Genomic DNA, 111,370 nt, shown 5'->3' on the forward strand with positions numbered 1-111,370 from the left:
CGTAAAACCGCAAGACTTGCGCGCCGCAGCAAAGAGAATCAGGCTATCGGGGAAGGGACGATCATCGTTCGCAAGCCTGTCGGGATATGCCGGATATCAGCCCGCTCCTCGAATTCCTCGCCGGATCGCAGCTCGCCCGCATGATGGCCGGCTCAGCGGACCTGCGCGAGGCCGCCGCCGCGGTCCATCTGCTGGGAACCCTGATCCTGGTCGGCGCGGTGTTGCCGCTCAACCTGCGGCTGATCGGCTTCTGGCGTTCCGCTCCGCTTGCCGACCTTGCGCGCGTGCTCGGCCAGACCGCCTTTGTCGGCCTGCTGCTCTCGCTTGCCAGCGGCATCGCCCTGATGTCGACGCGCCCCGTCGCGATTGCCGGCGATCCTGCCTTCCAGGCGAAGGCCGTCCTTCTTGCCGCGCTTGCCGTCAATGCCTTGCTGCTGCGGCTGGTTCCGGCCTGGCGCCTGCTCGACCAGGTCGATTCGCGCGGCACCATCTCGCGCTTCCGCCTGGCCGGGGTGCTGTCGCTCGTCCTGTGGGGCGGGGTCCTTGCCCTGATGCGCTGGCCCGGCCTGATCTGACGGCGCGAAAAGCCGGTCTTACTGGGCGCGGCGATAGATGCCGGTATTGACCACCGACCCCTGCCCCGGCACCTCGACGCTCTGCTCCACTTCCAGGCTCTGCCCGTCGTCGGACAGGCGCCGCCGCGCCGTCATCAAGGTGAGATTGCCGCGCTTGGCCTCCGAGGTGAGCGTGTGCTCGTCCTCGAAATAGAGCAGCAGCCGGTCGGCCAGCCCGCTTTCCGACAGCCGCGCTCCCGGCGCTCCCGGCACGCCGGTGATCTCGCCGGAGATTTCCTCGCCACTCGACGAGATGATCGACATGCGGATCGTCACCAGGCCGAATTCCTCCTCGATCCGGCAGGTCGCCGCCTGCGGCAGGTCGCTCTGATCGAACTCGCTCTCGTCCAGGTCGAGGATCCAGGTTCCCAGGAAGGGGCCAATCTGCTGGCTGCTCATCGCTGCATTCCGCTTTATGACGTTTCGCGCCGGATCGCGGCCCGGCAACCGCTTGCGCGACCTTGTAGCCGCGTTTACCAAGCCTGTCATCGCCCCGCCCCTCCTCCGCCGCCAGTGCGGAGCCCCTCCAGCCGGAGCCATCCCATGACCCTGTCCGCAGCCTCCACCCTCGTGCTCACAGGTGCCAATCGCGGCATCGGACTGGAACTGGCGCGCCGCTTCCTTGCCGACGGCGGATGGCGCATCCATGCCGGCTGCCGCGCGCCCGAACGCGCCGAAGCGCTTGCGGACCTCGCCGCCGCCCATCCGGACCGGCTGACCGTCCATGCTCTCGACGTGACGGACGGGGCGTCCGTCGCTGCATTCGCGCAGGCTCTGGGGGAAACTCCCGTCGATGTGCTGCTCAACAATGCCGGCGTCCTCAATCCGCACCAGTCGCTCGACGATCTCGACTTCGCGGCCTGGGAGCGCGAGTTGCAGGTCAACACGCTGGCCCCTGTGCGCATGGCGCTGGCCCTGCGACCGCAGCTGCGGCGGGCGGAGACCCCGCGCATCGTCACGATTTCCAGCCAGATGGGTTCGCTCGCCCGTCCGCGCAGCGGCAGCTACGCCTATCGCAGCTCCAAGGCGGCGGTGAACAAGGCGATGCAGGGCCTTGCCGTCGACCTTCAGGACGAAGGCATCTGCGTCGTCGTCATGCATCCGGGCTGGGTGCGCACCGACATGGGCGGCACCAGTGCCGAGATCGATCCGCAGGAAAGCGCCGCCGGCATCTTCTCCGTCGCGACCGGCCTCACCCTCGCCGATACCGGCCGCTTCCTGCAGTGGAACGGCGAAGAACACCCCTGGTAGAGCGCCCCGCTCAGGAAACGCCGGCGGCCGTGGCGCGTTGCTCCGCCATCCGGTCGACGACGAGATCCGTCAGCCCGGCCGCCGCCCACATGGCGAACAGCGTCGCCCAGGCGGTCAGCGCAAAGATCGACCCGCCGGTGACGCCCGCGCCCACCGCGCAGCCGCCGGCCAGCATGCCGCCGAACCCCATCAGAACGGCCCCGACGATGTAGCGGCGCATCGAGTGGCCGTCGTGAAAGCCCTGCAACCGCCATTCGCCGGCCAGCAGCGCGGCCAGCGCCGCCCCGGCGAAGACGCCCGGCACCAGGCCGATGTCGAAATCGAGCGCCTCGCCGGGAGGCGTCAGCACCAGCATCAAGGTGTCGGCGGACGGACCGGTGAAGGTCATGCTCTTGACCGTCATCGGCTCGAAGGCCTGTCCCGCAAGCTGGTAGGTGAACCACCAGCCGGCCGCCACCGTCGCCCCCACTCCCGCCGCTCCGATCCAGCCCGAGAGCGGCAGACGGGCGCGAAAGGCGAAGACCATCGTCCCGGCGACGAACAGCAGGCCGATCCACAGCCCCGCCTCCTGCGGCAGCCCCAGCAGCAGCAGGAGATCGAGCGCCTCGCGCCCGCTGACGGTCCACATCCCGGCGACCTGCTCGCGCAGCGGCGACAGGATGCCATGGATCGAGGCCTCCGCCGCCACCGCGAAGATCAGCCCCGACAGCAGCGCCCGGAGGTTGCCGGTGGCCGAGAGCACCAGCAGCCGGCTGGCGCAGCCTCGCGCCAGCACCATGCCGATGCCGAACAGTGCCCCGCCGGCAATCGCGCCCGACAGCGAGCCCCGGGCCGCGAACTGCCGCGCCTCGGACACATCGAGCTGGCCCGAGAAAACCAGCCATTGGGTCAAAAGGACCGCACAGGAAAAGGTTACGAGCCATGTGGCGACCTTGATGCCGATGCTGCCGCGGGCAAACTCCACCGCCGCAGCTCTCAGGCAGAACCGGCTGCGCTGCGCAAAGGCGCCGAAAGCCATCCCGATCAGCAGCCCGCCGAGCGCCGAGGTTTCCGCCTCGCCGATAGTCTCCAGAAGGCCGGTCATGTCCATTGCCGCGTCTCCGGGTTCTCCGGACACCCGTCCGGCCCTTCCATATTCGCATCCATGAATACAATGAGGGCACCGGAGCGACCTTGACCTTGCTCAAGCTTCCATGCGGCTTTGTGCGCCGTGCTTGTCCGCTGCGGCGTTGCCGACTAACAAGAGCGGATCGACAAGGACGGGGCGAGCAATGGCAGCCAGAAACGGGCAGCAGGCGGAAACGGTCAAAACGGGCGGCGGCGATCCCGTCTGCATGCGGATCTGGGGCGGGCTCGGCAACCAGATGTTCCAGTATGCCGCCGGCCATGCGCTGGCGAAGCGCCTCGGCGTCGAACTGCTCGTCGATCCGCTCGATCTCGATTTCGCCCATGCAGCCTTCGGTCTCGACCTGTTCGGTCTTTCCCCGCGCATCTGGCAGCCGGACACCGGCTCCCTGAAAGCGCGCTTGCTCGGTGCGCTGGGGCGCGGCGACGGCAAGAAGCGGCAGAAGCTCTGGCCGGGGCCGAGCTACTTCCAGAAGGACTTCTGCCACGGCGACGAGGTCTTCTCGCTCACGGCCGGGACCTATCTTGCCGGCTATTTCCAGTCCGAGCAGTTCTTCGCCGACTGCCGCGACGAGATCCGCGCCCTCTTCTCGCTCGGCCACGTGGCCGCGACCATCGACCCTGCTCGCCTCGCGCTCGCCGACGCACCGACCAGCGTCTCGCTGCATGTGCGGCGCGGCGACTATGCCGCCAACGCCAAGACCACTGCCACCCACGGCCTGCTCGGCGCGGAGCACTACATGCGCGCGGCCGGGCTGATGGCGCAGCTGGTGCCGGGCGCCACATGGCTGGTCTTTTCCGACGACATCGCAGCCGCCGACGACCTGACGCGCGACCTGCCCCGCCGCACCCTGGTCGAGGGCCAGACCCGCGAGCAGGATCTCTACCTGATGAGCCGCTGCGCCCACCATGTCATCGCCAATTCCAGCTTCAGCTGGTGGGGCGCCTGGCTCGGCCGCAACCCGGACCGCCATGTCATCGCGCCGCGAAAGTGGTTCGCCCGCGACGAGCTGCGCAGGGTCTATGTCGACGAACTCTTCCCCGCCGGCTGGATTCTCGTCTGAGAAACAGGTACTCCCCTGACGGAAACAGGCCGCTTGCGGGCCAGGACAGGGAGCCGCGCGCTCATGAAACTCTGCGTCGCCATCTGCACGAGAGAACGGCCGAAGATGCTGCGGGCGTGCCTTGCCTCCGTCTGCGCGCAAGCTGTCCCGGACTGGGTCCAGGCAGAGATCGTCGTGGTCGAGAACCACGACCGCGAGACCTCGCGCCATGTGGCGGACGAGGTGGCGGCCGAGACCGGCTGGGCCATCCACTACGTGCTGGAACCCGAGCTCGGCATTCCCTTCGCCCGCGATCGCTGCGGCACCTTCGCCGAGAGTGCCGGTTTCGACCGGGTGCTCTATATCGACGACGACGAGATCGCCCATCCCGGCTGGCTGGAAACCATGGTCGAGGCGACCCGCACGCTTCCGGCCGAGGTGCACTATGGCCGCGTTCTCTACACCTGGCCGCCCGAGACCCCGTCCTGGATGGTTCCCGAGCAGGCCAACAAGCGCCCGTCCGGCACCGTGCTGAGCAAGGCCGAGGGCCATAACACCCTGGTCGAGACGAAGGTGTTCCGCTCGCGCGAGGCCGGCGGCTTCGGCCTGCATTTCGACGGCTCCATGCGCTTCACCGGCGGCAGCGACACGGATTTCTTCACCCGCGTCCATGATGCGGGCGGGCGCATCGTCTGGATCCCGGATGCGCTGGTGGAAGAACTCGTTCCGGTCAACCGCACGACCCTGCACTGGCAGCTGAACCGCACCTTCCGCGTCGCCGGCAACATCTCACGCCTGCACGAAAAGCGCGCCGGCAGGCCGAAAGCCGCCCTGCGCAGCCTGTTGAAAGGGTTGGGCCGGCTGTTCGGCGGCACCTTCCTGTTCGTGCCGGCCGCCGCAAGCTTTGCCGTCTCGCCCGAGGGCGGGCGCCGCCGCGCCTTCAAGGCCGCAAAGCAGATCGCCTCCGGCCTCGGCTCCCTCGCCTACCTCGCCGGCCACCAGCAGCAGCCCTATGCCAAGGTCGACGGCGGTTAGCGGCCGCTACCGACGACAGAGCCCTCGGTCATGAGCGACTTCTTCCGTTTTCCCTCTACTCCGCATCTCGCATGGCTGGGCGACAGGAGCGCACTGCGCGATGACAAGCTGCTGAACGCCGAGCAGGCCAATGCCTTGCTGTCCGGACCTGTGGTGGTGGAGGAAAAGCTGGATGGCGCCAATCTGGGCCTGTCGCTGGATGTAGATGGACGCCTGCGTGCCCAGAACCGGGGCCAGTATCTTGCCGAGCCCTATGGTGGACAGTTCTCACGCCTTCCAGCCTGGCTCGGGCAGCACGGCCCGGCGCTGCAGGAAATTCTGAAACCGGATTTGATATTGTTCGGCGAATGGTGCGCGGCGCGGCACTCGCTCGACTACGGCGCCTTGCCCGACTGGTTCCTTGCCTTCGATGTCTATGACGGTGCCAGCGGAAACTTCTGGAGCGCGCAGCGGCGAAATTCCCTGGCCGCGGAAGCCGGGCTGACCGTCGTTCCTCGCGTCTTTGAAGGGCACACCTCGCTGTCCGACCTGTTGCGTCTCGTCTCCGAGACCCCAAGCCGCTACCGAACCGGTCAGCCGCTCGAGGGGGTGGTGGTCCGACGGGAAACGGCGCTGATCTGCGAAGCAAGAGCCAAGCTGGTGCGAGCCGATTTCACCCAGGCTATCGACGAGCATTGGCGCAGTCGCGCCATCGAGTGGAACTCGGTCGACTATACCCTGCGCGATTGAAGCGACCGCCCGAGGAGCGATAAGACCGTTTCGCTGGCATATGAGCCGGCGGTTAGCCGTCTGTAGTCTCTTTCCTGCCCAAAAGCCGCTTTCGAAAGGCGGGATCCGGCAAGGCGCACATGTCGCCGCGGCCGAACAGGGCATAGCGGTTGCGCGCAAGACATCGGTAGAGCCCGTCGCGCAGCGGTCGGGGCAGCAGCAGGAAAACCGCCGTCAGCCGGCCCCAGCCGCCGAAGCTGCGACCGGCATGGATGATGGCGTCGAAATCCGCATGCGCGACGCCACGGTCGATGAAAAGCCATGTCGAGGGATCGTCGGGCGCCAACCCGTAATGCTCCAGCAGGGCTGCCCCGAGCGGGGTCTGCACCGGACAGATGCGAACCCGTTCCGACCGGTCGAGCCGGTGGATCATCCGCGCTCCCCAGCTGCAGACGGCGCATTCGGCATCCATCACCGCCAGCGGAGCCGTATCGTCGAACGGCGGCACGCGAGGATCGTCGCGGAAGGAAAACGGGTCTCTCGCCTGTAGCACCGTCATCCGCCGTATCCTGCTAATCCTCGGTACGGCTGCCGTCCGGACGGTCGTGCTCGTAGCGGTGTTTCAGCGGAAACACCGGCAACCAGGCTTCTCGCCGCACGGTCCACAGCTCGTAGGTCGGCGTGAACTGGTCCGGCGCGTCGAGCGCACCGAGATTGATCATCACCTCGTCCTCGCTGCGGCCGAAAACGGGCGATCCGCAGCGCGGGCAGAAAAACCGGCCCTGATAGTCTCCGGTCTCTCCCTCGGTGGTCACCGCATCCGCCGGAAAGATCGCCGAGGCGTGAAACAGCGAGCCATGGTTCTTGCGGCAGTCGAGGCAGTGGCACAGGCCGACGCGATAGGGCCGTCCCGACGCCACGAACCGCACATTGCCGCAAAGGCATCCGCCGGTGTGTCGTTCCATTGCCGTCTCCCGTTATGCGGTTTGGCCCCTGCCCGCCGTCCTAGTCGACCACCAGCTTCAGCGGCGTGCCGGCCGGGATCGCCTGGCCCGGCGGCGTCTGGTTGAGGATCGAGAACAGTTCCAGCCGGCGGGCGGGCTCCACGCCGCTCATGCCGACGGCCAGCCGCTCCGGCGTGTCGCCGGCATCGGCGCGGATCACCTTGATGCGCAGCGGCCGCAGCCGGGCGATCTCCGTCGGCGTCAGCTGGCGGAAGCTTTTCACCGTCGCCTCGTAGTCGCGGGTGAATTCCTCGCCGCCCGAGCGGGACGCGAAGATGAACCGGTAGCCGGTCCGCCCGATGCGCACCACCGCGATGCGGAAGGACCAGCCCTCCGTCACTGCGGAGGCCGTCACCGCCGCCAACCCGTTCACCGTTTCCTCGCGCACGCTGTCGCGAATGAGCCCGTTGATCCAGCCGCTGGTCATGTAGGCGGTGAGCGAGGGGAAATCGGTCAGGTCCGCGCCGTCGAAGCGCAGCGCCGTACCGTTCGGATTGCTGGCAAGCACCGCTTCCGGCGAGTTCTCGAGAATATAGCCCGGCGGCGCGGTGAAGCTGATGCCCAGCGCCTTGTGCAGGAACGACCGGCCGCGGATATAGCCCTCCAGCGGATCGTCGCCGTAGAGCATGCCGTCGATCTTGGTCAGATACGCATCGCGGTCGCGTTCGCCGAGACCGGGCGCGCCGATCTGCCGTGCGGCACGCACCGCCGTCTGCACCCGCTCCGGCGTCGTCGGATGCGAGGACAGGAAGTCCGGTGCGCCCTTGCCCGCGCCCTGCGCCGACTGGAAGGCCGCGAACTGGCCCATGGCCGTGAGGAACCGCGCGGCGGCAAAGGGATCGTAGCGCGCCTTGGCGAGCGTGCGCACGCCGACGGCATCCGCCTCCAGCTCCTGGATCTGCGAGAAGCGGGCGAAGGACAGCTGCGAGGAGACGATGGCCGCCCGCTGCTGGTCCGGGTCGCGCACCACATTGCCCAGCACCCGGCCGGCAAGCTCCGTCGCCTCGGCCCGCTGCTGGCGCTTGATCGCGTGGCTCGCCGTGACATGCGCCATCTCGTGCGCCAGCACCGCCGCCACTTCGGACGTATCGGTCGCCAGCGCCAGGAGGCCGCGCGTCACATAGAGATAGCCGCCCGGCAAGGCGAAGGCGTTGACCGCCGGCGAGTTCAGAATGGTGATGCGATAGCTCTGCGAGGGGTCGTCGGAGGCCTCGACCAGCCGGCCGACCACCTGCGCCACGGCGCGTTCCGCCCCGCGATCCTCATAGACGCCGCCATAGGTCGCCACCACGCGCGGATGCTCGCGCGCGCCCAGATCGTTGGAAATGCCGGGGCGCAGGGTGCCGGGCGCCGGCGTGCCGATCTCGATCGGCGAGGACCCGGAAAACTGGCAAGCGGAGACCGTCAGCGCCGCAGCGAAGACCGCCGCGAGCCGGAGAGGGCGCGCCGCCCGGCGCCGAACCGGACGCGCTGCTGTTCTGGACAAGCTCTTCACCGCTGATCGCCATTCCTGTCGAGCCGCTCGATCTGCGCGGGATGCACCAGTTCGATGGACGGACCGCCCGCCTGCCGCACCATGCCGCGCAGGCGAATAGCTGCCCCGTCAAGGGACGTGACGTCAAGCCCGGCATCCGCGAAGGCTGCCTTGCGCTCGGCGCTGATCGTCGCAGTGAAGTCGCGGCTCCAGCGGCCGCCGAAATTCAGGTAGACCATCGAACGGGTCTCTCCGACAGAAATCACCCGGCCCGCCACCAGCGTATAACGGCCGGTGCGCTCGGACAGCGCCTTCGGATCATGCGCCGACCACACCCGCTCATGCGCCCACAGGCCGGCCTTGCGTTGGCGCGCAAGCGCCTCTTCCTTCAGAAGGTGGGCAAGGCAGTCGCGCGCGGCAAGCCTCGGGGCGACGATGGCCCGCCCCTGCCGCACCAGTTCGCGGGCAAGCCAACGGTCTCCGGGGGTGAGCATCAAATGGCCGGAGCGGCGCTGCCAGCGGTCCGTCTCCTCGCCCAGCGCCACGAACCGCACGCCCGCCGCGCCGGCCTCGGCGTTGGAGCCGGCGCCTGCAGGATCATCGACGGCCAGGGACACCAGCTCGGCCTGGCGCAGCAGCCCGCCGGTCGCGGTGCGCCACACATGCGGCTCGCCCGGCTCGGCCCTCGCCTCCATCAGCTCCGTCGCCGCAGCGCCCAGGCAGGCATCGGGGAGCCCGCTTTCGCCGGCAACCGCCGCCGGTATCGCTGCCCCGGCACTGACGGCTGCCGCAAGCATCAAGACGCGCAGGAAGGTTCCCGCGCCATGTGACGCAGGCCATGCCGCACTTGCACTGTCGCTGCGCATCGCCATGGTTGCGGGGCGTGTCTCCCGATCCTTGATCCCGTCGCCGGATTGGTTTCATCTTGCCGCAAATGGTGGCGGGAAGATGTCGCAGGCCTCGCCCTCACGCTGCCAGCGCATCCTCCAGCGCACCGGAGAGCTTGTCGACGATCTCGCCGATCTGCGCCTCCTCCAGGATGAAGGGCGGCGCCAGCAGCACATGGTCGCCCTGGCGGCCGTCGAGCGTCCCGCCCATCGGATAGCAGACGAGCCCGCGCGCGAAGGCCGCCTTCTTGAGCACTGCATTGAGCCGCCGCTCCGGGGCGAAGGGCGTCTTGCTCTCCCGGTCCTCGACCAGCTCGAGACCCAGGAACAACCCGCGCCCGCGAATGTCGCCGACATGGGGATGCTGGCCGAACCGGTCGACGAGCGCGCCCTTGAGCTGTTCGCCCATCTCGGCCGAGCGGGCGACAAGACCGCGGTCGACCAGCGCGCTGACCACCGCGTGTCCCGCGGCGGCCGCTGCCGGGTGGCCGATATAGGTGTGACCATGCTGGAAGAAGCCGGAGCCTTCCTCGATGGCGCGGTAGATGCGCCCGCTCGCCAGCATCGCGCCGATCGGCTGGTAGCCGGCGCCGAGCCCCTTGGCGATGCACAAGATGTCGGGCGCGATCCCGTCCGCCTCGCAGGCGAACAGGTGCCCCGTCCGCCCCATGCCGCACATCACCTCGTCGAGGATGAGCAGCACGCCGTAGCGGTCGCAGATCTCGCGGATGCGGCGGAAATAGCCCGGGACCGCCGGAACCGCACCGAGCGTCGCGCCCACCACCGGCTCGGCGATGAAGGCTGCCACCGTCTCGGGACCGCGCGCCAGGATCTCGGCCTCCAGCTCGTCGGCGACGCGCAGGCCGTAGGCCTCCTCGCTCTCGCCCTCCTGCTGGCCGCGATAGGCGTAGCAGGGCGAGATATGCGACATGTCGACCAGCAGCGGCGCGAAAGGCTCCCGCCGCCACATGTTGCCGCCGGCCGACAGCGCGCCCAGCGTGTTGCCGTGATAGCTCTGCCGGCGGGCGATGATGCGCGCCCGCGACGGTTCGCCGTTCTCGATGTGGAACTGCCGCGCCAGCTTGATCGCCGCTTCCGTCGCCTCCGAGCCGCCGGAGACGAGATAGACCCGCTCCAGCCCTGCCGGCGCGTGGGCGATCAGGAGATCGGCGAGCTTCTCCGCCGGCTCGCTGGTGAAGAAGCCGGTATGGGCAAAAGCGATGGCGTCGAGCTGCGCCTTGACCGCCTCCGTCACCTCGCAGTCCGAATGGCCGAGGCAGGACACGGCCGCCCCGCCCGAGGCGTCGAGATAGCGCTTGCCGGTCTCGTCGATGATGTAGCAACCATCGCCGGCAACGGCGCGCGGCGGACGCATGGCGGTATGGCGGGGGAAAATGTGAGACATGGCAAGGCGTTCCCGGCGGATCGATCCCGAATGCGGCGTGGCTGCATGGCCCGAAGACAGGCCGGCCGCGACCGTGTCACGACAATAGGAAGCCCGCGCCGCCTTGGCCAGCCATTCCGCTCGCCCCTCTCACTTCGCCGCGTGGGTGGCCAGCGCGTGATCCATCGCCTGTTCCAGCCGGTCGTTGCCCCAGAACAGCTCCCCGTCGGCACAGGTGATGCTCGGCGCCCCGAAAATGCCGAGCGCCTTCGCCTCCGCCACGCTTTCGCGCAGCCGCGTCTTCACCTCCTCGCCCGCCGACAGGGCCAGGATCTCTTGGGCATCCGCCCCGGCGCGCGCGATCAGCGTCGCCAGCAGCGTCTCGTCGTCGATCTGCCGGCCCTCGCCGAACTGCGCCAGATAGACCGCGCGCGAGAAAGACGGCACCTGCTCCGGCGCAAGCGCGGTGGCGATGCGCGCGGCCTTGAGGCCGTTCTGCGGGAACGGGTCGGGCCGGGCGAAGGACAGGCCGGAGGCCGCGCAGATCCGCTCCAGGTCGCGCCACATATAGGCGCCCTTCACCGGCAGGAGATTGAAAGGCGAGGTCGTCCATCCGGCCTCCGCGAAGATCGGACCCAGCAGGAACGGCCGCCAGCGCAGCTCGACCCCGCGCCGCGCCGCCAGCTCCTCGACCCGCATGGCCGCCGGATAGCTGTAGGTGGAGGCGAATTCGTACCAGAACTGGATGACCGGGCGTGACATGGCGATGTCCTCTCCTGAACGCGGCTGCGACCGCCAGCCGCACGCATGGGGTCCGACCCTTGGACTGGAGGGGCCGGATCGCTATAACCCCTCAACCGGTCCCGGAAGACAACCGCAAACGCAGGTTCGATGACAGATACGCCCCCCTCGCCTGCGCCCTCCCCGGCTCCTTCTTCTGCTGCGAAGCGTACAGGCTTCGCCGCGCGGCTCACAGGCGGAGACGCCCGGGCACTCGCCTTGGCAGTGACCGCCTGCCTCTTCGTCCTGTCGCTCTTCTTCCTCGCCTTTCCCGCCGTGGATATTGCCGCCTCGCGCCTCTTTCACGATCCGGCGGGCGGTTTCGTCCTCTCGCAGACCCCGTTCCTGCAGCGGCTGCGCGAGCTCGGCCCCTTCCTGGTCAAGCTGATCGCCGTCCTGTGCGTCGCGATCCTGCTGTGGCCCTTCGTCGTCGCCCCCTTGTCCCGGCGCCTGCCGCTGCGCGCGCCGGTCTTCCTGCTGTCGACGCTGATCCTCGGGCCCGGCCTCCTCGTCAATGCGGTGCTGAAGAACAATTGGGGCCGGCCGCGCCCCAACGCGGTGGACCTGTTCGGCGGCGATGCGCCTTACGTCCGCGTCTGGCAGATGACGAACCACTGCGACACCAACTGCTCGTTCGTGTCCGGCGAGGCCTCCTCCAGCCTCTGGCTGGTGACGCTGGCTTTCCTGGCCCCGCCGGGCTGGCGCCGCGCGATCCTCGCCGTTGTCCTGCCACTGGCGCTGGTCCTGTCGGCCAACCGCGTTGCCTTCGGCGGCCACTTCCTCTCCGACACACTGATTTCCTGGTGCCTGACGCTTCTGGTGATCCTCGGCGTCCACTACCTGCTGTGGCGGGCACCGGGCGCCGATATGCGTGCCGCGCGCTGGCGCAACGGCTATGACCGGGCCGCCGATACGGTCCGCGCCCGCGCCGCAGGCCTTCGGCAGCGCCTTGCCGCCTCGCTGCGCGCTTTCGCCGCGATGATGCGCTGAGCGCAATCCGCCGGTCGCGCCCGGCGGTGCCGCGTTTCCAACATCTTGCTGCCGCGAAGCTCTGGCAGGAAAAACTGTCGGCACCAGCCGGCTCGGCTCCATCCCCCGCCCGGCATCGGCCGGAGCGCGCGGGGGTGGAAAAACCGGCCGGCTTGCGCCTTAGTTAGCCGAGAGACGCATGCAAGCGATTCGCCCTCTTGCATCCGCCCGCCAGGCGGATAACAGACCGCGTGAAAGGAAGGCCGAGGGGCAGGCTCAGCCGATGAGTTCGCAGGACGACCAGCACACCGCGACCGAAGAAGCGGTCGGGGCCGCCCGGCCCACGGCCGGGCGCTCCCGCGCGCGCGGGCGACGGCTGCTGCGCATCCTGCTGTCCGGCCTCCTCGTTGCGGGACTCGCCTTCTATGTCGGCTCGTTCCTGCGCTTTGCGGCCACCGTCTCCGGCTACCAGAACAACGATGCGGCCCGTGCCGATGCCATCGTCGTGCTGACCGGCGGTAGCGAACGGGTCAAGCACGCGCTGACCCTGCTGCAGGCCGGCAATGCCGAACGGCTGCTGATCTCCGGCGTGCATCCCGAGACCACCCCGAAACAGATCGTCAGTTCCACGGCCAGCGACCTGTCGCTGTTTTCCTGCTGTGTCGATCTCGACCGCAACGCCAACAACACGCTGGAAAACGCATCTGAAACCGCCAAATGGGCGCGGGAGAACGACTTTTCGCGTCTTCTCGTGGTCACCAGCGCCTACCACATGCCCCGCGCCCTGCTCGAACTAAACTCGACCATGGCGGATTTCGACCTGGTCCCCGTGCCGGTGCAGACGGCGGATCTCGTCTTCGATCGCTGGTTCGAAGACCCCCGCACGACACTGCTGCTCGCCCGCGAGCACCTGAAATATCTGCTTGCCTGGGCGCGTATCGCGGTTATGGAAACCTCGGCGCCTTAACGGTTCCGTCCTCGCGACTTGCCAGCGAAGCGGTCCGCGCGGCACCATGGCCGCAACCAGCCCCTTGCGGGCCCGGCCAGCCCGTCCCGCAACCGGTTGAGATCGATGCTGCTTCTTCGCTCGCTTGTGTTCCAGGTCCTGTTCTACCTCAGCACCTTCGTCCTGATGATCCTCGGCGCGCCGGTCTTTCTGCTGCCGCGCCGCCTCGGCTGGCCGCTGGTGCCGTTCTGGGCACGGGTCGAGCTGTTCCTGCTGAAGTGGATCGTTGGCGTCAGGGTCGAGTTCCGCGGCCTGGAGAACATCCCGCAAGGCGGCTACATCGTCGCCGCCAAGCACCAGTCGGCCTGGGAGACCTTCGCCCTGCTGCCGCTGTTCCCCTCGCCCACCTATGTGCTGAAACGCGAGCTGCGCTACATCCCGATCTTCGGCTGGTATACGGCGAAGTTCCGGCAGATCCCGGTCGACCGCGGCAAGCGTTCGGCCGCGCTCGCCGCCATGACCCAGCGCGCCGGCGAAGCGGTGGCCGAGGGCCGGCAGATCCTGATCTTTCCGGAAGGCACCAGGCGGGGCGCCGGCGAGGAGCCGCGCTACAAGCACGGCGTCGCCCATCTCTATCGCTCGCTCGCGGCGCCGGTGCTGCCGGTCGCGCTGAATTCCGGCCTGTTCTGGCCGCGCCGCGGCTGGTGCCTCTATCCGGGCACCGTTCTGGTGGAATTCCTGCCGCCGATCGCCCCGGGCCTCGACCTCGAGAGCTTCCACGCGCGGCTGGTGTCGGATATCGAGACCACCTCCGACCGGCTGCTCGACGAGGCAGCGGCGCAAGCGCCGGCCTCGCCGGTCGTCCGCCGGGCGCAGGAACGCCGCGCTGCGCGCGGTCTTCAATCTGCGTGAGGAATGATCAGGACCGGGGGGGCGGCGTGCCGGAGGACGGCGGCACGCGCCAGCAGCCGGACTGGCGTCCGGCGATCAGCCAATAGACGAAACCGGCCATGAAACCGGTCGCCGCGGCGATCAGCGTGCCCGGGCGGATGTCCGCATGCGGGCCTCCCAGCCCTTCGCCGGACCACCATAGAAAGATGGCGATGGCACCGCCCGCCGCCAGGTGGAAGACGATCCCGCGCAGCCGCATCAGCTCCGCAATGGCGATGGCGACCAGCGCCGGCACGAAGGCCAGCCCGCCGATCACGCTCGCCCCCACCAGCGACCAGCCGAAGGTCATACCGACCACCACCGGATCGCCGGACGGATCTGCGAGCCCGCGCAGCAGGCCGAAGGCAACGAAAGCGGCCGCCGCCAGAAAGGCAAGGATCAGCCCCAGCACGATGCGGATGGACTGGGCCAGCAAGCGCCCGCCGTCGACCATCGCCTAGCTCGCAGCGGCAGCGGTTTCGGCCGCTGCCCGGTCGCGGGCACGCATGCGCTCGGATTCCGACTTGAGCTGGCCGCAGGCCGCAAAAATGTCGCGTCCGCGCGGCGTGCGGATCGGCGAGGCATAGCCCGCCCGGTTGACGACCTCGGCAAAGGCCTCGATCTGCTCCCAGTCGGAGCATTCGTAGGGGGAGCCCGGCCAGGGATTGAACGGGATCAGGTTGATCTTCGCCGGAATGCCCTTGAGCAGGCGCACCAGCTCGCGCGCATCGGCCAGGCTGTCGTTGACGCCCTTCAGCATCACGTATTCGAAGGTGATGCGGCGGGCATTGTTCAGCCCCGGATAGGCCCGGCAGGCGTCCAGCAGCTCGGCGATGTTCCACTTCTTGTTGATCGGCACCAGTTCGTCGCGCAGTTCGTCGCGTACCGCGTGCAGCGAGATCGCCAGCATGCAGCCGATCTCCGCCCCGGTGCGCTCGATCATCGGCACCACGCCGGAGGTCGACAGGGTGATGCGCCGCTTCGACAGCGACAGGCCCTCGCCGTCCGAAGCGATCAGCAGCGCCTTCTTGACGTTGTCGAAATTGTAGAGCGGCTCACCCATGCCCATCATCACGATGTTGGTGACGAGGCGCCCCTCGCTCGGCACCGCCGCCCCGGCAGGCGTCTCGCCCTTGGGGAAATCGCCGAGCCGGTCGCGAGCGACCAGGATCTGGGCGAGGATCTCTTCCGCCGTCAGGTTGCGCACCAGGCGCTGCGTGCCCGTATGGCAGAAGGTGCAGGTCAGCGTGCAGCCGACCTGCGAGGAGACGCAGAGCGTCCCGCGCCCCTCCTCGGGAATGTAGACGGTCTCGATCTCTACCGGACGACCGGCGCCGCGCGGAGGAAAGCGGAACAGCCACTTGCGCGTGCCGTCGCTGGAGATCTGCTCCGACACCATCTCCGGCCGGCGGATGCTGAAGGCCTCGGCCATCTGGGCGCGCAGGTCCTTGGCGATGTTCGTCATGTCGGAAAAGTCGGACGCGCCGCGCACATAGAGCCAGTGCCACAGCTGGGCGACGCGCATGCGCAGCTGCCGCTCGGGCACGCCGATGCCGGCCAGCGCCTCGGCCAGCTCCGTGCGGTCGAGGCCGACCAGGACCGGCTTGTCGCCGGGGGCCTGCGCCGTGGGACGCGCCGGCACTGCCGGAGTGCCCGCCGGAACACCCTCGGGCGCGCTGGTTGCGGTATCGTGCTGCATCAGGCTCATGTCGTCGGTCCGTGATGTGACGTGGGTTCGCGGCGACGCCCTGCGGGATCCCGGCCTGTCGCCGCGCGCTCCTGCAAACGCCGAAAAGGCGGCACCAAGCTGGCTGCCGCCGGTACTGTCCGGTCCTGACTGCTTCCGCCCTTCGCAGGGATCGGAGATCCGCAGTCCGGAAATGACCGAACCGTCCCACCCCATAGCTGGGGGCGGGACGGTTCGTGTTTCGGGGGTCTTATACAGCAAGCCGGGCGATTTGTGAGCCCCAAAGCGCATGCACCCCGCGCGGAGCGGGTCCGCTCCGGAGGGCAGGCTGGCTGGGGCATCCGGCCGCGGGCCGGATCTCCTGGCTTGCCGCGCAGGCCTTACTGGCAGGCCCGGTCCGCGGCGGTGACCGCCGCCGTGATGCCCGACAGTGAGAAGTCGTAGGTGGTCTGCGTACCGCGCGCCGAGACGCCGGTAACGACCATGCCACGACCGGCCTTCATCGCGGCGACGAGCTGACGCTCCTCGGTCGCATTGGCCATCCAGGCGCCGTCGTTCTTCGTGAACATCGTGAACTTCTGACCGTCCACGTCGACGGAAACCGACGACTGTTCCTTGAAGGCGTAACCGACGATCACGCTGGGTTCGTTGTTGACGTTCTCGCCAGGCCGGTTCGACACGAAGAAGAACACATCTCCGTGATTGCGATCGCTCGGCGAGAGCTTGGTCGGCTTGGACAAGGCATAGCAAACCTTGCCCTTGGAACCGCCATAGGAATAGGCGTCCCAGTTATTGTGCTGACTGACAAGGGTCGGCGTCTGGGCGTGCGCCGACACGCCCGTGAGGACGAGTGCCAGAAGAGCCGGGAAGAGCGTTCTTGCTTGCATCATCTCCTAAACCGCTACTGCTAACTATCCGGAATGGATCGAATTTGCTGAGCAATCGTCACCTTGTCTTAAGGTTATCGCCCAGCAGGTTACGAAAGGGTTGATAAACTCGAAAAGCCGACAGGCGGCTTCGCAAACCCGCTACGATCACTGGATGGCGCACGCTGGCCGTACAAATCGGGCAAGAGTGTGACACTTTTGCCGAGCCGTCCTTACTCCTTCCGGGGATTGACGAAACCGCCCTGCCCGGTCTGATGTTAGGAGGGCGCGTCCGCCCGGCACATGCGCATCGACGCAATGCCCGACTTCCGCTATTGGACGGTAGCTATCGGAACCCTGTCGCAGCACTCAGACCCGGACGAAGAAAGACAGATGAGTCAGGCCAAATCGACAAGGCGGGTACGTTTCGGCCGGATTCGGGCGGGAGTAGCGTGCGCGTGACTGTCGAGGACCGCTTTTCCCGGCTCATAGCGAAGGTTGCGCAGGACCGCGACAGAGCGGCCTTTGCCGAACTGTTCGATCACTTCGCGCCCCGCCTGAAGGCCTATCTGATGCGCTTGGGGTCCGACGGCGCCACCGCCGAGGAGCTCACCCAGGAGGTGATGATCACCCTGTGGCGCAAGGCGGGACTTTTTGACGCAAGCCGCGCCAACGCCGCCACCTGGCTGTTCCGCATCGCCCGCAACCGCCGCATCGATTCCCTGCGCCGCGACCGCTCCGCCCTGCTCGACGCCGAGGATCCGAGCCTGCGCCCGCCGGCTCCCGAGGACCAGGACGACGAGCTCGACGCCCGCATGCGCGAAGAGCGGGTGCGCGAAGCCATGAAGGAATTGCCGGAGGAGCAGGCGGACCTGATCCGCCGGGCCTTTTTCTCCGGCCTGTCGCACAGCCAGATTGCCGAGGACACCGGCCTGCCGCTCGGCACGGTGAAGTCGCGCATCCGCCTCGCCTTCACCCGGTTGCGCCGCATCCTGGAAGCCGACGAAGCGATCGACACCGACTGACCCGTGCTTGCGCATGGGCAGCGGCCCTCACCATTAACCCTTAAAATTCAATAGCTTGAATTGTTTTTAACTGCAGAACGTCCGTCCGCTCCGGAAGGCCGGAACGGATCGGACCGTTTCCGAATCGGTCAGCCCTGGACGCCGAGCAGCCGGCAGATTTCGTCGAGCTGCTCCAGCGAGGCATACTTGATCTTGAGTTCGCCCGCACCCTTGTCCTGCTTGTGGGCGATGGCGATCTTCAGGCCCAGCGTGTCCGTCAGCCGCTTTTCCAGCGCCTTGGTATCCGCATCCTTCTCCGGCTTTGGCGCCTTGCCGGCATTGGTGCGCGACAGCGCCTGCGGGTCCTGCGCCAGCTTCTCCGCCTCGCGGACGTTCAGCCCCTTCTCGACGATCAGCTCGGCCAGCGCTGCCGGGTCCTGCGCAGTGATCAGCGCGCGCGCATGGCCGGCGGTCAGCAGGCCTTCCGCGAGGTAGTCCTTCACCGAGTTCGGCAGCTTCAGCAGGCGCAGCGTGTTCGCCACGTGGCTGCGGCTCTTGCCAATGACCTTGGCCAGTTCGCTCTGGCTGTAGGAGAATTCCTGCACCAGCTGGTCGTAGCCGAGCCCCTCCTCGATCGGATTGAGATCGGCGCGCTGGACGTTCTCGATGATCGCCAGCTCGAGCGCTTCCTGGTCGGTGACCTCGCGCACCACCACCGGCACCATGTGCAGGCCGGCCCGCTGCGCCGCTCGCCAGCGGCGTTCGCCGGCGATGATCTCGTAGGCGTTGTCGCGGCCTGCCACCGGGCGCACCAGCAAGGGCTGCACGATGCCCTTCTCGCGCACCGAGCTGGTCAGGTCTTCCAGATCGCTTTCGGTGAAGGTCTTGCGCGGATTGCGTGGATTGGCGGTCAGGAACTCGATCGGCACCCGGCGCGTGTCGCGGGGCGGCCGCGGGTCTGCCGGCGGCTCCGTTCCCACTTCGCCGATCAGCGCGGCGAGCCCCCGGCCCAGCCGCTTCTTCTTTCCGCTATCGTCATCCGCCATCGTCACTGCCTGTTCTTGTTGTCGGCCGCCGAACCGTTGCGCATCCGAATCGTCATGCGGCAACGCCGCGCAGCGTACGCTCGCGCTGGATGATTTCCGAGGCCAGGCGCAGATAGGCCTGGCTGCCGGAACATTTCAGATCGTAGAGCAGCGCCGGCTTGCCATAGGACGGCGCCTCGGACACCCGCACGTTGCGCGGGATGATCGTGTCGTAGACCGCATCGCCCATGGTCTCGCGCACGTCGGCGACCACCTGGGCGGAGAGATTGTTGCGGCTGTCGTACATGGTCAGGACGATGCCGTGGATCGACAGTTCCGAGTTCAGCGCCGCCTTCACCTGCTCCACCGTGCTGAGCAGCTGGCTGAGGCCCTCCAGCGCGAAGAACTCGCATTGCAGCGGCACCAGGATCGAATGGCTGGCCGACAGCGCGTTGATGGTCAAAAGGTTCAGCGAGGGCGGGCAATCGATCAGCACATAGGTGAAATCCGTGGGCGCGGTCTGGCGCCCCTGCCCTGCCAGCTCGGAGATGGCCTTGCGCAGCCGGTGGGCCCGGTCGGAGCGGCTGGCGATCTCCAGCTCGACGCCGAGCAGGTCCATGGTCGACGGCGCCACCCACAGCCGCGGCACCGCCGTATCCTGGATCGTTTCGGCCAGCGAACAATCGCCGATCAGAACGTCGTAGGTGGAAAGATCGCGGTTGCGCCGGTCGATGCCGAGACCGGTAGAAGCGTTGCCCTGCGGATCGAGATCGATCACCAGCACCCGCTCGCCGATGGCGGCAAGCGCCGTCCCGAGGTTGATTGCCGTGGTCGTCTTGCCGACGCCGCCCTTCTGGTTGGCAAGCGCGAGGACGCGTGGAGACTGAGGAAGCATGCTCATCCGGTCTGGCCTTTCCCTGTCGCGCCGCGCGGCCGAAGCCCCGAGATCATGAGGAGCCGGCTGTCGGGATCGATGAGGCTCTCCCTTTCTACCAGATCGAACTCCCAAGCGTGAGCGGCACGCGCGACCTCGTCGCGGAAATTTTTTCCTTTGTGGAAAATCGCAGGCGCGCCGTGATTCGAAAAGGGCTCTGCATAGGTCAGCAGCTCGGAAAGATCGGCCAGCGCCCGCGCCGACACCGCGTCGATCTCGCCGGCAAGCTCCCCCGATACATCCTCGATCCGCGCCGCATGCACCGTCGCCGGACATCCCGTCTCGCGGATCACCGTGCGCAGGAACGCCGCCTTGCGGCTGTTGCTCTCGATCAGGTGGACATGCGCGCCGGGCAGGCGCTCCATCTGCACCATCGCCGTCACCAGTCCGGGAAAGCCTGCGCCGCTGCCGAGGTCCGCCCAACGCGCCGCATCGGGAACCATCGCCACCACCTGCAGGCTGTCGGCCACATGCCGCCGCCAGGCCTCCGGCAGGGTCGACGGCGCCACCAGGTTCTGCGCCTTCTGCCAGTGCAGGAGCAAATTCACGTAAGTGGTCAAGCGCTCCACTGTTTCACGTGAAACTTCGAAAATTCCGTGAAGCACTTCCGGGCCGTCCTCGACGGCCAACCGCGCCGGCCGGCTCATGCCACGGCCTCCCGGCCGCCGGCGCGTGAGGTCGCTTTTTCCGCCTTGCGCACATGCGACAGCAGCAGCGTCAGCGCCGCCGGCGTCACCCCGTCGATCCGCGCCGCCTGGCCCAGCGTTTCGGGGCGCGCGCCTTCCAGCTTCTGCCGCGCCTCGTTGGACAGGCCCTTGACCAGCGCGTAGTCGAGGCTTGCCGGCAGCATCAAGTCCTCGTCGCGGCGCAGCGCATCGATATCCGCCTCCTGCCGCTTGAGATAGACCGCATAGAGCGCGTCGATCGCCACCTGCCCCGCGATCTTCGGACCGAGCGCACCGATCTCCTGCGGCCAGACGACGGCCAGCTTGTCGAGGTCGATGTCGGGATAGGACAGCAACTCGAAGGCCGAGCGCCGCACGCCGTCCTGGTTGATCGGCAGGCCGGCGCGCCGCCCCTCTTCCGGGGTCACCACCAGATTGGAGAGCACCTCGCGCGCCTGCGCCAGGTCCCGGCACTTCGCCTCGAACCGCGCAGCCCGGTCGGCGGACACGCAGCCGATCTCCATGCCCATCGGCGTCAGCCGCTGGTCGGCATTGTCCGCCCGCAGCGACAGCCGGTACTCGGCCCGCGAGGTGAACATGCGATAGGGCTCGTTGACGCCGCAGGTCACCAGGTCGTCGATCATCACGCCGAGATAGCCCTTGTCGCGACCGAAGACGACAGGCGCCTTCCCGCCCGCCTTCAGCGCCGCATTCAGACCGGCAACGAGGCCCTGCGCGGCCGCTTCCTCGTAGCCGGTCGTACCGTTGATCTGGCCGGCCAGGAACAGCCCGCCGACCCGGCGCGTCTCCAGCGTGCGGCCCAGCTCGCGCGGGTCGATGTGATCGTATTCGATGGCATAGCCCGGCCGCAGCACGGCGACATCCTCCAGACCCGGAATGGTCCGCAGGAACGCCAGCTGCGCGTCTTCCGGCAGCGAGGTCGAGATGCCGTTGGGATAGATCGTCGGGTCGTCCAGCCCCTCCGGTTCCAGGAACACCTGATGGCCGTCGCGGTCGCCGAACCGGACCACCTTGTCCTCGATGGAGGGGCAATAGCGCGGTCCCCGCCCGACGATCTCGCCGGAATACATCGCCGAGCGATGCAGGTTCTCGCGGATGATCTCGTGGGTGCGCAGCGTCGTGCGGGTGATGTGGCACGAGACCTGCGGCGTGGTGATGGCACACGTCAGCTCGGAAAATGGTTCCGGATCCGAATCGCCCTTCTGCTCCGCCAGTCGGTCCCAATGGATCGTGCGCCCGTCGAGCCGCGCCGGCGTGCCCGTCTTGAGCCGTCCCAGCTCGAACCCGTGCGAGAGCAGCGAGGCCGACAGCAGGTTCGACGGCGCCTCGTCGGCGCGGCCGGCCGCGATCTTGCGCTCGCCGATATGGATGACGCCGCGCAGGAACGTACCCGTGGTCAGCACCACCGCGCCGGCGACGAGCCGTCGCCCGTCCGCCAGCACCACCCCGCCGACATGCCCATCGGTCACGGTCAGCTCGGCCGCCTCCCCTTCGACGACCTCCAGATTGGCGGTCTCGCGGATCGCGTCCTGCATCGCCTGGCGATAGAGCTTGCGGTCGGCCTGGGCCCGCGGCCCGCGCACGGCCGGTCCCTTGCGCCGGTTGAGCAGGCGGAACTGGATGCCCGCCCGGTCGGCCACCCGGCCCATCAATCCGTCCAGCGCATCGACCTCGCGCACCAGATGCCCCTTGCCCAGGCCGCCGATGGCAGGGTTGCAGGACATCACGCCGATTGTGGAGAAGCTGTGGGTGAGCAGGGCGGTGCGCGCGCCCAGCCGTGCGCTGGCGCTTGCCGCCTCGCAGCCCGCATGGCCGCCGCCGATGACGATCACATCGAAGACAGGCTCGGCGACATCTCCGCCCTTCATCCTGGTCATGTGCTTTCAGCCTCTGCCGGGCCGGGGACAATCGGGCCCGGGATCTTGGACGGGCGGCGAAGGAAGAAGGTCCCGCGGCGCCGGCCTTTGCGTGGATATCTCGTGAGGCGGTGATACCCGAAAACCGGCGCGCCGGTCAAAGACAAGCAGCGTACCAGCGCTGCATCGGCCATCCGTTTCGGATGAGTCTTCATTACGGTTTTGAATCGATCCTCGATTCCTGCTGTTTCACGTGAAACGCTCGTTTACTTCCCGATACAAAATTCGCGGAAAATCACGTCCAGCAGGTCCTCGACACCAACACGCCCGGCAATCCGGCCCAGCGACTCCCCTGCCCGGCGCAGGTCTTCGGAGCGGATTTCCAGCGACCGCCGCTCCATCAGCGCATCGCCCAGAGCCGCAAGGCAGGCCTCCAGATACCGCCGGTGCCGCTCCCGCGCCGCCAGCGGTTCGTCCAGTCCGCCGACATGTGCCGCGGCAAAACCGGCCAGCGCGGCCAACAGGTCTTCCACGCCCTCGCCGCTGCGCACCGACAGGCGGAAGCTCCGCTCACCGGTCTCGTCGGCCGGCCAGCGCTCTCCCCTATCGGCCTTGGTCTCGATCCGCCACAGGGCCGGTGCGGTCTGCGGCGGGGCCGCCGGCTCCGCGTCCGGTTCCCCCTCGGGCGCGACCAGCCACAACACCAGGTCGGCATCGCCGGCCCGCGCCAGCGCCCGGCGAATGCCCTCGCGCTCGACCAAGCCTGCCTCCTCGCGCAGGCCCGCCGTATCGACCAGCGTCACCGGATAGCCGTCGAGGTCCATATGCACCTCGATCACGTCCCGCGTGGTCCCCGCCTCCTCGGTAACGATGGCGACATCGCGCCGCGCCAGCGCATTCAGTAGGCTCGACTTGCCGGCATTGGGCGCACCGAGCAGCACCACCTGTACGCCGCTGCGCAGCCGCTCCGCCCGCTGCGACCGCTCCAGATGGGCAGCTATCTCGCCGCGCAGCCGCGCGACTTCCTCCCACACCACCGCCGAGACATCGTCCGGCACATCCTCCTCGTCGGCGAAATCGAACTCCGCCTCTACGAGTGCCCGCGCGCGGGTCAGCCGTCCGCGCCATCCGTCATAGACCGCCGCCAGGGCGCCGCCGGCCTGGCTCATCGCCAGTCGCCGCTGCGCCTCCGTCTCGGCCGCGATCAGGTCGGCAAGCCCTTCCACCTCCAGCAGATCCATCCGGTCGTTGTCGAAGGCCCGGCGGGTGAATTCGCCCTGCTCGGCCATCCGGCACCCGGGCAACAGGCCGAGCATCTCCAGCACCGCGGCGACCACCGCCCGCCCGCCATGGCAATGGAGTTCGGCGACATCCTCGCCGGTGAAGCTCGCCGGCCCCGGAAACCACAGCACCAGGGCCCGGTCGATCACCGCGCCATCCGCCGGCCGCCGAAGATCCCGAAGGGATGCGCGGCGCGGCGCGGGACAGCTGCCGCAGATCGTTTCGAGGACGAATCGTGTGCGCGGGCCGGACAGGCGGATCACCGCGACACCGGCCGGCACCGGTCCGCTCGACAGGGCGAAGATCGTATCGCGCCCGTCCCCCTCTGCCGCGAGGGTTCGAATCCCTGCCTCATCCATCGGCTTTCCCTTGGCTCCCGGCATCGACTGACCTAGCTTTCCTGACAACGAGATGGCGTGCGGCGTCGGACCTGCGACGCATCACGCTCATGCCCTGATATCGGAGAGGCCCATGACCGACAACCGTCTGGCCAACGCCACCAGCCCCTATCTGCTCCAGCACAAGGACAATCCCGTCGCCTGGCGGCCTTGGGGACCGGAAGCGCTGGCTGAAGCCCGCGCCGCCGACAAGCCGATCCTGCTCTCCGTCGGATATGCCGCCTGCCACTGGTGCCACGTCATGGCGCATGAGAGCTTCGAGGATCCCGGCGTCGCGGAGGTGATGAACCGCCTCTTCGTCAACATCAAGGTCGACCGGGAGGAACGGCCCGACATCGACCAGATCTACATGAACGCGCTGCATGCCCTCGGCGAGCAGGGCGGCTGGCCGCTCACCATGTTCCTGACCAGCGAGGCCGAGCCTTTCTGGGGCGGAACCTATTTCCCCAAGACCGCGCGCTGGGGCCGGCCCGGTTTCGTCGATGTCCTGGAAGCCGTGGCCGGCACCTATCGAACGGACCGGGGGCGAATCGATACCAACCGCAAGGCCCTGATGGATCACCTGAGCAAGGCCCCTGCCGGGCCGAGCGGCCACATGCCGGCGGACCTGCCCGCCACGGCTGGCAAGCGACTTGCCGGTCTCTACGACAAGGTCCATGGCGGCATCCGCGGCGCCCCGAAGTTCCCGCAGGCCTGCGTCAGCGAACTCGTCTGGCGCACCGGCCTGCGCACCGGCGACGCCGAGACCCTGCGCACCTGTCTCCTCACCCTTGAGCGCATGAGCAATGGCGGCATCTACGACCATATCGGCGGCGGCCTTGCCCGCTACTCCGTCGACGAGCGCTGGCTCGTGCCGCATTTCGAGAAGATGCTCTACGACAATGCGCAATACATCTCCCATCTGGCCCGGGCGCTCGCCCTCCCCGGCCTGGCACCGGGCGTCGCCGAACTGTTCCGGACCCGACTCGACGAGACGGCGGGATGGCTGCAGCGCGAGATGATGAACGGCCCCGCCTTCGCCGCCAGCCTCGATGCCGACAGCGAGGGAGAGGAAGGCCGCTTCTACGTCTGGACGCCGGACGAGGTGGCGGCGGTTCTCGGCGAGACGGAAGAGTGCCTGCTCTTCTGCGAGGCCTACGACATCACCGTCCCGGGCAACTTCGAGGGCTCCAACATCCCCAACCGGCTGGCACCGCCGGAGGACGATGTCGGCGATGCGCTTGCCCGCTTCACCGGTACCCGCCGTGCCCTCCTCGCCGCACGCGAGGCACGGGTTCGTCCGGGGCGCGACGACAAGGTGCTGGCGGACTGGAACGGGCTGATGATCGGCGCCCTTGCCGAGGCCGAGTACATCTTCCGCATCGCGGGTGTTTCACGTGAATCGTGGCGGCGGCTCGCCCTTGGCGCCTATCGCTTCGTCATGGACGAGATGCGCGACGAAACCGGCCGCATGGCTCATGCCTGGCGCGCCGGCCGGTCGACCCGTCCCGGCTTTGCCAGCGATCTCGCCGCAATGATGAAGGCCGCGATCACGCTTGCCGAAACCTCTCCTGCCATATCGGAGGCGAATCGGTTTCTCGCCGACGCAAGGGACCTGGCCGCGCAGCTGGATCGGGACTTTGCCGCAGAAGGTGGCGGCTATCACCTGTCGTCCGTGGATGCCGGCGACGTCATCCTGCGTCCCCTCTCTCCGATGGACGAGGCCGTGCCGAACGCCAACGGCGTTGCTGCGGAAGCGCTGCATCGGCTCTGGCATCTGACCGGGGACGAGACGGCGCAGGCCCGGTCCGACGCTATTCTCGCCCGGTTCGGATCGGAGATCGCAGGCAATGTCTTCGGCACGGCCAGCCTGCTCAGCGCCATGGATACGAGCGTCAACGCCTTGCTGGCGGTTCTGGTGGTGCCGATCGAGGGCGACGCATCGGATGGCGCGATGGCCTTGCGCCGCGCGGTGGCGAGCCTCGCCGACCCCGCTGTCATCCGGCTTGAAGTCCCGGCCGGGCATGCCTTCCCCTCAGGCCATCCGATGCATGGCAAGACCGCCAGGGACGGCAGGCCGACCCTCTATCTCTGCCGCCACGGCGCCTGCAGTGCGCCCGTCACCGATGCGGCAGACTTGGAGGCAGCCCTACTGCAGCTCATGGGGCGTGGCACCGGCGCGATCTAGCGCCGATGCCGATCAACTTCCCGCCTGACGCTCACGCCAGCTCGAGACCCGAAGCCTGTAGAGGACATGACGAACGAGCGGGTGCCCCGGGTCGAGTGCGGGATGGTCGAAGTCGCCCTCCTGGTCCCGCTGCATGCCGAGACGCTCCATCACCCGCCGCGAGGGCGTGTTCGTTACCGTGGTAAAGGAGACGATCTCGCCGAGGTTGAGGGTTTCGAATCCGAATCGAAGCCACGCCCGCGCAGCCTCGCTGGCATAGCCATGGCCCCAGGCCGACCGGGCCAGTCGCCAGCCAATCTCGACGCAAGGCGCAAAAGGCAGCGCGTGGCGCGGCCGGTTGAGGCCGACGAAGCCGATGAACGACCCGCTTTCCTTCACCACCACCGGCTGGAAACAGATTCCGTCCTCACGGCTTCGCTGGCGCGCTGTATCCAGCAAGGCATCGCTTTCCGCCCGGTCGAGAGTGGACGGAAAATAGCGCATCACCTCCGGATCGGCATTGAGCGCGGCGAAAGCCTCGCGGTCTTCATCCGCCCAGGGTCTCAGCAGCAGGCGGTCCGTCTCGATCACCGGGGCGACCTCGCTCGGATCTTCCAGCTGGTCCGTCATCGTTGCACCTCCGAATCGACCTGATTCACGTGAAACATCTGCACCTCAAAAAGCAACACCCGCGAGAGCTGTCGCCGCTCGCGGGTGTTTCACGTGAATCCCATGGAAAGGCGCGAGGTCCCCGCGCCCGTCCGTCAGGTGTTCATGCTGTCGAAGAAGTCGTCGTTCGACTTGGTCTGGCGCAGCTTGTCGAGCAGGAACTCGATAGCGTCGACCGTCCCCATCGGGTTGAGGATGCGGCGCAGGACGAACATCTTCTTCAGGTTCACCGGCTCGACCAGCAGCTCTTCCTTGCGGGTGCCGGAGCGCTGGATGTCGATGGCCGGGAACACGCGCTTGTCGGAGATCTTCCGGTCCAGGATGATCTCGGAGTTGCCGGTGCCCTTGAACTCTTCGAAGATGACCTCGTCCATGCGGCTACCGGTATCGATCAGGGCGGTAGCGATGATCGTCAGCGAGCCGCCCTCCTCGATGTTACGGGCCGCACCGAAGAAGCGCTTCGGCCGCTGCAGGGCGTTGGCGTCGACACCGCCGGTCAGCACCTTGCCCGAGGACGGGACGACGGTGTTGTAGGCGCGGCCGAGGCGGGTGATCGAGTCCAGCAGGATGACCACGTCGCGGCCATGCTCGACGAGACGCTTGGCCTTCTCGATGACCATCTCCGCCACCTGCACGTGACGCACTGCCGGTTCGTCGAAGGTGGAGGACACCACTTCGCCGTTCACCGTGCGCTGCATGTCCGTGACTTCCTCCGGCCGCTCGTCGATGAGCAGCACGATCAGGTAGCATTCGGGATGGTTGGTGGTGATGGACTTGGCGATGTTCTGCAGGAACACCGTCTTGCCGGTCCGCGGCGGCGCGGTGATCAGGCCGCGTTGGCCCTTGCCGAGCGGGGCGACCAGGTCGATGACCCGCGACGACAGATCCTTGCTGCCGGCCGGGGTCTCGACTTCCATCTTCAGCCGCTCATCCGGATAGAGCGGGGTCAGGTTGTCGAAGTGGACCTTGTGGCGCGCCTTCTCCGGGTCTTCGAAGTTGATCTTGTTGACCTTGAGCAGCGCGAAATAGCGCTCGCCTTCCTTGGGACTGCGGATCTCGCCTTCGACCGTGTCGCCGGTTCGCAGCGAGAAGCGGCGGATCTGCGACGGCGAGATGTAGATGTCGTCCGGGCCCGGCAGATAGTTCGCGTCCGGCGAACGCAGAAAACCGAAACCGTCCTGCAACACTTCGACGACGCCCTCGCCGATAATGTCGACGTCCTGGGCAGCCAGTTGCTTGAGGATGGCGAACATCAGCTCCTGCTTGCGCATGGTGCTGGCGTTCTCGACCTCATGCTCCTCCGCAAAAGCGAGGAGTTCGGTCGGCGTCTTGATCTTCAGATCTGAGAGTTTCATTTCCCGCATGGGCAATGGATGGTCTTCTGCTAGAGGGGTGGAGGAGGAGATGCGAGTGATCCCGCGCCGCATATGGGCAGACCGGATCATCAGGAAAAGGGAATGGCTGCGGGTCGACAATCGGAGCTGTCGTTCCGACCTGGTGCTTCTACGGCTCCGGTTGCCTGCGCGGGTCAAGACCGCCGCTCCGGAACTTCGCCAACACCATGCCCGCAGGATGTGAGGTTGAGGGAATCTACATTTTTAAATTCGGCAGGGCAAGCACCATTCGTCGAGTGCTCGCACTATTGTCACGTCGGGCGCAAGACTATCCGTCTCCGCCCGACGCAGGGTTATGACAGGTTAACCGCTCAAAACGGCTTGATCACCACCAGAATCACGATCAGAACCATAAGTACGGTCGGCACTTCGTTGACGATGCGATAGTGGCGAGAGCTGTGCGTGTTGGCATCCGCGGCAAATTGGCGCACGCAGCGCGCAAGGTAACCGTGCAAACCGCTCATCACGAGAACCAGCGTCAGCTTGGCATGCAGCCATCCGGACGAGAAGAACCCGCCCTCATAGGCGACCCACAGGCCGAAGATCCAGGACGAGATCATCGCCGGCGTCATGATCGCCTTGAGCAGGCGCCGCTCCATGACCTTGAAGGTCTCGCTCTGCGGCGTCCCCGGTCCCGCTTCCGCGTGATAGACGAAAAGCCGCGGCAGGTAGAACATCGCGGCCATCCAGGCGATGACCGAGATGATGTGCAGAACCTTCAGCCATAGATAGAGCATGGATCATCCGTTTCCAGGGGGAACACTGCCACGGACAGGCCGTGGCAGACGTCAGGACGCCTCAAACGGGTCCGGGGCCCGGCGCACACGTTCGATCATCCGCGCCACGTTCTCCGGATCCGCATCCGGTGTCACTCCATGCCCCAGATTGAAGATCAGCGGACCCTGTCCAAGTGTCGCAAGCACCTGGTCGACACCCTCGTCCAGCGCCTGCCCGCCGGCAACCAGCCGCATCGGGTCGAGATTGCCCTGCACGGGAACCAGCTTCTGCACCTCGCGGGCAAGCGCGCCCGGCACGGTCCAGTCGAGGCCGACCGCATCGACGCCGGTCCCGGCGATGTAATCGGCGAGCCGCGCGGCCGATGCCTTGGGGAACCCGATGATCTTCGCGCCCGGCACGGCTGCACGCACGCCCTCGACGATCGCCCGCGTCGGGGCGATCGACCAGCGGCGGAAACCGGCATCGTCGAGAACGCCGGCCCAGGTGTCGAAGATCTGCACCGCATCGGCGCCGGCCTTCAGCTGCCGCACCAGATAATCGATGGAGGCCGTGACCAGCTGGTCGATGAAGGCCTGCATCAGCTCCGGATCGCGATAGGCGCCGATCCTGGCGGCGGTCTGCTCCTGGGTGGTGTGCCCGGCCACGGAATAGCAGGCGACCGTCCACGGGGCTCCGCAGAAGCCCAGCAGCGTCACCTCTTCCGGGAGTTCCCGGCGCAACCGCGAGACGATCTCGATGACGGGATCGAGATGGCCGACCGCCCGTTTCTGGTCGAGCTTGCCGACGAGCCGGTCGCTGAGCGGTTCCAGCACCGGTCCGCGCCCTTCCTCGAAGCGAACGGGATATCCGAGCGCATCGGGAACCACGAAGATATCCGAGAAGAGAATCGCCGCGTCGAAGCCGTAGCGCCGGATGGGCTGCAAAGTGACTTCGGTTGCAAGCTCTATGTCGTAACAAAATTCAAGAAAGTTAACTCTTTTTGAACGGGTGGCACGGTACTCGGGGAGATACCGTCCGGCCTGTCTCATCATCCAGACCGGGGGCGGCCAGAGCCTTTCGCCGGCCAGCACCTGCATGATCCGTCGCGACGCCGTCTGAGACACGAGACCCCCTTTAAAAAAGAAAAGAATCCTTGAAATAGGATTCTGTTGTTTTTGTTTGGCACTGGACAACCGGGATTATCGGTTGTCGACACGGCTCCACATGACCTGTTCGCTCACCGCCTGTCGAGGGGTTTCGGGCATAAGCCCTTTTACCCATCGTGGTGATAACCCGAATTTCCGATAAAAAACAGGCAGCTGGAGTTTTGTTAACCATCTGTTAACCTTTAAGGCAGCGTCGAACAAGCTGGGGACGGCGGAAGAACACTTCGGTTTTCCCCGCAATCGGCGATCCTTCCGTCTCCGGCTCCTGCTCGCCTGTGCAGTGTTGATTGTTTTTTCGCTTCGGGCATGGTTTTGCGGACGTGGCCTCGAAAGGGCCGGTTTGACCACACTAACCAGCGCAAATGCCGCCTGCAGGGGATAACAGCTTGGGAAAGACTCGTAACTTCTTCCACCTGCACATGGTTTCGGACTCCACCGGCGAAACTTTGATGACCGTGGCGCGCGCCGCGACCGCCCAGTACGAGGACGTTCAGGCGATCGAGCACGTCTATCCGCTGGTGCGCTCGACGCGGCAGCTCGACCATGCGCTCGACGAGATCGAGCACGCTCCCGGCATCGTTCTCTATACGCTCGTCGATCCGGAGCTGGCCGACCGGCTGGAGCAGGCTGCCCGGGCTGCCGGCGTTCCCTGCGTCAACATCCTTTCGCCGGTCTTCGCCGTCTTCCAGTCCTATCTCAATGTCCGCCTGACGGGCCGCATCGGCGGCCAGCATGCGCTCGATGCCGACTATTTCCATCGCATCGAGGCGCTCAATTTCACCATGCTGCATGACGACGGGCAGATCCCGGACAATCTCGACGAGGCGGATGTGGTGCTTCTGGGCGTCAGCCGCACGTCCAAGACGCCGACCTGCATCTATCTGGCCAATCGCGGCATCAAGGCGGCGAACATTCCCATCGTTCCGGACATTCCCCTGCCCCGCCAGCTCGGCGAGCTGCGCCGGGCGATGGTGGTGGCCGTCGTCGCCTCGGTGGAGCGCATCCAGCAGGTGCGGCAGAACCGCATCCTGACGCTCAATGCGGGCGGGTTCGAGAACGAGACCTATGTCGACCGCCGGGTGATCGCCCGCGAAATCGCGGTGACGCGCAAGATCTGCGCCGAGCACGGCTGGCCGCTGATCGACGTCACCCGCCGGTCCATCGAGGAAACCGCGGCGGAAATCATGGCCTTGTACCGGACCCACAAGAGCGCTCTGGCAAACGGCGGCGTGGCCTGATATCGCCTGAAGCGGCCTTCAACAGCTTGCGGATGGGTTCATGACCGACATCATTCTCGCCAGCGGCAGCCGGATCAGGGCCGAGCTGCTCGCCAATGCCGGCCTCACGTTCCGGGTCGACCCGGCGCAGGTGGACGAGCGCGCCGTCGAGGCGCCGCTGCTGGAGGCGGGCTTTCCTCCCGAGGACATCGCCCGCGTTCTTGCCGAAGCCAAGGCCCAGGAAACCAGCGCCCGCAATCCCGGCGCCCTCGTCATCGGCGCCGACCAGGTGCTGGAGTTCGACGGCCGCCGCCTGACCAAGCCGGAGGATATGGAGGCGGCCCGCCGCCAGCTTCTCGCCATGTCCGGCAAGCGCCACCAGCTGCATTCCTCGGCCGCAATCGCCCGCGACGGCGAGACCGTATGGTGCGGCACCGCGACGGTGCATATGAAGATGTGGCCCTTCGGCCCGGAATTCGTCGGCCGCTATCTCGCCGCCGCCGGCGATGTCGTGCTGTCCAGCGTCGGCGCCTATCAGCTCGAGGGGCGCGGCGTGCAGCTTTTCGAGGCCATCGAGGGCGACTATTTCACTGTGCTCGGCCTGCCGCTGCTGCCGCTGCTGAAGCAGCTGCGCGAGATGGGGGCAATCGAGAGATGACGCGGCGTGCCGCCATCACCGGCTATCCCGTCAGCCATTCCCGTTCGCCGCTGATCCACAATCACTGGCTCGCCCTTCACGGCATCGACGGCACCTACGAGCGCATCGCCGTCGCGCCGGAAGAGGCTCATTGCTTCTACGAGTCTTTGGGCGACCAGGGGCTTGTCGGCTGCAACGTCACGGTTCCCAACAAGGAAGCGGCGGCCGCGGTCTGTGCCACGCTCGACGAGGCCGCGCGCGCCATGGGCGCGGTCAACCTGTTGTGGGTGGAAGCCGACGGCCGCGTGCACGGCGCCAATACCGATGGCCTCGGCTTTCTCGGCAATCTCGACCAGATGGCGCCGGGCTGGGACGAGGATCTGCGCGAGGCGGTGGTCCTGGGCGCCGGCGGGGCGGCTCGCGCCATCGTCTGGGCGCTGCTGTCGCGCGGTGTGAAAACCGTGACAATCGTCAATCGCACAAGGTCGAAAGCCGAAGAACTCTGCGCCCGTTTCGGGTCCGACTCGAAGGCTGCCGACTGGGGAGAACTCACCAGTCTTCTGGGGAGTGCCGGGCTGCTCGTCAACACGACCTCGCTCGGCATGCAGGGCCAGCCGCCGCTGGAGATCGACCTCTCCCCGCTCCCTGTGTCGGCGCTGGTGACCGATGCGGTCTATGCGCCGCTGGAAACGCCGCTGCTGGCCGCAGCGCGCGCGAGGGGCAACCCGGTGGTCGACGGGCTCGGCATGCTGCTGCACCAGGCGGTGCCCTCCTTCGAGCGCTGGTTCGGCGTCCGTCCGCAGGTCACCGCGGAGCTGCGCGCCCTGCTTCTGGCCGATCTCGAGGTGGCCGCGTGATCGTTCTCGGCCTCACCGGCTCCATCGGCATGGGCAAGAGCACCACGGCGCGCATGTTCGCCGAGGCCGGTGCGGCGGTCTATGACGCCGATGCTGCCGTGCACCGGCTCTATTCCGGCAAGGCGGCGCCGCTGATCGAGGCCGGCTTTCCCGGCACCGTCGTGGACGGCACGGTCGACCGCACCCGGCTCGGCGAGCAGGTCATCGGCAAGCCCGGGGAGATGAAACGGCTGGAGGCCATCGTCCATCCCCTGGTGCGCGAGGCGGAGAACGCCTTTCTTCAGGATGCCGCGCGCCGGGGCGCCCGCGTTGCCGTGCTCGACATCCCGCTCCTGTTCGAGACGGGCGGCGAGCGCCGCGTGCGTGCCGCTGTCGTGGTCACCGCATCGCCGGATGTCCAGCGCGAGCGGGTGCTCGCCCGCCCCGGCATGAGCGAAGCGCGGTTCGAGGGCATCCTCGCCAAGCAGATGCCGGATGCGGAAAAGCGTCGCCGGGCGCATTTCCTCGTCGATACGGGTCAGGGGGTCGAGCCCGCGCGCCGCGCGGTCGGCGCAATCCTGCGGGCCGTCGCCTCCCTCGCCTGAGGAAAAGCACGCGGATATCCTGCGCACAACCGGCTCGCAACATGAGGATCAGCTGGGGAAAACCGGTGGCAAGGAGCATGGGGCGCTGTGCCTTGCTGTCGCTGCCGGGGCCGATCTGAGACACTGAAACCGGCCGGCGCATCGCCGGCCGGGCATGACACGGGGACCTCGACCTTGCGGGAAATCGCCTTCGACACGGAAACCACGGGCCTTGATCCCAGGAACGGCGACCGGCTGGTGGAAATCGGCGGCGTCGAGCTGATCAACCACGTGCCGACGGGCCGCACCTATCACGTCTACATCAACCCCGAGCGCGATGTGCCGATCGAGGCGTTCAACGTGCACGGCCTGTCGAGCGAGTTTCTGGCCGACAAGCCGAAATTCGCCGAAGTGGCGCAGGAGTTCCTGGAGTTCGTCGGCGATGCGGTGCTGGTGATCCACAACGCCTCGTTCGACATGGGCTTCATCAACATGGAGCTCGCGCGCGTCGGCCTGGGGCCGATCCCGCCCGCCCAGGTGCTCGACACGCTGGCCATCGCCCGGCGCAAGCATCCCGGCTCGCCCGCCTCGCTGGACGCGCTGTGCTCGCGCTACGGCATCGACAATTCGCGCCGCACCAAGCACGGCGCGCTGCTCGATTCCGAGATCCTGGCAGAGGTCTATATCGAGCTGATCGGCGGCAAGCAGGCCGGCCTTGCCTTCAGCGCCGAGGAAGAGACGACGACTGTCGAGGTCGTGCAGCAGCGCAGCCGCGCCCAGCCGCGGCCCGTGCCGCTGCCCCCGCGCCTGAGCGCCGCCGAGATCGAGGCCCATGCCGCGTTCGTCTCCGGCATGGGCGACAAGGCCCTGTGGAAGCGTTACGAGCCGGGCGAGGCCTGATCAGCTGGGAAAATGAGAGCGGGGAAGGATCCCCGTTCTTCTTCCTTACAGCATCGAGGGCAGGACGCGATCCGGCGGACGGTGGCCGTCCATGAAGGTCTTGATGTTGATGATGACCTTCTCGCCCATGTCGATGCGGCCCTCGACCGTGGCCGATCCCATATGCGGCAGCAGCACCACCTTGGTGGAGGCGACCAGCTTCGGGTTGACCGCCGGCTCGTGCTCGAATACGTCGAGACCGGCGCCGGCGAGCTGGCCGGCATCGAGCTGACGGATCAGCGCCGCCTCGTCGATCACCTCGCCGCGCGCGGTGTTGACGATATAGGCCTCGGGCTTCATCAGCTTGAGCCTGCGGGCCGACAGCAAGTGATAGGTCGCCGGGGTGTGCGGGCAGTGGATGGACACGACGTCCATGCGCGCCAGCATCTGGTCGAGGCTTTCCCAGTAGGTCGCCTCGAGCGACTCCTCCACCGCCTCGGACACCCTCCGGCGGTTGTGGTAGTGGATCGACATGCCGAAGGCCTTGGCGCGGCGCGCCACCGCCTGGCCGATGCGGCCCATGCCGATGATGCCGAGCCGTTTGCCCCAGATCCGCCGGCCGAGCATCCAGGTCGGCGACCAGCCCGTCCACTCGCCATGCTCCAGCACCTTGATGCCTTCGGCGATGCGGCGCGGCACGCCGAGGATCAGCGCCATGGTCATGTCGGCCGTATCCTCGGTCAGCACGCCGGGGGTGTTGGTGACCGTGATGCCGCGATTGTTGGCGGTGATCACGTCGATATTGTCGACGCCATTGCCGAAATTGGCGATCAGCTTGAGATTGGGTCCGGCCTGCGACAGCACGGCGGAGTCGATCCGGTCGGTGACCGTCGGCACCACCACGTCGGCGGTCTTCACCGCCTCCACCAGCTCGGCCTGGCTCAGCGGCCTGTCGGCCTCGTTGAGGCGCGTCTCGAACAGCTCGCGCATCCGCGTCTCGACGACGTCGGGCAGTTTGCGTGTCACGACGACCAGTGGCTTCTTCCTGGGCATGCTCCTCGCCTTTTCGCGCTCTGTTGAGGGCTCCTTAACCCTACCTGTCCGAAATTGCGTCGTCGTCGCCGCAGCGGCCGGGCCGACGCTTCAGTTCTCATTACCAGATGGTCCGGTCAAAACAAGGGATCGGAACGTGCGATAGCGCCGGATGGCGGGCTCAAGGCGGGCCTGCCTTGAAAATGTGCGATTCTCGGTCTTTCGCTGAACCCGTCGGACAGGCAGCGGCGATACGGATTTCGAGGGAAAGGACAGGGACCCCATGCGTGGATTGGCGAGGCGGTGCAGCGATCACGACAGGCAGCGGGCGGACGACGCCGGCCGGTCGCGTGCGCGCCCTGCGCCGACCCGCATCCGAAGGCCCCTTGCCCGAGCGCTGGCCGCCGCCGGCCTCTGCCTGCTGCTGCTGCTGCAGATCTTCGCCGGGCCCGGCACCGCCCTTGCCCAGAGCACCACAAAGGGTCCGAGCGGCTTTCCCGTGCCGCGCTTCGTCAGCCTCAAGTCCGAGCGCGTCAACGTGCGCATCGGGCCGACGCTGGAGCACCGCATCGGCTGGACCTATGTCCGCGCCGGCCTGCCAGTTGAGATCGTCCAGGAATTCGAGAACTGGCGCCGCATCCGCGACTGGCAAGGCGAAGAGGGCTGGGTGTTCCATTCGCTGCTCAGCGGCCGCCGTACGGCGCTGGTGACCCCCTGGGAGCAGTCCGGCACCACGCCGCTGCGCGCCGAGCCGCGCTCCGACGCCCGTCTCGTCGCCGAGCTGGGCCCGAACGTGCTGGCCAATGTGGGGAGCTGTCGGCAGGGCTGGTGCCGCATCAGCGGCGAGAAATTCGCCGGCTGGATCGACCAGACGCGGCTGTTCGGCGTCTATCCGGACGAAACGGTCGAGTGATCGTACCACTTGCAAATCATTGAAACACAAACGAAAACGGCGGCCGCACCTTGGTGTGGCCGCCGTTTTTCTTCGTCCTGATGCGAAAGTCTCGTCTCAGACTTCCTCGATCTGGCGTGCGACCTGGGCTTCGGCTTCCTGCATCTTCAGCGCGTCGAGCCGCGGCATCGACACGGTGTTGTAGCCGCTGTCGACGAAATGCACCTCGCCGGTGACGCCGGACGACAGGTCCGACAGGAGGTAGAGCGCCGAGCCGCCGACCTCGTCGATGGTCACGGTGCGACCGAGCGGCGAGTGCTGCTTCTGGTAGTTGAACATCACCCGCGCGTCGGAGACGCCCGATCCGGCCAGCGTGCGCACCGGGCCGGCAGAGATCGCGTTCACCCGGACGTTCTGCAGGCCGTAATCCATGGCGAGGTAGCGCACGGAGGATTCCAGCGCCGCCTTGGCCACGCCCATCACGTTGTAGTTCGGCATCACCTTGGTCGAGCCGCCATAGGTCAGCGTCACGATCGAGCCGCCGTTCGGCATCAGCTCGGCCGCCCGCTTGGCGATCTCGGTGAAGGAGAAGCACGAGATCAGCATCGTGCGGGTGAAGTTCTCCCGCGTCGTGTCGGCATAGCGGCCGCGCAGCTCCGACTTGTCGGAAAAGGCGATGGCATGGACGAGAAAGTCGATGCTGCCCCACTCGGCCTTCAGCGTCTCGAACACCTTGTCGACCGTGGCGATGTCCTCGACGTCGCAGGGGATCAGCAGATTGGCCCCCACGCTGTCGGCCAGCGGCCGCACGCGGCGGCCGAAGGCCTCGCCCTGATAGGTGAAGGCGAGCTCCGCCCCCTGTGCCGCAAGCGCCTTGGCGATCCCCCACGCGATGGAGTGATCGTTTGCGACGCCCATGACCAGACCGCGTTTGCCCTTCATAAGCCCGCTCATTCCCAACTCCTTCAGAGAAGCGGGCGGGGCCTTGCCCGCTCCGCCCGGTCCCGCCGTTGCCGGCCGGATGTGGTTTGCGTGAAGATCAGCCGTTGTAGCGGCGGAAGACGAGCGTGGCGTTGGTGCCGCCGAAGCCGAAGCCGTTGGACATGATGGTGTTCAGGCCGGCATTGTCGATGCGCTCGCGCACGATCGGCACGTCGGCGAAGACCGGGTCGAGCTCCTCGATATGGACCGAGGGGGCGATGAAGTCGTGCTGCATCATCAGCAGCGAGTAGATCGCCTCGTGCACGCCGGCCGCGCCCAGCGAGTGGCCGGAGATCGCCTTGGTGGCCGAGATCCGCGGCAGGTCCTTGCCGAACACGCTGCGCATTGCCTCCACCTCGCGCTCGTCGCCGACCGGCGTCGAGGTCGCGTGCGGGTTGATGTAGTCGATCGGCTCGCCGACATTGGCCATGGCCAGCTTCATGCAACGGGCAGCGCCCTCGCCGGAAGGGGCGACCATGTCGTAGCCGTCGGAGGTCGCGCCATAGCCGACGATCTCGGCATAGATGGTCGCGCCGCGCGCCTTGGCGTGCTCCAGCTCCTCGAGCACCAGCACGCCGCCGCCGCCGGCGATCACGAAGCCGTCGCGATTCTTGTCGAACGGACGGGACGCGTTGTAGGCGGTGTCGTTGTACTTGCTCGACATGGCGCCCATGGCGTCGAACAGGTTCGACATGGTCCAGTCGAGATCCTCGCCGCCGCCGGCGAAGACGACGTCCTGCTTGCCCCACTGGATCAGCTCGGCGGCATGGCCGATGCAGATGTTGGTGGTCGCGCAGGCTGCGGAGATCGAATAGTTGACGCCGTGGATCTTGAACGGGGTCGCCAGCGTCGCCGAAGTGGTGGAGCTCATCGCCTTGGGAACGGCGGTCGGTCCGATGCGGCGCGGGCCCTTGTCGCGGGTGATGTCGGCCGCCTCGACGATGGTGCGCGTCGACGGGCCGCCCGAGCCCATGACGATGCCGGTGCGCTCGTTGCTGATGTCGCTCTCCTCGAGACCGGCATCGGCGATCGCCTGCTGCATCGACATGTAGGTCCAGGCCGCGCCCGGTCCCATGAAGCGGGTCGTGCGGCGGTCGAGCACCTCGAACGGATCGACGGTCGGGGCGCCGTGGACCTGGCAGCGGAATCCGAGCCGCGCATAGTCCTCGGCCGGAACGATGCCGGACTTGCCCTCGCGCAGGCTCGCCGTCACTTCCTGGGTGGTGCCGCCCAGCGACGACACGATGCCCATTCCGGTTATCACCACCCGCCTCATCGCGGTCTCCCATGCTGTCTTTCGGAGCCGGCGCAAGGGGCCGGTCCGGTATCAATCGAAACGTCGAGCCACGGCGCGATCCCGTCCGTGCGACATCACTGCCTGATATCGCTGCGCGGTCGTGCCGTCCGGGGGCGCCTGGCCGCCTGTGCGGCCGGGCATGCCCTCACCAGATAGGCGCTGCCGCGCCGGCGATCAATCGCCCGCGTCGGGTCCTACTCGGTCTTGAACAGGCCGACCTTCAGGTCCTTGGCCTGATAGATCGTCTCGCCGTCCGCCTTCAGCCAGCCGTCGGCGATGCCGAGCACGAGGCGGCCGCGCCGCACGCGCTTCAGCTCGACGCCGTATTCGACGAGCTTGGTTTCCGGGGTGACCATCTTGGAGAACTTGATCTCGCCGGTGGAAATCGCCCGCCCGCGGCCCGGCTCGCCGAGCCAACCGAGGAAGAAACCGGTCATCTGCCACAGCGCATCGAGGCCCAGGCAGCCCGGCATGACCGGGTCGCCATGGAAATGGCAGGGGAAGAACCAGAGGTCGTCGCGGATGTCGAGCTCGGCGCGGACCTGCCCCTGACCGTATTCGCCGCCATCCTCGGAGATCGAGGTGATGCGGTTGAACATCAGCATGGGCGGAAGCGGCAGCTGCGCATTTCCGGGGCCAAACAGCTCGCCGCGTCCGCAGGCAAGCAATTCATCGTAGGAGTAGCTCGATTGCCGCACGTTCTTCCCATTCCCGCAGGTTGATCGGTTGTCCCGTATGCGCAAGACGGCCGTCATGGCCGCCCCGCCGGACCGGGATCTGGTTCTGCCGCGCTTACTAACATAGCATCTTGCGCTCCGGAAACCCGTGAAGTGGCCCCCGGAATGAGCTTTTTCGCACTCCTTTAGGTCGGCTTGCCACATTTTCCGGCCGCAGCGCGCGTTCGGGCCGTCGTTTTGACCCTTTTCCTCGGCACCTTGGCGGCCGCGGACAGGGCGAAGCTTGCAAATCAGGCGCGATCCGTGGCAGAAAACTGCCATGGATCTTGCGTGCCGGTGGGGGCAGTCCCCACATGAACGGTGCGGCAGGGTTCTGGCGAGGGTCGCCGAAGGCGCCCGCAATGGCGGTCCCCGGCGGACCGGGATGCAACGAGAACGGAAAGCGAGCGGGAAGACGTGGGCGAACTGCACCGGCATCGTGAGGTACAGGAAATGCTTCGTTCGGCCGGCCTGAGGCCGACCCGACAGCGCGTTGCGCTGGCCGAGCTCCTGTATTCCAGGGGCAACCGGCACATCTCCGCCGAGCTTCTGCACGAAGAGGCGGAAGCCGCCGACGTTCCGGTGTCGCTGGCCACGGTCTACAACACGCTGCACCAGTTCACCGAGGCCGGCCTCCTGCGCGAGGTCGCCGTCGAGGGCACCAAGACCTATTTCGACACCAACACCGACGACCACCACCACTTCTTCATCGAAGGCGACAACAAGGTGGTCGACATTCCCGGCTCCGGCGTGTCGATGGCCCGGCTTCCCGAGGCGCCCGAGGGCATGGAGATCGTCCGCGTCGACGTGGTGATCCGCCTGCGCCGCAAGGACTGAGCCTTCCCGGCCCGGCCTGCTGCCCGATTTCCCGACAGTTTCAAGACCTCTGCAACGCGGGCATGGCGCCCGCGCTTTTCGCTGCGCGGATCAGGCAGCCTGGCGGCGCGTGTTTTCCGGGCTCTTGCACAGGTCGGCGATCAGGCACTTCTCGCAGTCCGGCTTGCGGGCCTTGCAGATGTAGCGGCCATGCAGGATCAGCCAGTGATGGGCGTGCAGCAGGAATTCCCGCGGCACCGCCTTTTCCAGCGCCGTCTCCACTTCCAGCGGCGTCTTGCCCGGCGCCACGCCGATGCGGTTGCCGAGGCGGAAGAGATGCGTGTCGACCGCGATGGTCGGCTGGCCGAAGGCGATGTTCAGCACCACGTTGGCGGTCTTGCGCCCGACGCCGGGCAGCGTTTCCAGCGCCTCCCGGTCCTGCGGCACTTCGCCGCCGAAGCGGTCGATCAGCAGCTGCGACAGGGCGATGACGTTCTTCGCCTTGTTGCGGAAGAGCCCGATGGTCTTGATCGCCTCGCGCAGCCGGTCCTCGCCCAGCTCCACCATCTTCTGCGGCGTGTCGACGGTCTCGAACAGCGGCCGCGTCGCCTTGTTGACGCCGACATCGGTCGCCTGCGCCGACAGCGCCACGGCAACCAGCAGCGTGTAGGGATTGACGTAGTGCAGCTCGCCGGTCGGCTCCGGATTGGCGGCGTGGAAGCGCGCGAAGATCGCGTAGAGCTCGTCCTTGCTGTAGCGCGGGCGCGCCGTGCGGCGGGGCTTGGCCGCCTTCGGCCCGGCGGCGGTTTTCGTCGCCTTGGCGGCCTTCGCAGCAGCCGCTTTGGCGGCCGGTGCGGCGGGCTTGCGCGACTTGCGGGGATCGGGCTGGTTCGCGGTCATTCCTCCTCTATAATCACCGCTCATGACGAGCGGCAATCCGAAAACCGAGCGGCCCGATCCGCAAGACCTTGCTTCCGATCCGGTCCAGGCCGATCCGGATGCGCCTTTCTTTGCGGCGCTGCTGACGCCCTACCGCTCGCTCGGGCCGGCGGGCTTCCGCATCCTCATGCTCGTGGTCTGCGCCATCTGCCTGACCGCCGGCCTGTTGTTCCTGTCGCTCGGCGCCTGGCCGGTCTTCGGCTTTCTCGGCCTCGATATCCTGCTGATTTTCTTCGCCTTCCGCTGGAATTACCGGGCGGCGCGGGCGTTCGAGGAGGTGCAGGTCTCGCGCACGGAAATCCGCATCCGCAAGGTGCTGGCCTCCGGCCGCGAGCAACTCTACTCCTGCAATCCGTTCTGGGCGCGCCTCGATGTGCGCGAGGAGGAGGACGAGGGCGTCGTGCGCATCACGCTGACCGCCCGCGGCATGTCGGTCGACATCGGCGGCTTCCTCAATCCGGAAGACCGCACCAGCTTTGCCGGCGCCCTGCGACGCGCGGTCGCACTGGCCAAGGCCGGCGGCCCGCAGCCGGACCTGCCGGCAACGGCCTGAGCGCCTTTTTCCCGTTCTGCAGCGGCGGCACGCTGCCGGATCAAAAGATCCGGCAGAACTGCGGCGGCATGCCCGGCCGCTGCCAGGTGACCGTGTTGCCGCTGCCGGTCAGCGCATAGCCCCGCCCGACATAGTTCAGCTCGCCGCCGCCGCCCGACCGGTCGGGCAGCGTCACCGGCGACAGGCCGCGCTCGCGCACCGTCGCGGTGCGGCGGGCATTGTCGATGGTCACGTCGAGATAGGCGCCGCTGTCGCAATCGTAGGAGAGCGGCAGCACGTCGCCGGAAGGCAGCGGTTCCGGGGGCAGGAACTGCGGCGGCGGCGCCGGCCGGTAGACCGGGGCCGGTTCCGCCTCCGCCATGCCCGGGGGAATCGTGACCGTGCGCGTGCCCCCGCCGGCCAGATAGATGCCGAGGCACCGTCCGCGCAGGTTCGAGACCAGCCAGGGGTGCCCGGCCAGCGTGTCCTGGATCATCCGCCCGCCCGGCGGCACTTCGGCCTGGGTCTGGCGCAGCCCGTCGAAGTCGAGCCAGTGCACGATCACCGGCCGGTTGCGGTCGTTGACGAAGATCATCCGGGCCGGCCGGTCGCTCGGCACCGAGGCGATGTCGCCCTCCTCGTAACAGCTGATGCCGCCGCTGCCGCCCGCCACCGGCAGGCCGCGCGTCATCTGCGGCGCCGCCACCACCGGGGCCGGGGTGGCGCAGGCCTGCTGGAAGCTGCGCACCGGCTGGGCGCTGCCCGACAGCGACACCTTGTAGCGCCAGTTGCCGGCGATGCCGACATCCAGCGTCTCGCCGCGGATCATGCCGGTCCAGATCGGGTCGTCGGCCGTCAGCGTCACCACCGGCTCGGACTGGCCGGCCTCGTTGTTGGCGCTCGACCCGCGCGCCGTGTAGCTGCGCGATACGTCGCGGGCCGACAGCTGCACGGCGATCTGCTGGTTCTCGGCGAGCGGGTCGGCGGTTGCGGCAAGCTGCATCTCGATCCGGTTGGAGCCGCGCTGGCAGCTGGCCCGGAGTGCTCGGTCGTCGGTCTGGCGCAGGCCGTAGACCAGCTGCAGCCGGTCGCCGCCCAGGTCCTCCACATACCAGTTGCGCCCCTCGAACAGCGGCAGCCCCGGCTGCACGCCGGCCAGGTCCTGCGGCGGATCGACGTCGCGCGCCTCGTCCTGGTCTCCGTTCTGGGTTACCTGCGCGGTTGCCGCCGCCTCGTCCTGCCGCGTCTGCGCGTCCTCGGCGGCGGTCGCGGGGGTCTCGCGGGCGGCTTGCGCCTCGTCGCGGCTGCCGCGCAAGCCGTCCTCCGCGCTCCCGTCGACGGACGGGCGGCGGACGCCGCCGGCCCGCGGCGGTGCGCTCGGTCCTGCACCGGACGGCACGGCCTGGCGCACGCCGCGCGCACCCGCATCGGCCTGGCTGGACGCGGCGCCCTTTGTCGCCATCGTCACCTTCCAGTCGCCGCAGATGTCGACCTCGTCGCGCAGGATCCGCCCGTCGGCGAGCACCAGCCGCAGCGAGCGCCGGCAGTCGATCTGCCCGTCGTTCTTGGCATCGCCCTCCACCTCGACGAAGACGCGCGCTTCGGCCCGGCGGCGCACCTGCATCGCCTTGCCGTCCATCTCCACCTCGCGGATCGCGGTGTCGTCGTCGGTCTGGATCATCACCAGCCGGCGCTGCACGCGCTGGCCGGACCCGCTTCCCGCCGTCTCGCCGCTGCCTTGCGCGGGGGCCGGCAGGGGCGACAGCAGGGCGGCGATCAGCGCCGCCAGGCCGACGGCAATACCCGCACGCGGCAGGCGCCGGCTCGCGGGCAGGGGGGCAGCTGACAGGCAGGCAACGGGGCGAAACTGGTGCATCGGCAGGTCCGTGTTCTTCGCAATCGGCGCGAGGGCGCCGTTCAGCGCCGCACAGTGGCCCGCGTTTTTGACCGAAGCAAGACGGCCCCTCCCTGCCCGGCCGTCGCAAATCGGGTGGCGATGCGCGTGTCCCGCGACTAGGCTCCCGGGTTCGTGATGATGCTTTCATCAGCGAACGGACAGCGAGCGTGACGGGAGTTCCGGCAATGACGGTGATGCGCAACATGGAAGAGGCCCTGCCGGCGGTGCCTGCAGCACAGCTTCCCGAGGCGGCGAAGGATTACGATATCGTCCGCCGCACCCTCAAGGTGATCACCGAGACCTGGCGCGACCAGCCGGCGCTGGAGACGCTCGCCGCGGAAGCCGGCCTCGACCCGATCCAGCTGCAGCGGGTGTTCTCGCGCTGGGCCGGCATCACGCCGAAACAGTTCGTCCAGGCGATCACCCTCGACCATGCCCGTGCCCTGCTGCGGCAGTCGGCCACCGTGCTCGACACCAGCTACGAGGTCGGCCTGTCGGGCCCGGCCCGCCTGCACGATCTCTTCGTCACCCACGAGGCGATGACCCCCGGCGTCTACCGGGCGCGCGGCGAGGGCGTCGAGATCCGCTACGGCTTCCACCCCTCGCCCTTCGGCCTCGCGCTGGTCATGGCGACGGAGCACGGCCTTGCGGGCCTTGCCTTTGCCGATCCGGGCGAGGAGCGCGCAGCGCTGGAGGACATGACCGGCCGCTGGCCGCGCGCGGCCTATGTCGAGGACACGGCCTTCACCGCGCCGATGGCGCAGCGCATCTTCGCGCCCTCGCAATGGTCGGCGGAACAGCCCCTGCGGGTGGTGTTGATCGGCACGGATTTCGAAATCCGCGTCTGGGAGACCCTGCTGCGCATTCCGCTCGGCCGCGCCACCACTTATCGCGACATCGCCGAGCGGCTGGGCAAGCCGACCGCCTCGCGCGCCGTCGGCCGGGCGGTCGGGCGCAATCCGATCTCCTTCGTCGTGCCCTGCCACCGGGTGCTCGGCAGCACCGGCAAGCTCTGCGGCTATCACTGGGGCCTGACGCGCAAGCGCGCGATCCTCGGCTGGGAGGCCGGGCTCGCCGGCCCCGTGCTGGAAAGCGTGTAAAGGCGGCTCAGGTCTTTTTGCGCGCCTGTTTCAGCTTGTAGAGCGCCTCCAGCGCCGCGCGCGGCGTCAGGTCGTCCGGGTCGATGGCGTCGAGCGCCTCCAGCACCGGATCGGGCGCGGGTTTCGCGGCCGGTGCGCTCGGTCTCGGCGCTGCGGCGGCGAACAGCGGCAGGTCGTCGATCAGCTGCTCCCCCGGCGCGCGCCGGTCCTGCTCCTCCAGCTGCGCCAGCACCGCCCTCGCCCGTTCGATCACCACGGACGGCAGGCCGGCAAGCTTCGCCACCTGGATGCCGTAGGATCGGTCGGCGGCCCCCGCGACGATCTCGTGCAGGAACACCACGTCCCCCTGCCACTCGCGCACCCGCACCGTCGCGTTGGTCAGTCGCGGCAGCCGGCCCGACAGGGCGGTCAGCTCGTGATAGTGGGTGGCGAACAGCGCCCGCGAGCGGTTCATCTCGTGCAGGTGCTCGATCGCCGCCCAGGCGATGGACAACCCGTCGAAGGTCGATGTGCCGCGTCCGATCTCGTCGAGGATCACCAGCGCCCGCGCGCCCGCCTGGTTGAGGATCGCCGCCGTCTCGACCATCTCCACCATGAAGGTCGAGCGTCCGCGCGCCAGATCGTCCGCCGCGCCGACGCGCGAGAACAGCCGGTCGACCACGCCGATATGCGCCGAGGCCGCCGGCACGAAGGCGCCCATCTGCGCCAGGATGGCGATCAGCGCGTTCTGCCGCAGGAAGGTCGACTTGCCGGCCATGTTGGGACCGGTGATCAGCCAGATGCGGCCGCCCGCCTCGCCCTCGCTCGGCCCCAGATCCGCGTCGTTGGCGACGAAGCTCCCGCCGCCCTCGCGCTTCAGCGCCTGCTCGACGACCGGATGCCGGCCGCCGCGAATGTCGAAGGCCAGGCTGTCGTCGACAACCGGCCGGCACTGGTTCTCCGCCTCGGCGAGATGCGCCAGCCCCGCCGCGACGTCCAGCACCGACAGCCCGTCGGCGGCGCCCTTGATGGCATCGCCCGCCCCGATCACCGCCTCGCACAGCCGGCGGAACACCTCGCTTTCCAGCGCCAGCGCCCGCCCGGCCGCATTGGCGATGCGGCTTTCCAGGTCGGCGAGTTCCGTGGTGGTGAAGCGCATCGCCCCGGCCATCGTCTGCCGGTGGATGAAGCGCGCCGGATCGGCGGTCAGCTTCTCCGCATGGGTCGCCGGCACCTCGATGAACCAGCCCAGCACGTTGTTGTGCTTGATCTTCAGCGCCCGGATCGCCAGCTCGTCGGTCAGCGCGCCCTGCAGCTGGGCGATTACCTTGCGGCTGTCGTCGCGCAGCCGCCGCAGCTCGTCGAGATCGGCGAGATAGCCCTCGGCAACGAAGCCGCCGTCGCGGGCAAGCAGCGGCGGCTCGTCCACCAGCGCCCGCTCCAGCTCGCCGGCAAGCTCCGCCGGGGCCGCCGCGATCCGCGCCAGCGCCGCGCCGATCTCTTCGCCCTCGCTGCCCGCATCCGCGAAGAGGCCGGCGATGTCGCGCGCCGCACCCAGGCCGCTGGCGATGGCCAGCAGGTCGCGCGGGCCGCCGCGCTGCATGGCGATACGCGAGAGCGCGCGCGCCATGTCGGGCACGGCCTTGAGGCGTTCGCGCAGCCGTTCGCGCAGGTACGTGTCGCCGACCAGCCGCGCCACCGCGTCCTGCCGCTTGCGGATCTCCTCCACCTCGGTCAGCGGGCCGGCCAGCCGGGCGGCCAGCAGCCGCGATCCGGGACCGGAGACGGTGCGGTCGATCACCGAGAGCAGCGATCCGGCGCGGTCTCCCGCGAGCGTGCGCATCAGCTCCAGGTTCGCCCGCGTCGCCGGGTCGATCAGCATCCGCCGCGAGGTCGCCTCGTGCGAGGGCGGGTCGAGCGGCGGGCGCTCGCCGTATTGCGTGCGCTCCACATAGGCGATGGCCGCTGCCGCCGCCGTCAGTTCAAGCCGCGAGAAGCTGCCGAAGGCCTCCAGCGTCGCAACGCCGTAATAGCGCGCCAGCCGGTCGCCGGCAGTCGCCCCGTCGAACAGGCTGCGCGGCACCGGCGACAGCGCCGCCCCGGTCTCGGCCAGCTGCCGGCGCAGCTCCGCATCGTCGAGCAGCACGTCGGCGACGATGATCTCGCGCGGGTCGATGCGGGCAAGATCGCCGGCCAATTGCCGTGCATCGCTCGTGGCGACGCGGAAGGCGCCGGTGGAAATGTCGGCCCAGGCCAGGCCATAGCTCGCCTCGTCCTCCAGCGATCCGGTGCGTGCCCGCGCCAGCGTCAGCAGGAAGTTGTTGCGCGCCGCCTCCAGCAGCCGGTCCTCGGTCAGCGTGCCGGGCGTCACCAGCCGCACCACTTCCCGCCGCACCACGGATTTGGAGCCGCGCTTCTTCGCCTCCGCCGGGTCCTCGGTCTGCTCGCAGACCGCGACGCGGAAGCCGAGGGAGATCAGCTTCTGCAGGTAGTCGTCGGCCGCATGCACCGGCACGCCGCACATGGGGATGTCCTCGCCCAGGTGCTTGCCGCGCTTGGTCAGCGTGATACCCAGCGCCCGCGAGGCCTCTTCCGCGTCCTGGAAGAACAGCTCGTAGAAGTCGCCCATGCGGTAGAACAGCAGGCAATCGGGGTTGGCCGTCTTGATCTCGATATACTGCGCCATCATCGGGGTCATGGCGGAAAGGTCAGGTGCAGGCGCCGTAGCGCCGGCGTTGTCCGGCAAGGGAGCTGTTGCGCCGGCGTTGTCCGGCGCGGGGGCGTCCCCGCCCTCGCGAAGCTGCGCTGTACTGTGGGAGATCTGCATGTCGTCGGCCATGCGGCAGACCCTAATGCGGCGGCGTCCGGGACGGAAGAGCCTGCACGTCCCCCGCCGCAGGTCCTCCCCGCTTTGTTGACCCCGGCCGCCAACTCGGCTTGAGCCTTGAATCCTCCGGGGATATGGTCTGCGTCCGCCGCCGTGACGGCGCAATGATCTGGAGGAAACCGCATGCCGACGACGGACAAATCGGGCAAGAGCAACGTCAGTTTTACCGATCAGGAGGCATTGCAGTTCCACCAGCAGGGCCGCCCCGGCAAGCTGGAGATCACCCCGACCAAGCCGATGGCGACCCAGCGCGACCTGTCGCTGGCCTATTCGCCGGGCGTTGCCGTTCCCGTGCGTGCCATCGCCGAGGATCCGTCCCGCGCCTTCGACTACACCACGCGCGGCAATCTCGTGGCGGTGATCACCAACGGCACTGCGATCCTCGGCCTCGGCAATCTCGGCGCGCTCGCCTCCAAGCCGGTGATGGAAGGCAAGGCGGTGCTGTTCAAGCGCTTCGCCGACGTCGACAGCATCGACCTTGAGATCGACACGGAGGAGGTCGACGCCTTCGTCAACGCCGTGCGCTATCTCGGCCCGTCCTTCGGCGGCATCAACCTGGAAGACATCAAGGCGCCGGACTGCTTCATCATCGAGCAGCGCCTGCGCGAGCTGATGGACATTCCCGTCTTCCACGACGACCAGCACGGCACGGCGATCATCGCCGCCGCCGGCCTGATCAACGCGTTGCACCTGACGGGCCGCGAGCTCGCCACCACCCGCGTGGTGTGCAACGGCGCCGGCGCGGCCGGCATCGCCTGCATCGAGCTGATCAAGGCGATGGGCGTGCCGCATGACAACGTCATCCTCTGCGACACCAAGGGCGTGATCTACCAGGGCCGCACGGAAGGCATGAACCAGTGGAAGTCCGCCCATGCGGTGGAGACCGACGCGCGCAGCCTCTACGACGCGATGAAGGGTGCCGACGTCTTCCTCGGCGTGTCGGCCAAGGGCGCCTTGACGGAGGACATGCTGCGGGCGATGGCGCCGAACCCGATCATCTTCGCCATGGCCAACCCGGATCCGGAAGTCACCCCTGAGGAGGCCCATTCCGTGCGCGACGACGCCATCGTCGCGACGGGCCGCTCCGACTATCCCAACCAGGTCAACAACGTCCTCGGCTTTCCCTACATCTTCCGCGGCGCGCTCGACGTGCAGGCGACGACGATCAACGACGAGATGAAGGTCGCCTGCGCCCATGCGCTGGCCGCGCTGGCGCGCGAGGAAGTGCCGGACGAGGTCGCCGCCGCCTATCGCGGCAACCGTCCCAAGTTCGGCCCCGAATACATCATCCCGGTGCCCTTCGATCCGCGCCTGATCTCCACCATTCCGCCGGCGGTGGCCCAGGCGGCGATGGACAGCGGCGTCGCCCGCCGGCCGATCGTCGACATGGAGGCCTATCGCCACCAGCTCTCGGCCCGGCGTGATCCGGTCGCCGGCACCCTGCAGCGGATCTTCTCCAAGGTGCGCCAGCAGCCCAAGCGCGTCGTCTTCGCCGAAGGCGAGGAGGAGCCGGTGATCCGCGCGGCGGCGAGCTTCGTCGCGCAAGGGCTCGGCGAGGCGATCCTGATCGGCCGCGAGGACGAGGTGCGCGCGGTCGCGGCCAGCGCCGGCGTCGACCTGGAGCGCGGCGGCATCCGCATCCTCAATGCGCGCCTGTCGACCCGCAATTCCGACTATGCCGAATATCTCTACGCGCGCCTGCAGCGCCGCGGCTACCTGCTGCGCGATTGCCAGCGGCTGGTCAACAACGACCGCAACTACTGGGGCGCCATCATGGTGGCGCGGGGCGATGCCGATGCCATGGTCACCGGCCTCACCCGCAACTACTCGGTCGCCCTCGACACGGTCCGCAGCGTCGTCGACACCAAGCCCGGCCACCGGGTGATCGGCGTGTCGCTGGCCCTGTGCCGCGGCCGCACCGTGCTGGTCGCCGACACGGCGGTGATCGACATGCCGACCTCCGAGGAGCTGGCCGACATCGCCGAGGAGGCGGCCCATGTCGCCCGCCGCCTCGGCTATGAGCCGCGCGTCGCCATGCTCGCCTATTCCACCTTCGGCCATCCGCGCGGCGAGCGCTCGGAAAAGGTCATCGAGGCGGTGAAGATCCTCGACCGGCGCCGCGTCGACTTCGAATATGACGGCGAGATGGGCGCCGATGTCGCGCTCAACATGGACAAGATGGCGGCCTATCCGTTCTGCCGCCTGACGGCCCCGGCCAACGTGCTGGTCATGCCGGCGTTCCACTCGGCTTCGATCTCCACCAAGATGCTGCAGGAGCTCGGCGGCTCGACGGTGATCGGCCCGCTGCTCGTCGGCCTCGACAAGCCGGTGCAGATCCTGCCGATCGGCGCCAAGGACAGCGACATCGTCAACATGGCGGCCATCGCCGCCTACAACGTGACGTGAGCGGGGTCGACGCCATGAGCACGCGCGGCCTCGTCAAGATCTGCGGTCTGTCGACCGAAGAGACGCTCGACGCCGCGCTTGCAGCCGGGGCCGACATGATCGGCCTCGTCTTCTTCGAAAAGAGCCCGCGCAACGTGTCGATGGAAGTCGCATCCGCCCTTGCAGCCCGCGCCCGCGGGCGGGCGGAGATCGTGGCGCTGACGGTCGATGCGGACGACGCGCTGCTGAACGCCGTCGTTGCGTCCGTGCGGCCCGACTGGCTGCAGCTCCACGGCCACGAGAGCCCGGCGCGCTGCGCGGAGCTGAAAGCGCGGCACGGCATCAGGATCATGAAGGCGCTGGGCATCTCGGCGGCTGAAGACATTGCCACTGCTGCGCCCTATGTCGCCCATGTCGACCGGCTGCTCTTCGATGCCAAGCCCCCGAAGGGCGCGGTGCTGCCGGGCGGCAACGGCGTCAGCTTCGACTGGCGCCTGCTCAAGGGCCTTGACCTCGGCGTTCCGCTCATGCTTTCCGGTGGGCTGGATGCCGCGACGGTCGGCGAGGCGGTCCGCATCGGTGGGATCCGCGACGTCGACGTCTCCTCGGGCGTGGAGCGCGCGCGGGGCGTCAAGGACACGGAACTCATCAGGGCGTTCGTCGCGGCTGCACGCCGGGCGGTGCCGGGAGCGGCGTCTGACGCCGCCGAACAGGGACGCAGCGCATGACGATCCAGCAGAACACCTTCCGCTCCGGTCCGGACGAGCGCGGCCATTTCGGCATTTTCGGCGGCCGCTACGTCGCCGAGACCTTGATGCCGCTGATCCTCGATCTCGAGCAGGCCTACAAGGATGCCAAGGCCGATCCTGCCTTCCAGGCCGAGATCGACAACCTCAACACGCATTACACCGGCCGGCCCTCGCCGCTCTATTTCGCCGAGCGGCTGACGGCCGAACTCGGCGGCGCGAAGATCTATTTCAAGCGCGACGAGCTCAACCACACCGGCAGCCACAAGATCAACAACTGCCTCGGCCAGATCCTGCTGGCCCGGCGCATGGGCAAGACCCGCATCATCGCCGAGACCGGCGCCGGCCAGCACGGCGTCGCCACCGCCACCGTCTGCGCCCGCTTCGGCCTTCCCTGCGTCGTCTACATGGGCGCCACCGACGTCGAGCGGCAGAAGCCCAACGTCTTCCGCATGAAGCTGCTCGGCGCGGAGATCGTCCCGGTCACCGCCGGCGCCGGCACGCTCAAGGACGCGATGAACGAGGCGCTGCGCGACTGGGTGACCAATGTCGCCGACACCTACTACCTGATCGGCACCGCCGCCGGCCCCCATCCCTATCCGGAGATGGTGCGCGACTTCCAGTCGGTGATCGGCACGGAAACCCGCGAGCAGATGATGCAGGCCGAAGGCCGCCTGCCGGATGCTCTCGTCGCCGCCGTCGGCGGCGGCTCCAACGCCATCGGCCTGTTCCATCCCTTCCTCGATGATCCGCAGGTCGCCATCTACGGCGTCGAGGCGGGCGGCAAGGGGCTGCAGGGCGAGGAGCACTGCGCCTCGCTCAATGCCGGCAAGCCCGGCGTGCTGCACGGCAACCGCACCTATCTGCTGCAGGACGACGATGGCCAGATCCTCGAGGGCCATTCGATCTCGGCTGGCCTCGACTATCCGGGCATCGGGCCGGAGCATTCCTGGCTGCGCGACACCGGCCGCGTCACCTATGTGCCGGTGACCGACGACGAGGCGATGGAGGCGTTCCAACTGCTGACCCGCGTCGAGGGCATCATCCCGGCGCTGGAGCCGGCCCATGCGCTGGCCCAGGTGATGAAGCTGGCGCCGACCATGGACAAGGACCAGATCATCGTCATGAACCTGTGCGGGCGCGGCGACAAGGACGTGTTCACGGTCGGCAAGTTGCTCGGCTTCGACCTGTAAGCCGCCTTATTTCGGCTCGACCTTCGAAAAAAGGCCCCGGCGAGGAGATCGCCGGGGCCTTTTGCATGTTCGCTGCCGGAGGGGCTGCTCAGGGGCCGCTGACGGCGATCAGCACGCAGGTGTTTTCCTCCAGCCGCCGCACCTGGTGGCGCAGCGGGCCGGGAAACTGCACCGAGTCTCCCTTGCCCAGAACGATGTTCTCCTCCGGGAAGGAGATCTCCACCCGCCCCTCGACGACGAACAGCAGCTCCTCGCCCCGGTGCTCGGCCTCGGGCTCCTCGCGCAGCTCGTCCGGCGGATACATCAGGAACACTTCCAGCCCCGAGCTGCCATGGCCCTGGGTCAGCAGCCGCATGTGATAGCTGTCGTCGCGGGCGGTCAGCTCGCCGCGCGCATCGGCGCGGGTGACGAAGACCAGCTTGTGCTCCTCCGCCGCGCCGAACAGCTGGGCGACGGACACTTCCAGCGCTGTCGCGATGCGCAGGATGATGGCGATCGACGGCACCTTGATGCCGCGCTCGACCCGCGACAGGTAGCCCTTGTCGAGCGTCGCATCGAGCGCCAGCTGCGACAGCGACAGGTTCTTCTCCTGCCGCAATGTCCTGATCGCCCTGCCGAGACCGATCCCGGTCGGCAGGGTCAGCTTTTCCGCCGCATCGCGTGCCATCTAAAGCGTCATCCTCTCCTGCCGGGCGGCGCCGCCTCCTCGCGGGGGCTGTCCCGGCCCGGCCAATATACCGGCGCCCGGCCGGAAAAACAGACGCTGCGGTTTTCGCGGCAGGCCGGGCAAAATCACGAGCCTTGTCCTATAGGCAACGATGTTCGGGGCGTCCAGAGGGACGCCCTCGGTAAATCTGGCATAACCCTTGCTCATATTGCCGCACAGGCCGCGAAAACGCCCGGCGGCCGATTTTCTGGTTGCCTATTAGGCAACGTTGTCTACAAATCGGGCATGCAGGGGACGACACATGAAGATCACTGGACTTCTGCGTGGAGCCGCGATCGCGCTTTTGGCGACGACCGCATTCGGGACCGTGGCAAAGGCCGAGGACGCCAAGGTCAAATGGAAGATGGCAGGCACCTTCTCCAGTTCGCTGCCGCAGCTCGGCACGCTCGGCAAGCGGCTGGAAGCACAGATCGCCAAGGTCTCCGGCGGCAGCATCGAGATCCGCTTCTTCGAACCCAGCGCCCTGGTGCCGCCGCTCGAGACCTTCGATGCCGTCTCCGTCGGCGCCATCGACGCGGCCTTCTCCACCCCCGGCTTCTGGGGCGGCAAGGTGCCCGCGCTCCAGGTCTTCGCGGCCCTGCCCTTCGGCCCGTCCTCGCCCGAATACATGGCCTGGTTCTATTTCGGCGGCGGCAAGGAGATCTTCGACGAGATCTACGCCAAGCACGGCATCAAGTCGGTGATGTGCGGCATGCTGGCGCCCGAGGGTTCCGGCTGGTTCCGCAACGAGATCAAGAGCGTGGACGAACTCGCCGGCCTCAAGCTGCGCTTCTTCGGCCTCGGCGCCAAGGCGCTGGAGAAGTTCGGCGTCTCGGCCCAGCTGCTGGCGGCGCCCGACGTCTATCCGGCGCTGGAGCGCGGCGTCATCGACGGCCTGGAATTCGTGCAGCCGGCCATCGACCTCAACATGGGCTTCTGGCAGATCGCCAAGCACTACTACTTCCCCGGCTGGCACCAGCAGTCGACCTTCTTCGACCTGATGATCAACAAGGACCGCTGGGACGCCTTGAGCGAGACCCAGCAGGCCCAGATCGAGGCCGTCTGCGGCGACAACGTGCGCTACGGCATCGCCGAGGGCGAGGCGATCCAGCTGCCGGCGCTCAAGGAGCTGCAGGAAAAGGGCGTGCAGCTGCACCGCTGGTCGGACGAGGACCTGGCCAAGCTCAAGGCGGCGGCCGACGAGGTCATCGCCGAGCAGGTCGCGGCCGATCCGGACTTCAAGCGGGCTTACGAGAGCTTTGCCGGCTTCCGGGCGGACTACGCCACCTGGAAGGACCTGGGATACCTCAAGTAAGCCATGACCCTCCTTCTGGCTTCGGCCCAAATCCTGAAGGCGTTCGCGCGGCGGTTGGGACAGGCGGCGGCGTGGTTCGTCGTCCTCCTGATCCTGACCGTCGTCGTGGATGTGATCACGCGCCGCTTCGTGGTGCTCGGCTCGACCAAGCTGCAAGACCTGGAGTGGCATTTCCATGCCGCTCTGTTCCTCTTCTCCCTCGGCTATGCCTATGTCGAGGGAGAGCATGTGCGCATCGACGTGCTGCAGACCCGCTTCGGCGAGACGACCGTCGCGGTGGTCGAGCTGCTCGGCGCGCTGCTCTTCGTCGTGCCGTTCTGCGTGATCGTCCTCCATTACGGCTGGACTTTCGTGGAGCGCTCCTACCTGCTCGGCGAAGCCTCGGCCTCGCAGACGGGCCTTTCCCATCGCTGGATCATCAAGTCGGCCCTGCTCGTCGGGTTCGCCGCGCTGCTGTCGGCAGCGCTTGGCGTCATCGTAGAGCAGATCGCCCGGCTGATGGGGGCCGCGCCCCCGCCGGCACCTTCCTCCCGGCACGAGGAGGTGGGCCTGTGAGCACGTTCGAAGTCGTGTTGCCGCTGACCATGCTCGGCGGCCTGGTGCTGATCCTGTTCTCCGGCTTTCCGGTCGCCTTCTGCCTTGCCGGCGTCGGTCTTGCCTTCGCCGCCCTCGGCGGTGCGCTCGACATGTTCTACCCCATGCAGCTGTTCCTCATCGTCAGCCGCATCTGGGGGTCGATCGCGGAGAACCTCGTCCTCGTCGCCATCCCCATGTTCATCTTCATGGGGATCATGCTGGAAAAGAGCGGCGTCGCCCGCCACCTGCTGGAGATCCTCTCGGTGCTGATGCGCCGGGTGCCCGGCGGGCTGGCGCTCGCGGTCGTGCTGATGGGCACCATCATGGCGGCGACGACCGGCATCGTCGGCGCCTCGGTGGTGATGCTGGCCATGCTCGCCCTGCCGGTGATGGTCGACCGGGGCTACGACAAGGGCATGACCTCCGGCGTCATCGCCGCCTCCGGCACGCTCGGCATCCTCATCCCGCCCTCGATCATGCTGGTGGTGATGGGCGACATGCTGGCGATCCCGGTCGGCGATCTCTTCGCCGGCGCGGTCGTTCCCGGCCTGCTGTTGTCCGGCCTCTACCTGGTCTTCATCGTCGTCATGGCGCTGATCCGGCCGGACCGCATGCCGCGGATGGCAAAGCCGGGGGACGAGGCCGCCGGCGACATCTGGATGCTGGTGCTCAAGGGCTTCGTGCCGCCCACCCTGCTGGTGGTCTTCGTGCTCGGCTCCATCGTCGGCGGTCTTGCCACCCCGACGGAGGCCGCCGGCATCGGCGCCTTCGGGGCAACGCTGCTTGCCCTGTTCAACGGCCGGCTGAGCCTCGCCCTCCTGCGCGAGGTGGCGCGGGGCACGGCGCTCACCAATGCGATGATCTTCGGCATCTTCTGCGGTGCGACGCTGTTTTCCTACGTCTTCCGCGAGCTCGGCGGCGACGACGCCATCATCCATGTGATCGACCTGCTCGACCTGCATGACTGGACGCTCGTCGTCCTGCTGATGGCGATCATCTTCCTGCTCGGCTTCTTCTTCGACTGGCTGGAGATCACTCTGATCATCCTGCCCGTCTTCCGGCCCATCGTCATGTCGCTCGACCTCGGCGACACGGTGCCCTCCGACCAGCTGCTGCTGTGGTTCGCGGTCGTCGTCGCGGTCAACCTGCAGACCTCCTACCTCACCCCTCCCTTCGGGCCGGCGCTGTTCTACTTGCGGCAGGCAGGCCACGCCCATCTCACCCTGGGAGACATCTACAAGGGGGTGATCCCCTTCACGCTGCTCCAGCTCACCGGCCTCGGGCTTTGCCTGCTGTTCCCGGCGCTGGTTCTCTGGCTGCCCGGCGCCCTCGGTTACTGAAGCAAGCGCCGGGCCCCGTCCAACCCGAAAGGAAACGCATGTCCCGTACTGTCATCGCCCCGCCCTCCGTCACCGTTCCCGGCGTGCCGCTGTCGCCGGCCGTCGCCTATGGCGATCTCGTCTTCGTCTCCGGCCAGCTGCCCATCGACCCGGCGACCGGCCAGCTGGTGGAGGGCGTCGAGGCGCAGACGCAGGCCTCGCTCGACAACCTCAAGACCGTGCTGGAAGCCGCCGGCGCCTCGCTCGCCTCGGTGCTCAAGACGACGGTGTTCCTGAAGAACATGGACGATTTCGCCGCCATGAACGGCGTCTACGCCAAGGCCTTCCCGAGCGAGCCGCCCGCCCGTTCGGCGATCGAGGTCGCGCGCCTGCCCAAGGATGCGCTGGTCGAGATCGAAGCCGTCGCCGTCCGGGTGAAGTGAGGTCCGTCATGGCAAGCGAAGCACCCGAAATGATGGAAGCCTTCAGCCACCCGGCCGCGATCGATGCGCTGGGCCGGCAGGGCGGCGTCACCGGCTGGACCGGCGAGCTGCTGCACATCCACATCGCGCCGGAAGCCAGCTTCGAGATGGAGGAGCTGGACGAGGCGGTCTGCGTTGCCGGCCGCGGCATCGAGGGCGACCGCTACTTCCTCGGCACCGGCACCTATTCCGCCCGTCCCGACGTGCGCGAGGTGACCTTGATCGAGCAGGAGGCGCTGGACGCGCTCGCCCGCAACGATCCCCCGCTCCAGTCCGGCCCCGTGGTGCTGGAGCCGGTCGATCACCGGCGCAATCTCACGGTGCGCGGCGTGCCGCTCAACCATCTGGTCGGCCGGCGCTTTCGCGTCGGCGAGGTGATCCTGCGCGGCGGCCGGCTCAACTTCCCGTGCAAGTATCTGGAGACGCTGCTGGGCATGGAGGTCTTCCTGCCGCTCTACAACCGCTCCGGCCTCAATTGCGGCATCGAGAAGGGCGGCACCATCCGCCCCGGCGACACCATCGAGATGCTGGACTGAGCCATGGTCGCGAGGCTCGTCATGAAGCTCAAGGTCGCGGAGCTGCGCCGGGAAGCGGGCGATGTCCTCGCGATCCGCCTGGAACATCCGCGCCGGCCGCAATTGCCGGCGTGGACCGCCGGGGCGCATGTCGATGTGCATGTGCCCGGGCTCGGCGTGCGGCACTATTCGCTCTGGGGCGACCCGGACGACCGCAGCCACTACCTCATCGCCGTGCGGCGGGAGGAGGCCGGGCGCGGCGGCTCCGCCTGGCTGCACGCGGCGCTGGCGCCGGACGCGCTGCTGACGGTCGCCGCCCCGCGCAACCATTTCGAGCTGCCGGAGGCGCCCCGCCGCACGCTGCTCGTTGCCGGCGGCATCGGCGTCACGCCGCTCTTGGCGATGGCGCGCCGGCTTGCCCACCAAACCGCCCATCAGAACGCCGACTTCGCCTTCCATTATTGCGCAAGGTCGCGCGCCGCCGCCCCGCTGCTGGACGAGGTCGCGGCCGTTTGCGGTTCCCGTCTCGTCACCTGGTTCCCGGAGGAGGGGCGCCGGTTCGATGCGTCCACTGTGCTCGCGGCCGAGCCTGCCGAGGCCGACGTCCTCGTCTGCGGGCCGCCGCGCCTTGCCGAGGCCGTCGAGGCGGCGGTGGCGGCGCGCGGCTGGCCGACCGAGTGTTTCCATACCGAGCGGTTCGCGGCGCTCGATCCCGGTGATTTCGTGCCCGAGCCCTTCGAGGCGGTGATCGCCTCCACCGGCGCGGTCCTTTCCGTCCCGGCGGAGCGCAGCCTCGTTGCCGTGCTGGCGGAAGGCGGCATCGCGCTGCCGACCTCGTGCGAATCCGGCGTCTGCGGCTCGTGCGAATGCGGCTATCTGCAAGGCGAGGTCGTCCACCGCGACGTGGTGCTGGACCCCAGGCGCCAGAAGACACGGCTGATGCCCTGCGTTTCCCGCGGCCGCGGCCGCATCGTCCTCGATCTGTAGGAGGGCGGCCCGCGCGGAACAATGAGGAGCTTGCGGTCTGTTTCGACGCATCGGCCAGCGGCGCTGAGCTGGCTGGTCTGTCTCCTGCCAGCGATGGCTGGGCGAAGCAGATGGCAGCAGCAAATTTGCGGCCTCCTTGCGGTCCCTGCGGGTCTCTGCCGGCCTTCCGTCTGCGGGCAACCGGAGCCGATGGACGGCGGCAGACCGACAGCCTGCCGGCTCACGGCCTCTTTGGGCCTCAGCCGGCCGTTCAGCCCGGCCGCGGGAGCCCGCCTGCCGGCCTTGCCGCTGCCTGCGCGCCGTGGCGGCGTGCCGCCGGTTATCCCGTGCGGCGGGAGGGGCCAATTCGCTGGTTGATGCGGCTGGCGCGATCCTGTAAGAACGCTTCGCATCCCCGGTGTCGAACAGGCACCGCGTCCGCGGGCCCACCCCGCCGGAAGCACCCGTAGCTCAGCTGGATAGAGCGCTGCCCTCCGAAGGCAGAGGTCACAGGTTCGAATCCTGTCGGGTGCGCCAAATTCCTCTTAAATTTCATACGATTGCACGGGGAGAAGTAGCGAGCCGCGCAGGTTTGACCGACTAGGGCGTGTTGGTGGTCTGTGCGGCGACGAGAAACCATGCGGCGCGATCCGGACGCAGCAGGGAAGCGAGAACACTGGAGATGCGGACTGCGGGAGACGCCAGTATCGTGTCGGCGCTTAGATGCTCTTCGATCTTCGACCATTCGGCCACGAGATCACTGACGCTGAACACGGTGTGGCCAATGTTCAGCGAGAAGTTGGTCCCGTCCTCGATAAGGACTGCTCCGAATGTGGTAAAGTCTTTGGGGACGAAAATGTTTATGTTTACGTGGTCGAAGCCCTTCATCGCGCCGTCGGCGATATCAGCCAGCCCGCTCCGGTCCATGACCAAAAGCACCGCCGGCAAGAGGCTGGTCGGATTGGCCAGGATGGTCCGGAAGTCATTATAACGTTCCTCGGTCACGGCAGTCAGAAACTGCATCGCCTCCTTGCCGCTCAGCCCTGGATCGGCGATCCACCCGCCCCGTTGATGAAGAAATGTGAGCAGAAGGCCAGAAATCGTTTCCAGCTCCTCCTCGCAACCCAGGACATTGGCTGCCGCCGCGAAAGACACGTAGAACGGAGTCATCTCGTCAGACACTGGCACGATCGAATTACTGTAATGCGCCATTATCAGGCGCACGAGGTCGGCAGCCTTTGGAGCGGTTGCCGCTGTGCTCCCACCGGTGATGGTCTGTATGTGGGCCGCGGCACCGAGCCAACCCAAGATGCTCATCAACCGCAGTGGCAGGAAGTAGAAGTCGGCGATGCCGCTGTCCTTCGAGAGCAACGCATAAGTGTCTTCGGTCAAGTCAGCCAAAAGTTGATCGGTCCCCTCGTCGATCGACTCTACGACCCCTTTCGATAGTTGCATGATTGCATCGGTGCAGTGCGTGCTGGACGCCGCCATCGGCAGAAGTGCGACCGCGCAAGCTGACTGGAGCCTAGCAACGTCGAAATGATCGCCCGTTGCGGCAATGCGGGCGCCGAAGGTCGTGGCCAGTCCCATTATAAAAGCGGCAGCGACTGCGGGCTCCCCCTCCAGTTTCGCGCAGACTGGCTGGATGACATCTAGAAACTGCTCGGCGTCGAACTCTCTGGTGAGCGATAGATACTGCTCCCAGATTGCGTCCGAAGCCGCGCGGATATGCTCGTTGCCTGCGCCGTCCGACGCCAAACCCGGGAACGTCTCGCTGATGTGTGCGCTACCTCCGGAGAAGCGCGGATTCTTCGCGAGTTGGGAAATGCCGAAGAGATTGATCCCCCAGCAGACCGGGGACTGCTTTGTTCCCTGCATCGTCCTTGACACGACTTGTCCGACCTCAACTAGGTCAAGCGACGGCCGGGTTGTCTGAACGGGTGTTTCTCCTTTCAGGCACGACATAAGTGCGCTCGTGCAGTGCCCGTTTCCATCCGACTCTCCTGCATATTGGTCGGAACCCGCCGCTGCCAGGATCGAAATAGCCAATGATCCGGCCTTTCCAATGACATTGGGGTTGAGGAGGACGCCGATGTCATGGACGACGCCGCCTGCGTGGCAGGCGTCGACAATCAGGTTGGTGTGACGAATCTTCGCCTCGGTTATCCAGCCGAAGAGCTGTGGCATCGACAGGGCGTTCAGAGACATCCGGCCGACGTCGGTATCCTTCAGGCAAAGAAAGTAGCTGTTGTCCTTCACGCCGCCGTGTCCGGCAAAGAAGAACGTCAGTTCCTCGATGGGCGGGCCGGAGAAGAGCGCGACTTCGATGGTCGATCTCAACGCCGCCATCGTCGGCGACAGCAGCAGCTTCGACTGCGCCTGATCGTACTCACCCCAGTTCTTTGCCACGAGGTGCTCGAAGATTGTCGCTGCGTCGTTCTCCGCGCCCGCAAGGGGCTGGAGGGGCGAGTTGTCGTAGGCGTCGCAACCGATGGCGATCAGAACTCTCAGAGCGCGTCTCCTTCCCAAGCCGGAGGGAATTTCGCAAGTCGCTCGCTTTCCCGCTGTCTGGCGATTTTGCACTTCTTGGCCTTCACCTGTTCGACTCGCTCGGTGAACTCCGGTCCCTGTGCTTCGAGGTCGGCGATGGCCTTTCGTCCCATGTGAAATTGCGGCAGACTGACCTCGCCATTCTCGTCAATGCCAAATTCGATCATCTCAAGAGCGGCCAAGAAGGCCTCGGCAGGAGACTGCCCTGGGCCGACGACAATTGTATTTCCCGATTTCTCGGTGGACTGGCTGATCGTCTGGTAGAGGGAAGCTTGGAACTGCGTCATCAGCCCCGCGACCAAACGGTTTCTCGCCTCAACGAACTTGGCCAGGTCGTGGTTGACGACATCGTCGAAGCGGGACAAGAATTCGACCGAAATCGCCTGCATTTCGCCGGCATCGTCGCCGTACCCCGTAGCCTTCGTCTTCCACATTCGGCCATGCGAGAATTTCTGTGAATTCCGGGGGGAGATGAGTTCGTCGCGCCGCTTCTGCAGCTCGGCCGCGACTTGTTTGGTGAACGCCTCGCTGAATTCATTGATGCGGCTGCGGTATCTGAATGGCGTCACTTGGCCGACTCATAGTTGCAGTTATATTCAAACGATTATAATCGTGAATCTATCTCCGAACAACGTTTCGGACTTGACGATCCCAAGATTATCGACACGCTCACCGTCGGCGATGTTGTTTATCGGAATAGCTGTTCGGGAGTGGATAGAAAGAATTTGTCCACGATCTCTCTCATGATACATTAGAATCAAAGCTCAGTCCCCTCCCCCTCACTCCGGCCGGATGCGCAGCGCCCGCAGGGCGTTGAGGATCACGGCGACGTCGATCACCTCTTGCAGCAGGGCGCCCTGCACCGGCGTCAGGTAGCCGAAGGCGGCGGCGAACATTCCCAGCACCGACAGGCCGATGCCGGCGACGACGCTTTCCAGCGCGATCCGCCGCGCGGCGCGGGCGATCGTCATGCCGGCGCCGAGTTGCCCGATCCGGTCGACCAGGAGCACCACGTCCGCCGCCTCGGCCGAGGCCGCCGCCCCGCGCGCGCCCATGGCAACGCCCACATCGGCCGCCGCCAGCGCCGGCGCATCGTTGACGCCGTCGCCCACCATCATCACCGGGCCGTTCTTGCGTTCGGTGAGGACCAGCAGCACCTTCTGGTCGGGCGTCAGCCCGGCGCGCAGCCCGTCGAGGCCGAGCCCCTGCGTCACCCGCTCGGCCACGTCCGCCCGGTCGCCGGTCGCCAGCAGGATCCGCTTGATGCCGCCGCGCCGCAGCCCGGCCAGCATGGCGCCGACGCCCTCGCGCAAGGGGTCCGACATCACCAGATGCCCGGCCAGCCGCCCGTCCACCGCCACCGCGACGACCACCGCCCCGGCGGCGATCTCCGGCAGCGGGCCCGGTGTCTTCTCGCCGACAAGCCGCGCGACGAAGCCCGTGACGAAGCCGTGGCCGCCGACGACGACCGCGCGCCCCTCGACCTCGCCGCTCACCCCTTCGCCGGCGGCCTCGCTCACCGCCAGCGGCACGGCGAGCGCCAGGCCCTGCTCGCGCGCGGCGGCGACGATGGCCTGGGCGACCGGGTGTTTCGAGGCCTGGTCCAGCGAGGCGGCAAGGCGCAGCAGCTCCGCCTCGCCCAGGCCGTCCGCGGCCTCGATGGCGACGATCTGCGGCCGCCCGTCGGTCAGCGTGCCGGTCTTGTCGAGGATCAGCGTGCGGATGCGCGCCATGGCCTCCAGCGGCCCGGCGCCCTTGATCAGCACGCCGAAATGCGCCGCCCGCGACAGGCCGGCGACCAGCGCCACCGGCACGGCCAGGATCAGCGGGCAGGGCGTTGCCACCACCAGCACGGCGACGGCGCGGATCGGGTCGCCCGTCGCCCACCAGGCACCGAGCGCAATGGCCAGCGTCACCGCGAGAAAGCCCAGCGACCAGCGGTCGGCGAGCCGCGACATCGGCGCCTTGGAACGCTGCGCCGCCTCCACCAGCCGGACGATGCCGGCATAGGTGCTTTCCGCCGCGCGGCGGGTGGCGGTCATGTCGAATGCCTCGCCCGCATTGGTCGACCCGCTCATCGCCTCATTGCCCTGCGCCAGGCGCTGCGGCAGGGATTCCCCGGTCAGCGCTGAGGTGTCGAGGAAGGCGGTAGCGGAGGTCAGCGTGCCGTCGACCGGCACCACGTCGCCCTGCCGGATCAGCAGCCGGTCGCCGGGCTGGATCTCGCTGAGCGGCACATCCTCCAGCGCGCCGCCGCGATAGCGCGTCGCCGTGCGCGGCACCCGCGACAGCAGGTCGTGCATCTCGCGCCGCGCCCGCCCTTCGGCAAAGCTCTCCAGGAAGGTGCCGCCCGAATACATCACCGCGACCACGGCCGCCGCCAGCGTTTCGCCGAAGGCGAGCGCCGCGCTCATCGACAGCGCCGCGACGATGTCGAGGCCGACCTCGCCGCGCCCGATGCTGCGGATGATCTCCACGACCAGCGCGACGAGCGCCGGCACCACGCCGGCGAACCAGACGAGGCGTGCGGTCTCGCCCTGGCCGGCCAGATAAAGGACGAGACCGCCGACCAGTCCGCCAACGGCAAGGATCAGGATCGCCGTCTTGAAACGGTCGGTCGCGCTGCGCTCCATGCGGCAATTCCCTTTGGCTGGCGCGCGGCCCGCCGGGGCCTCTCGCGCGTGGCTGGCGGCATCATCGCGCGCGGCGGCGGGCCCGTCGAGCCTGTCCGGCGTCGCATGCCTGTCGCAGGCGTGTTTCTCGCTGTCGCCCCCCCTCTGTCACCCGGATGGGGCAGCATCGCCCGTCCGCTTCTGCTATGGTCCCGCCGCACGGCGGAACGGAAAGGTGTCATGGAACGTATCACGATCACGGTCGACGAGGATTTGTTGCGGGAGATCGACGCCCTCAGCGAGAAGCGCGGCTATGCCAGCCGCTCCGAGATCTTCCGCGACATGGCCCGCGAGGCGCTGGCGCGCGAGGCGATCGGCCCGGACGGCGAGCTCGACAACGACCGCCCCTGCTACGGCGCGCTCACCTATGTCTACGACCACGGCATCCGCGACCTGCCCAACCGCCTGACCGACAACCATCACGCCCATCACGCCCTGTCGGTCGCCACCACCCATGTCCATGTCAGCGCCGAGAACTGCCTGGAAGTGTCGATCCTGGCCGGCACCGCCGGCGAGCTGCGCCGCTTCGCCGACAGCGTGACCAGCCAGCGCGGCGTGCGCCACGGCAGCCTGCATGTCTTTCCCGCCGCGCCCGGCGAGACGCTGCTGCTGCGCGGCCAGCCCCATGCCCACCATCACACCCACGGGCACACCCACGGGCACGACCAGGACAACGAGCCCGGCCGCGACCGCTGACCTTCCAATCGCGCCTTGACCGGTAGGGGAGCTTGACCGGATGGGGCGGTATGATGTTATTGAAATAACTCACACCGTCTCTCCTGCCCTGAAAGCGACCGATGTTCGAGGTTTTTCGCGGCGCAGCGCGCGCTCTTGCCCGTTCCGCCCTTCTTGCCGGCCTGATTCTCCCCTCGACCCTGGTGTCCCTTCCGGTCCCCCTCTCGTCGGCGCCTGCCGCCGCGGACGGGCCGGATCTCGCCTTTTCCTGGCCGCTCAATGTCGGCCCGCTCAACCCGCATCTCTATTCGCCGAACCAGATGTTCGCGCAGGCCATGGTCTACGAGCCGCTGGTGCGCTACCGCGCGGACGGCACGGTCGTGCCCTGGCTCGCCGCCTCCTGGGACGTGTCGGAGGACGGGCGCGTCTACACCTTCGCCCTGCGCGAGGATGTGACCTTTTCCAACGGCGAGCCCTTCGATGCCGCCGCCGCCAAGGCGAATTTCGACGCGATCCTCGCCAACCGGTCCCGCCATGCCTGGCTGGAGCTCGCCAACCAGATCGTCTCGGCTAAGGTCGCCGGCCCGCATCTGTTGCGGCTGACGCTCAAGGACGCCTATTACCCGGTGCTGCAGGAACTGGCGCTGCCCCGCCCCTTCCGCTTCATCGCGCCCTCGCAATTCGTCGACGGCGGCACCAAGGACGGCATCGCCGCTCCCGTCGGCACCGGCCCCTGGCTGCTCACCGAGACCTCGCTCGGCGAGCGCGACGTCTTTGCGCGCAACGAGGCCTATTGGGGCGACAGGCCGGCCTATGCCTCGGTCACCGTCAAGGTCATCCCGGATCCCAACACCCGCGCCATCGCCTTCGAGACCGGCGAGATCGACCTGATCTACGGCACCGACGGGCCGATCTCGCCCGACACGTTCGAGCGTTTTCGTTCCATGGGCGAGCGGGCGGGCATCACCGCCGCCCTGTCGGAGCCGCTGGAAAGCCGGGTCCTGGCGCTCAACAGCAATCGCGGCGCCACGCGCGATCTTGCCGTGCGCCGGGCGATCAGCCACGCGGTCGACAAGGACACGATGATCGCGACCGTGCTCTACGGCACCCAGCGCCGTGCCGACACGCTGTTCGCGCCCAACGTGCCGTATGCCGATATCGGCCTTGCGCCCTATCCTTACGACCTCGACGAGGCGCGGCGCCTGCTGGAGGCGGCCGGCTGGACCGCACCCGACGACGGCGGCATCCGCGAGAAGGACGGCGCGCGGCTGAGCATCGAGCTCTGCTTCGTCGGCACGGATGCGGTCGCCAAGTCGATGGCCGAGATCGTCCAGGCGGACCTGCGCCGCGTCGGCATCGAGGTCCTGCTCACCGGCGAGGAGGAGAGCAGCATCTATGCCCGCCAGCGCGACGGCCGCTTCGGCATGATCTTCAACCGCACCTGGGGCGCGCCCTACGATCCGCATGCCTTCGTCAGCTCCATGCGCCTGCCCTCCCATGCCGATTACCAGGCCCAGCTCGGCCTCGCCGACAAGGCCGAGATCGATGCGATGATCGGCAAGGTGCTGGTCACCACCGACGAGGCGGCGCGGCAGCAGATCTACCGCGATCTCCTCACCCGCCTGCACGACCAGGCGGTCTACCTGCCGCTCACCTATGTCACCGCCGTCGCCGCCGCGCGCCGGTCGGTGGGAGAGGTGCCCTTCGGCGCCATGTCGAGCGAGATCCCCTTCGACCGCCTGACCCCGGCGGCGGACTGAGCCGATGGCCGGGTTCATCCTCCGCCGCGTCCTTCTGCTGGTGCCGATGCTGCTCGGCGCCTCGCTGGTCGTCTTCCTGATGCTGCGGCTGGGGCCGAGCGACCCGGCGATGGACTATCTGCGCCTGTCCAAGGTGCCGCCGACGCCGCAGGCGCTGGAGGACGCGCGCATGATGCTCGGGCTCGACCGGCCGATCCTGACCCAGTATCTCGACTGGCTCGGCAAGGCGGTGCGGCTCGATTTCGGTGTCTCCTATGCCACCCAGCGCCCGGTGCTGCCGGACCTGCTGCACTTCCTGCCGGCAACGCTGCAGCTCGCCGGTGTCGCGCTGGCGCTGACCATCGGCCTTTCGGTGCCGCTCGGCATCTGGGCGGCGCGCCACCGCGAGCGCTGGCCGGACCACCTGGTGCGGCTGATCGCCTTCATCGGCGTCTCGATGCCGAATTTCTGGCTCGGCTTTCTGCTCGTGTTGCTGTTCTCGGTCCATCTCGGCTGGCTGCCGGCGATGGGGCGTGGCGGGCTTGCCCATCTGGTGATGCCGGCGCTCGCCATCTCGTTCATGTCGCTCGCCATCAACGCCCGGCTGCTGCGCGCCAGCATGCTGGAGGCTGCCGGCCAGCCGCATGTGCGCTATGCGCGGCTGCGCGGCCTGCCCGAGCGGCGGGTCGAGCGCGCCCATGTGCTGCGCAATGCCTGGCTGCCCGTCATCACTGCCATGGGCATGCATGTCGGCGAGATGATCGGCGGCACCCTGATCATCGAAAGCATCTTCGGCTGGCCCGGCGTCGGCCGCTACGCCGTCTCGGCCATCCTCAACCGCGACTATCCGGTCATCCAGTGCTTCACCCTGGCGATGGTCGCCATCTTCATGCTGTGCAATCTCGTGGTCGACATCGTCTATGCGCTGGCCGACCCGCGCATCCGCCTGTCGGCGGAGGGGGTGGAATGACCGACCTGCCGCTCTCTGGCCCTGCTGGGGGTCCTTCCGCCCGTCCCTCCCGCCGTCTCCTTTCCCGGCTGGCCGCGCCCTTCTCCGGCCGCTGGCCGGTGCGCATCGCCCTTGCCGTCGTCGCCCTGCTGCTGGTCGCCGCGCTCGCCGGTCCCTGGATCTCGCCGCACGATCCGGACGCGATCGACCTGACCCAGCGCCTGCAGGGCGCCGATGCCGTCCACTGGCTCGGCACCGATCATCTCGGCCGCGACATCCTTTCCCGGCTGATTGCCGGCGTGCGGGTCTCGCTCGGCGTCGTCGCGCTGACGCTGGCGCTCATTCTCGTGCTCGGCATCGTGGTCGGCGGCGCCTCCGGCTTCATCGGCGGCCGCACCGACCAGCTGATCATGCGCGTCACCGACGTGTTCCTCACCTTCCCCACCCTGGTGCTGGCCCTGTTCATGATCGGCATGCTCGGCACCGGCCTCGTCAACGTGGTCATCGCCATCGCCCTGTCGCACTGGGCCTGGTATGCGCGCATCGTCCGCGGCATCGTCCTGTCGCTGCGCCATCGCGACTACCTGCTCGCCGCCCGCCTTGCCGGGGCGAGCCGGCTGCGCATCTTCGCCGCCCACCTGCTGCCCGCCACCCTGTCGCAGCTGCTGGTGCTCGCCACGCTCGATATCGGCCACATGATGCTGCATGTCTCCGGTCTCTCCTTCCTCGGCCTCGGCGTCGCCCCGCCGACTGCCGAATGGGGCGTGATGATCGGCGATGCGCGCCAGTTCGTCTGGACCGCGCCCATGCTGATCTTCTGGCCGGGCCTGGCGCTCTTCGTCTCGGTGATGGCGTTCAACATCCTGGGCGACGCGCTGCGCGACCGTCTCGACCCGCATCTGAGGGCGGACCATTGTCACTGAGCCCCGCGTCCATGAGCCTTTCGCCCGCCACTGCCCCCACCCCTGCCTCCGGCCTCCTCACCATCGAGGGGCTGACGGTCGCCGCCGGCCGTGACGGCACCGGTCCCGTCCTGGTCCGCGACCTGACGCTGGAGGTCCGGCGCGGCCGCGTGCTGGCGCTGGTCGGGGCCAGCGGCTCGGGCAAGTCGATGACCTGCATGGCCGCGCTCGGTACCCTGCCGCCCGGCACCAGGGCGCTCTCCGGCCGCGTCCGTCTCGATGGTGCCGAGTGTCCGCCCGCGAGCCTGCGCGGCCGGCAGGTCGCAACGATCCTGCAGAACCCGCGCAGCGCCTTCAATCCGGTGCGCACCATGCGCGACCACGCGGTCGAGACGCTCGCCGCGCTGGGCCTCGCCGGCTCCGACAGCGAAGCCCGCATCATCTCGGCAATGGCCGAGGCCGGGCTCGACGAGCCCGCCCGCATCCTGCCGCTGCATGCCTTCGAGATGAGCGGCGGCATGCTGCAGCGGATGATGATCGCGCTGGCGCTCCTCGCCGAGGCGCCGTTCCTCTTCGCCGACGAGCCGACCACCGATCTCGATCTGGTGGTGCAGGCGCGCATCCTCGATCTTCTGGAGCGTCTCGTCGCCGCGCGCGGCCTCGGCGTCCTGCTCGTCACCCACGACATGGGCGTCGTCGCCCGCCTTGCCGACGATGTCGCGGTGCTCGATCACGGCCGCCTGGTCGAATGCGCGTCGGTCGAAGAGGTGTTCCATGCGCCGCGCCATCCGGTCACCCGAATGCTGGTTGCGGCGCACCTTGCCCTTTACGGACTGGAGCTTGCCCCATGACGCTGATCCGCGCCGACGGCGTGTCCCGGACCTATCGCAGCACCTCGCTGGTCGGGACGGGCGCCGCCCGCACCGCGCTGAATGGCGTCTCGCTCTCGGTCGCGGCCGGCGAGACCGTCGCCCTGCTCGGCCGCAGCGGCTGCGGCAAGAGCACGCTGGCGCGCCTGCTCTGCGGGCTGGAGCGGCCCGACGGCGGCACCGTCTTCTTTCGCGGCACGCCGCTCGGCCGCCTCGACCGGGCCGGCCTGCGCCGCTTCCGCCGCGAGGTCCAGATGGTGTTCCAGGACGCACCCGGCGCCGTCGATCCCCGCTTCGACATCCGCTCGATCATCGCCGAGCCGCTGCGCCACCTGACCTCGCTCGATGCTCCGGCTCGCGCCCGCCGGGTCGACGAGCTGCTCGAGATGGTCGAGCTGCCGGCTTCGCTCGCCCCCATGCTGCCGTCGCAGGTCAGCGGCGGCCAGCTGCAGCGCGTGTGCATCGCCCGCGCCCTGGCGCCCTCGCCCGCCCTCGTCATTCTCGACGAGGCGGTCTCCAATCTCGACCTGCATCTTCAGGCGGCGACGCTGGCGTTGCTCAAGCGGCTGCAACAGGCCTCCGGCATCGCCTGCCTCTTCGTCACCCACGATTTGCGGCTGGTCGAGCGCTTCGCCGACCGCACCGTCGTCATGCAGCGGGGACAAGTCGTCGAGGAGACGGGGACAAGTGCCCCGGCAAGTGCTTTGGCCGAGCTGCGCCACCCCGCCTCGCTGGAGCTCAAGGCGGCGATCCTGCCGCCCCTGCCGGCGCGCGTGCGTACCGCGAAGGTCGCCGCTGCCGGCTGATCGGCGAGTTTGAGACGGCGCTCGCAAAATTTCGGGAAATTGAGACGGAATTTCGCAAAATCCGTCTCGAAAATTTCCGAAACTGTTTTACCTTTGAGAACAGGTACTTGACGCTGGTTTACCGGCGAAACGGTCCTCGGTCCAGGCCAGCAGCTGCGGCGTCATCGCCGAGCCCGGGCCGACCAGGCTGACATGGGTGAGGCCAGGATATTCCCGGTAGTCGATCGGCTGGCCGGCGGCGCAGCGCCGCGCGACGAAGCCCTCCTGCAGCTTCGGATCGATCACCTCGTCGGCCAGCCCCTGCGCCAGCAGCAGCGGCGCGTCGATGGCCCCGGTCGGGTCGTTCTGCGCCAGTCTGTCCCCGAACGGGCCGTCCGAAATCGGCTGCAGGAACAGCCCCTGATCGGGCAGCAGCCGGGTCAGGGCGAGCGACCAGGCCGCGCGCCAGTCCAGGATGCAGCGGCGGGATATGTCCTTGGCCACCATCGCGTGGAAGCGGCTGATATACGCATCCCCGACATCCGGGTAGAGCCGGTGATAGGCGGTGTAGAGATAGGCCGAGATGATCTCGCCGAACGCGCTGCTGGCGCCCTTGCCGAGCATCGCCGCGAGCTCGGTCACCGGCGCCATCGCGGCCACCCCGGCGATCTCCAGCTCCGGTGCGTCGGCGCCGGCCCGGATGCCGGTCCACAACGCCGCATGGCCGCCCTGCGAATGGCCCCAGACGACGACGCGATCGCCGAGCTGCCAGTCCGCCATCTGTCTGGCGGCATTGACGGAATCGAGCACCGAATAGGCGGCCACCTGCCCGACCAGATAGGCGTGATGGCCCGGCGCGCCCATGCCCGCATAGTCGGTTGCCACCATCGCCCAGCCGCGCTCGACCACCTCGTCCATGCCCGGCGTTCCGCCGAAGGGCGCCGGCGAGGTGGAGGGCGCGCAGCCCGGCGCGATGCCGGTGGTGCCATGCGCCCAGGCGATCACCGGCCGCGGGCCTTGCGCGGGGATATCCGGCAGAACGACGATTGCGCTGGCGACGGTCGGCGAGCCGTCTTCCAGGCGGCTGGTATAGAGGATACGCCAACCCTTCGCCCCGGCCGGAATGTCCGTGTCGTAGGCTTCGCTGCGCAGCAGGATGCCGGGCTCGGCCGGAGGTGTCGGCGGCGGCGTGTAGAAGGCGCCCGGCTCGTCCGGCAGGGTCGCCCACCAGGCTGCGGCCAGCGCCACGACGAGCAGCAGGCCAAGCCCGCCCAGCCATTTTCCGGCCGTGCGGCCTCGCCCGCCCTTGCGGGCGCCGGTCTTTTCGTCCTGCATCTGTCCCCCTGCCCCAATCCGGTGCAATGCACCATCCTTGTCACGACCGCAGGGTTCAAGGCAACTGTCAGTTGAAGCGCCGCGTCGCGGCGGCGGGGATTTCTCGGACCGGTCGCCTCGGGGCCGGCCGGTCAATCCCCGGTGAAGGCGAGCATCCGCCCGCAGACCAGCGCGGCGGTCCAGATGGTCAGCGACAGCGCTCCGGCAAGCCGCAGCCGGGCCGGCGGAAGGCGCGCCAGACGGTCGGCCATGTCGCCCTCCGGCGCGTCCCTTGCGGCCGCCCTGTGGGTGACGAGGGCCGAGCCCGCTCCCAGCAGGACGAGGCCGATCTTGGCGAGAAACAGCGTCGCGCTGGCGTAGTCGGCCGGTGCCGACAGGAACAGCAACGCGCCGGAGACGAGCGCGAGCGCCAGCCCGCCGGCAGCGACCGGCACCAGTGCCCGGGCGAGCGCGGCCAGCGGAACACGGCCGCGCCAAAGGCCGAGCAGCCGCAGATCGAGCGGCACGATGGCGCCGAAAAGCAGCGACAGGCCAATCACATGCAGCGTGTTGACGCCGGCATAGCCCCAGCGCGAGACCCGCATCCACTCGGCCAGCGGCAGCCCCGCAAGCAGGTCCACAAGCGCCTGCATCGCGGCCGGCCTAGTCGCGGCCGGGATAGAGGTCGTAGCTGCGTCCGGAAATGACGATCCGCTCCGCCTTCATCAAGCGGTCCTCGATATTGGCCGAGGGCTCGCCGATGAAGGTCGCCTCGACGCCGGGCGCAAGGTCCCCGTCCTTCAGGCCGGCACGTTCGTTGCGCCAGGGTTGGCCGACCTCGACCTGCCAGTTCTCGCCCTCCGCATCGACCGTCAGCACGCCGTGCGGGTTGCCGAGCCGCGCCTCGCTGATCACGCCGGTCAGCTCGATGTTCTTCCCCGTCGTCCAGCGCCAGCCGTGATGGGCGAGCGCGGGGATAGCAAGGGTTGCGGCAACGCCGAGGCAAAGGGCGGCGGTGAGGGCGCGCCGGGTCGTGCTGCTCGAGCTCATGGACTTCTCCTCGTCATGATCCGCCCCGCGGGGCGGGAAGGGAAATGCGGCCGATCACCGTGAACATCTCGCCCTCCGGCCTGCCGACGATGATCTCGCCGGACGAGGGATAAACGCCGGTCAGGGCCGTGATGTTGACCTGGTGGGTCACGAGGACAGCGACCGTTCCTTGCGGGAGCGCACGGATCGCGGCCGCAAGGCGCTGCGTCTGGCTTTCTGCTTGGCGCCTGTCGGCGAAGAAGGAGTTGAGGTCGGGCAGTTCCTGCGGCTCGCCGAGGCCGAGAAGCGCGGCCGTCTGCCGCGCGCGGCACCACTGCGAGGTCAGCACCTGGTCGACCGCGATGCCGCGCTCGCGGAAGGCGGCGCCGATCGCCCGGGCCTGGGCGCGGCCGCGCTCGTCGAGATTGCGCTGGGTGCTGCAGTCGCCGAGCCGGAAGCCGGCGGGATCGCCGGTGCCGGGGGCGAGCGCGTGCCGCATCACGGCAATGGCACCGCGGTTCGAGGACAGTGCGGCCCAGGCCTCCGCCTCGCCGCTTGCCCGCGCCGCCCCGGCGGCAAGGCCGGGCATCGCCAGAAGGGCAAGGAGCGCGAGGACAAGCCGGCGGAGCCGGCCTTTCGCGTGGCCTGTCGCAAACGGGAACAGATCGATCATCTTCCGGTCCGCTGTCGGTCCGGCGAAAGGGGGATACCTTGCGCCAGACCCAGCAGTTAGGGCGGCCGGTGCGCCCGTCAAACCGGACCGCCGCGCGGAGCGGCGATCCGAAGGCGAGGCATGAGTTATCCTCAGGCCTTGCCGAGTTCCTTGGCATGCAGCCAGGCGGCATGCTGGGGCGCCCGCTTGGTCTTCGACCACTCCTCGAGCATCTCCCACTTCACCGCGTCGAGTTTCCTCAGCATCTCTTCCTCGGCCGGATCCGGGCAGGCCAGCTCGATGCGGTGGCCGTTCGGATCGAAGAAATAGATCGAATGGAAGATCGAATGATCGGTAACGCCGAGCACCTTGATGCCGTTCTTCTCCAGCCGCTCCTTGTAGGCGACCAGCGTGTCGCGGTCCTTCACCTTGAAGGCGATGTGCTGCACCCAGACCGGGGTGTTCGGATCCCGGCCCATCTCCGGCTTGGTGGGAAGCTCGAAGAAGGCGAGAACGTTGCCCGCGCCCGCGTCGAGGAAGACATGCATGTAGGGGTCCGGCTCGTGGGTCGAGGGCACCTTGTCCTCGGCGATGGCCAGCACGAAACCCATGTTCAGGTTGTCGACATACCAGTTCACGGTCTCCTTCGCGTCCTTGCAGCGATAGGCGACGTGGTGGATCCGTTCGATCTTCTGGTCCGGTTGGACAGTCATTGCGGGCACTCCCGTTTTCATCGTTGAAACGGAACGCCCCGTCCGCGTTCGGCAGGTTCGCGCCAGCCTCGGGCCCCTCAGCCGCAGGCCGCCGCGAAAAGACTCAAGCGCTTGATGTGCCTTGCAGTCTGGCGGCGGCAAAGGCGGCGCGCAGCACGTCCCGGTCGCCGATATGGTTGGCCAGCACCAGCACCAGCCGGGCGTTCAGCGCCTCGCTGTCCTCGCGGGGCAGCCCCTCGTGCAGCGCGATCAGCTCGGCATAGAAGCCGTCGGGATCGGGAAGGTTGGGGGCCAGTTGCAGGCCCGTCTCCTTGGTGGTTTCGCTCATTTCGGGTTTCCTTGCGTTCCGGTCGGTTCGGACCTTATCCCCGCCCGTGGGTCTCGCCTCGGGCGGTGGCGGTCCGCAGCGCCCGCGTCACCTCGCCGGCGTCGAACGTCTCCCAGCGCGCCGCGACATGCTGGTCGGGGCGCATCAGATAGACGGCGCTCTTCGCCTCGCCGAGATAGCGCGCGGCCAGCGCGCCGGTCGGATCGTCGGCGGCCGACAGCGCCACCCGCTCGACCGGAATGCCGTCGACCGTGAGCGTGCCAGGTACCTCAACGTCGATGGTCACCAGCTGGAAGCGGTCGCCGAGCCGGTCGATCAGCCAGCCGCCGGCCACCGGCGCATCGCTCGCCGGTGCGCCCGGCCGGGTGCGGGCCGGCATCGCCGCGCAGTCCGGGCCGTTGAGCGGCGAGCCGTCATAGGTCGCCGGCAGCGACAGGCGGCCGGAATTGACCAGCGGCCGCGCGAAGGCGTGATGCTCGGCCAGCTCCAGCACCGCGTCGCGGAACACCCGGCTGGCATGGCTTTTCGGCGTGATGAAGTCGGTCGAGCGCGACGAGTTGAGGATGTTCTCGTCCGCGGCGAAGACGCGCTCGGCGTCGTAGCTGTCGAGCAGGGATTCGGACGCGGTGCCGTCGACCACGAGTTTCAGCTTCCAGGCCAGGTTGTCCGTGTCCTGCAGGCCGGAATTGGCTCCGCGCGCACCGAAAGGCGAGACCTGGTGGGCGCTGTCGCCGGCGAAGATCACCCGCCCGTGGCGGAACTTCTCCATCCGCCGGCACTGGAACGTGTAGATCGACACCCATTCCAGCTCGTACTCGATATCCTCGCCGAGCATCGCCTTCAGCTTCGGCGCGATGCGCGCCGGGTCTTTCTCCGCCTCCCGGTCGATATCCCAGCCAAGCTGCAGGTCGATGCGCCAGACGTCGTCCGGCTGGCGGTGCAGCAGGGCCGACTGGCCGCGGTTGAACGGCGGGTCGAACCAGAACCAGCGCTCGGTCGGGAAGTCCGCCTTCATGACGACGTCGGCGATCAGGAAGTTGTCCTCGAACACCCGGCCGCGGAAGTCGAGGCCGAGCATGGCCCGCGTCGGCGAGCCGGCACCGTCGCAGGCGACCAGCCAGTCGGCATGGAGGCGGTACGGCCCCTCGGGCGTCTCCACCGTCAGCTCGACGCCATCGGCATGCGGCGTCACCGCGCCAACCTTGTTGCCGCCGCGCAGCTCCAGCAGCCCGGTGTCGCGGCCGATCTCCAGCGCCCGCTCGACCAGATACTGTTCCAGATAATACTGCTGGAGGTTGATGAAGGCCGGCCGCTTGTGCCCGCCCTCGGGCAGCAAGTTGAAGTCGTAGACCTTGCGCTCGTCGAAGAAGACCTTGCCGAGGTTCCAGACGACGCCCTTGTCGACCATCTTCTGGCCGCAGCCGAGCCGGTCGAGGATCTCCAGCGGCCGCTTGGCGAAGCAGATCGCCCGCGAGCCCCAGCTCACCTTGTCGTTCTCGTCGAGCACGGTGACGGCAACGCCCTGCTGGGCAAGGTCGATGGCCAGCGCCAGGCCGACCGGTCCCGCACCGATCACCACCACCGGATGGCGGGCCGGCTCGGCGGCGTCCTGGTCGGCGCTGCGGACATAAGGATAGAGCGGCGTTTCGAAGATCTTCGTCATGTGACCTCCCGGGACGGCCTTGGGCCTGAAAACGGCCGCTGCAGGCCGCGCCACCTCCTGGCGCGGAACCCGCAGCGGCGGGTATCGTCAGCCCTGCAGGGCTTCCCACATGTCCTTGTCGCGCTGCGCCGTCCAGATGCGCGGGGTATCGATGCCGAGCGCCTCGTCATAGGCGCGCGCCACATTGAACGGCAGGCAGTGCTCGTAGATCGCGTAGGACGAGAACTTCGGGTCGCAGGAGGCGCGGGCCGCGTCCCAGGCTTCCTTCAGCGAGCCGCCGCGCGTTGCCACCTGCGCCACCGGACGGAAGGTCGAGGTGACGAAATCGGCGGTGGCGTCGAGCGCCGCGTTGACCATCTCCTTGCCGACCAGCGCATCGCCCCGGCCCGGCGCGATGGCATCGACGTCGAAGGCGCGGATGCGCTCGAGCGTGCCCGGCCAGTCGCGGAAATGGCCGTCGCCGCAATAGCAGGCGGAGTGGTACTCGACGATATCCCCGGTGAACATGACGTTCTGGTCCGGCACATGGATGACGATATCCCCGGCCGTATGGGCGCGGCCGAGGAAGCTGAGGTCGATCCGGCGCTTGCCGAGGAAGACGCTCATCTTGTCGGTGAAGGTGGTCGTCGGCCAGGTCAGCGGCGGAATGTCGGCGACATTGTCGTAGCCCTGGAACAGGCGCGGGAAGCGCATGAACTCGGACTCCCGGTCCTCCGCACCGCGCTCGGCGACCATCGAGCGGGCCTTGTCGCTCATGATAATCGTCGGCGCCTGATAGGCGGCCGCGCCCAGCACGCGCACGGCGTGGTAGTGGGTCAGCACCAGATGGCTGATCGGCTTGTCGGTGACTTCGCGGACCTTCTCGATCACCTTGCCGGCAAGGCGCGGGGTCGCCTGCGCCTCGACGATCATGACGCTGTCGTCGCCGATGATGACGCCGGTGTTCGGGTCGCCCTCGGCGGTGAAGGCCCAAAGCCCGTCGCCGATTTCGGTGAAGGAGATCTTCTTCTCGGCCATGTCGCCCTGGGAGGCGAATTGCTTGCTCACGGGGGATATCCTCTTGTTCTGCAGTTCGGGTCGGCGGAAGCGCTGCGGCTCCCGCCAAGGGTTCGGATCTATTGGCCGTCGGCGGCGATGGCGTCGAGCTGCGCCTTCAGCGACTGCGCCTCGCCGTCGAGCGGCGTGACGATGTCGTCGATGACCGGCCGGCCGCCTTCCTCGACGACGAGGAAATGTGCCTCCTGGAAGCCCTGGTACTCGGCGTCGGTGCCGAAGCAGGTCAGGGCGCGGAAGCTGGCGACGACGCGCGTCGCCGCACCTTCCTGTCCGGCCTGCGCGACGGTGACGTCCTTCAGCGGGCAGCCGTCCTGCGCGTTGACGACGACATCCCAGTCGAGCGGCGTGCCCATCTCTCTGGCAAAGGGCGTGTCCGCCGCCTTGCGGTAGCGGGCCGCGAGATCGGCGCTGTAGAGGCTCGCAAGGCGCTCCTCGGAAAAGTAGTCCTGGAAGTCCTGAGGCGGATCGGCCCAGTTGGCCTCCGCCGCCGCGATCACCGCACGCACCGGCGCGGCCATGTCGGCGGCCAGCACCGGCGTTGCTGCCGTGCCTGCTGCCGTGCCAAGGGCCAGCGCGGCGATCGCCGCAAGCATCCGCACAGTCTTCATCACGAACTCCCTCCCTCGATCGGCGCCCGCGAGGGGCCTCAGGCCTTCTCGTATTTCTCGACCGTCTGCTCGATGGCGCCGAAGACCGAATGGCCGTCCGCATCCTGCATCTCGATCCGCACCGTGTCGCCGAAGCGCATGAACGGCGTCTTCGCCGCGCCGGTCTCGATGGTCTCGATCATCCGGATCTCGGCGATGCAGGAATATCCAACGCCGCCTTCGGCCACCGGCTTGCCGGGGCCGCCGTCCATCTTGTTCGACACCGTGCCCGAGCCGACGATGGCGCCGGCCGACAGCGGCCGGGTCTTCGCCGCATGGGCGATAAGGGTCGGGAAGTCGAAAGTCATGTCGACGCCGGCGTTGGCCCGGCCGAAGGGCTGGCCGTTCAGGTCGACGCGCAGCGGCAGGTGCACCTTGCCGCCGTCCCAGGCCTCGCCCAGCTCGTCCGGCGTCACCGCGACCGGCGAGAAGGCGGAGGAGGGCTTGGACTGGAAGAAGCCGAAGCCCTTGCCGAGCTCGGCCGGGATCAGGCCGCGCAGCGACACGTCGTTGACCAGCATGACCAGGCGGATGGCCGCGCGCGCCTCCTCAAGGGTGGCGCCCATCGGCACGTCGCCGGTGATCACGGCGACCTCGCCCTCCATGTCGATACCGAAGGCCTCGTCGGCCATGCGGATCGGCTCGCGCGGGGCGAGGAAGGCGTCGGAGCCGCCCTGATACATCAGCGGGTCGGTCCAGAAGCTCGCCGGCATCTCGGCATTGCGCGCCTTGCGGACCAGCTCCACGTGATTGACGTAGGCCGAGCCGTCCGCCCACTGGTAGGCGCGCGGCAGCGGCGACAATGCGTCGTGCTCGTGGAAGCGCAGGCTCGGCACCGCGTCGTGCTCGAGGCTCTCGGCGAGCGTCGCCAGCTTCGGCGCGACCTCGTCCCAGTTGTCGAGGGCGGCCTGCAGCGTCGGTGCGATGTGGCCGGCCTCGGTGCAGCGCGTCAGCGATGTGTTGACGAGGACGAGCTTGCCGTCGCGGCTGCCGTCGCGAAGTGTAGCGAGTTTCATGGCTTAGTCCCAGTTGCCCTCGAGGGTGCCGTCGAAGCGCTTCTTCAGCTGCGACCAGCAGTCGAGGTAGTTGTCCTGCAGGGTGTCGAGTTCCGCCGCGAAGCGCGTGAGGTGCTGCGGGAAGCGGGTCTCGAACATGAACGCCATGGTGCCCGTCAGCTTCTGCGGCTTCAACTCGGCGCGGCTCGCCTTCTCGAAGCCGTCGGCATCGGGTCCGTGCGGCAGCATCATGTTGTGAAGGCTCATGCCGCCGGGCAAGAAACCTTCCTCCTTGGCGTCGTAGCGGCCGTAGATCAGCCCCATGAACTCCGACATGATGTTGCGATGGTACCACGGCGGGCGGAAGGAGTGCTCCGCGACCATCCAGCGCTCGGGGAAGATGACGAAGTCGATATTCGCCGTGCCTTCCTCGCCGGACGGGGCCGTCAGCACCGTGAAGATTGACGGATCGGGGTGATCGAACAGGATCGCGCCGACCGGCGAATACGTGGTGAGGTCGTACTTGTAGGGCGCGTAGTTGCCGTGCCAGGCGACCACGTCGAGCGGCGAGGCGTCGAGCTTGGTCTCGTGGAAGCGGCCGCACCACTTCACGACCAGCCGGCACGGGCCTTCCTTGTCCTCGAACCAGGCGACCGGGGTCTTGAAGTCGCGCGGGTTGGCAAGGCAGTTGGCGCCGATCGGGCCGCGGTCGGGCAGGGTGAACTTGGCGCCGTAATTCTCGCAGGCATAGCCGCGCGCCTTGCCGTCCAGCAATTCGACGCGGAACACCATGCCGCGCGGGATCACGCAGATCTCCTTGGGCACCACATCCATCACGCCGAGCTCGGTGGCGATGCGCAGGCCGCCTTCCTGCGGCACGATCAGCAGCTCGCCGTCGGCGTTGAAGAAATACTCGTCCACCATGTCGGTATTGGCGACATAGACATGGCTCGCCATGCCGGCCTGGCCGTTGACGTCGCCGGCCGTGGTCATGGTGCGCATGCCGGTCAGGAACGTCACCGGCGTCTGCGGGATCGGCACCGGGTCCCAGCGCAGCTGGCCGAGCGCCAGCGAATGGTCGTCGACCGCCGGCGCGCTCTTCCACTCGGGCAGGGAGACGGGCGAGAAGCGTCCGGAATGCTTGACCGACGGGCGGATGCGATAGAGCCAGGACCGCTCGTTGGTGCCGCGCGGGGCGGTGAACGGCGAGCCGGAAAGCTGTTCGGCATAAAGGCCGTAGGGCGCGCGCTGGGGCGAGTTCTGCCCCTGTGGCAGGGCGCCGGGCAGGGCTTCGGTCTCGAAATCGTTGCCGAAGCCCGACATGTAGGCCGGGGTATTCGAAAGCGTCATGTCCGATCCCTCCTGATCCAGACAGTTGATAGTTGCGTGTGTAACTGTTTTGTCCGAAACTATCAACGTGCGAAGATACCGCCGGCCGATTTTGTCGAAACAAGGGACGCAAATGACCGGACGCCTGCCGCTTGACGAGTTTCTGCCCTACCGCCTGGTCAGGGCGTCCGAACTGGTCAGCCGGCGTTTCGCCGCCCGTTACCGGGCCGCCTACGGCATCAGCCGGCCGGAATGGCGCACCTTCGCGATCCTCGGCCAGCTCGGCGGCACCACGGCGACGGAGATTGGCCGCCGCTCGACCATGCACAAGACCAAGGTGAGCCGCGCGGTCGCGGCGCTGGAAAAGCGCGGCTGGCTGTCGCGCACCACCGACGAGGCGGACCGCCGAGCCGAGCAGCTGGAGCTTACGGCGGAAGGCGCCAAGGTCTATGGCGAGCTGGTGGCGCTCGCCCGCTCGTTCCAGGCAGAACTGCTACGCGACCTCGGCTTCGAGGCCGCCGACCGGCTCGACGCCGGGCTTTCGGCGGTGGAGAAGCGCTTCCTCCGCGAGGAGTGATCCTGCGCCCCTCCGGTGGGCGCAGGCAGGGCAAGGGGCGTCAGTGCGCCTCGTCCCAGTTGTCGGCGGCGCGGGCATCCACATGCAGCGGCACGGAGAGCGTCACGGCCGGTTCGGCCGCCGTTTCCATGACCTCGCGCACCAGGGCGATGGTTGTGCCCACCTCCGCTTCCGGCACCTCGAAGATCAGCTCGTCATGCACCTGCAGCAGCATGCGGGCGGTAAGCCTTGAGGCCGACAGCCGGTCCTCCATGCGGATCATCGCCCGGCGCAGGATGTCGGCGGCCGAGCCCTGGATCGGCGCGTTGATCGCCGCGCGCTCGTAGAAGGCGCGGTGGTTCGGGTTGGAGGTGTTCACCTCCGGATAATGCGCCCGGCGGCCGAAGATCGTCGTCACGTAGCCATTGGCATGAACGAACTTCTTCGTCTCCTCCATGTAGTCGCGAATGCCCGGGAAGCGCTTGAAATAGGTCGAGATGTACTCCGCCGCCTCGCCCCGCGGGATGCCGAGCTGGGCGGCGAGACCGAAGGCCGAGATGCCGTAGATGATGCCGAAATTGATCGCCTTGGCCCGGCGGCGGACCATCGGGTCCATGCCCTCGATGGGCACGCCGAACATTTCCGAAGCGGTCATGGCATGGATGTCGAGCCCTTCGGAGAAGGCCTGCTTGAGCTGGCCGATGTCGGCCATGTGGGCAAGCACGCGCAGCTCGATCTGGCTGTAGTCGGCCGAGACCAGCTTCATGCCCTTCTCGGCGACGAAGGCCTTGCGGATCTTGCGGCCGGCTTCCGTGCGAACCGGAATGTTCTGCAGGTTCGGCTCGGACGAGGACAGGCGGCCGGTCGTCGTCGCTGCCAGCGCGTAGGACGTGTGCACGCGCCCGGTCTGCGGATTGACGAAGCCGGGCAGCGCGTCCGAATAGGTGGACTTGAGCTTGGAGAGCTGCCGCCATTCGACGATGCGCGAAGGCAGCTCGTGCCCTTCGGCGGCCAGGTCGTCGAGCACGGAGACCGAGGTCGACCAGGCGCCGGTCTTGGTCTTCTTGCCGCCGGGCAGGCCCATCTTGCCGAACAGGATGTCGCCGAGCTGCTTCGGGCTGCCTATGTTGAAGCTCTCGCCGGCGAGCTCGTGGATCTCGGATTCCAGTGCCGCCATGCCTTGCGCGAAATCGCCGGACAGGCGCGACAGCATCTGCCGGTCGATGGAGATGCCGCGCTCCTCCATGCGGGCGAGCACCGGCACCATCGGCCGCTCCAGCCGCTCGTAGACGCCGGCCATGTGCTCCGCCGCAAGCCGCGGCTTGAGCACCTGCCACAGGCGCAGGGTGACGTCGGCATCCTCCGCCGCATAGGCGGAGGCCTTGTCGAGCGGCACCTTGTCGAAGGTGATCATCGACTTGCCGGAGCCGGCGACTTCCTTGAACGGGATCGGCGTGTGGCCGAGCCAGCGCTCGGAAAGCGCGTCCATGCCGTTGCCGCCCTTGCCGGCATCCAGCGCATAGGACAGCAGCATCGTATCGTCGAAGGGGGCGATCTCGATGCCGTAGCGCTTCAGCACCAGCCAGTCGTACTTGAGGTTCTGCGCGATCTTGAGGACGCCAGGGTCCTCCAGCAGCGGCTTGAGCACGGCAAGCGCCTCGCCCATGGCGATCTGGCCGGGGATCAGGCCGCCGCCGCCGAGCAGGTCGCCCTCGCCGTCCACATGACCGAGCGGGATGTAGCAGGCGCGTCCCGGCTGCGTTGCCAGCGACACGCCGACGAGTTCGGCCTGCATGGCATCGAGCGAGGTCGTTTCCGTGTCGACCGCCACATGGCCGAGCTCGGTCGCCTCCGCGACCCAGGCCTTCAGCCGGTCGAGATCCATCACCGTCTCGTAGCCGGACGGGTCGACCTTCTGCGCGGCGGCCTGTGCGGCGGCGGCCTCGGCAACCGCCTGCGGGCGCCACAATCCGCCCTCGCCGGCTGCAGCGGATGCGGAGGCCGATGGTGTCGATCCGCTTGCCGGGGTGTCCGAGCTGGCGGCAGTACCTTCCGGCTGGGTCCCGGGGCCGCCCTCCATCATCCGACCCTTGCCGTCGGGCTCGTGCCAGCCGCGCACGACGAGGGTGGCCGGCTCGACGCCGGCAATGTCGAGGCCGGTGACCTCGGCGACCCGGCGGGTCAGGGTGGTGAACTCCATCGCCTTGAGGAAGGCGATGGCGCGGGTGCCGTCGAGCCCGTTGACGGTGAGCGTCTCCACCGGCTGCTCGACCGGCACGTCCTCCTTCAGCGTCACCAGCTGCTTGGAGATGCGCGCCTGGTCGGCAAAGGCGATGAGGTTCTCGCGGCGCTTGGCCTGCTTGATCGTGTCGGCCTTGGACAGCAGCGTCTCCAGGTCGCCGAACTCGCTGACCAGGAGGGCGGCGGTCTTCAGGCCGATGCCCGGTACGCCCGGCACGTTGTCGACGCTGTCGCCGGCCAGCGCCTGGACCTCGATCACCTTGTCCGGACCGACGCCGAATTTCTCGAACACCTCGGCCTCGCCGAAGATCTTGTTCTTCATGGTGTCGATCATGCCGATGCGCGGACCGATCAGCTGCATCAGGTCCTTGTCGCCGGAGGCGATGGTGACCCGCGCGCCCGCCGCCGCCGCCGCGCGGGCATAGGTGGCGATCAGGTCGTCGGCCTCGAAGCCTTCCTGCTCGATGCAATGGACCGAAAAGGCGCGTGTGGCCTCGCGGATCAGGCCGAACTGGGGGATCAGGTCCTCCGGCGGCTCCGGGCGCTGGGCCTTGTACTGGGGATAGATCTCGTTGCGGAACGTCTTCGCCGAATGGTCGAAGATCACCGCCATATGGGTCGGCTCGTCGCCTTCCTCCGGGGTCAGCCCTTCCTGCAGCAGCTTCCACAGCATGTTGCAGAAGCCGGAGACCGCACCGACCGGCAGGCCGTCGGACTTGCGCGTCAAGGGCGGCAGCGCGTGATAGGCGCGGAAGATGAACGTGGAGCCGTCGACCAGGATCAGGTGGTCGTCGGCGGTGAGGGCGGAGGCGGCTTCGTTCGACATGGCGCGGATCATGCCCGCAGGCACCAGATTTTGGAAGAGCCGCCGCCCTTCTTTGCTACCTGAAGATCGCTAGATCAACAGGCAAAAGCATATGTATTTGTTCTGGCCTTCGGGCCAGGCTCAATGGTTGTTTTGTGAATAGACGGTCTGTCGGTTGTCGTATATTTCGATTTCCATGTATCCGAAGAAATATTTGAACTGCCAGTATACGAGGTATGGTAGAAAAATACCCAATGTTATGATCGAAAGAACAATAAGCCCAATAGATGTGAAAAAGAATTCCCAGAAGCTTCCTGTGAATATGATCTTGCCTTTTATCATCTTGAGCATCTCCTTGAAGCGGATGTTCAAGACGTTAAAGATTGTATTTCCGTACGTAAACAACTATTCCGCCGCCTGCGCGACCGGGCGGCGCGGCGTGTCGCGCTCCAGCCGTGCCCAGCCGGGGCGGCGGAACAGGAACCAGCCATAGCCGGTGCGTTCGATCAGCCACAGCAGCACCAGCGGGGCGATGACGCCGGCGGCGGTGACGATCACCGAGATCGTGCCGATGTCGGGAATGATGCCGGTCTTCAGCAGCACGACGCGGGTAACCGCCATGGGGAAGAAGAAGGCGAGATAGATGACGATTGAGTTGCGCCCGCAATAGGCGAGCGGCGCGGCCGCGCCCGCCTGCGTCAGCAGCGCCGAGGTGACGATCACCGCCAGCGCGCCGGCCGTGCCGAGCGCCAGGCTGACCAGGGGCAGGTCGGCAAACCCGTTGAACACCAGGAGGCCGTTGACGACGCCCCAGGCGAGCAGGCCGGCAATGCCCACGGTCATGTTGCGGCGGGCCCAGTCGGCCAGTGCGAAGGCCCGGGTGGCGAAGATGTAGCCGGCGTAGAAATAGACGTAGCGCGAGCTGAATTCGTCGATCAGCACCGATCCGGTCGAGATCGGGGCGGTCTGCAGCACGGCGGCTGCGGCGAGCACCAGCTGCCACGGCACGCCGCGGTCGTGCAGAACCTTGGTGATCACGAACATCACCGGCAGCATGTAGATGAACCACAGCGTGCCGAAAGGCTGGACATAGGCGAGAAGATACTCGCCCAGCACGCTGCCCCATCCGGTTTCGGCCGCGATGGACGGCGCCTTGACCGCGAACTGGATCGTCAGCCAGAGCACGTAGAAATAGGCGAAGTGGACCACCTTGCGGTCGAGATAGCGGCGCCAGGGCCGGTCGATGACCAGCGCCAGGAACAGGCCCGAGATCATGAAGAAGTCCGGCATGCGGAACGGACGGGCGAACTCCACCACCAGTCCCATCCAGCCTTCCAGGCCGGCGGCTTTCTCGACGCCCAGCGTCGAATGCATCATCACCACGAAGACGATGCAAAGCCCCTTGGCCGTGTCGACCCAGTCGACGCGTCCGGTGGCGCCGGCGATGTCCCTCTCCCGACCGGTCATGTCGTCCAGGCTCCCGCTTGTCTTTCCCGAACGGGCACCTTGCAGAAGACGGGTGTATCGCGGGTTAACCCGATTTCACGATTTGGTGAGACGCGGCAAGCGGTCAGGGGCGGTCGCTCCGTCCGTCGCCGATCTGTCCCCGCCATGGGGAGGAGCCGTCCGGCCCGCGTCCGCCCTTGCCGTCGCCATCGATGTCGGCCCAGTCGTCCCGGTCGAGGTCGACCACGCCTTCGCCCTGGCCTTTCCGCCGGGCGCCGGCCCGCACCACGGTCACCTTCGCGTTGCGGACCATGATCCGTGCGATGGCGGCCCGCAGCGGCGGCACGAAGAGAAGCAGGCCGAGGGCGTCGGTGACGAAGCCGGGGATCAGCAGCAGCACGCTGGCGACGACGATCAGCGCGCCTTGCATGATGTCCTCGCCGGGCACCTGGCCGCGATCCATCTCGGCGCGCACGCGCCGCAGCAGCGACAGGCCCTGCAATCGCAGCATCAAGCTGCCGGCGACCGCCGTTGCGATGGTCAGCAGCACCGTCGGTACCGCGCCGATTTCCGAGCCGACCTCGACGAAGACGAGGATCTCGAGGAGGGGGAGGCCGATGATGGCGAGAAGGATGAACAGTCCGATGGGCATGGCGTGCGCGACAGGGTCCCGTGATGATGTGTGCTCAGGTCTCGGCTCCCTCCCGGCACAGGGTGCCGTTGGGAGATATTCGCCTCTCAGTTAGGGACCAAGTGACGCAAATGCGAGCTTTATGTGTTTTCGAATGACGAAAACAGCGTCCGACACTTGTCTTGGAGGCTGGATGTTGGTTCAAGGGGGCTTACATAAGCTAGGATGGGCGATGCTGCGGCTTGCCCCGCGGGGCGCCGGTGCCGGCCCGCTGCACAGGCTGCAACGAACCCGACGGGCGGAATGCCGTGACGGCGTCTGCGACGCAATCGGCCGGATGTGAAACGGATCATATGTTCAACGACATCACCACTATCATCTTCCTGGTCCTGGCGGTCGTGATCTTCTTCAGGCTGCGCAGCGTTCTGGGGCGGCGCACCGGCAACGAGCGCCCGCCCTTCGATCCCTATTCCGCACCCGAGCGCGACAATGGTGCCGGCGGTCCCGCCCAGGACGACAACGTCATCCCGCTGCCCGGACAGGCGGCCCCGCAGGGCGGACCGTCGCCGGCTCCGGCCTCGGCGACGCTCGACAAGGTGGCGCCGGAGGGAAGCGCGCTCAACCAGGCCCTCCGCCAGATCCTGTCCGTCGACCGCTCCTTCGAGCCCCAGGGCTTCCTGCAGGGCGCCCGCGCGGCCTATGAGATGATCGTCACCGCCTTCGCCAACGGCGACCGCAAGACGCTGAAGAACTTGCTCTCGAAGGAAGTCTACGATGGCTTCGTCGCGGCGATTTCCGACCGCGAGTCGCGCGGCGAGACCATCGAGTCCACCTTCGTCGGCATCGACAAGGCGGACATCGTCGAAGCCGCGCTGAAGGGCTCCACCGCGCAGGTGACCGTAAAGTTCCGCTCCGAGCTGATCTCTGCCACCCGCGACCGCGACGGCGCCATCGTCGACGGCGATCCGAACGCGGTCAGCGACGTCACCGACATCTGGACCTTTGCCCGCGATACCACCTCGCGGGATCCCAACTGGCGTCTGGTGGCGACCGAATCGGTCGAGTGACTTGCGTGCTGCCGGCCGGATGGCCCTTGCTGCCAGCCTGGCGGCGGCACTGCTTGCCGGCACCGTTGCGACGGTCCCGGCTCTGGCGCGCGGAAAACCCCTCATGCTGTCTGCGCCCCTGAGTTTCGCGGAGCTGCCCGGCTGGGCCGGCGACGACCACGGTGCCGCCCTTGCTGCCTTCCTGCGCCATTGCCGGGACCGGCGGGCGGAACTGCCCGCCGAGCTGTCGCGGCTTTGCGCGCCGGCCCAGGCCGCCGCCGACAGCGGCGAGCCGCTGGCCGCCCGCACCTTCCTGGAACGTCATTTCGAGCCGCGCCGCATCCTCTCCGACGGGTTCGTCACCGGCTACTTCGAGCCCGAATACGACGGTTCGCGCCGGCCGGGCGACGGCTACGACACGCCGCTTCTGGCCCGCCCGCCGGAGCTTGTGCCCCTTGCCGGCCGGCCGGCGCCGGACGGATTGCCCAAGGATGCGCCATTTGCCTTTTCGAGCGCCAATGGCGGCCTTGTCGCGCCGCCGGACCGGGGGGCGATCATGGATGGGGCGCTCGCCGGCCGGGGCCTCGAGCTCGTCTGGATGGCCGATCCGGTCGACGCGTTCTACGTCCATGTGCAGGGCTCTGCCCGCATTCGCCTGCGCGAAGGCGGCAGCCTGCGCGTCGGCTATGCCGGCAAGACCGGCCATCCCTACAGCGCCATCGGCCGGGTGATGATCGAGCGCGGCCTTGCCGAGCCAGGCACCGTCACCATGCAGGTGCTGCGCAAGTGGCTGGCGGAAAACCCGCATGAGATCGACGGCGTCCTGCGCCGCAACCGGTCCTACATCTTCTTTCGCGAGGTGACCGAGGCAGGCGAGCACGAAGGTCCGGTCGGGGCCGCCGGACTGCCGCTGCTGCCCGGCCGCAGCCTTGCGGTCGATGCCGCGCACCACGCCTATGGCGCGCTGGTTTTCGTCTCCGCCGATCTCCCCTTGGGGCCGGACGGCGAGCAGGAGAAGTTTCATCGCCTGATGATCGCCGAGGACACGGGGTCGGCCATTATCGGCCCGGCGCGCGGCGACATCTTCTTCGGCTCGGGCGAGGAAGCTGGCGAAAAGGCCGGCCGCATTCAGCACCGGGCGGACATGGTGCTGCTGGTGCCGCGCAGGCCGGAGGCCAGGCCGTGAGCCGGCGTCGTGGCCGCCAGCCCTCGCCCGAGGAGCGCCGCCTGTGGGAGCAGGTGACGGCGGATGTGGATCCGCTGGCTCCGCGCGGGCGTGCCCGTGCCGAGGCGCCGACGCCGGAACCGGAAGAGGCGCCGGCCCCGGTGCCCGCCGCTGCCCGGCCGGCCGGTCCTGCGGCCTCCGGCGCGTCTGCGCTGCGTTCGCCCGCCCAGCCGTCTCCCCCGCCCCTGTCGCCGCTCGAGCCGCGCCAGCGCCGCCGCGTCGCGCGCGGCACCCGCGCCATCGACATGCGCATCGACCTGCATGGGTTGACCCAGGCGGAGGCGCATGTGCGGTTGCGCGGGTTCCTGTCCCATGCCCAGTCGAGCGGTGCCGGCCTGGTGCTGGTGATCACCGGCAAGGGCGCAACCGGCGGCAGCCCGGTGGCCGGCGAGCGCGGCATCCTGCGCCGCGTCGTGCCGCAATGGCTGTCCTTCCCCGAGTTTCGCCCGTTGGTGGTGGGCTTCGAGGAGGCCCACGCCGCACATGGCGGCGGCGGCGCGCTCTATGTCAGGATCCGCAAGAGCGGAAAGTGGGGGGGACGATGACGCCGTTCGGCGCCAAGCTGCGCGAGCTGCGCAAGAAGCGCGGCATCACCCTGTCGGAAATGGCCGGGGCGCTCGGCGTTTCCGCAGCCTATCTGTCGGCGCTGGAGCACGGCAAGCGCGGCCGCCCCACCTGGTACACGGTGCAGCGGATCATCGCCTTCTTCAACGTCATCTGGGACGAGGCGGAGGAGTTGCAGCGCCTCGCCGAAATCTCGGACCCGAAGGTCTCCATCGACACGGCCGGCCTCCAGCCGGAGGCGACGGAACTGGCCAATCTGCTGGCGGCGAAGATTTCCGGCCTGTCGCGCGACAGTCTGGCCCATCTGTTGCATCAGTTGCGCGTCGCGGCGGCGCGGGACCGGATCTAGGGTCCCGGCCTCAAGGGGTACGGCACGGACTTTCGTTCTCTTGCTGCGCCTCTTGAGCGGCGCGGGCGGCAAGCGTAGGGTCCCGCAATTGCTGCCGCCGGCAAAGCCTTGAGCAGGCATGGTGCCTGCGCGACGCTGCGGCAAGAAGGACTGCGCTGCAAGTGATGACGTCGAAGACCCCCGCCCGTAGCGCCGATCCCTTCGCCGGGCTGATCGATGCCGACGCCCTGCGTCACCGGCTGACGGCGCTGACCGCGGCGACCGACGGCGACGGCTCGGATCTTGCCGTGCGCGGCCACGTTCTCAACGAGCTGAAGACGGCGATGCGCGATGCGCGCACCCGCGTCGAGGAGCTGCTCTTTGCCGATGGCGGCGGCACGCTCTGTGCCCAGCGGCTGAGCCATGTCCAGGACGAGATCCTGCGGGTGATCTTCGATTTCGCCATCCATCACGTCTACCGGGTCAAGAACCCGTCTGCGGCCGAGCGCATGTCCATCGTCGCGGTCGGCGGCTATGGCCGCGGCACGCTGGCGCCGGGCTCGGATGTCGACCTGCTGTTCCTGCTGCCCTACAAGCAGACGCCCTGGGGCGAGCAGATCGTCGAATACATCCTCTACATGCTGTGGGATCTCGGCCTGAAGGTCGGCCACGCGACCCGCAGCATCGACGAATGCCTGCGCCTTGCCCGCACCGACATGACGATCCGCACCGCGCTGCTGGAGGCGCGCCACGTGTGGGGCGAGGAGCCGCTGACCGACGAGTTGATCGAGCGGTTCGACAAGAATGTCGTCGCCGGCACCGGCCCGGAATTCATCGCCGCCAAGCTGGCCGAGCGCGACGCCCGCCACACCCGTCAGGGCACCTCGCGCTATCTGGTCGAGCCGAACGTGAAGGAAGGCAAGGGCGGTCTGCGCGATCTCAACACGCTGTTCTGGATCTCCAAATACTTCTACCGCGTGCGCTCCGGCTCGGGACTGGTGAAGGCCGGCGTCTTCACCCGCTCCGACTTCCAGCGCTTCAAGAAGGGCGAGGATTTCCTCTGGGCGGTGCGCTGCCACCTGCATTTCCTCACCGGCCGGGCCGAGGAGCGCCTGTCCTTCGACGTCCAGCGCGAGATCGCCGTCCGCCTCGGCTACACCCAGCATCCGGGCATGAAGGACGTCGAGCGCTTCATGAAGCACTACTTCCTGGTCGCCAAGGATGTCGGCGACCTGACCCGGATCTTCTGCGCCGCACTGGAGGAGCAGCACGCCAAGGCGCCGCAGCCGCTGTCGAAGCTGATCGACCGCATCGCCTCGCGCGCCCGCCGCCAGGTCCAGACCGGCTCGCCGGATTTCGCGATCGACAAGGGGCGCCTCAACGTGGTCTCGGACACGGTGTTCGAGAAGGACCCGGTCAACCTGATTCGTCTCTTCGCCATTGCCGACCGTCACGCGGTCATGCTGCATCCGGAAATGCTGAAACTGGTGCGCCGGTCGCTGAAGCTGATCACCGCACAGGTGCGCGAGGACCCGGAGGCGAACCGCCTGTTCCTGCAGGTGCTGACCTCGCGCAACGATCCCGAGACCGTGTTGCGCAAGATGAACGAGACCGGCGTGCTCGGCCGCTTCGTGCCCGACTTCGGCAAGGTCGTGGCGATGATGCAGTTCTCCATGTACCACCACTACACGGTGGACGAGCATCTGATCCGCTCCATCGGCGTGCTGGGCGAAATCGAGCGCGGCGAGGCCGGCGAGGACCATCCGCTCTCCACCGACATCATCAAGACGATCCAGAACCGCAAGGTGCTGTTCGTCGCCATGTTCCTTCACGACATCGCCAAGGGCCGGCCGGAGGACCATTCCATTGCGGGTGCGCGCATCGCCCGCCGCCTGTGCCCGCGCCTCGGCCTGACGCCGCCGGAGACGGAAACCGTCGCCTGGCTGGTCGAGCATCACCTGGACATGAGCACGATCGCCCAGTCGCGGGACCTTGCCGACCGGAAGACCATCGAGGATTTCGCCCGCGAGGTGCAGAGCGTCGAGCGGCTGAAGCTGCTGCTGATCCTCACCGTTGCCGACATCCGTGCCGTCGGGCCGAATGTCTTCAACGGCTGGAAGGGCCAGCTGCTGCGCACGCTCTACTACGAATGCGAGCCGGTGCTGACCGGCGGTCACAGCCTGTTGCCGCACGACATGCGGGTCGAGGCGGCCAAGCGCGAACTGGCCGAGATGCTGAGCGCCTGGAACAGGGACGAGCTTGCCGCCTATCTGGAGCGCCACTATCCGGCCTACTGGCTGCGCGTGCCGCTTGAGCGCAAGATCGCCGACGCCGAGATGATCCGTGCCGCCGACCGGGCCAGAACCGGCTTTTCCTCGCGTGTCGTCACCCATGCCTTCGAGGGGGTGACCGAGATCACCGTGCTGGCGGCCGACCATCCGCGGCTGCTGTCGACCATTGCCGGGGCCTGTTTCGTCGCCGGGGCCAACATCGTCGATGCGCAGATCGACACGACGACGGACGGTTTCGCGCTCGATACGATCTACATTTCCCGCGAGCTGCCGGGCGACGACGACGAGATCCGCCGCGGCGAGCGCGTCTGCCGGCTGATCGAGAAGGCGCTGCGCGGCGAGGAGCGGCTGCCGGACAGCGTCGCCCGCAAGGCGGCCTCGCGCAGCCGCGTGAAGGCCTTCCGCGTTGAGACGGAGGTGCTGGTCAACAATTCCTGGTCGAACCGCTACACGGTGCTGGAAATCTCCTGCCTCGACCGGCCCGGTCTGCTCTACGATCTCACGCGCGCGATCTCCGGCCTCAATCTCAACATCAATTCCGCTCATATCGCGACTTTCGGCGAGCGGGCCGTCGATGTTTTCTATGTCACCGACCTCACCGGCCAGAAGATCGGCAATATCGGCCGGCAGAATGCGATCCGCGAACGCCTGCGCGAAGCGGTCGAGGGGGAGGCGGCGGAAGAGCCGGCCCGCCGCCGGCCGCGCCGCGCCGGGGTGGCCTGACGAAACGCCTGCCCACCTGTGATCGTCGATGCGATTTCCTGCCACTCCTGAACGGAACCTCCGCCCATGGCCGGCTCTATGAGTCTCTTGCGCAACTTCGCCACCGTCGGCGGCGCCACCATGGCGAGCCGCGTCCTCGGCTTCGTGCGCGACGTGATGATCGCCGCCTTTGCCGGGGCAGGTCCGGTGGCGGACGCCTTCTTCGTCGCCTTCCGCCTGCCCAACCTGTTCCGCCGGCTGTTCGCGGAAGGCGCGTTCAACTCCGCTTTCGTGCCGCTGTTCGCAAGGGCGCTGGAAGAGGAGGGCGATGCGGGCGCGCGCCGCTTTGCCGGCGAGATCATGGCGGCGCTGCTGTGGACGCTGCTGGCGCTCACCGCCATTGCCTTCGTCGCCATGCAGGGCCTCGTCTTCCTGCTTGCCCCGGGCTTTACCGAGGATCCGTCGAAGTTCGACCTGGCGGTGCTGCTGTCGCGCATCACCTTCCCGTATCTGCTGTGCATGTCGCTGGTCGCCTTCCTGTCCGGCATCCTCAACACCTATCGGCGTTTCGCGGCCGCCGCCTTCGCGCCCGTCGTCCTCAACCTGGTGATGATCTCGGTGCTTGCCGGCATCTGGTATGCGGGGCTGGAGCCGGGCACGACCCTCGGCGTTGTGCTGGCCAGCGGTGTTGCGGTGGCCGGTTTCGCCCAGCTGGCGCTGCTGGTCGTCGCCGTGCGCCACATGGGCTTTTCGGTGCCGTTCCGCCGCCCGCGACTGACCGCCGGCGTCCGGCGGCTGTGCAAGCTCGGCGTTCCGGGCGTGCTCGCCGGGGGCATCACCCAGATCAACATCGTCGTCGGCACGGTGATCGCCTCGGCCCAGGCCGGTGCGGTTTCCTATCTCTACTATGCCGACCGCATCTACCAGCTGCCGCTTGGCGTCGTCGGCATCGCCATCGGCGTGGTGCTCCTGCCGGACCTGTCGCGCTCGCTGCGCGCCGGCGAAGACGGGCAGGCCAACGGCACGCTGAACCGGGCGATGGAATTCGCCCTCGCCCTGACCCTGCCGGCGACCATCGCGCTGATCGCGGTGCCCGAGCCCATCGTCTCGGTGCTCTACCAGCGCGGCGAATTCGGCGCGGAGGCGGCGAGCGCCACGACCACGGCCCTGATCGCCTTCGCCCTCGGCCTGCCGGCCTTCGTGCTCAACAAGGTGTTCTCGCCCGGCTTCTTCGCCCGCGAGGACACGGTGACGCCGATGTGGTTCGCGGGCATCGGCATGGCGGTCAACGTGATCGGCGCGCTGGCCCTGGCGCCGGTGCTCGGCCATGTCGGCATCGCGCTCGCCACATCGCTGGCCGGCTGGGTGAATGCCGGCCTGCTCGGCGCAGCCCTGTGGCGGCGCGGTCATTTCCGCGTGGACCACGGCGCGCGGCGCCGGCTGCCGCTGCTGGCGCTCGCCAGCCTTGCCATGGGCGCCGGCCTGCTGCTCGGCGACTGGGTGCTGGCGCCGTTGCTCGGCGCGCCCTCGGTGCTGGTGCGCTTTGCTGCCCTCGGCGTGCTGGTGCTGGCCGGCATGGTCCTGTTCGCCGGCTTCGTCCAGCTGACCGGTGCGGTCGACCTGAAGGGCTATGTCGCCCGTGCAAGGGCGGCGAGGGCCCGTCGCCGGACCGCCCCGCCGCCGCAGGCGCCGGAAGATCCGCTCGGATAGGCTGCAGGGGCGTCGGCACGGCAAGCGGAAGCAGAGCGCGCCTGCCGCGTGAAAAAGCTGCGCCGGCTCAATTTTTGACCAAACGATCAAACTTTGTCCATTTGTTCAAGAAAGCGCGGCGGCCGGCATCTGCCTCCATTGTGAGCGTGCCTGGAATGTGGTCCAATTTGCCTCGCCGCGCGAAGAGCCGCCCATGCGCCTTTGCCGGCCGACGAACATCGGCCCGTGCCAGTTGCGCATGAGCGCCGCATCCTGCGAGGGGGAGTCAGATGGCAATCAACGATCATTTCGCCTGGACGCGCCGGGCCGTCCTCGGACTTGTCGCATCGCTCGCCGTCATGGCGGGCGGCGTGCCGGCAATCGCCAAGGACAAGCCGCTGAAGGTGGCCGCGATCTACACCGTGCCGGTCGAGCAGCAGTGGGTCGGGCGCATCCACAAGGCGCTGCAGGCGGCGCAGGCGCGCGGAGACGTGACCTACACCTACTCCGAGAACGTCGCCAACACCGACTATGAGCGCGTCATGCGCGAATATGCCGAGGGCGGCATGGACCTGATCATCGGCGAGGCGTTCGCCGTGGAGCGTGCGGCGCGCAGCGTTGCGGCCGAGTATCCGGACATCGCCTTCCTGATGGGCTCGTCCTTCGGGCCGGCCCAGCCGAACTTCGCCGTCTTCGACAACTGGATCCACGAGCCGAGCTACCTGACCGGCATGATCGCCGGCAAGGCGACCAAGTCGAACGTCATCGGCATGGTCGGCGGCTACGCCATCCCCGAGGTCAACCGCCTGATGAACGCCTTCATGGAAGGCGCGCTGGCGGTCAACCCGGACGTCAAGTTCCTCGTGACCTTCATCAACTCCTGGTACGACCCGCCGAAGGCCAAGGAGTCGGCCTTCGCGATGGTCGACAAGGGCGCGGACATTCTCTACGCCGAACGCTTCGGCGTCTCCGACGCGGCCAAGGAGAAGGGCATCCTCGCCATCGGCAACGTCATCGACACGGCCGGCGACTATCCCGGCACGATCCTCGCCAGCGCCCTGTGGCACATGGAGCCGACCATCGACCGGGTGATTGAGGCGGTGGCCTCCGACAGCTTCGAGCCTTCGGATTACGGCCAGTATTCCTTCATGTCCTATGGCGGCGGCAGCTTCGTCGTCGACGAGAGCCTTGCCGATGCGGAGGCCGTCAAGGCGTCCCGCGAGAAGGAGAAGGAAATTCTCGACGGGCTGTTCCGCGTCAACGTCAACGACGCCGAGCCCAAGTCGACGATGTGATCGTCTGATCGCGGCCCGCCTCCTGGTCTCGGCCCGAGATCGGGGGCGGGCCGTCCTTTTGTCCTGCCCTGCCCCGGAGTGGAGATGAGCGACCCGCTGCACGGACGGCCGCACGAGCGCAAGGTCGTGCTGTCGCTTGCCGGCATCACCAAGCGCTTCGGCGCGATGACCGCCAACGAGGCGGTCGATCTCGATCTGCATGCCGGCGAGATCGTCGCCCTGCTGGGCGAGAACGGCGCCGGCAAGACCACGCTCATGAACATCCTGTTCGGCCACTATGTCGCCGACGAGGGAGAGGTGCGCATCGCCGGCCCCGAGGGGCAGCTCGTGCTGCTGGAGCCCGGCTCGCCCCATGCGGCGCTCAACGCCGGCATCGGCATGGTGCACCAGCATTTCGCGCTGGCCGAGAACCTGACCGCCTTCGAGAACATCGTGCTCGGCACCCGGCCGCTGCTGTCCCCCTCCACCTCCTCGCGCGCCGACCGGCAGCGGCTGGAGGCGTTGATGCGCGACAGCGGGCTGACGGTGGACCTGGACCTTCGCGTCTCGCGCCTTTCGGTCGGCGAGCAGCAGCGCGTGGAAATCCTCAAGGCGCTGTATCGCGATGCCCGCGTGCTGGTTCTGGACGAGCCGACCGCCGTGTTGACGCCGCAGGAATCCGAGGGGCTTTTTGCCACCCTGCGCCAGCTGGCCGGCAAGGGCCTTGCCATCGTCTTCATCTCGCACAAGCTCGCCGAGGTGCTCAGCGCGTCCGACCGGGTGGCCGTGCTGCGCATGGGCCGCAAGGTCGCCGACCTGCCGACCGCCGAGTGCGACCGCCAGAAGCTCGCCGAGCTGATGGTCGGCCATTCCCTCTCCCAGAGCCGGCGCGAACCGCGCACGCCCGGCGATGTGCTGCTGGCGCTCGAGGGCGTCTCCGCCGGCACCGGCCGTGAGGCGGTCAGGGACCTGTCGCTGGCCCTGCGCTCGGGAGAAATCCTCGGTGTCGCCGGCGTCTCCGGCAATGGACAGGCGATGTTCGCCCGTCTCGTCTCCGGTCTGGAGCGGGCAACCTCCGGGCGCATCCTGCTTTCGGGGCGCGACGTCACGGCGGGGGATGCGCGCGCGATGATCGCCGCCGGCATTGCCCGGATTCCGGAGGATCGCCACCGCGACGGCATCGTCGGGGCGATGAGCGTCGCCGAGAACCTGGTGATCGAGGAGATCCGTTCCGCCCGCTACCAGCGCCTCGGCTTCCTCGATTTCGGCGCCATTGCCGCCCGTGCCCGCGAGGCGATCGCAGCCCACGACATCCGCTGCCGGGGCGGTTCCGCTATCTCGCGGCTGCTGTCTGGCGGCAACATCCAGAAGATCGTGCTGGCCCGCACCCTCGACGCCGAGCCGGCAGTGGTGCTGGCCGCGCAGCCCTCGCGCGGGCTCGACATCGGCGCCACCGGCGAGGTGCATCGCCGCCTGCTCGCCGCGCGGGCGCGCGGGGCCGGCGTCATCCTGATCTCCGAAGATCTCGACGAGCTCTTCGCCCTGTCCGACCGCATCGCGGTGATCCATCGCGGCCAGCTGAGCGCGGCGCGCGATGCCGACGAGCTCGACCGCGCCACTGTCGGCCTGATGATGGCCGGCCACGCGGAGGAGGCTGCATGATCCGTTTCGAGCCGCGCGAGAGCGTCTCGCCCGTCCTGCGCGCCGGCGTTCCGGTCGCCGCCGCGCTGGCCGCCCTGGCGCTGGCCGCGCTGCCGATCATGGCGGCGGGTGCGCCGGTGCTTCAGGCCTATGCGCTGATGGCGAAAGGCGCCTTCGGCTCCTTCTTCGCCGTTTCCGAGCTGCTGTCGCGGGCGACGCCGCTGATCCTGACCGGCCTGGCCGCCGCCCTCGCCTTCCGCGCGAGGCTGTGGAACATCGGCGGCGAAGGCCAGCTCTATGCTGGCGCGCTTGCCGCTGTCGCCGTCGGCTCCGGCGCGATCTCCGCCCCTCCGGCGGTGATGATCCCGCTCGTGCTGCTCGCCGGTGCGATGGCGGGGGCAATGATGATGCTGGTCCCGGCCCTCTTGAAGCTGCGGCTCGGTGCCGACGAGGTGGTCACTACCCTCTTGCTCAACTTCGTTGTGGTGCTCTTCGTGCAGATGATGCTGGAAGGGCCGATGAAGGACCCGATGGGCATGGGCTGGCCGCAATCCGAGCCGATGGCGGATGCGGCGATGCTGCCCAAGCTGTTCGACCGCATGCGCGTCCATGCCGGGCTGATCGTCGCGCTCGTCGCCGCGTTGCTCGCCCATATCCTGCTGGCGCGCACGGTCTGGGGCTTCGAGATCCGCGCCGTCGGCGAGAACCGGGAAGCGGCCCGCCATGCCGGCATTCCCGTGACTGCGACCTTCGTCCGCGTCGCTCTCCTCAGCGGTGCGCTGGCGGGGCTTGCCGGCGTCGGCGAGGTGGCCGGGCTCAAGGGCTATCTCACCGCCGACCTGTCGCCCGGCTTCGGCTATGCCGGCATCGTCGTTGCCATGCTGGCCGGCCTGTCGCCGCTCGGCGTCGTGGTCGCGGCCCTGTTCATCGCCGGCGTCTTCGTCGGCGCCGACAGCATGAGCCGGGCCATCGGCGTTTCCAACTATCTGGCCGACCTGGTGGTCGCCACGTCGCTGATCGCGGTGCTCGTCTCCGGCCTCTTCGTGCGCTTCCGCGTGCGGCTGGTCGGAACGGGGCGCAAGGCTTCCGCCGGCAAGGATGGCGGCGCATGATGGAAATCCTCGACATTCTCGTCTCGGCGAATTTCTGGGCGGCAGCCCTGCGGATCGCCACGCCGCTGATCTTCGGCGTGCTCGGCGCGCTCCTGTGCGAGCGGGCCGGCGTCCTCAATCTCGGCATCGAGGGCATCTTCACTGCCGGTGCCATGGCCGGCTGGATGGCCGCCTGGCTCGGCGCCGGCCTGTGGGGCGGCGTGCTGGTCGCGGCGCTCGCCGGTGCCAGCTTCGGCCTGTTGCACGCGGTGCTCACGGTGCCGCTGGGCCTGTCCCAGCACGTCTCGGGCATCGGCGTGACGCTGTTCGCCACCAGTCTCAGCTATTACGCCTACCGCACGGCCCTGCCCGACGTCACCTCGCCGCCGCGCATCACCGCCTTCCAGCCGCTCGACATCCCGGTCCTGTCCGACCTGCCCTTCCTCGGCACCGTGCTGTTCCAGCAGACGGCGCTGACCATGCTGGCGCTGGCGATGGTCGTGGTGGTCGGCTTCGTGCTTTACCGCACGCCGCTCGGCCTTGCGATCCGCGCCGTCGGCGACAATCCGGCGGCGGTGGAGGCACAGGGCCTGTCGGTCGTGGTGCTGCGCATGGGCACGGTGGTCGCCGGCTCCGCGCTGATGGCGCTGGGCGGGGCCTTCCTGACCATGTCCGCCTTCGACGCCTTCTTCTTCGGCATGGTCAACGGCCGCGGCTGGATCTGCATCGCGCTCACCGTCTTCGCCTCCTGGCGTCCCGGCAAGGCGCTGGTCGGCGCGCTGCTGTTCGGTGCGTTCGACGCCTTCCAGGTGCGGTTGCAGACCGAGGTCGGCGCCTTCGTGCCCGGTCAGGTGTTCCTGATGCTGCCCTACCTGCTGTCGATCCTGGCGCTGGTCATGGTCGCCCGCAAGGCGGACTATCCGCGCGCAATGCTGAAGCCCTATTTCAAGGGCCAGCGATAGGGAGACAAGGTTACTCCTCGCGCATGAGTGCGGCGATCTCGGCCAGCATTTCGTCGGTCATCGCCGCGGCCGCGCCCGAGATCGACGCGGGATCGGCGAGTGCCTGCCAGTCGAGCGGCGCATCGCTCAGCTTCGACAGTGCCTCGGCCAGCGTGCTGCCCTCGGTGCGCACCAGGCCGGCAGCCTTTTTCACCTGGTCCTGCGCCGCAGCGCGGCCGACATGCGGCAGCAGGGCGAAGGAAAAGCGCTCGGCAAGCGACAGTCCGCCGCCGCCGGTTGCGGTCGCCGCCATCCTTGTCGCATCGGCCTCCATGCCGGGGGCAAGCGCCTGCGCATGGCGCAGGGCCGCGCCGGTCGCCAGCATCACCTGTGGCAGCACCAGCCATTCGCCCATCCAGGCGGCGCCGTCCCGCTCCTCGCGGTGCAGGGCATCGGCGGACAGAGCCGCCACCTGCGCGGCAGCGAAACGGGCGAGCGCCACCAGCGCCTCGGCCCGCACCGGGTTCTGCTTCTGCGGCATGGTGGAGGAGCCGCCCGCCTCGGCAAGCCGGATCTCGCCGACTTCCGAGCGGGCGAGCAGGATCACGTCCTCGCCGATCTTGCCGAGCGCCAGCGCGATCTCGCTCGCTTCGCGGGCGATCCGACGCAGCGGCTCCCGATCGGTCATCCAGGGCAAGGAAGGTTCAAGGCCGAGTTCGCGGGCAAGGGTACCGGCCAGTTCCGCCGCGCGTCCCGGCACGTCCATGGCTCCGAGATCGCCGGAGGCACCGCCAAGCTGCACGACCAGTGCCTCGCTGCGCAGCCGGGCAAGACGCTTCCGCGCGCGGGCCAGCGGCAGGGTCCAGGTCGCCACGCGCAGGCCGAAGCTGATCGGCGTTGCGATCTGGCCGCGCGTGCGGCCGGCCATCGGCGTTGCCCGGTGCCGGGCGGCGAGCGCGGAAAGCTGGCCCACGATGTCCGCAAGCCGCGCCTCGAACAGCTCCAGCGTGCGGGCGAGGCGCAGCATCAGGCCGGTGTCGACGATGTCCTGCGAGGTGGCGCCGAAATGCAGGTAGTCGGCTGCCGGCCGCGACAGCTTCTGCCGCAGCGCCGCCACCAGCGCGGGCACCGGCACACCGGCCGCGGCCGTTCCGGCGGCAAGCTCGGCAGGTGTCGGCAGAATGCCGGGCAGCTCCCGGTCGAGGGCCGCCGCGGCATCCGCCGGGATCAGTCCGACGCGTCCCTGCAGGCGGGCGAGCGCCCGCTCCACCTCCACCATAGCGGCGATCTCCGCTTCGGCGGAGAACAGGGCGGCGGTTTCGTCGTCGCCGAACAGGCCGGCAAAGAGCGGCGAAACGAGGGGGATGTCGGCCATGATGCGCCTGTCCTGTCGCCCGGAGGGCTTGCGGGGCTCAGATGTCGAAGAACACCGTCTCGTTCTCGCCCTGCAGGCGGATGTCGAAGCGGTAGAGCGGCAGCCCGTCCTCGGTCTTGCCGTCCTCGGCGGCGACCAGCGTTGCCACCGCCTCCGGCTCGAGACGGCGCATGTCGGGATCCCTGGCCAGCGCCTCGCGATCTTCCGGAAAATACATGCGCGTGTGCAGGTGGATGTTGATGCCGCGAGCGAAGATGAGCACGGCCACATGCGGCGGATGGCCCTCCGCATGCTGGCCCGGTCGCACGGTCTGGAAGCGGAAGATACCGGTATCGAAATCCGTGGTGGCGCGGGCGAAGAGGCCGTATTCACCGACCCGGCCCATGCCGTCCGCCTGCCAGATCTCCAGCATGGCATCGCGCACCGGGGCGCCGGCGCCGTCCCGCACCAGTCCCTCGATGACGATGGCCTCGCCGGTGTTGCTTTCGATCACCGGGCCGGGCTGGTTCGGCAGCGCCGGGCGGCCGATCGCCTGCGGCGCGGTGCCGATATGGACGTAAGGCCCGGCAGTCTGGGAGGGGGTTTCCTTCAGGCGGTCGTTCATCACAGGCCCTCCGTCCGGTTCTCGAAATGAGTTTGCCGCCGGCCTCGCAGCACGATGTCGAACCGGTAGGCGAGGCAGTCGAACGGCTCCTGGTTGCGCAGGTCGAGCCGCGCCACCAGCCGGTCGATGGCGTCCTTGTCCGGGATCGTGTTGACGATGGGGCAGAGCGGGATCAGCGGGTCGCCCTCGAAATAGAGCTGGGTGATCAGCCGCTGGCTGAAGGCCTCGCCGAACACCGACAGGTGAATATGGGCCGGACGCCAGTCGGAGCCGTTGTTCGGCCAGGGATAGGGGCCGGGCTTGATGGTGCGGAACAGGTAGCGCCCGTCGGCATCGCTGAGGCAGCGTCCGCAGCCGGAAAAATTCGGGTCGAGCGGCGCGAGATAGCCGTCGCGCACATGGGCGTAGCGCCCGGCGGCATTGGCCTGCCAGACTTCGATCAGTGCGTTGGGTACCGGCCGGGCGTTCTCGTCGAGCACCCGTCCGAAGACGTAGATGCGTTCGCCGAGCGCATCGCCCGTGGTTGCCGCGTTGCGGATCAGGTCATGGTCGAGCGGTCCGAGCGGCGTGTGGCCGAGCGCCGGGCCGGTCTGCTCCAGGGCGGTCTGCTCCAGCGCATGCAGCGGGCGGACCGGTGCGCGCAGGACGGTGCTCTTGTAGCCCGGCGACAGCGGCAGCGGCTGCTGCGAGCGGTCGCGCCGGTAGAAGGCGGTGGTCACGGCTTGTCTCCTCCCGGCCCGTCTTGGGGCGTCTCGATGTCTGCGAAGGCGGCACGGGCGATGCGGATCGCCCGGTTCGCGGCCGGCACGCCGGCATAGATTGCCACATGCAGCAAGGCCTCGCAGACATCCTCGCGGCTTGCGCCGGTGCGTGCGGTGGCCCGGCAATGCATCGCCAGCTCCTCGTCGTGGCCGAGCGCGGCGAGCAGCGCGATGGTGATCATCGACCGTTCCCGCCGGCTGATCGTATCACGCGCCCAGACCCCGCCCCAGGCGCCCCGGGTGATCAGGTCCTGGAACGGCCCGTCGAACGCGTCGCGGGCGGCCTCCGCGCGCGCCACATGCGCCTCGCCGAGGACAGCCTTGCGGGTCGCCATGCCCGCGTCGAAGGGATCTTGTCCGCTCATGTCGTCACGCGCTCCACCAGAGAGGCGACAATCTCTGCCACCTTGTCCGGCACCTCGATGCAGGGCAGGTGGCCGACGCCGGCGATCTCCTCGCATGTCGCACCGGGTATGGCGGCGGCAAGCGCACGCAGCGTCTCCGGTGGGGTCGCGCTGTCCTCGCTGCCGGCGATGCACAGGACCGGCACCGAGATAGCGCCCGCGCGGTCGCGGTAGTCGGCATCGCGAATGGCGCTGCCGAGCGCGATGTAGCTGTCGGCCGGCGTGTGCACCAGCATCGTCCGCCAGCGCAGCAGCTCGGCCGGGCGCCCCTCGCGGAAGGCGCGGGAGAACCAGCGCTCCATCGTCGCATCGCCGATGGCATCCATACCGCCGGTGCGGATCGCCTCGGCGCGGCCGTTCCAGATCTCCGGTGTGCCGATCTTCATGCCGGTGTTCGACAGGACCAGCCCGGCGACCCGTGCGCCGTGGCGGATCGCCACCGATTGCGCGATCAAGCCGCCGACCGACAGTCCGACGATCACCGCCCGTTCGATGCCGAACGCGTCGAACAGCGCGACGAGATCGTCGCCATGGTCGTCGATGCTCATGCCGAGGCCGCCCGGCGACAGGCCGTGCCCGGCCGTGTCGTAGCGCAGCAGCCCCCAGTCGCCCGGCAGGCGCGTGACGAGGTCGTCCCAGATGCGGAAGTCGGTCCCGAGCGAGTTGGAGAAAGCGAGAACCGGGGCCGAGCCCCGTGCAGGCCGGAAGGCGGCATTGAGAATGCGCCCGTTTCGAGAGACTGCCAGCACGTTCCATCCTCCCTGACCGTGTTTCGCTTCAGGATGGACGCGGCAATTGGTAATGTAAAATGAGAATTTCGCCGTTTTGTATAACTGGAGAGACGAAATGCCCGTCGGAGCAGGGATCAAGCTGCGTCATTTGCAGGCGTTCCTGGAGGTGGCGCGGCTGCGCAGTCTGACGGAGGCGGCGAGCGCTCTCAACATCACCCAGCCGGCCGTTTCCAAGACGCTGAAGGAACTGGAGGCGCTGGTCGGCGTCAGCCTGATGGAGCGGGGCCGCTCGGGGGTGACGCTGACCGCCGAGGGCGAGATCTTCCGCCACTATGCCGGCCTGTCGGTCGCCGCGCTGGGCGAGGGGCTCGACGGGATCGACCAGGTGCGCATGGGTTCGGAGCGGCAGCTGCGCATCGGCGCTCTGCCGAGCGTTGCCGCCAGCATCGTGCCGCTGGCCGCCGGGCGCTATCTGGAGCGTGGCCGCGGTGCGACGCTCGATATCGTCACCGGGCCGAACGGCCATCTCCTCGACCAGCTGCGGACCGGAGCGCTGGATGTGGTGATCGGCCGGCTCGGCCAGCCGGATGCCATGCAGGGGCTCGCCTTCCAGCAGCTCTACAGCGAGCAGGTGGTGCTCGCCGTGCGTCCAGGCCATCCGCTGATCGGCAATCCGGACCTTGCCCGCCTGCCGGAATATCCGGTGCTTTACCCGAACCGCAGCGCGGCGATCCGCCCGCTGGTCGAGCGGCTGATGGTGGCCAACGGCATCGGTCGCCTGCCCCGGCGGATCGAAACGGTGTCGAACGCCTTCGGGCGAACCTTCACCCGCTCCACCGATGCGGTGTGGATCATCTCCAACGGCGTCGTCGCCAACGACCTCGCCGAGGGGCAGCTTGCGGCCCTTGCCGTCGATACACGGATCACGCTGGGGCCGGTCGGCATCTCGACACGCGCCGCCGAGGCGCACACGCCCGACCTGCTGCTGTTCATGGCGGTGATGCGCGAGGCGGTCGAGCAGCGCGGCCTCGGGCGGGGCTGAGGCGCGGTTGCCTCAACCGGTTGCGGGAGGCTCGCCCGGCGGCGGCGCGGCGCGCTTGGGGTCTTCCTCGTCGCGATAGGCCTCCAGCGCCGACATGCGCCGTTCGCTGCGCTCGGGATCGCGGGCGGTGACACCGGCGACCAGCGTCTCGGCGATCACCATCAGGGCTGCGGAGGAATCCCAGGGCGAGGGCACGGAGATGCGTGCCGGCAGCACATGGGCCGCGACGCTGGCGATGGGGGACAGCCAGCTGTCGGTGATCAGCACCACCGTTGCCCCCCGCTTCGCCGCGGCCGTGGCCATGCGGACGAGATCGGCCTGATAGCGGCGGATGTCGAAGACCACCAGCACGTCGCGCCGCCCGATATCCAGCAAGGCGTCGCGCCAGTTGCCCTCCTGCCCGGCCATGTGCATGACGCCGCAGCGCAGGATGCGCAGATGCGCGGCCATGTAACGGGCGAGCGCGTCGGTGAAGCGGCCGCCGAGCAGGTAGAGCGTGCGGCGCTCGTCGGACAGCAGCGACACGACGGCCTCCAGCTCCGCTGCCGGCAGATGGCGGAAGGTCTCGCCGATATTGGCGCGTACGGCCTCGGCGACGGCACCAAGGCCGGCTGCGGTGGCCGCGCCGCCCGCCTTGGTGCCGTCCTTGGCCTTGGCCAGCGGCGATTTCAGCTGGTCCTCCAGCTCTCTGCGCAGCCGTGTCTGCAGCGCTGCATAGGTGCCGCAGCCCATGCGCGCGGCAAAGCGCAGGATCGTCGGCGAGCTGACGCCGGCAGCGCTGGCGAACTGCGCGACGGTGCCCAGACCCAGCACCGGATAGTTGGCGAGCAGGGCGAGCGCCGCGCGGCGCTCCGTCGCAGTGCATTCGCCAAGCCTCTCGCGGATTTCTTCGGCAAGGGATGTCATGGTCATGAGGCCGCCTCCCCGGCCGGGGTGCCGCGCCGCCGGGCGGTCGTTGTCGGAAACCCGATTGACATCGGTCGCGGGTATGTATCAAATCATACAGAAAGCGGAATTCAACGCAATTTTGTAACAAATAAAACAGCGGTTGCGTTTTTCGCGAGGAAATCCGGCTGGGGGACAGGGATGGAGCCGACAGCGGCACGTGACGGCGAGCTATTGCCCGGCGACATGACGCAGGCGGAAACGGTCGTGGTCGCGGAAAACGCCGGCGGCCGCGGCAAGATCGTCCTGCTGTGCGACCATGCCTCGCGCCGGCTGCCGCCGGAATACGGCAATCTCGGCCTGGACGAGGCAGCGCGCAGCGCTCATATCGCATGGGATCCCGGCGCACTCGGCGTCTCGCGCCACCTGTCGCACCGGTTCGACGCGCCGCTCGTCTATCCCGACCTGTCGCGGCTCGTCCTCGACTGCAATCGCGACATCGCCGCACACGATCTGATCCCGGCGATCAGCGAGACGACCGAGATCCCCGGCAATCGCGATCTGGGCGCCGCCGAGCGGGCCCGCCGCATCGCCCTTGCCCACACGCCCTTCCATTCCCGCATCGAAACGCTGCTCGACGCGCGCGCGGCCGCCGGCCTCGACAGCGTGGTCGTCTCGGTGCACAGCTTCACGCCGCTCTACAAGGGGTTCCAGCGCCCCTGGCCGGTCGGCATCCTGTCCAACCGCGACCGCAGGGTCGCCGAGGCGATGCTCGCCGATCTTGCCAGACAGGGCATCGCCGATCTCGGCGACAACGAACCCTATGCGCCGGGCGACGGGGTCTATTACACGGTCGGCCGCCATGGCGAGGCGCGCACCCTGCCTTGCGTGATGATCGAGGTGCGCAACGACGAGATCGCGGACGCTGCCGGCGAGAGCCTGTGGGCCGACCGCCTCGGCCAGGCGCTCGAGGCCGCGCTGAAAAAGCTCGAGGCGAAAGGGAGGCCCGGATGATGCTCTCCCTGATGCGCGGCTATGTGAGGGTCGTCGACGCGGTCAACTACCGCCTCGGGCGGATCGTCATGTACGGCCTGTTCGTCATGGTCGCCGTGCTTCTGTGGTCGTCGATCTCCAAGACCTTCTTCCTGCCGTCCCTGTGGACGCTGGAGGTCGCCCAGTTCGCCATGGTCGCCTATTACATCCTCGGCGGGCCCTATTCGGTTCAGCTTGGCTCGAACGTCCGCATGGACCTGTTCTATGCCGGCTGGTCTGTGAAGAAGAAGGCCTGGTTCGATGCTTTCACGGTGCTGGTGCTGATCTTCTATCTCGGCGTCCTGCTGTATGGCGGCGTCGGCTCCACCGCCTATTCGCTCGGCCATTTCGGCACCGAGCCCTTCGTCTTCCTGAAGGATCTGGCGGTTGCCTTCGTCACCGGCGGTCCCGACGCCGCATCCGAGGTGATCGGCCATGTCGAGCGCAGCCCGACCGCCTGGCGTCCTGTCATCTGGCCGATCAAGGCGATCATGTGCCTCGGCTTCCTGCTGATGCTGCTGCAGGCCGTCTCCGAGCTCATCAAGGACATCGCGCGCATCCGCGGAGAGGAAATCTGATGTCCTACGAGATGATTGCGCTGCTGATGTTCTCGTCGATGATGCTGATGCTGCTGACCGGTCAGCGCGTCTTCGGCGCCATCGGCGGCGTGGCGGCGGTGGCGGCGCTGGCGCTGTGGGGCACCGGCGGGTCGGACATCCCCTTCGCCTCGGCCATGAAGCTGATGAAGTGGTATCCGCTTCTCACCCTGCCGATGTTCATCTTCATGGGCTATGTCCTGTCGGAATCGAAGATCGCCGACGACCTCTACAAGATGTTCCACGTGTGGATGGGTCCGGTTTCGGGCGGGCTCGCCATCGGCACGATCGGCCTGATGGTGCTGGTCTCGGCGATGAACGGCCTGTCCGTCGCCGGCATGGCGATCGGCGCCACCATCGCCCTGCCCGAGCTGCTGCGCCGCGGCTACGACAAGCGCATGGTCACCGGCGTCATCCAGGCCGGGTCCTCGCTCGGCATTCTGGTGCCTCCCTCGGTGGTGCTGGTGCTCTACGCGATGATCGCGCGCCAGCCGGTCGGCCAGCTCTGGCTCGCCGGCGTGGTGCCGGGGCTGATGATGGCGACGATGTTCGTCGTCTACATCTATGTCCGCTGCCGCATCACGCCCTCGCTCGGCCCGGTCCTGCCGGCGGACGAGCGCAACGTCTCGCGGGCCGAGAAGATGCGCCTGCTCGGCGCCGGCATCCTGCCGCTGGTGATCTTCGCCACGATGATGGTGCCCTTCGTCAACGGCTGGACCTCGCTGGTCGAGAGTTCCGCCATCGGCGCCATGACCGCGTTCCTCGCCGCCCTGCTCAAGCGGCGGATGACCTGGACGGTGTTCGAGACCTGTCTGCGGCAGACGCTGGCGATCTCCTGCATGTTCATGTGGATCATCCTCGCCGCGCTCGGTTTCGGCGCCGTGTTCGACGGTCTGGGCGCGGTCAAGGCGATCGAGACGCTCTTCACCGAGCGACTCGGCCTGTCGCCCTGGATGATCCTGATCCTGATGCAGGTCTCGTTCCTGGTGATGGGTACGTTCCTCGACGACACGGCGATGCTGGTCATCGTCGCGCCGCTCTACGTGCCCTTGGTCGCAGCGCTCGGCTTCGATCTCGTGTGGTACGGCGTGCTCTACACGGTCACCACCCAGATTGCCTACATGACCCCGCCCTTCGGCTACAACCTGTTCCTGATGCGGGCGATGGCGCCGCCGGAGATCTCCATGCGGGACATCTACGGCTCGATCGGGCCCTTTGTTCTGGTCATGATCCTGGCATTGGCATTGATAATGATCTTTCCGCAGATCGCCCTGTGGCTGCCCGACTACATCTACGGCCGCTGACAGAGGAGATCCGAACGAGACGCATCACCGCAGCAGAAGGAGCCTGGCCACCGGATACCGATCGCCGCGCCATCACAACAACCAGAAAGGGCGCGCTCTTGCATCTCTTCAACGAAACCAAGGGGAATGAGACATGACCAACAGACGCGACTTTCTGAAGAAGGCGGGCCTTGGCACCGTCGCCGCCGCCGGCGCCTCGACGCTGGCCGCCCCTGCCGTGCTCGGCCAGGCGCCGATCAAGTGGCGGTTGCAGACCTATGCGGGCGCCGCGCTCGCCGAGCATGTGATCAAGCCGCATATCGACGCCTTCAACAAGGCGGCCAACGGCCAGATGGAGATCGAGCTGTTCTTCGCCGACCAACTGGTGCCGACCGGCGAGCTGTTCCGCGCCATGCAGCGCGGCACCATCGATGCCGTGCAGTCGGATGACGATTCCATGGCCTCGCCGACGGAAGTGACCGTGTTCGGCGGCTACTTCCCCTTCGCCAGCCGCTATTCGCTGGATGTGCCGGTGCTGTTCAACCAGTACGGCCTGAAGGAGATCTGGGAAGAGGAATACGCCAAGGTCGGCGTCAAGCACATCTCCGCCGGCGCCTGGGATCCGTGCCACTTCGCCACCAAGGATCCGATCCGCAGCCTTGCCGACCTCAAGGGCAAGCGCGTCTTCACCTTCCCGACCGCCGGCCGTTTCCTGGCCCAGTTCGGCGTGGTGCCGGTGACGCTGCCCTGGGAGGACATCGAGGTCGCGGTGCAGACCGGCGAACTCGATGGCGTCGCCTGGTCGGGCATCACCGAGGACTACACGGTCGGCTGGGCCGACGTGACCAACTACTTCCTGACCAACAACATCTCCGGCGCCTGGGCCGGTTCGTTCTTCGCCAACATGGACCGCTGGAACGAACTGCCCGACCATCTCAAGACGATGCTGCAGCTGGCCATGGATGCGTCGCACTACTATCGCCAGTGGTGGTACTGGGGCGGCGAGGCGAGCCTTCGCGTCAACGGCACCAAGATGCAGCTGACCTCGATTCCGGACGCCGAGTGGGCCACCGTCGAGGAGGCCGCCGTCAAGTTCTGGGACGAGATTGCGGCCGAGTCCGAGATCAAGGCGAAGGTCGTCGAGATCTTCAAGAAGTACAATTCCGACATGCAGAAGGCCGGGCGGCCCTACCGCTACACCTGATGCCGGCGGGCCGGGGCGGCGTTCGTCGCCCCGGCCCTTCTGGTGCCGACCGCGCCCGCGCTTTCGCCCCGCTTAACCGACAATGATGGTTCCAATGGCTGGCAATCTTTCTTTCGACGCTCTCAAGGCCGCCGTCGCCGACGGCACCATCGATACGGTGCTGGTCTGCGCCGTCGACATGCAGGGCCGCCTGATGGGCAAGCGCTTTCATGCGCGCAACTTCATCGACCACTCCTTCGAGGAGACCCATTGCTGCAACTACCTGCTGGCGACGGACATCGAGATGTATACGGTCGAAGGCTATGCCGCGACCAGCTGGGCCGGCGGCTACGGCGACTATGTGATGAAGCCCGATCTTTCGACCCTGCGACCCGTGCCCTGGCTGGACGGCACGGCGATGGTGCTGTGCGACGTGCTCGACCATCACCACCACGAGGCGGTGCCGCATTCGCCGCGTGCGCTGCTCAAGGGCCAGATCGCCCGTCTCGATGCCATGGGCCTCGAGGCCAAGATGGCGACCGAGCTGGAATTCTTCCTGTTCGAGAAGAGCTTCGACGACATCCGTCGCTCGGGCTTCCGCGATCTGGAACCGATCTCGGCCTATAACGAGGACTACCACATCCTCCAGACCACCAAGGAAGAGGAGGTGATGCGCCCGATCCGCAATCACCTCTACGCCGCGGGCATTCCGGTGGAGAATTCCAAGGGCGAGGCCGAGGCCGGCCAGGAGGAGCTGAACATCCGCTATGCGGATCCGCTCGCCTGCGCCGATCACCACACCATCGCCAAGCATGCCACCAAGGAAATCGCCTGGCAGCACGGCCGCGCGGTGACCTTCATGCCGAAATGGCATCATGCCCGCGTCGGTTCCTCGTCCCACGTCCACCAGTCGCTGTGGAACAAGGACGGCTCCAGCGCCTTCTTCGATGCGGATGCGCAGCACGGCATGTCCCAGCTGATGCACCACTACATGGCCGGCCTGATCCGCTACGCTCCGGATTACACCTGGTTCCTGGCGCCCTATGTGAACAGCTACAAGCGTTTCCAGAAGGGCACCTTCGCGCCGACCAAGACCGCCTGGTCGGTCGACAACCGCACCGCCGGCTTCCGGCTCTGCGGCGAGGGCACCAAGGGCGTGCGCGTCGAGTGCCGCATCGGCGGTTCGGACCTCAACCCCTATCTGGCGCTGGCCGCGCAGCTTGCGGCCGGCATCCGGGGGATCGAGGAGAAGCTGGAGCTCGAGGCACCCGTTACCGGCGATCTCTACCAGTCGCGGAGGCTGAAGGAGATCCCGCGCACCCTGCGCGCGGCGACGGAGACCCTGCGCAAGTCGAAGATGCTGCGCCAGGCCTTCGGCGATGCGGTGATCGACCATTACGTCCGTGCGGCGGAATGGGAGCAGGAGGAGTTCGACCGCGTGGTGACCGATTACGAGCTCGCCCGCGGTTTCGAGCGGGGGTAGCCAACAAGAAAGGTACTATTGCAACACTGTTGCATTTTATCGTAAAGTGGGATTGCCCGGAGCGCCGGGCGATGGTCACGGAGGTTGCAATGCGCAAGTACGATCCTCTCGGTTCCTACCTCAAGAGCAAGCATCTTGAGCAGGTTCCCATGACGTTTGCAGAGATCGAAAAGCTCATCGACGACCGGCTTCCCGCCTCCGCGCGTCGGCATCGTGCCTGGTGGAGCAACAATCCGAGCAACAGTGTTATAACTAAAGTGTGGTTGGAAGCTGGTTATGTTACCGCCAATGTCGATCTGGCGACGGAGCGACTTACCTTCCGCCGGAACCGGCCCCCCGTACTGCCGGCATCGCCCCGGCCTCCACGCCGCGCGGGACGGCTCTATGGTTGCATGAAAGGGACGCTGACCGTTGTCGAGGGAGCCGATCTCACCATGCCGGCCGACCCGGACTGGGCGGAGGTCTATGCCGATGGCTGAGCGCTTCCTGCTCGACACCTGCGCAATGATCTGGATCTCACAGGGGGATCCGATCACGGAGGACGCTCTGGCGGTGCTGGAGACTGGGTCGCCGGTCAGTCTGTCCGCCATGTCGGCCTGGGAACTCGGAGTGCTCGTCGCCAAGGGGAGGCTGGCATCCGTCAAGCCGCCATTGCGGTGGTTCAACGACTTCGTCGAGGCCGCCGATCTCGAGGTCGAGGCGGTGACCCCCGACATTCTGGTCGCCTCTTCCTTTTTGCCAGGGCCGGTCCACAACGATCCCATGGACCGGATCCTCATTGCCACAGCGCGCGAACACGACCTGACCATCGTCACCCGCGACCGCGCAATCCTCGCCTATGGCGAGGCGGGACACGTAAAGACTCTAGCGTGCTAAATGAAAGCCGAGATCATGTCTGAAACAGTGAAGCTGATTTCCCCGGTCGACGGTTCCGTCTATGCGGAGCGTCCCGTGGCGAGTGCTGCCGAGATCGACCAGGCCGTGGCCGAGGCCCGCGCCGCACAGGCCGCCTGGGCGGCCACTCCGCTCTCCGAGCGCTGCTCGGCGGTGCTGGCCGCCGTCGCTGCGCTGGAGGCGATGAACGACGAGATCGTGCCCGAGCTGGCCTGGCAGATGGGCCGGCCGGTGCGCTATGGCGGCGAGAAGGGCGGCACGCGCGAGCGCACCGATTACATGGTCAAGATCGCCGAGGAGTCGCTCCGGGCCCGCCACCACACGGACCGTCCGGGCTTTACCCGCTACGTGCGGCCCGAGCCGCTCGGCATCGTCATGGTCATCGCGCCGTGGAACTATCCGTTCATGACGGCGATCAACACCATCGTCCCGGCGCTGATCGCCGGCAACGTGGTGATCCTCAAGCACGCCGCGCAGACGCTGCTGGTCGGCGAGCGGCTCGACAAGGCGTTCAAGGCGGCGGGCCTGCCCAAGGGCGTCTTCCGCAACATCGTGCTGAACCACGGCCAGACCGAGGCGCTGCTCGGCTCGGGCCACATCGACCACATCAACTTCACCGGCTCGGTCGCCGGCGGCCGCGCCATCGAGAAGGCGGCGGCAGGCACCTTCGCGACGCTCGGCCTGGAGCTCGGCGGCAAGGACCCGGCCTATGTCCGCGAGGACGCCGATGTCGCCTTCGCGGTCGAGAACCTGGCCGATGGCGCCTTCTACAATTCCGGCCAGTGCTGCTGCGGCATCGAGCGCGTCTATGTGCACGAGAAGCACTACGACGCGGTGGTCGAGGGCCTGGCGGCGGCAGCCTCCGCCTACACGCTCGGCAATCCGCTCGACGAGGCGACGACGCTCGGACCGATGGCGCAGGCGCGCTTTGCCGCCCATGTGCGCGAGCAGACCGCCGAGGCCCTGCGCAAGGGCGCGAAGGCCCTGGTCGACCGCGCGCGCTTCCCGCAGGACAAGGACGGCACGCCCTACCTGATGCCGCAGGTGCTGGTCGACGTCGATCACCAGATGTCGGTGATGCGCGAGGAGAGCTTCGGCCCGGTCGTCGGCGTGATGAAGGTGCGCTCCGACGAGGAGGCGATCGCCCTGATGAACGACAGCCCCTACGGCCTGACCGCCTCGATCTGGACCGCCGACGAGGAGGCCGCCATCGCCATCGGCGACCGCGTGGAGACCGGTACGATCTTCATGAACCGCTGCGATTATCTCGACCCGGCGCTGGTATGGACCGGCGTCAAGGACACCGGCAAGGGCGCCGCCCTGTCGGAAATCGGCTACCTGTCGCTGACGCGGCCGAAGTCGTTCCACCTGCGCGCCCGCTCGTAACGGCGCGCAGACCTCCCCGCTTCGCTTTCCTTCCTTTCAGGATCTCAGGACATGACCACCCTTCCGTCCGCCAACTGGAACTACCCGACCTCCGTGCGCTTCGGCGCCGGGCGCATCAAGGAGCTCGGCAAGTGCGCCGCCCTGCTCGGCATGAAGCGCCCGCTGCTGGTCACCGACCCGGGTCTTGCGCGCCTGCCGATGACCGCGAACGCGCTGGAGCTGCTGCGCCAGGCGGGCCTGGAGCCGGACATCTTCAGCGACATCAAGCCGAACCCGACCGCATCCAACGTGGAGGCGGGCGTTGCCGCCTATCGCGCCGGCGGTCATGACGGCGTCATCGCCTTCGGCGGCGGCTCCGGTCTCGATGCGGGCAAGGTCATCGCCTTCATGGCCGGCCAGACCCGGCCGATGTGGGACTTCGAGGACATCGGCGACTGGTGGACCCGCGCCGATCCGGACGGCATCGCGCCGATCCTCGCCGTACCGACCACGGCCGGAACCGGCTCGGAGGTCGGCCGCGCCGGCGTCATCACCAACGAGGAAACCCACACCAAGAAGGTCATCTTCCATCCGAAGATGCTGCCGGGCATCGTCATCTGCGATCCCGAGCTGACCGTGGGCATGCCGCGCTACTTCACCGTCGGCACCGGCATGGACGCCCTCGCCCACTGCCTGGAGGCCTATTCCTCCACCTTCTACCACCCGATGGGCGATGGCATTGCGGTCGAGGGCATGCGCCTCGTCTTCGAGAACCTGAAGCGCGTCGCCGAAACGCCGGATGATCTCGTTGCGCGCGGCCACATGATGTCGGCCGCCGCCATGGGCGCGGTCGCCTTCCAGAAGGGCCTCGGCGCCATCCATGCGCTTTCCCATCCGGTCGGCGCCCTCTACGACACCCATCACGGCATGACCAACGCGGTCTTCATGCCCTATGTGCTCGACTTCAACCGCTCGGCCATCGCCACCAAGA

General features: G+C 67.8%; 106 protein-coding genes and 1 tRNA gene (1 of these 107 cut by a window edge). 56 read left to right on the forward strand and 51 right to left on the reverse strand.

Translation table 11 applies throughout. The features are described 5' to 3' along the window. Positions 1-86 precede the first annotated feature (86 nt). A complete protein-coding gene (locus GH266_RS13105) occupies positions 87-575 on the forward strand; it encodes a DUF2214 domain-containing protein (RefSeq protein WP_158194219.1) in 489 nt (162 codons plus the stop codon). Positions 576-593: 18 nt separating this feature from the next. On the opposite strand, the gene GH266_RS13110 is transcribed toward GH266_RS13105, so the two are convergent. After that, positions 594-1,013 carry a hypothetical protein gene (locus GH266_RS13110; RefSeq protein ID WP_158194220.1) on the reverse strand — a complete coding sequence of 140 codons (420 nt, stop codon included), beginning with the start codon at positions 1,011-1,013 and terminating at the stop codon, positions 594-596. 144 nt (positions 1,014-1,157) lie between these two features. On the opposite strand from GH266_RS13110, the gene GH266_RS13115 reads away from it, so the two are divergent. After that, positions 1,158-1,865, forward strand: a complete 708-nt coding sequence (locus GH266_RS13115; RefSeq protein ID WP_158194221.1) for an SDR family oxidoreductase — start codon at positions 1,158-1,160, stop codon at positions 1,863-1,865. Positions 1,866-1,875: 10 nt separating this feature from the next. Here GH266_RS13115 and GH266_RS13120 read toward each other — a convergent pair whose 3' ends face one another. Then, on the reverse strand, positions 1,876-2,955 hold the full coding sequence (locus tag GH266_RS13120; RefSeq protein WP_158194222.1) for a YeeE/YedE family protein: 1,080 nt from the start codon (positions 2,953-2,955) through the stop codon (positions 1,876-1,878). Positions 2,956-3,136: 181 nt separating this feature from the next. Between GH266_RS13120 and GH266_RS13125 the strand changes: the two genes are divergently transcribed. The 3 genes from GH266_RS13125 (at position 3,137) to GH266_RS13135 (ending at position 5,797) form a co-directional block, all read left to right on the forward strand. Continuing rightward, the gene (locus tag GH266_RS13125) at positions 3,137-4,054 is read left to right on the forward strand and encodes an alpha-1,2-fucosyltransferase (protein ID WP_158194223.1); all 918 of its coding nucleotides are present in this window, start codon (positions 3,137-3,139) and stop codon (positions 4,052-4,054) included. 63 nt (positions 4,055-4,117) lie between these two features. Further along, on the forward strand, positions 4,118-5,068 hold the full coding sequence (locus GH266_RS13130; RefSeq protein ID WP_158194224.1) for a glycosyltransferase family 2 protein: 951 nt from the start codon (positions 4,118-4,120) through the stop codon (positions 5,066-5,068). Between the two features lie 30 nt (positions 5,069-5,098). After that, on the forward strand, positions 5,099-5,797 hold the full coding sequence (locus GH266_RS13135; protein WP_158194225.1) for an RNA ligase family protein: 699 nt from the start codon (positions 5,099-5,101) through the stop codon (positions 5,795-5,797). Positions 5,798-5,849: 52 nt separating this feature from the next. Here GH266_RS13135 and GH266_RS13140 read toward each other — a convergent pair whose 3' ends face one another. The 6 genes from GH266_RS13140 to GH266_RS13165 all read right to left on the reverse strand — a co-directional run bounded on the left by GH266_RS13140 (position 5,850) and on the right by GH266_RS13165 (position 11,287). After that, positions 5,850-6,335 carry a thiol-disulfide oxidoreductase DCC family protein gene (locus GH266_RS13140; protein WP_158194226.1) on the reverse strand — a complete coding sequence of 162 codons (486 nt, stop codon included), beginning with the start codon at positions 6,333-6,335 and terminating at the stop codon, positions 5,850-5,852. A 13-nt stretch (positions 6,336-6,348) separates the two neighbouring features. After that, entirely contained in the window at positions 6,349-6,741 is a 393-nt protein-coding gene (locus GH266_RS13145) for a GFA family protein (RefSeq protein ID WP_158194227.1), read from the reverse strand. A 40-nt stretch (positions 6,742-6,781) separates the two neighbouring features. Beyond that, positions 6,782-8,275 carry a M48 family metalloprotease gene (locus tag GH266_RS13150; RefSeq protein WP_158194228.1) on the reverse strand — a complete coding sequence of 498 codons (1,494 nt, stop codon included), beginning with the start codon at positions 8,273-8,275 and terminating at the stop codon, positions 6,782-6,784. After that, complete coding sequence (locus GH266_RS13155) at positions 8,272-9,051, reverse strand: thermonuclease family protein (RefSeq protein ID WP_158194229.1); 780 nt, start codon at positions 9,049-9,051, stop codon at positions 8,272-8,274. Before GH266_RS13155 ends, GH266_RS13150 begins: the two co-directional genes overlap by 4 nt. Before the next feature lie 169 nt (positions 9,052-9,220). Beyond that, the gene (locus GH266_RS13160; RefSeq protein WP_158194230.1) at positions 9,221-10,546 is read right to left on the reverse strand and encodes an aspartate aminotransferase family protein; all 1,326 of its coding nucleotides are present in this window, start codon (positions 10,544-10,546) and stop codon (positions 9,221-9,223) included. Positions 10,547-10,675: 129 nt separating this feature from the next. Then, positions 10,676-11,287 (reverse strand): 2-hydroxychromene-2-carboxylate isomerase, encoded by a 612-nt coding sequence (locus GH266_RS13165; RefSeq protein WP_158194231.1) that lies wholly within the window; start codon positions 11,285-11,287, stop codon positions 10,676-10,678. A gap of 243 nt (positions 11,288-11,530) precedes the next feature. Here GH266_RS13165 and GH266_RS13170 point away from each other — a divergent pair, with 243 nt between their 5' ends. The 3 genes from GH266_RS13170 to GH266_RS13180 all read left to right on the forward strand — a co-directional run bounded on the left by GH266_RS13170 (position 11,531) and on the right by GH266_RS13180 (position 14,132). Further along, positions 11,531-12,295: a phosphatase PAP2 family protein gene (locus GH266_RS13170; RefSeq protein ID WP_244953831.1), complete on the forward strand. Its 765-nt coding sequence runs from the start codon at positions 11,531-11,533 to the stop codon at positions 12,293-12,295. A gap of 262 nt (positions 12,296-12,557) precedes the next feature. Continuing rightward, on the forward strand, positions 12,558-13,241 hold the full coding sequence (locus tag GH266_RS13175) for a YdcF family protein (protein ID WP_158194233.1): 684 nt from the start codon (positions 12,558-12,560) through the stop codon (positions 13,239-13,241). A gap of 105 nt (positions 13,242-13,346) precedes the next feature. Beyond that, complete coding sequence (locus GH266_RS13180; RefSeq protein WP_158194234.1) at positions 13,347-14,132, forward strand: lysophospholipid acyltransferase family protein; 786 nt, start codon at positions 13,347-13,349, stop codon at positions 14,130-14,132. A gap of 7 nt (positions 14,133-14,139) precedes the next feature. Here GH266_RS13180 and GH266_RS13185 read toward each other — a convergent pair whose 3' ends face one another. The 3 genes from GH266_RS13185 to GH266_RS13195 all read right to left on the reverse strand — a co-directional run bounded on the left by GH266_RS13185 (position 14,140) and on the right by GH266_RS13195 (position 16,724). Next, positions 14,140-14,604, reverse strand: a complete 465-nt coding sequence (locus GH266_RS13185) for a translation initiation factor IF-3 (RefSeq protein WP_158194235.1) — start codon at positions 14,602-14,604, stop codon at positions 14,140-14,142. A gap of 3 nt (positions 14,605-14,607) precedes the next feature. Beyond that, entirely contained in the window at positions 14,608-15,858 is a 1,251-nt protein-coding gene (gene rlmN, locus GH266_RS13190; protein WP_199270318.1) for a dual-specificity RNA methyltransferase RlmN, read from the reverse strand. Between the two features lie 359 nt (positions 15,859-16,217). Further along, entirely contained in the window at positions 16,218-16,724 is a 507-nt protein-coding gene (locus GH266_RS13195) for an invasion associated locus B family protein (RefSeq protein WP_199270319.1), read from the reverse strand. Between the two features lie 431 nt (positions 16,725-17,155). Between GH266_RS13195 and GH266_RS13200 the strand changes: the two genes are divergently transcribed. Next, positions 17,156-17,728, forward strand: a complete 573-nt coding sequence (locus GH266_RS13200; protein ID WP_425329542.1) for a sigma-70 family RNA polymerase sigma factor — start codon at positions 17,156-17,158, stop codon at positions 17,726-17,728. Positions 17,729-17,856: 128 nt separating this feature from the next. On the opposite strand, the gene GH266_RS13205 is transcribed toward GH266_RS13200, so the two are convergent. The 5 genes from GH266_RS13205 to mnmE form a co-directional block, all read right to left on the reverse strand. Then, positions 17,857-18,753, reverse strand: coding sequence for a ParB/RepB/Spo0J family partition protein (locus GH266_RS13205; protein WP_158194237.1), 897 nt, complete (start codon positions 18,751-18,753; stop codon positions 17,857-17,859). Between the two features lie 52 nt (positions 18,754-18,805). Then, complete coding sequence (locus tag GH266_RS13210; RefSeq protein WP_158194238.1) at positions 18,806-19,633, reverse strand: ParA family protein; 828 nt, start codon at positions 19,631-19,633, stop codon at positions 18,806-18,808. After that, positions 19,630-20,313, reverse strand: a complete 684-nt coding sequence (gene rsmG, locus GH266_RS13215) for a 16S rRNA (guanine(527)-N(7))-methyltransferase RsmG (RefSeq protein WP_158194239.1) — start codon at positions 20,311-20,313, stop codon at positions 19,630-19,632. The genes GH266_RS13210 and rsmG overlap by 4 nt, the downstream gene beginning before the upstream one ends. Continuing rightward, entirely contained in the window at positions 20,310-22,229 is a 1,920-nt protein-coding gene (gene mnmG, locus GH266_RS13220; RefSeq protein WP_425329543.1) for a tRNA uridine-5-carboxymethylaminomethyl(34) synthesis enzyme MnmG, read from the reverse strand. The genes rsmG and mnmG overlap by 4 nt, the downstream gene beginning before the upstream one ends. A gap of 245 nt (positions 22,230-22,474) precedes the next feature. After that, on the reverse strand, positions 22,475-23,848 hold the full coding sequence (gene mnmE, locus GH266_RS13225; RefSeq protein WP_158194240.1) for a tRNA uridine-5-carboxymethylaminomethyl(34) synthesis GTPase MnmE: 1,374 nt from the start codon (positions 23,846-23,848) through the stop codon (positions 22,475-22,477). A 112-nt stretch (positions 23,849-23,960) separates the two neighbouring features. On the opposite strand from mnmE, the gene GH266_RS13230 reads away from it, so the two are divergent. Then, the gene (locus GH266_RS13230) at positions 23,961-26,054 is read left to right on the forward strand and encodes a thioredoxin domain-containing protein (protein WP_158194241.1); all 2,094 of its coding nucleotides are present in this window, start codon (positions 23,961-23,963) and stop codon (positions 26,052-26,054) included. Positions 26,055-26,066: 12 nt separating this feature from the next. Here GH266_RS13230 and GH266_RS13235 read toward each other — a convergent pair whose 3' ends face one another. The 4 genes from GH266_RS13235 to hemE form a co-directional block, all read right to left on the reverse strand. After that, positions 26,067-26,663 carry a GNAT family N-acetyltransferase gene (locus GH266_RS13235; RefSeq protein ID WP_158194242.1) on the reverse strand — a complete coding sequence of 199 codons (597 nt, stop codon included), beginning with the start codon at positions 26,661-26,663 and terminating at the stop codon, positions 26,067-26,069. 134 nt (positions 26,664-26,797) lie between these two features. After that, positions 26,798-28,066 (reverse strand): transcription termination factor Rho, encoded by a 1,269-nt coding sequence (gene rho / locus GH266_RS13240; RefSeq protein WP_158194243.1) that lies wholly within the window; start codon positions 28,064-28,066, stop codon positions 26,798-26,800. 341 nt (positions 28,067-28,407) lie between these two features. Continuing rightward, positions 28,408-28,833 (reverse strand): protoporphyrinogen oxidase HemJ, encoded by a 426-nt coding sequence (gene hemJ / locus GH266_RS13245; protein ID WP_158194244.1) that lies wholly within the window; start codon positions 28,831-28,833, stop codon positions 28,408-28,410. 51 nt (positions 28,834-28,884) lie between these two features. Next, entirely contained in the window at positions 28,885-29,910 is a 1,026-nt protein-coding gene (gene hemE / locus GH266_RS13250) for a uroporphyrinogen decarboxylase (RefSeq protein ID WP_158194245.1), read from the reverse strand. A gap of 431 nt (positions 29,911-30,341) precedes the next feature. Between hemE and GH266_RS13255 the strand changes: the two genes are divergently transcribed. The 5 genes from GH266_RS13255 (at position 30,342) to dnaQ (ending at position 34,153) form a co-directional block, all read left to right on the forward strand. After that, complete coding sequence (locus GH266_RS13255) at positions 30,342-31,217, forward strand: pyruvate, water dikinase regulatory protein (protein WP_158194246.1); 876 nt, start codon at positions 30,342-30,344, stop codon at positions 31,215-31,217. Positions 31,218-31,257: 40 nt separating this feature from the next. After that, the gene (locus tag GH266_RS13260; protein ID WP_158194247.1) at positions 31,258-31,854 is read left to right on the forward strand and encodes a Maf family protein; all 597 of its coding nucleotides are present in this window, start codon (positions 31,258-31,260) and stop codon (positions 31,852-31,854) included. Beyond that, positions 31,851-32,690, forward strand: a complete 840-nt coding sequence (locus GH266_RS13265; RefSeq protein ID WP_158194248.1) for a shikimate dehydrogenase — start codon at positions 31,851-31,853, stop codon at positions 32,688-32,690. The genes GH266_RS13260 and GH266_RS13265 overlap by 4 nt, the downstream gene beginning before the upstream one ends. After that, entirely contained in the window at positions 32,687-33,274 is a 588-nt protein-coding gene (coaE, locus tag GH266_RS13270) for a dephospho-CoA kinase (RefSeq protein ID WP_158194249.1), read from the forward strand. Before GH266_RS13265 ends, coaE begins: the two co-directional genes overlap by 4 nt. Before the next feature lie 174 nt (positions 33,275-33,448). Continuing rightward, positions 33,449-34,153, forward strand: a complete 705-nt coding sequence (gene dnaQ / locus GH266_RS13275; protein ID WP_158194250.1) for a DNA polymerase III subunit epsilon — start codon at positions 33,449-33,451, stop codon at positions 34,151-34,153. A 45-nt stretch (positions 34,154-34,198) separates the two neighbouring features. Here the strand turns inward: dnaQ and GH266_RS13280 are convergent, their stop codons facing one another. After that, the gene (locus GH266_RS13280) at positions 34,199-35,185 is read right to left on the reverse strand and encodes a 2-hydroxyacid dehydrogenase (RefSeq protein WP_158194251.1); all 987 of its coding nucleotides are present in this window, start codon (positions 35,183-35,185) and stop codon (positions 34,199-34,201) included. Positions 35,186-35,447: 262 nt separating this feature from the next. Here GH266_RS13280 and GH266_RS13285 point away from each other — a divergent pair, with 262 nt between their 5' ends. Then, complete coding sequence (locus tag GH266_RS13285) at positions 35,448-36,077, forward strand: SH3 domain-containing protein (RefSeq protein WP_158194252.1); 630 nt, start codon at positions 35,448-35,450, stop codon at positions 36,075-36,077. Between the two features lie 96 nt (positions 36,078-36,173). Here GH266_RS13285 and fabI read toward each other — a convergent pair whose 3' ends face one another. The 3 genes from fabI to fabA form a co-directional block, all read right to left on the reverse strand. Then, a complete protein-coding gene (gene fabI / locus GH266_RS13290) occupies positions 36,174-37,010 on the reverse strand; it encodes an enoyl-ACP reductase FabI (protein ID WP_158194253.1) in 837 nt (278 codons plus the stop codon). Between the two features lie 85 nt (positions 37,011-37,095). Continuing rightward, positions 37,096-38,313, reverse strand: coding sequence for a beta-ketoacyl-ACP synthase I (gene fabB, locus GH266_RS13295; protein WP_158194254.1), 1,218 nt, complete (start codon positions 38,311-38,313; stop codon positions 37,096-37,098). Positions 38,314-38,528: 215 nt separating this feature from the next. After that, the gene (gene fabA / locus GH266_RS13300) at positions 38,529-39,089 is read right to left on the reverse strand and encodes a 3-hydroxyacyl-[acyl-carrier-protein] dehydratase FabA (protein ID WP_158194255.1); all 561 of its coding nucleotides are present in this window, start codon (positions 39,087-39,089) and stop codon (positions 38,529-38,531) included. Positions 39,090-39,467: 378 nt separating this feature from the next. On the opposite strand from fabA, the gene irrA reads away from it, so the two are divergent. Continuing rightward, entirely contained in the window at positions 39,468-39,887 is a 420-nt protein-coding gene (gene irrA, locus GH266_RS13305) for an iron response transcriptional regulator IrrA (RefSeq protein WP_342354271.1), read from the forward strand. A gap of 90 nt (positions 39,888-39,977) precedes the next feature. Here the strand turns inward: irrA and nth are convergent, their stop codons facing one another. Beyond that, positions 39,978-40,766, reverse strand: a complete 789-nt coding sequence (gene nth, locus GH266_RS13310; RefSeq protein WP_158194257.1) for an endonuclease III — start codon at positions 40,764-40,766, stop codon at positions 39,978-39,980. A gap of 22 nt (positions 40,767-40,788) precedes the next feature. Here nth and GH266_RS13315 point away from each other — a divergent pair, with 22 nt between their 5' ends. After that, positions 40,789-41,358, forward strand: coding sequence for a DUF2244 domain-containing protein (locus GH266_RS13315; protein WP_158194258.1), 570 nt, complete (start codon positions 40,789-40,791; stop codon positions 41,356-41,358). A gap of 40 nt (positions 41,359-41,398) precedes the next feature. Here the strand turns inward: GH266_RS13315 and GH266_RS13320 are convergent, their stop codons facing one another. Then, entirely contained in the window at positions 41,399-43,213 is a 1,815-nt protein-coding gene (locus GH266_RS13320; protein WP_158194259.1) for a VHL beta domain-containing protein, read from the reverse strand. A gap of 215 nt (positions 43,214-43,428) precedes the next feature. Between GH266_RS13320 and GH266_RS13325 the strand changes: the two genes are divergently transcribed. Beyond that, positions 43,429-44,334 carry a methylated-DNA--[protein]-cysteine S-methyltransferase gene (locus tag GH266_RS13325; RefSeq protein ID WP_425329570.1) on the forward strand — a complete coding sequence of 302 codons (906 nt, stop codon included), beginning with the start codon at positions 43,429-43,431 and terminating at the stop codon, positions 44,332-44,334. A 7-nt stretch (positions 44,335-44,341) separates the two neighbouring features. On the opposite strand, the gene mutS is transcribed toward GH266_RS13325, so the two are convergent. Then, a complete protein-coding gene (gene mutS, locus GH266_RS13330; RefSeq protein ID WP_209001647.1) occupies positions 44,342-46,999 on the reverse strand; it encodes a DNA mismatch repair protein MutS in 2,658 nt (885 codons plus the stop codon). Positions 47,000-47,323: 324 nt separating this feature from the next. On the opposite strand from mutS, the gene GH266_RS13335 reads away from it, so the two are divergent. From GH266_RS13335 to trpB, 3 genes are read left to right on the forward strand one after another with little or no spacing between them, the layout of a single operon-like run. Next, positions 47,324-49,606, forward strand: a complete 2,283-nt coding sequence (locus GH266_RS13335) for an NADP-dependent malic enzyme (protein ID WP_158194261.1) — start codon at positions 47,324-47,326, stop codon at positions 49,604-49,606. Between the two features lie 14 nt (positions 49,607-49,620). Further along, a complete protein-coding gene (locus tag GH266_RS13340) occupies positions 49,621-50,313 on the forward strand; it encodes a phosphoribosylanthranilate isomerase (RefSeq protein ID WP_158194262.1) in 693 nt (230 codons plus the stop codon). Further along, positions 50,310-51,524, forward strand: a complete 1,215-nt coding sequence (gene trpB, locus GH266_RS13345) for a tryptophan synthase subunit beta (RefSeq protein WP_158194263.1) — start codon at positions 50,310-50,312, stop codon at positions 51,522-51,524. Before GH266_RS13340 ends, trpB begins: the two co-directional genes overlap by 4 nt. 88 nt (positions 51,525-51,612) lie before the next feature. Here the strand turns inward: trpB and GH266_RS13350 are convergent, their stop codons facing one another. Beyond that, the gene (locus GH266_RS13350; protein WP_158194264.1) at positions 51,613-52,191 is read right to left on the reverse strand and encodes a helix-turn-helix domain-containing protein; all 579 of its coding nucleotides are present in this window, start codon (positions 52,189-52,191) and stop codon (positions 51,613-51,615) included. Between the two features lie 301 nt (positions 52,192-52,492). On the opposite strand from GH266_RS13350, the gene GH266_RS13355 reads away from it, so the two are divergent. From GH266_RS13355 to GH266_RS13385, 7 genes are all read left to right on the forward strand, one after another. Continuing rightward, on the forward strand, positions 52,493-53,545 hold the full coding sequence (locus GH266_RS13355) for a TRAP transporter substrate-binding protein (RefSeq protein WP_158194265.1): 1,053 nt from the start codon (positions 52,493-52,495) through the stop codon (positions 53,543-53,545). A gap of 3 nt (positions 53,546-53,548) precedes the next feature. Further along, complete coding sequence (locus GH266_RS13360) at positions 53,549-54,100, forward strand: TRAP transporter small permease subunit (protein ID WP_158194266.1); 552 nt, start codon at positions 53,549-53,551, stop codon at positions 54,098-54,100. Further along, the gene (locus GH266_RS13365) at positions 54,097-55,461 is read left to right on the forward strand and encodes a TRAP transporter large permease (RefSeq protein ID WP_244953686.1); all 1,365 of its coding nucleotides are present in this window, start codon (positions 54,097-54,099) and stop codon (positions 55,459-55,461) included. The genes GH266_RS13360 and GH266_RS13365 overlap by 4 nt, the downstream gene beginning before the upstream one ends. Positions 55,462-55,499: 38 nt before the next feature. Beyond that, positions 55,500-55,883: a RidA family protein gene (locus GH266_RS13370; RefSeq protein WP_067224563.1), complete on the forward strand. Its 384-nt coding sequence runs from the start codon at positions 55,500-55,502 to the stop codon at positions 55,881-55,883. Between the two features lie 8 nt (positions 55,884-55,891). Further along, positions 55,892-56,458 (forward strand): MOSC domain-containing protein, encoded by a 567-nt coding sequence (locus tag GH266_RS13375; protein WP_097174371.1) that lies wholly within the window; start codon positions 55,892-55,894, stop codon positions 56,456-56,458. A gap of 3 nt (positions 56,459-56,461) precedes the next feature. Continuing rightward, positions 56,462-57,424, forward strand: a complete 963-nt coding sequence (locus GH266_RS13380; protein WP_158194267.1) for a PDR/VanB family oxidoreductase — start codon at positions 56,462-56,464, stop codon at positions 57,422-57,424. Positions 57,425-57,863: 439 nt separating this feature from the next. Further along, positions 57,864-57,940 (forward strand) — tRNA-Arg (locus GH266_RS13385). 63 nt (positions 57,941-58,003) lie between these two features. Here GH266_RS13385 and GH266_RS13390 read toward each other — a convergent pair. From GH266_RS13390 to GH266_RS13400, 3 genes are all read right to left on the reverse strand, one after another. Then, complete coding sequence (locus tag GH266_RS13390; protein ID WP_158194268.1) at positions 58,004-59,812, reverse strand: hypothetical protein; 1,809 nt, start codon at positions 59,810-59,812, stop codon at positions 58,004-58,006. A 98-nt stretch (positions 59,813-59,910) separates the two neighbouring features. Then, complete coding sequence (locus GH266_RS13395; protein ID WP_158194269.1) at positions 59,911-60,522, reverse strand: hypothetical protein; 612 nt, start codon at positions 60,520-60,522, stop codon at positions 59,911-59,913. Between the two features lie 210 nt (positions 60,523-60,732). After that, on the reverse strand, positions 60,733-62,586 hold the full coding sequence (locus tag GH266_RS13400; protein ID WP_158194270.1) for a heavy metal translocating P-type ATPase: 1,854 nt from the start codon (positions 62,584-62,586) through the stop codon (positions 60,733-60,735). A 219-nt stretch (positions 62,587-62,805) separates the two neighbouring features. On the opposite strand from GH266_RS13400, the gene nikR reads away from it, so the two are divergent. The 6 genes from nikR to nikE all read left to right on the forward strand — a co-directional run bounded on the left by nikR (position 62,806) and on the right by nikE (position 68,565). Beyond that, the gene (nikR, locus tag GH266_RS13405; RefSeq protein ID WP_158194271.1) at positions 62,806-63,321 is read left to right on the forward strand and encodes a nickel-responsive transcriptional regulator NikR; all 516 of its coding nucleotides are present in this window, start codon (positions 62,806-62,808) and stop codon (positions 63,319-63,321) included. 101 nt (positions 63,322-63,422) lie between these two features. Then, positions 63,423-65,060 carry a nickel ABC transporter substrate-binding protein gene (gene nikA / locus GH266_RS13410; protein WP_158194272.1) on the forward strand — a complete coding sequence of 546 codons (1,638 nt, stop codon included), beginning with the start codon at positions 63,423-63,425 and terminating at the stop codon, positions 65,058-65,060. A gap of 4 nt (positions 65,061-65,064) precedes the next feature. Beyond that, positions 65,065-66,009, forward strand: a complete 945-nt coding sequence (nikB, locus tag GH266_RS13415; protein WP_158194273.1) for a nickel ABC transporter permease subunit NikB — start codon at positions 65,065-65,067, stop codon at positions 66,007-66,009. After that, positions 66,006-66,911: a nickel ABC transporter permease subunit NikC gene (nikC, locus tag GH266_RS13420; RefSeq protein ID WP_158194274.1), complete on the forward strand. Its 906-nt coding sequence runs from the start codon at positions 66,006-66,008 to the stop codon at positions 66,909-66,911. The genes nikB and nikC overlap by 4 nt, the downstream gene beginning before the upstream one ends. Before the next feature lie 11 nt (positions 66,912-66,922). Further along, positions 66,923-67,741: a nickel import ATP-binding protein NikD gene (gene nikD / locus GH266_RS13425; RefSeq protein WP_158194275.1), complete on the forward strand. Its 819-nt coding sequence runs from the start codon at positions 66,923-66,925 to the stop codon at positions 67,739-67,741. Further along, the gene (gene nikE, locus GH266_RS13430; RefSeq protein WP_158194276.1) at positions 67,738-68,565 is read left to right on the forward strand and encodes a nickel import ATP-binding protein NikE; all 828 of its coding nucleotides are present in this window, start codon (positions 67,738-67,740) and stop codon (positions 68,563-68,565) included. The genes nikD and nikE overlap by 4 nt, the downstream gene beginning before the upstream one ends. 87 nt (positions 68,566-68,652) lie before the next feature. On the opposite strand, the gene GH266_RS13435 is transcribed toward nikE, so the two are convergent. From GH266_RS13435 to hmgA, 11 genes are all read right to left on the reverse strand, one after another. Continuing rightward, positions 68,653-69,879 carry a lipase family protein gene (locus tag GH266_RS13435; RefSeq protein ID WP_158194277.1) on the reverse strand — a complete coding sequence of 409 codons (1,227 nt, stop codon included), beginning with the start codon at positions 69,877-69,879 and terminating at the stop codon, positions 68,653-68,655. A 131-nt stretch (positions 69,880-70,010) separates the two neighbouring features. Next, positions 70,011-70,511 (reverse strand): hypothetical protein, encoded by a 501-nt coding sequence (locus GH266_RS13440; protein ID WP_158194278.1) that lies wholly within the window; start codon positions 70,509-70,511, stop codon positions 70,011-70,013. Between the two features lie 10 nt (positions 70,512-70,521). After that, on the reverse strand, positions 70,522-70,908 hold the full coding sequence (locus GH266_RS13445) for a DUF6152 family protein (RefSeq protein ID WP_158194279.1): 387 nt from the start codon (positions 70,906-70,908) through the stop codon (positions 70,522-70,524). Between the two features lie 13 nt (positions 70,909-70,921). Next, positions 70,922-71,560 (reverse strand): histidine phosphatase family protein, encoded by a 639-nt coding sequence (locus GH266_RS13450; RefSeq protein ID WP_158194280.1) that lies wholly within the window; start codon positions 71,558-71,560, stop codon positions 70,922-70,924. Positions 71,561-71,691: 131 nt separating this feature from the next. Then, positions 71,692-72,252: a VOC family protein gene (locus GH266_RS13455; protein ID WP_158194281.1), complete on the reverse strand. Its 561-nt coding sequence runs from the start codon at positions 72,250-72,252 to the stop codon at positions 71,692-71,694. A gap of 103 nt (positions 72,253-72,355) precedes the next feature. Continuing rightward, on the reverse strand, positions 72,356-72,580 hold the full coding sequence (locus GH266_RS13460) for a DUF2783 domain-containing protein (protein WP_158194282.1): 225 nt from the start codon (positions 72,578-72,580) through the stop codon (positions 72,356-72,358). A 34-nt stretch (positions 72,581-72,614) separates the two neighbouring features. Then, entirely contained in the window at positions 72,615-74,243 is a 1,629-nt protein-coding gene (locus tag GH266_RS13465; protein ID WP_158194283.1) for an FAD-dependent oxidoreductase, read from the reverse strand. 87 nt (positions 74,244-74,330) lie between these two features. After that, positions 74,331-75,290 (reverse strand): MBL fold metallo-hydrolase, encoded by a 960-nt coding sequence (locus GH266_RS13470; protein WP_158194284.1) that lies wholly within the window; start codon positions 75,288-75,290, stop codon positions 74,331-74,333. Between the two features lie 68 nt (positions 75,291-75,358). After that, the gene (locus GH266_RS13475; RefSeq protein WP_244953688.1) at positions 75,359-75,907 is read right to left on the reverse strand and encodes a hypothetical protein; all 549 of its coding nucleotides are present in this window, start codon (positions 75,905-75,907) and stop codon (positions 75,359-75,361) included. 38 nt (positions 75,908-75,945) lie between these two features. Beyond that, positions 75,946-76,962 (reverse strand): fumarylacetoacetate hydrolase family protein, encoded by a 1,017-nt coding sequence (locus GH266_RS13480; RefSeq protein ID WP_158194285.1) that lies wholly within the window; start codon positions 76,960-76,962, stop codon positions 75,946-75,948. A 3-nt stretch (positions 76,963-76,965) separates the two neighbouring features. Then, positions 76,966-78,291, reverse strand: a complete 1,326-nt coding sequence (gene hmgA, locus GH266_RS13485) for a homogentisate 1,2-dioxygenase (protein ID WP_158194286.1) — start codon at positions 78,289-78,291, stop codon at positions 76,966-76,968. Between the two features lie 112 nt (positions 78,292-78,403). On the opposite strand from hmgA, the gene GH266_RS13490 reads away from it, so the two are divergent. After that, the gene (locus GH266_RS13490) at positions 78,404-78,847 is read left to right on the forward strand and encodes a MarR family winged helix-turn-helix transcriptional regulator (protein ID WP_158194287.1); all 444 of its coding nucleotides are present in this window, start codon (positions 78,404-78,406) and stop codon (positions 78,845-78,847) included. A 40-nt stretch (positions 78,848-78,887) separates the two neighbouring features. On the opposite strand, the gene polA is transcribed toward GH266_RS13490, so the two are convergent. The 3 genes from polA to GH266_RS13505 form a co-directional block, all read right to left on the reverse strand. After that, on the reverse strand, positions 78,888-81,905 hold the full coding sequence (gene polA / locus GH266_RS13495; protein WP_158194288.1) for a DNA polymerase I: 3,018 nt from the start codon (positions 81,903-81,905) through the stop codon (positions 78,888-78,890). A gap of 372 nt (positions 81,906-82,277) precedes the next feature. Further along, entirely contained in the window at positions 82,278-83,339 is a 1,062-nt protein-coding gene (locus GH266_RS13500; protein WP_158194289.1) for an acyltransferase family protein, read from the reverse strand. A 103-nt stretch (positions 83,340-83,442) separates the two neighbouring features. Beyond that, positions 83,443-83,970: an FxsA family protein gene (locus tag GH266_RS13505; protein WP_158194290.1), complete on the reverse strand. Its 528-nt coding sequence runs from the start codon at positions 83,968-83,970 to the stop codon at positions 83,443-83,445. A gap of 332 nt (positions 83,971-84,302) precedes the next feature. Here GH266_RS13505 and GH266_RS13510 point away from each other — a divergent pair, with 332 nt between their 5' ends. The 10 genes from GH266_RS13510 (at position 84,303) to GH266_RS13555 (ending at position 96,762) form a co-directional block, all read left to right on the forward strand. Next, positions 84,303-85,016, forward strand: coding sequence for a Tim44/TimA family putative adaptor protein (locus GH266_RS13510; RefSeq protein WP_158194291.1), 714 nt, complete (start codon positions 84,303-84,305; stop codon positions 85,014-85,016). A 103-nt stretch (positions 85,017-85,119) separates the two neighbouring features. Further along, positions 85,120-86,181: a murein transglycosylase A gene (gene mltA, locus GH266_RS13515; protein ID WP_158194292.1), complete on the forward strand. Its 1,062-nt coding sequence runs from the start codon at positions 85,120-85,122 to the stop codon at positions 86,179-86,181. After that, positions 86,178-86,765, forward strand: a complete 588-nt coding sequence (locus GH266_RS13520; protein WP_158194293.1) for a Smr/MutS family protein — start codon at positions 86,178-86,180, stop codon at positions 86,763-86,765. Before mltA ends, GH266_RS13520 begins: the two co-directional genes overlap by 4 nt. After that, positions 86,762-87,133: a helix-turn-helix domain-containing protein gene (locus GH266_RS13525; protein ID WP_158194294.1), complete on the forward strand. Its 372-nt coding sequence runs from the start codon at positions 86,762-86,764 to the stop codon at positions 87,131-87,133. Before GH266_RS13520 ends, GH266_RS13525 begins: the two co-directional genes overlap by 4 nt. Positions 87,134-87,297: 164 nt before the next feature. After that, on the forward strand, positions 87,298-90,126 hold the full coding sequence (locus tag GH266_RS13530) for a [protein-PII] uridylyltransferase (RefSeq protein WP_158194295.1): 2,829 nt from the start codon (positions 87,298-87,300) through the stop codon (positions 90,124-90,126). 78 nt (positions 90,127-90,204) lie between these two features. Then, positions 90,205-91,815, forward strand: coding sequence for a murein biosynthesis integral membrane protein MurJ (gene murJ, locus GH266_RS13535; RefSeq protein WP_158196204.1), 1,611 nt, complete (start codon positions 90,205-90,207; stop codon positions 91,813-91,815). A 269-nt stretch (positions 91,816-92,084) separates the two neighbouring features. Continuing rightward, the gene (locus GH266_RS13540; protein WP_158194296.1) at positions 92,085-93,089 is read left to right on the forward strand and encodes a BMP family protein; all 1,005 of its coding nucleotides are present in this window, start codon (positions 92,085-92,087) and stop codon (positions 93,087-93,089) included. Positions 93,090-93,173: 84 nt separating this feature from the next. After that, the gene (locus GH266_RS13545) at positions 93,174-94,730 is read left to right on the forward strand and encodes an ABC transporter ATP-binding protein (RefSeq protein WP_158194297.1); all 1,557 of its coding nucleotides are present in this window, start codon (positions 93,174-93,176) and stop codon (positions 94,728-94,730) included. Then, on the forward strand, positions 94,727-95,821 hold the full coding sequence (locus GH266_RS13550) for an ABC transporter permease (protein WP_158194298.1): 1,095 nt from the start codon (positions 94,727-94,729) through the stop codon (positions 95,819-95,821). Before GH266_RS13545 ends, GH266_RS13550 begins: the two co-directional genes overlap by 4 nt. Then, entirely contained in the window at positions 95,818-96,762 is a 945-nt protein-coding gene (locus tag GH266_RS13555; protein ID WP_209001455.1) for an ABC transporter permease, read from the forward strand. The genes GH266_RS13550 and GH266_RS13555 overlap by 4 nt, the downstream gene beginning before the upstream one ends. Before the next feature lie 10 nt (positions 96,763-96,772). Here the strand turns inward: GH266_RS13555 and GH266_RS13560 are convergent, their stop codons facing one another. Genes GH266_RS13560 through pcaD form a run of 5 tightly spaced genes read right to left on the reverse strand, consistent with a single transcriptional unit; the run spans position 96,773 to position 100,634 of the window. Further along, a complete protein-coding gene (locus GH266_RS13560; RefSeq protein WP_158194299.1) occupies positions 96,773-98,116 on the reverse strand; it encodes a lyase family protein in 1,344 nt (447 codons plus the stop codon). 37 nt (positions 98,117-98,153) lie between these two features. Then, positions 98,154-98,720: a protocatechuate 3,4-dioxygenase subunit alpha gene (pcaG, locus tag GH266_RS13565; protein ID WP_158194300.1), complete on the reverse strand. Its 567-nt coding sequence runs from the start codon at positions 98,718-98,720 to the stop codon at positions 98,154-98,156. Further along, complete coding sequence (pcaH, locus tag GH266_RS13570) at positions 98,720-99,439, reverse strand: protocatechuate 3,4-dioxygenase subunit beta (protein WP_158194301.1); 720 nt, start codon at positions 99,437-99,439, stop codon at positions 98,720-98,722. The genes pcaG and pcaH overlap by 1 nt, the downstream gene beginning before the upstream one ends. Further along, on the reverse strand, positions 99,436-99,846 hold the full coding sequence (gene pcaC, locus GH266_RS13575) for a 4-carboxymuconolactone decarboxylase (RefSeq protein ID WP_158194302.1): 411 nt from the start codon (positions 99,844-99,846) through the stop codon (positions 99,436-99,438). Before pcaC ends, pcaH begins: the two co-directional genes overlap by 4 nt. Next, the gene (pcaD, locus tag GH266_RS13580) at positions 99,843-100,634 is read right to left on the reverse strand and encodes a 3-oxoadipate enol-lactonase (RefSeq protein WP_158194303.1); all 792 of its coding nucleotides are present in this window, start codon (positions 100,632-100,634) and stop codon (positions 99,843-99,845) included. Before pcaD ends, pcaC begins: the two co-directional genes overlap by 4 nt. Positions 100,635-100,731: 97 nt before the next feature. On the opposite strand from pcaD, the gene pcaQ reads away from it, so the two are divergent. Beyond that, the gene (gene pcaQ / locus GH266_RS13585; protein ID WP_158194304.1) at positions 100,732-101,658 is read left to right on the forward strand and encodes a pca operon transcription factor PcaQ; all 927 of its coding nucleotides are present in this window, start codon (positions 100,732-100,734) and stop codon (positions 101,656-101,658) included. 12 nt (positions 101,659-101,670) lie between these two features. On the opposite strand, the gene GH266_RS13590 is transcribed toward pcaQ, so the two are convergent. Then, positions 101,671-102,570 carry a MurR/RpiR family transcriptional regulator gene (locus tag GH266_RS13590; protein WP_209001456.1) on the reverse strand — a complete coding sequence of 300 codons (900 nt, stop codon included), beginning with the start codon at positions 102,568-102,570 and terminating at the stop codon, positions 101,671-101,673. A 219-nt stretch (positions 102,571-102,789) separates the two neighbouring features. On the opposite strand from GH266_RS13590, the gene GH266_RS13595 reads away from it, so the two are divergent. From GH266_RS13595 to GH266_RS13635, 9 genes are all read left to right on the forward strand, one after another. After that, positions 102,790-103,557: an N-formylglutamate amidohydrolase gene (locus GH266_RS13595; RefSeq protein ID WP_158196207.1), complete on the forward strand. Its 768-nt coding sequence runs from the start codon at positions 102,790-102,792 to the stop codon at positions 103,555-103,557. Beyond that, on the forward strand, positions 103,557-104,153 hold the full coding sequence (locus GH266_RS13600) for a TRAP transporter small permease subunit (RefSeq protein ID WP_158196208.1): 597 nt from the start codon (positions 103,557-103,559) through the stop codon (positions 104,151-104,153). The genes GH266_RS13595 and GH266_RS13600 overlap by 1 nt, the downstream gene beginning before the upstream one ends. Next, entirely contained in the window at positions 104,153-105,475 is a 1,323-nt protein-coding gene (locus GH266_RS13605; protein ID WP_158194305.1) for a TRAP transporter large permease, read from the forward strand. Before GH266_RS13600 ends, GH266_RS13605 begins: the two co-directional genes overlap by 1 nt. 133 nt (positions 105,476-105,608) lie before the next feature. Continuing rightward, positions 105,609-106,658 (forward strand): TRAP transporter substrate-binding protein, encoded by a 1,050-nt coding sequence (locus GH266_RS13610; RefSeq protein WP_158194306.1) that lies wholly within the window; start codon positions 105,609-105,611, stop codon positions 106,656-106,658. 94 nt (positions 106,659-106,752) lie between these two features. After that, positions 106,753-108,120 (forward strand): glutamine synthetase family protein, encoded by a 1,368-nt coding sequence (locus GH266_RS13615; protein ID WP_158194307.1) that lies wholly within the window; start codon positions 106,753-106,755, stop codon positions 108,118-108,120. Positions 108,121-108,209: 89 nt separating this feature from the next. Then, entirely contained in the window at positions 108,210-108,599 is a 390-nt protein-coding gene (locus tag GH266_RS13620) for a DUF7662 domain-containing protein (protein WP_158194308.1), read from the forward strand. Continuing rightward, complete coding sequence (locus tag GH266_RS13625; RefSeq protein ID WP_158194309.1) at positions 108,592-108,996, forward strand: type II toxin-antitoxin system VapC family toxin; 405 nt, start codon at positions 108,592-108,594, stop codon at positions 108,994-108,996. The genes GH266_RS13620 and GH266_RS13625 overlap by 8 nt, the downstream gene beginning before the upstream one ends. A gap of 15 nt (positions 108,997-109,011) precedes the next feature. Then, a complete protein-coding gene (locus GH266_RS13630) occupies positions 109,012-110,400 on the forward strand; it encodes an aldehyde dehydrogenase family protein (protein WP_158194310.1) in 1,389 nt (462 codons plus the stop codon). Positions 110,401-110,451: 51 nt separating this feature from the next. Then, positions 110,452-111,370 carry the 5' portion of an iron-containing alcohol dehydrogenase gene (locus GH266_RS13635; protein ID WP_158194311.1) on the forward strand. Its footprint extends 245 nt past the window's final position, so only the first 919 of its 1,164 coding nucleotides appear in the window; it begins with the start codon at positions 110,452-110,454; its stop codon lies beyond the right edge, outside the window.

The sequence above is a fragment of the Stappia indica genome (assembly GCF_009789575.1).
Taxonomy (GTDB): Bacteria; Pseudomonadota; Alphaproteobacteria; order Rhizobiales; family Stappiaceae; genus Stappia; species Stappia indica_A.

Coding starts and splice junctions, on each gene's coding strand:
- GH266_RS13615 (WP_158194307.1), top strand. CDS start 106,753: ATGGCTGGCAATCTTTCTTTCGACGCTCTCAAGGCCGCCGTCGCCGAC.
- GH266_RS13595 (WP_158196207.1), top strand. CDS start 102,790: ATGACGCAGGCGGAAACGGTCGTGGTCGCGGAAAACGCCGGCGGCCGC.
- GH266_RS13490 (WP_158194287.1), top strand. CDS start 78,404: ATGACCGGACGCCTGCCGCTTGACGAGTTTCTGCCCTACCGCCTGGTC.
- GH266_RS13265 (WP_158194248.1), top strand. CDS start 31,851: ATGACGCGGCGTGCCGCCATCACCGGCTATCCCGTCAGCCATTCCCGT.
- GH266_RS13600 (WP_158196208.1), top strand. CDS start 103,557: ATGCTCTCCCTGATGCGCGGCTATGTGAGGGTCGTCGACGCGGTCAAC.
- GH266_RS13460 (WP_158194282.1), bottom strand. CDS start 72,580: ATGAGCGAAACCACCAAGGAGACGGGCCTGCAACTGGCCCCCAACCTT.
- nikB (WP_158194273.1), top strand. CDS start 65,065: ATGGCCGGGTTCATCCTCCGCCGCGTCCTTCTGCTGGTGCCGATGCTG.
- GH266_RS13160 (WP_158194230.1), bottom strand. CDS start 10,546: ATGTCTCACATTTTCCCCCGCCATACCGCCATGCGTCCGCCGCGCGCC.
- GH266_RS13280 (WP_158194251.1), bottom strand. CDS start 35,185: ATGCCCAGGAAGAAGCCACTGGTCGTCGTGACACGCAAACTGCCCGAC.
- nikC (WP_158194274.1), top strand. CDS start 66,006: ATGACCGACCTGCCGCTCTCTGGCCCTGCTGGGGGTCCTTCCGCCCGT.
- GH266_RS13605 (WP_158194305.1), top strand. CDS start 104,153: ATGTCCTACGAGATGATTGCGCTGCTGATGTTCTCGTCGATGATGCTG.
- GH266_RS13350 (WP_158194264.1), bottom strand. CDS start 52,191: ATGGCACGCGATGCGGCGGAAAAGCTGACCCTGCCGACCGGGATCGGT.
- GH266_RS13505 (WP_158194290.1), bottom strand. CDS start 83,970: ATGCCCATCGGACTGTTCATCCTTCTCGCCATCATCGGCCTCCCCCTC.
- GH266_RS13325 (WP_425329570.1), top strand. CDS start 43,429: ATGCGCAACATGGAAGAGGCCCTGCCGGCGGTGCCTGCAGCACAGCTT.
- GH266_RS13550 (WP_158194298.1), top strand. CDS start 94,727: ATGATCCGTTTCGAGCCGCGCGAGAGCGTCTCGCCCGTCCTGCGCGCC.
- GH266_RS13180 (WP_158194234.1), top strand. CDS start 13,347: ATGCTGCTTCTTCGCTCGCTTGTGTTCCAGGTCCTGTTCTACCTCAGC.
- GH266_RS13115 (WP_158194221.1), top strand. CDS start 1,158: ATGACCCTGTCCGCAGCCTCCACCCTCGTGCTCACAGGTGCCAATCGC.
- GH266_RS13230 (WP_158194241.1), top strand. CDS start 23,961: ATGACCGACAACCGTCTGGCCAACGCCACCAGCCCCTATCTGCTCCAG.
- fabI (WP_158194253.1), bottom strand. CDS start 37,010: ATGAGCGGGCTTATGAAGGGCAAACGCGGTCTGGTCATGGGCGTCGCA.
- GH266_RS13185 (WP_158194235.1), bottom strand. CDS start 14,604: ATGGTCGACGGCGGGCGCTTGCTGGCCCAGTCCATCCGCATCGTGCTG.
- GH266_RS13335 (WP_158194261.1), top strand. CDS start 47,324: ATGCCGACGACGGACAAATCGGGCAAGAGCAACGTCAGTTTTACCGAT.
- pcaG (WP_158194300.1), bottom strand. CDS start 98,720: ATGAACGACCGCCTGAAGGAAACCCCCTCCCAGACTGCCGGGCCTTAC.
- GH266_RS13450 (WP_158194280.1), bottom strand. CDS start 71,560: ATGATCGATCTGTTCCCGTTTGCGACAGGCCACGCGAAAGGCCGGCTC.
- GH266_RS13260 (WP_158194247.1), top strand. CDS start 31,258: ATGACCGACATCATTCTCGCCAGCGGCAGCCGGATCAGGGCCGAGCTG.
- mutS (WP_209001647.1), bottom strand. CDS start 46,999: ATGGCGCAGTATATCGAGATCAAGACGGCCAACCCCGATTGCCTGCTG.
- GH266_RS13630 (WP_158194310.1), top strand. CDS start 109,012: ATGTCTGAAACAGTGAAGCTGATTTCCCCGGTCGACGGTTCCGTCTAT.
- rsmG (WP_158194239.1), bottom strand. CDS start 20,313: ATGAGCCGGCCGGCGCGGTTGGCCGTCGAGGACGGCCCGGAAGTGCTT.
- GH266_RS13340 (WP_158194262.1), top strand. CDS start 49,621: ATGAGCACGCGCGGCCTCGTCAAGATCTGCGGTCTGTCGACCGAAGAG.
- trpB (WP_158194263.1), top strand. CDS start 50,310: ATGACGATCCAGCAGAACACCTTCCGCTCCGGTCCGGACGAGCGCGGC.
- GH266_RS13620 (WP_158194308.1), top strand. CDS start 108,210: ATGCGCAAGTACGATCCTCTCGGTTCCTACCTCAAGAGCAAGCATCTT.
- GH266_RS13480 (WP_158194285.1), bottom strand. CDS start 76,962: ATGAAACTCGCTACACTTCGCGACGGCAGCCGCGACGGCAAGCTCGTC.
- nth (WP_158194257.1), bottom strand. CDS start 40,766: ATGACCGCGAACCAGCCCGATCCCCGCAAGTCGCGCAAGCCCGCCGCA.
- GH266_RS13360 (WP_158194266.1), top strand. CDS start 53,549: ATGACCCTCCTTCTGGCTTCGGCCCAAATCCTGAAGGCGTTCGCGCGG.
- GH266_RS13135 (WP_158194225.1), top strand. CDS start 5,099: ATGAGCGACTTCTTCCGTTTTCCCTCTACTCCGCATCTCGCATGGCTG.
- GH266_RS13510 (WP_158194291.1), top strand. CDS start 84,303: ATGTTCAACGACATCACCACTATCATCTTCCTGGTCCTGGCGGTCGTG.
- GH266_RS13105 (WP_158194219.1), top strand. CDS start 87: ATGCCGGATATCAGCCCGCTCCTCGAATTCCTCGCCGGATCGCAGCTC.
- GH266_RS13120 (WP_158194222.1), bottom strand. CDS start 2,955: ATGGACATGACCGGCCTTCTGGAGACTATCGGCGAGGCGGAAACCTCG.
- GH266_RS13110 (WP_158194220.1), bottom strand. CDS start 1,013: ATGAGCAGCCAGCAGATTGGCCCCTTCCTGGGAACCTGGATCCTCGAC.
- GH266_RS13475 (WP_244953688.1), bottom strand. CDS start 75,907: ATGAAGACTGTGCGGATGCTTGCGGCGATCGCCGCGCTGGCCCTTGGC.
- pcaC (WP_158194302.1), bottom strand. CDS start 99,846: ATGAGCGGACAAGATCCCTTCGACGCGGGCATGGCGACCCGCAAGGCT.
- GH266_RS13525 (WP_158194294.1), top strand. CDS start 86,762: ATGACGCCGTTCGGCGCCAAGCTGCGCGAGCTGCGCAAGAAGCGCGGC.
- GH266_RS13530 (WP_158194295.1), top strand. CDS start 87,298: ATGACGTCGAAGACCCCCGCCCGTAGCGCCGATCCCTTCGCCGGGCTG.
- GH266_RS13130 (WP_158194224.1), top strand. CDS start 4,118: ATGAAACTCTGCGTCGCCATCTGCACGAGAGAACGGCCGAAGATGCTG.
- GH266_RS13465 (WP_158194283.1), bottom strand. CDS start 74,243: ATGACGAAGATCTTCGAAACGCCGCTCTATCCTTATGTCCGCAGCGCC.
- GH266_RS13590 (WP_209001456.1), bottom strand. CDS start 102,570: ATGACCATGACATCCCTTGCCGAAGAAATCCGCGAGAGGCTTGGCGAA.
- fabB (WP_158194254.1), bottom strand. CDS start 38,313: ATGAGGCGGGTGGTGATAACCGGAATGGGCATCGTGTCGTCGCTGGGC.
- GH266_RS13205 (WP_158194237.1), bottom strand. CDS start 18,753: ATGGCGGATGACGATAGCGGAAAGAAGAAGCGGCTGGGCCGGGGGCTC.
- GH266_RS13320 (WP_158194259.1), bottom strand. CDS start 43,213: ATGCACCAGTTTCGCCCCGTTGCCTGCCTGTCAGCTGCCCCCCTGCCC.
- rlmN (WP_199270318.1), bottom strand. CDS start 15,858: ATGAGCCTGATGCAGCACGATACCGCAACCAGCGCGCCCGAGGGTGTT.
- GH266_RS13195 (WP_199270319.1), bottom strand. CDS start 16,724: ATGCAAGCAAGAACGCTCTTCCCGGCTCTTCTGGCACTCGTCCTCACG.
- GH266_RS13435 (WP_158194277.1), bottom strand. CDS start 69,879: ATGCAGGACGAAAAGACCGGCGCCCGCAAGGGCGGGCGAGGCCGCACG.
- GH266_RS13610 (WP_158194306.1), top strand. CDS start 105,609: ATGACCAACAGACGCGACTTTCTGAAGAAGGCGGGCCTTGGCACCGTC.
- GH266_RS13315 (WP_158194258.1), top strand. CDS start 40,789: ATGACGAGCGGCAATCCGAAAACCGAGCGGCCCGATCCGCAAGACCTT.
- GH266_RS13370 (WP_067224563.1), top strand. CDS start 55,500: ATGTCCCGTACTGTCATCGCCCCGCCCTCCGTCACCGTTCCCGGCGTG.
- GH266_RS13445 (WP_158194279.1), bottom strand. CDS start 70,908: ATGAGCTCGAGCAGCACGACCCGGCGCGCCCTCACCGCCGCCCTTTGC.
- nikA (WP_158194272.1), top strand. CDS start 63,423: ATGTTCGAGGTTTTTCGCGGCGCAGCGCGCGCTCTTGCCCGTTCCGCC.
- GH266_RS13145 (WP_158194227.1), bottom strand. CDS start 6,741: ATGGAACGACACACCGGCGGATGCCTTTGCGGCAATGTGCGGTTCGTG.
- GH266_RS13500 (WP_158194289.1), bottom strand. CDS start 83,339: ATGACCGGTCGGGAGAGGGACATCGCCGGCGCCACCGGACGCGTCGAC.
- GH266_RS13540 (WP_158194296.1), top strand. CDS start 92,085: ATGGCAATCAACGATCATTTCGCCTGGACGCGCCGGGCCGTCCTCGGA.
- murJ (WP_158196204.1), top strand. CDS start 90,205: ATGAGTCTCTTGCGCAACTTCGCCACCGTCGGCGGCGCCACCATGGCG.
- GH266_RS13285 (WP_158194252.1), top strand. CDS start 35,448: ATGCGTGGATTGGCGAGGCGGTGCAGCGATCACGACAGGCAGCGGGCG.
- GH266_RS13560 (WP_158194299.1), bottom strand. CDS start 98,116: ATGGCCGACATCCCCCTCGTTTCGCCGCTCTTTGCCGGCCTGTTCGGC.
- GH266_RS13210 (WP_158194238.1), bottom strand. CDS start 19,633: ATGAGCATGCTTCCTCAGTCTCCACGCGTCCTCGCGCTTGCCAACCAG.
- mltA (WP_158194292.1), top strand. CDS start 85,120: ATGCTGTCTGCGCCCCTGAGTTTCGCGGAGCTGCCCGGCTGGGCCGGC.
- polA (WP_158194288.1), bottom strand. CDS start 81,905: ATGATCCGCGCCATGTCGAACGAAGCCGCCTCCGCCCTCACCGCCGAC.
- fabA (WP_158194255.1), bottom strand. CDS start 39,089: ATGACGGCCGTCTTGCGCATACGGGACAACCGATCAACCTGCGGGAAT.
- GH266_RS13555 (WP_209001455.1), top strand. CDS start 95,818: ATGATGGAAATCCTCGACATTCTCGTCTCGGCGAATTTCTGGGCGGCA.
- GH266_RS13140 (WP_158194226.1), bottom strand. CDS start 6,335: ATGACGGTGCTACAGGCGAGAGACCCGTTTTCCTTCCGCGACGATCCT.
- nikR (WP_158194271.1), top strand. CDS start 62,806: ATGGAACGTATCACGATCACGGTCGACGAGGATTTGTTGCGGGAGATC.
- hemE (WP_158194245.1), bottom strand. CDS start 29,910: ATGCAGGTGCTGGCCGGCGAAAGGCTCTGGCCGCCCCCGGTCTGGATG.
- GH266_RS13380 (WP_158194267.1), top strand. CDS start 56,462: ATGGTCGCGAGGCTCGTCATGAAGCTCAAGGTCGCGGAGCTGCGCCGG.
- nikD (WP_158194275.1), top strand. CDS start 66,923: ATGAGCCTTTCGCCCGCCACTGCCCCCACCCCTGCCTCCGGCCTCCTC.
- mnmG (WP_425329543.1), bottom strand. CDS start 22,229: ATGACCAGGATGAAGGGCGGAGATGTCGCCGAGCCTGTCTTCGATGTG.
- GH266_RS13175 (WP_158194233.1), top strand. CDS start 12,558: ATGAGTTCGCAGGACGACCAGCACACCGCGACCGAAGAAGCGGTCGGG.
- GH266_RS13235 (WP_158194242.1), bottom strand. CDS start 26,663: ATGACGGACCAGCTGGAAGATCCGAGCGAGGTCGCCCCGGTGATCGAG.
- hmgA (WP_158194286.1), bottom strand. CDS start 78,291: ATGACGCTTTCGAATACCCCGGCCTACATGTCGGGCTTCGGCAACGAT.
- GH266_RS13255 (WP_158194246.1), top strand. CDS start 30,342: ATGCCGCCTGCAGGGGATAACAGCTTGGGAAAGACTCGTAACTTCTTC.
- pcaQ (WP_158194304.1), top strand. CDS start 100,732: ATGCCCGTCGGAGCAGGGATCAAGCTGCGTCATTTGCAGGCGTTCCTG.
- GH266_RS13440 (WP_158194278.1), bottom strand. CDS start 70,511: ATGCAGGCGCTTGTGGACCTGCTTGCGGGGCTGCCGCTGGCCGAGTGG.
- GH266_RS13375 (WP_097174371.1), top strand. CDS start 55,892: ATGGCAAGCGAAGCACCCGAAATGATGGAAGCCTTCAGCCACCCGGCC.
- GH266_RS13625 (WP_158194309.1), top strand. CDS start 108,592: ATGGCTGAGCGCTTCCTGCTCGACACCTGCGCAATGATCTGGATCTCA.
- GH266_RS13165 (WP_158194231.1), bottom strand. CDS start 11,287: ATGTCACGCCCGGTCATCCAGTTCTGGTACGAATTCGCCTCCACCTAC.
- GH266_RS13155 (WP_158194229.1), bottom strand. CDS start 9,051: ATGCTTGCGGCAGCCGTCAGTGCCGGGGCAGCGATACCGGCGGCGGTT.
- GH266_RS13355 (WP_158194265.1), top strand. CDS start 52,493: ATGAAGATCACTGGACTTCTGCGTGGAGCCGCGATCGCGCTTTTGGCG.
- hemJ (WP_158194244.1), bottom strand. CDS start 28,833: ATGCTCTATCTATGGCTGAAGGTTCTGCACATCATCTCGGTCATCGCC.
- GH266_RS13125 (WP_158194223.1), top strand. CDS start 3,137: ATGGCAGCCAGAAACGGGCAGCAGGCGGAAACGGTCAAAACGGGCGGC.
- GH266_RS13400 (WP_158194270.1), bottom strand. CDS start 62,586: ATGGAGCGCAGCGCGACCGACCGTTTCAAGACGGCGATCCTGATCCTT.
- GH266_RS13545 (WP_158194297.1), top strand. CDS start 93,174: ATGAGCGACCCGCTGCACGGACGGCCGCACGAGCGCAAGGTCGTGCTG.
- mnmE (WP_158194240.1), bottom strand. CDS start 23,848: ATGGATGAGGCAGGGATTCGAACCCTCGCGGCAGAGGGGGACGGGCGC.
- nikE (WP_158194276.1), top strand. CDS start 67,738: ATGACGCTGATCCGCGCCGACGGCGTGTCCCGGACCTATCGCAGCACC.
- GH266_RS13455 (WP_158194281.1), bottom strand. CDS start 72,252: ATGACTGTCCAACCGGACCAGAAGATCGAACGGATCCACCACGTCGCC.
- rho (WP_158194243.1), bottom strand. CDS start 28,066: ATGCGGGAAATGAAACTCTCAGATCTGAAGATCAAGACGCCGACCGAA.